The sequence below is a fragment of the Peribacillus sp. NPDC097895 genome (assembly GCF_050277555.1).
GTDB lineage: Bacteria > Bacillota > Bacilli > Bacillales > DSM-1321 > Peribacillus.
In genome coordinates this window covers 115,344-216,205 of the sequence record NZ_JBNNSH010000006.1, presented here as the reverse complement: position 1 = coordinate 216,205, position 100,862 = coordinate 115,344, and the positions used below count along the sequence as shown (strand labels likewise).

Below are 100,862 nucleotides of genomic sequence, written 5' to 3'. Positions count from 1 at the left end.
CTGAACAACAATTAGGCGGAAGAACTCGTTAATAGAAATCATATGTAATGTTAGGGATAGTGATTGGACTATCCCTATTTATAATTTTACAAATTCCAAAAAAAAGAAACAGAAACATCAGTGGCTGTTATTTTGCTATGTCACAGTACGAATAACCCGAGAGACTGTACTACATATATCCATACAGTCATAATATGAAAGCAAACGTCATTCACTGTGCGTTTACACTAAGCTTTTCCAACTAAACTACCTCTAGTTCAATAAGAAAGAGGCTGCCCCAGCAACCTTCCTTATTGAAGTAAAGCACCCGTTTGTTCAGTAGAAAATGCTAAAAACTCTCACATAAGGATTCATTATATCTCTGTTAGTTTGAAGCACTTTCTTTTTCTACTGAAATAATCAAGAACATTGGCCTTCGTTTCTCATCTTTCATCAGTGAATTGTTCTTCAACATTTCTTCTGAAGGCATGGGTTCTTTAACGGCTTTTAATGCAAATCCAGCCCTAAGTAAGTCATTTATATATGTTGAGATTGTACGATGATATTTAATTACATTTCCTGTTAAGAATGAAGTGTCTCGTACCCCCTCTGACTGATAATTATCTACTGGCCAATGCAGACGATCTCCTTTATTATCGAGATACCAATCTTGTTCATTTCGAGAAGTAAATATGGGATGTTCAACTGAAAAAACGAAAGTACCTCCTGGCTTTAGACATTCATGCACCTTTTTGCAAATACCTTCAAATGATTCAATGTAGTGGAAAGCCAACGAACTGATAACCACATCAAATTGTGAGTTTGAAAACTCGATGTCTTCAATTGGCATTTGTAAATATGAAATTGAAGGATCATCTGTTTGTTCACGAGCCTGTTGAATCATTTTTTCAGATATATCTACACCTACCACTGAACCTGCTTGTTGTTCACGAGCAAATCGACAATGCCAACCGAAACCGCATCCTAAATCAAGCATATTTTTATTTCGTAATTCTGGTATCAATGATCTGAATACATGCCATTCTCCCGCACCTTCAAGTCCTTTGATTGAACGTGGCATTTGTTTATATGCAGAAAAGAATTTCGAATCATCATATTTGTTTTGTTTCATCAAATATACATCTCCTATATTCTAAAATTACCTCGTAAAATTAAAAACACATGGATTTAGGAGTTCTTAATCATGGTTATAGCCATAAATCGCCAAGTCTCCCTTTACTTTACATGATCTGCGAATTATATAAAATGCAGAAGATAACTAAGAAACAAACTCGCCATATTAAATAGCCACCACCTAGTGATTAGATAACCCGTTCGGTTGAGGTGTAGGAAATGTTATTTAACGCTTGAATTATCAATCGACATAACAATTAAAAAGAGCCGTCGATTTCACAATAGAAATCACGGCTCTTTTTTAATGAATTGGCTCTGTTAAACCATACTGTTGATAGTAAGGATAAATAATAAGGGAACCTCTTTGGATGCGTTCCCTGTGCTCTTTACAAAAGATACCTTAGCGAAAGAACGGAATATTTAATTTAGTAATACTAATTACACATAATTTAAAAATCAGGTAACCAATATAGGTACCAACAACGTTTAAGATAATATCATCAACATCGAATTGACCAATAGAAAGTATTAGCTGGACTAACTCATAAAATAAACTAATTGCAAATCCTAGAAACACTATCTTTTTTGCATTTATTAGTTTTGTTGATAACATCGGTAAAAATAATCCCAAAGGTACAAATGCTACAATATTTCCAATTAAATTAATGTACCGTATATTACTGTTTAAGTCCGAAATGAATAAATAGTCTATTATCGTTCTAAATGGTATGAAATTACTGATTTTTATTTTCCATAAAACTCGTTGTATGTCGAAGTTAAATAAAACACTATAATCAAACAGCTGTAAACGGAATTTAAATAGAATCCCAATAGTTAAAAATACTAAGTATATGGCGAATAACATCCATACTCCAATTGTTATTGTCTTTCTTTTCATAAGTTTCACCCACGTTATAACTCTAACTTTTCTTCGTCCTAAATGTTTATCATCTATTTAACATTTTACCCGATAATTAATTTGGTAAACGGTCACAATTACTCCATCCATATTGTTACCTGAAATCTCAAAATAACTATTATCAGGTACGTTAAACGTCCTGCTTTGAGAAATGGAGTAATAAGTAATCGAGTATTTTTCCCCATTAATACTTTCAGAAATATGTTTTTCTTCTTTTAGGTAATCTAAATATTCTTCTAAAGCAAAGTTCTTTTCCTTCATAATCGCACTATGTGGCAAACCAACATAGCGGATATGCCACGGTTCATATTGAATTCCTGTTACATCCGTTTTATCCTTTGGATAGCGTAAAATGAACCCGTATTTCCAAGCGTTTTTTTCTATCCACTTTCCTTCAGATGCTTCAGCCATCTTCATTTGAGTAGATCCTACATCAAGCGATAAGCCCAAGTTGTGTTCGCTATAGCCGGCTGGCAACGCATAGGCAGAACCCATTTCTTGATAAAGTACACTTTGCTTATCAAAGTCTCGAAAGCCACTAGTAATGGAGAAATTACGAACTCCTTCTTTTTCTGCAGCAGTAATCATCTCTGAAAATCTACGTGCTATATCCTCTGACAAATAAATTGCGCTTTCTAACAATCCGTACCCCTTTGTCAATACATTGTGCGTAGATAGATTGATGACATCCGATTTTATACTTTCGGGGTGAACCGGATATTCACTGTTGACCAAAAGCAGATTTCCTTGATAGATTTGTTCTTCTGTAATCTCTTTTTTTTGGAGATTTCCAGAAATCCTTCTATCCTCTACTTTATCATTTTCATAGTGATCATAATTTTGTATTTCTTCTTTTGGTTCAAAAAACGGTTCAATATTTATGAAAGTTAAACACAAGCACAATAATAATAACAATAAAAATCCCCACTTCTTCATTTTTCAGTTTCCTCCTTATTCTTCTTTACTTAAAAGAATAGGTAAAACTATTTAAAAAAAGAGTAGGGTAAATATTAAATATTTCTTAAATCATATACTTGAATTTAACTTTTCTAAATTATTTAGTTCACTTTCCAGTGGTAACCTGACTTCAAAAATTGTCTGTATTACGCTACTTTCGGCAGTAATCGATCCATAATGCTGCTCTACAATATTCTTCGCAATGAATAAGCCAAGACCTGTGCTATCTTCTTGATGAGTTCGTGCTTTGTCTCCGGTATAGAACATATCAAAGAGATATGGGAGTTCATCTGGAGGAATGCTATCTCCATAATTCACAATTTGAACTACTACTTTATCTGCATCAATAAAACCGTTAATATCGACATATTGACCTTCATATCCATATCGAATTGCATTAGTCATAAGATTTTCAAACACACGTGCTATCAAATCTCCATCACCAAAAATGGGTAAATGTGGAGTACTATTCATCCGTGCAATCAAATGATTTTTTTCGAATACAGGATACAATTCTTCCTTTAATTGATTAAGTAAGTCAGTTAAATTTATTTTCTTTTTTTCAACTGGCAGCATTCCATAGTTCATTCTAGTTATCTCGAATAATTCATCAATTAGCCTTTCTAAACGTTGAGATTTAGTAAAGGCTATCGTTAAAAAATGTCGTACTTGTTCTTTAGTCAAGCTCTCATCCTTAAGGATTAAATCCAAATATCCTAAAACAGAGGTAAGTGGAGTCCGCAAATCATGAGCTAAATTTACGACCAATTGATCCTTACTGCTTTCCGAAAAATCTCCTCGTTGAATCGCTTCTTCCAATTTTTCACTTGCCAAATTAATGTCTAGCGCAATATCCCTAAACTCATCATTTGATCGGATATGTACCTTGTGTTTAAAGTCACCGCGTGCGAGGTAATGAATTCCTTTTGAAATCTCATTAAAATAGGTAGAATAGGGCTTAGTAAGGAAAAAGAAAAAAAGGAAAGATAGTAAAATAAATAATATAAAAAAGATATTAAAGTCTCCGAATCTCCTCGCAAAAAAACGAAACTGAGCCATAGGATCATCATAATGAACCATTGTGTGGTAATAGTACTGCAGTCCTATAAAGATTAGATACGTTATGATACCTGATAGAAACATACTTAAACCAAATAACAACACCATCTTTGAACGAAAACTGCGCATCATTTTAACCATTGAATGTATACCCTACTCCCCATACTGTCTTAATCCATTTGTCTTTCCTTTTATCTTCTTCAAGTTTTTTCCGAAGCGTACGTATATGAACCATAACGGTATTACCATCTTTAAAGTATGCTTCACCCCACACCTGTTGAAAAATATTTTCCACACTAAAAACTTTCTTTGGATGAATCGCTAGTAAATACAAAATATCAAACTCTTTCGGTGTTAGCTCGATACTTTCCCCATGTATAGTAACTGTACGTTGATCAGGAGATATAACTAATCCACCATATTCCACGCAGGTTTTATTATCTGTATCTGTTTTAGGTTGATTTAGCTTCATAAAACGTCTGAGCTGAGCATTTACACGAGCAACCAATTCTATCGGGGTGAATGGTTTAGTCATATAATCGTCTGCTCCAATTACCAGGCCCTGTACTTTATCGAAATCAGATGTTTTAGCACTCAAAAATATGATAGGCATATTATGCTTTTCACGAACGCGGCAGGTTACTTCATACCCATCCATTTTCGGCATCATAATATCCAAAATCAGCAAATCAATCGATTGAGTCTCGACAACACTAACAGCCTCTTGTCCATCCGATACTTTAATAACATGGTACCCTTCTTTTTCTAAATGGATGGCAATCAGATCAGCAATTTCCTCCTCATCATCAGCAATTAATATCGAAATATCTCTCATCTTCCCACTCCTAAATAAAAGTTAACATACAGCTATATATCAAGTCCTATTCATTTTCTATTATTTCTTTTTCTTTTTCAAAAATATGGTCACATTGTTACACATAAAATAAACACAGCTCTTCTACTAAAATGCCCCGTTACTTTAAGTACAATCCTTTACAACTTCAAAAAATTAACATAAATACCCATTTTACCTTTTGATGTTACTCCGCAATCTTGCCCTAAAATGAAAAATGAGCGCTGAACCTTGTTCAGTATGAAGTAGTAGTCGATTTCAGATGCATTTGATAAAACTTTGTAGTTTGCTCAATACTCCTTCCTCCATAACCTCCCTTATTGATGTAAAGCACGTATTCCCTGACTTTCTTTGAGTGTGGGGTGTTTAGAAAGTATCTTGCTGAAAAGATCGAGACTTATCTTTTTATTCAGCTACCTAAGCCAGGTGAGTATCCAAATGTTTTAAAAATTTCTGCAAAATAACGGCTGGTCTATTGATTCTGCTACTGAAAATTTTAGTGAGGAATGGATATCTGATGACGAGTTTTTTGTCACCGAATCTGAAATTTATGGGAATAATAAACTCTATCATCAATTGAAAAAAGAACTTCGAATAAGAAAAACATAGGGAGATTTTAGTCTTCCTATGTTTTCATTCATATTATTTATCTGTTTGTTTTTGCTTCTTTTTCAAATAATCCGCACGTATCTTTTCAAGTTGCTGCTTTTTATCAAATTTGGCAGGCTTCTGTTTTTCATGAAACTTTGTCACAGCTACCTTACCTTTGGTATCCAACTGATATTTTCCCACTTTGTTCACCTACTTTTCTTGTCTTTAAAGAGAATCTATTCAACAAATATAATATACCTTATTTTACTGAAGTAAACCTTATTACTTTATTAGTGTACTGCTAACTTTGCATATATCAGTAAAAACATTAAAAACTTAGTAAAATAATTCATCGACAAATGGTATTCATTTCATTGCTATAATCAAAATAAAATGCCTTGACACTCTGCATAAGCCTCAATAATTCTATTTCTTGTTTGTTCAGCTCTCTTCTAAATGTCCAATTGTTTGGTAAATAAGGTTTAAAATATTAAAACAATCTAAGTCTACTCCATATTTTAAATGGTTCTTAATGCTAATAACCATTACGTTCTCGATGATTTCAAATTTAGGTTTCTGAGGGGAAATATTGTTTTTTTCAAAGTCTTTTTACTACTTGTTTTAAAAAATCTACATCCCCAATATTTTTCTCCAAAAAATCACCCCTTGTTATTAACTTTTCTACTTATATCTACTTTAATCCAAATATCACCTTATTCAACTATCCTGCCCCGTTAGTGCCATAAGAAAAAGCTGTCTTAGAGACAGCTCCGATCTTCAGCTAACGCACCCGTTAGTTTAAGTACATTTCTTCACAATAATGAACGATTTACAAATGAAGAAAGTAGTTCCACTTCTAATGGAAGAGCCGATAGTAAATTTAGTGATTATAGCTTAAAAGAGGGCTCTCAAGAATTTCTCGACAGCCTTTCAGCGATTATCATGGTTTCATTGGTTGTTTGTTGTTTGTTTTTTCTTTACTCCCACCAATGCTTCTTTTCACTGAATCCAACGTCCCATAGTTTAGCGTTCCCGGAAACGATAATCGTAATTTCGTTTACCTTATCAAAAAATGGTATCTCTAAAGATTCTGCCCCTTTATTATTGTACTGAGCTCTTACGTTTCCATCTGCCAGTATAGTAACTTCTCCCTTGAAATTACCCTTGTCTGGAATGCCATAATAAGAATAGAACGTCACATCTTTCTTGTTCCCCAAGATGTAAGTGTATGATTTGCTTTTATCCCCTTCACTGTTATACACGTTCATTTTAGGTTCTATTTTCTTGCCTGCTACGGTGAAACTTGGAAGATTTTCAGTCATAGGCATGGTTCCATTCATTTCTTTCACATCGTGTAATGCTTGAATCGGGCTTTCTCTTGTCGCTACAACATAATTGATAGTTTCCGAGACCACGATTACCCCAACTAGAAGAACACCAATAGATAGAGCCGAAGCAATAAGCTTTTTATAAGAAATTTTTGAAGAAGATCCTACTCTATAGGCGATAAAACCTATCGTTGCACCTAATGTATTGGATATAACATCATCTACATCAAAGCTGCCAAGATAAGTTAAAGCCTGCAGCGATTCCAGAACGAGAATCGTCAAGACAAACAAGGATATGAACTTCCCAAAACTGGAACGATACAACAAAGGAATTACTACTCCAAAAGGGATAAAAGCAGCAATGTTTCCAAATTGGTATAACCATGAAAAAGTTGGGTTTGGAAATCGAAGAGGAACGTTTTCCGGAACAAGCATAAATACATATTCATAATCGCCGGTTGCATGATCTAATCTATTAAAAGCAAAGAACATAAAATATAAAATTAAAATTGTATAAAAAATAGTTCCTACTAAGATGGGTTTCCTTAATTTTATTTCCATAACGTCTCCTTTGATTAATCATATAATTATCCATTATTGTATTATTTCACTAACATTGATGAACAAATCCTATATAATCATTATTTTCTTTACTCCATTGTTGAGTTATTTTCAAAATGATCTCTCCCACTCATTTAATAATGTTTTCTCATTATACCGCACAGTCCAAACACACTTTGCTTATTGAACTATCCTGCCCCTTAGTTGCATAGAGAAAAAGCTGCCTTAAAGACAGCTCTAATCTTAAGCTAACGCACCCGTTAGTTGAATAAGGTCATTCAGCATCACTTGTATATTTTTCCGGTAGTAATTGCATTACATTACACTTTACTAGTTTACCTTTATAAGAAATGATTACATCGGTATCTTTTCCATAATCACTTATTAACTCACGACACATACCACACGGTGCAACTACCCAACATTTCTCTATATCCTCGTGTGGATGAGGATGAGCTACTGCAACAATCGTTTCAAATTCATGGTCTCCCTCAGATATAGACTTACCAATAGCCATTGCTTCGCCACATACTGTAATTCTTCCTACATTCGCTTCAACGTGTACTGCTGAGTAAATCTTTCCCGTTTTCGTCCTTACCGCTGAACCAATGTGATGCCGTTCGTATCTATAATTCTTTTCAATAACTTTTTCTGCTTCCTTAATCAATTCATAATCTATATTTTCTAATGGTCTTACTTCTAACATAATAATCTCCCTCTCACTATTTTTTTATCTCTTCTTACTACACTAACCTGCCCCTTTAGTTGCATAATAAAAAGGTTGCTTCAGCAACCTTCCTTGTTGAACTAACGCACCCGTTAGTTTAAGTGCATTTTTCACAATCTTATGGTTTGAACATTAAACATTTAAGAAACACTCTAAAAATATAATTTCTTTTTAACACATAATTAAGAATTCGTGATTAATTTAGCCTTCGCTATTCCTCGCTTAAATCTTACATTGTTTAACCATTCAACAATTGCTTTTGCATCATAATTAGGGTAAATTCTTTCCCCATTTTCTAAAGCCCAATATTCTGTATTCTTTTCCTCGTCAAAAATCCAATTTAGAAAGACCTCCTGAATACTGTTGATCTTCCTGCCTACTTTTGTTGAACAAGAAATGTATTGAATAAAATCATCACCAAAGTCAATTTATATAATCATAAGAGTTTAACTCCTTGAAATCGTTTTGAAATTAAGAACATTAAAAATTAATTTGAACTATAACCCTAAAATCTTAACAGTAATAATGAGGAACAATAATATAATATTTAGCCAGACAGAAAATTTAATCATAACCTCAGCCCAAAACTTCCTACGCAAACCAAAATAAAGGATAACACCAAAAAATAAAAGACTAATAACTATGCGAACTCCAGAAACTTTTTCAATTCCCAAGTCAAAAATGTCAATGAATGTATTTATTAAAACAGCGAAAATAAAATAAATATAGGTATATCTTATATTTTTTTCTTTTCTTTCAAACTCATCTTTAAATTCATACATTTCTATTACCTCAATTTATCTTCTTTTTTCTTTAGACTAACAAAAATGTTCTTCAATTATTTTACTTCGTTACTTTAATAAAAAAGGCTTTACTCTTAATTCAAGTAAAGCACCCATTAGTTGAATAACAAGGTTTTACATAAATACATCTCTAACTTTATCCTTTGTAAATAAAGATTTATCATTGGTTCCTAAAGTAAACATAAGACCATCATCAAAAACTTCTGTCAAAGTTTCATTTTCACCTAATTCGAATACTGGTCTTAAAATAAATTCTTTCCCCATTATAAATTCTTCTTCTACCATTACAAATTTAACTTCTTTAAATGAATTAGTAATATAAAAATTACCTTCATACAATTTCCAACCTACTTCGTTTAAGAGGCTATTTAATTCTTCATTTGAATTTATTACATTAATTCTATAATTTTCTCTTTTGTCATCATCGTGTAAATCATCAATTTCAATTACTTTTGTTTGGATTACTCTTAATGGAAAAACATTATAACCTTTCCAAAATTCAAATAAGGTTTCTTGATATTCACCATTAACTGCGTACATATACAATGGTTTTGGTTTACATTTACAAAAAGCAAATTTGAGGTTATTATCTTCATAATCTGTTGGTGTATCAATCATAATCATTTATCATCACCAGCCCTCACCGTTTTTCATCAACTTCTAACAATATACTGTAAAACCTATTTTAATCATAATTACAATTGAATGAACTATTCTGCCCCGTTAGTTCCATAAGAAAAAGCTGCCTTAGAGACAGCTCCGATCTTCAGCTAACGCACCCGTTAGTTCATTAAGAAAATCGATTCTTATTAAAGAATCGTGCCCGTTTGCTGAATAAGATTTTCTATCTTATTCTAAAAGACTTGCCACTGAATCTGTGTACGCTTCTACCCATTTAGAAAATGGAAGTTCGTTATCCCAAGTGACCATATTCATTGCTTTTGCACAACCCCAATCTAAAACCCGTTGATGAAGCATATGTACTTTAATACGTTTTTTTAAATCCTCTTTTTCTTCTAATTCACGACAATACACATTGACTAAATGCTTTGCAATTTTACGTTCATTGTTATCTAAATAATATGTAATCATCTTTATTAGATCTGAAATAGGGTCTGCAAAATAAGAATTCGTAAAATCAAATACACCACTTATTTCCCATCCACTGTCCCCTAAATATATCAAGAAGTTCCCAGGCTTAAAATCACCCATTACAAAAGTCGGAGAGGATAAATTATCAAGTGCCTCTTTGGATTCGTCCAATAAAGTTTCTACCCATTCAAAATCCTTTTCCGTTATTTCTGAATATTTTTTTGCATCTTCCAACCAAAACTTTATTCTATTGAAAAGCCATTGAGTATAGGTATCCTTAAAGGGAATAATGTCCAATTTTTCGGTATTAAGTTCACCAAATTCGTTTACTTTCCAAGTATGAAATTCATATAAAGTTTTAGCAATTAATTCAGCAATTTTATAATTGTCATCTAAATTCAGATTAGCTTTTAGATGTTCGCCTTGAAGGCGAGGCATCAGCGAATAACTCCAACCAAAAATTTGTTCCGAATCATCAATTATATATGGTATTGGTACAGTTACATTTGTTCTTTTATGGAGATTCTCTACAAAGAACTTTTCCTCAACCAATTGACCAGTATAAAGTGGGTTTCCTTTAAAAACAAAATCTCCTTTCGTTGATGAAACGAACATTGTTTGACCCATAGCTCCAATTTCTGTTTTTTTGGATGAAATGAGTTTACCTAAATTAAATTTATCAAGCATTGACTGTAATTGACCATCATGTATTATTCCTTATTAGATGAAAAGATTATTTCTGCAGTCATATTAAATTCCCCAAGTCCTCTCTATATTTTTAAATTAACTTCAATATAATAATGACTTCTTTACCCATTTAAAATTTCCTGCTTATTCCACAATATGGCCCAATTGTTGAACAAAGATCAAACAGCACTCTTGAACTAACCTGCCCCCTTAGTGCCATAAAAAACATTACGAACCACTTATAAATGCTATACCAAAAAGACTACGAACCATATAAAAGCAATACCAAAATCTAATAACATCTGCCTCTTATCTTCCTTTTTTAAAAAACTTTCAAATCCATCTATTATTGAACCAATTCCTAATAAAAGAATAATATATTTAATGAAATCAAAATTAAAATCATTAATTATAACTAATATTAGAATTAAGCCCATTAATATCCTCATTAAATATCCAATCAGTATAAATGGTTTAGTACGTTTAGTACTTTCTCTTTTTTCAAAAAACAATCCCATTACATATTTCAACTTATTTGACACTAAATTTCCCCCATAAATTACAAACTGAATTTAATAAACTATACCATAAAGCAAACGGCTCTTCGTCAACTAACCTGCCCCGATAGTTGAATAAGAAAAAGCTGCCTTAAAGACAGCTCTGATCTTCAGCTAACGCACCCGTTAGTTCTAGTTCAACAACAAAATTTATTATGATCCTATTACTTCTCCCACAGCTCTATACGTCTTCCCTCTGGATCTTCAATCCAAATAAACTTTCCAAATTCATTAATCGTCTTTTCCATAACAAGGGGAACGCCCATTTTTTCTAGATGTTTGATACTGTCATCCAAATTTTCAACTTGAAAGTTTAACATCACTTGTTGTTCTGTTGGAAAATAGCGGTCATTTTCAGAAAAGAAGGAAAAGACAGTTTCATTGCCTGATTGTGGTGTAATAATGGTACCATTCCAATTTTCAATTTCCATTTTCAAGACTTTACTGTACCATTTTTTTATATCCTCTAGATTTTTAGTCCTCCAAAAGATTCCTCCAAAACCCTTTATTATCATAAGAATCTCCTTTCTATCTCATTAGTTATTATTTAAATTCTAGTTTTGAAAGCCAATTCCTTCTTTAACTAACCTGCCCCTTTAGTTCTATAAGAAAAGGAGCCGTTTCCAGCCCGATATAGAAGTATTGCACCCTTTTGTTTAATTTTGTGCTTGTTAGTAATATCAGAAAGTAAACTAGTTATTTCCTTTTATGACTGTTTATTAAGAAATGAATAATGCTGATAATCAGAAAAATATAACCAAATCCAATTAACAATTCAGGATTATTCATTTGCGTAGTAAGCTCTTCTAATAAACCTTGAGCCAAACTTGAATAACCAATTGCTAAAAATAGTCCTCCTCCTAATAGATAAAGACTTCCTATACTATATTTTTTCAATCTAAGTCTCCTCAAAAAATATTGTTCGCCTGATGTTAATTTTCTCATTCCATTGTAAAAAAATAGTAGAATTAGAACCAGAAGCAACGACTGATAATGTATTTGACGAGGTAAAGTACATTGTTGTTGATGGAGAAGAAGGTACATATATAGCAACAGAAAAAGAGATATCTGAGCCAATTCCTACTATTTCGACATTAGCAACTTCATCAAAGTCAGCTTGGGTAAAGGCAAAAACTGATGATCCTGTAGGAGTTAACTTATGTACTACAAAACTTAACTTCTCATGGTATGATCCTGGTTCAACTGTTGGTTATAAAAGTAGATCATTAAGTACTTGGTCAGCTAATCCATCTTCTCTAGGAACACATTGGTACACGAAAGGTTCAAGTGTATCAAATCCTAGCCAACCTTCAAGTAAATCAACTATAACGCAGAAAGCCTATGGTTATTATTATAACTATGATTTTCTAAATGATGATAAAATAACAAATGTTAATGAAGCTAAGATTAATCCCCAAAAGATTAGTCCGCCCCAATAAAATTCCATGTTTCTACCTCCTTCGTAATAATTCGTAATACATAAACTAATTTATGCAGCTTTAGCATTAAAACTGCATATTTAACTTCTAATAAATTAATTATCCATTTATATCCAGAAACCTTTTTATATTGTATATCCTATAGATATTTAGATAACATAAAGTGCCTTACGGAAGCGACCAAAATAGAAAAACCTTGTCTTAGCGTAAAGAAGAATTTGGCTAAATATATGACGAAATTTGCTTAGAAACAAAATTTCCGTTTCGCGCGGTACCCCGATTAGGAAAAATCATCTTTTTAATTCTATAAAATGTCTTAACGTGGGTTTTATGTCAAAATGCTGGCGGTACCCCTATATGTAATGGCTTCTTGTTCGACTATGTGTGAATTAGCTTTTGTATCAAGGATTTAGGAATATAAGAAGCCGTAAAAGTAGAATCTAAATTAACATCCTTACGTATATTTAAGTTCTTTTTCTTGCTAGTTTCTAAAACACCACGAAAAAACAGCTGGATACAATTCAGCAGCCTTTCACTCAGCAAACACATATTCTATGGCACAAAAAAAGAATCCACTTTGAAATAGGTTAATCAAAATGGATTCTTATCTTTTTGAATAAATATTCTGTTTTATAAAAAATGTAGCATTTACGAATCAATCCCAAGTTTTTTTCATTCAGTTAGTGAATTAATCATAAAAGATTAAATGCATATCACTGTTAGTCCTTGATTTCGCAAAAAATTCTGCTTCATTTCCTCCATCAACAAAGTTACCAATACCCCGGAAAATACCACATTCGCCTCGATCTAAATATCTTACCCCTACATAATCATTATAACTGTCAGGATCATACTCCCATAATTCAACTTTTAACTTACCAGCTGGACCCACGTAAGAATCCCGACAAATCTTATAATCACCACCAGTAGAGGGAAACTGATCACTTTCAGCACCATTAGAAAAAAGAGATTGTTCTCCTAAGTAATCCCAGCCACTTGCAAATGTAGCAGAAGGGAACAACAACGCAGCGACCAATGCCACAGCACTCATTTTAAACATTTTCATACTCATTCCTCCTCACCCGTTTTGACTTGAAACACATTATTCTCCATATAATTTTAATCAATATTTTTTATATTTTCATCTATCCAAAGATTCACTTTTTCATGAAGCGTTTTTGTAGTATCCACAACTTCATGCGCTACATATGAAATTAGAGAAAAAAGTAAAATGTGCTCGTCATTCAGTTTTGAAATGTATTTCTGAATCATCTTTAAACTTTTTAGCCTTCCCGGATCAAGTAAACCAATTACCTCTGAATCCACCATTTGTGTAAAGACGTCTCGATTTCTAATACCAGCAATCAGCAGCATAGTTGTGGCTAAACTAACACTACAATCCATGGAATAGGCCAAGCCTGAAATTCTTTCATGTTCGCAAGCTTTGAATCTTAAATGTAACCTTTCCTTTTGTATTATATTTCTCTTCTGAATCTTTATTTACAATTTTTTGCATTAAAATTTATTATATTTCATTTTTTATTTCCTTCTTCAACTATCCTGCCCCGTTAGTTGCATAACAAAAAGGTTGTATCAGCAACCTCCCTTATTGATTCTGTAAATTTAATTCGCATACAAGCGATACTGGTCGCTTAATGTATCTCCATTACCGTAAATATAAGCTTTAGAACCGGATGTATAGGTGGAATTGTCATACTTCCATTTGATTCTGAGGCCCATATTCCCTCCTGCTCCATATGTGTTCGTGCCATTCTTCTTTATATATTGCGAGAAGCTGTCCCATGTCCGGGGGCCAACCACACCATCTACTTTCAAGTTGTTTTCTTTTTGATATTTCTTTACACCTGCTTCGGTTTTCGGTCCAAAAATCCCATCGACGTCAACGACTGCTGAATCCGTATAAAAGCCCATGACATTCAGGATATATTGCATATTCCTGACCTCCACCCCATGAGTGTCCTTCCGCAAAATAGAGTTCTTATCCCAGCTATCAGGGTGGTGAAATCCTCCAGCAGATGCTGAAGCAGTGGAAAAAGATATCCCTAGGGCCATTGCTAATACTACCAAACTAGTAAGTAATTTCTTCATAGCGCCATCTCCCTCTTTTTTTGTGCATCCTATCCACCTTACTATTTCTTTCCAGATAAGATATTCCCCTTCCGACCAATGTCCTGTTTTGAACTGCAGCAACAGTCACCAAAAGACAAAGGGGATGTCTACGTTTCTAAGCGGTCCATGAAAACACTGTACTTTGCCTACTACTACAACATAGTTGGGGATCACCTACAAAAAATTAATAAAGTAAATCCTAAAAGCATGAAAAGAAGGTGCTCGTACCTTTATAGTTCTCACTTCTTACTCTGCCAGACAATCCCTTGATTTGAACACGAAAGTTAGGTCCAGCACCGCCGATATTTTATCGAAATGATATATCCGTCCAAATATGAAAGTGAAGGGGATCATTAAAATCAAAGCCTCAAAATAGCCCTTTTTCATTTCTTAAAACAAGTTATGAGATACCATATCAAATTCTTCCCTCTCCCTTTATTCCATTCATAATTTGGGCAGCCACGAATCTTCTCTTCCCTTTTCAAGCTCTGCGAAGATCCACGAATATTATTGCAAGGCTGATGGTCATAATAAAACCAATCTAGAATAGAAGAATTTATTGTCCCCCAAGTGTTTCTTAGGAAGGAGGGAAGAATGATTCCTAATCAAAAAGTAAATAAAGGACTCATTGTGTTTGGTACGATCATCATCCAAATAGGTCTTGGGACGATCTACACCTGGAGTTTATTCAATCAGCCCTTGGCAGACAAGTTCGGCTGGAAGCTCAGTTCAGTGTCCATCACCTTTTCCATTACAAGCTTTGCTCTAGCATTGGCCACCCTATTTGCGGGGAGACTTCAGGAAAAATGGGGGCTACGTCGGTTAATTGCTTTGGCAGGATTAGTGCTTGGCACGGGATTAGTCGCTAGTTCGTTCGCTTCTTCGTTAATGATTTTGTACATCACGGCAGGGATTGTCGTGGGGTTCGCAGATGGATTGGCCTACATTACTTCATTGTCCAACCTAATCAAGTGGTTTCCGGAGCGCAAGGGGCTAATTTCAGGAATTTCTGTTTCGGCTTACGGAATGGGGAGCCTGTTATTTAAATACATAAACACATGGCTATTAAATAATGTGGGAGCCTCACAGACTTTTTTGTACTGGGGAATCATTGTAATGGCCATGGTAGTGGTTGGGTCGCGTTTTATACGGGAATCATCCGAGACAGCTGAAACTAATGTGTCCTCTCTCAAAGATTCGAACAATTATACCGTCAAGGAAATGATGCGGACAAGAGAGGTATATCTTTTGTTTATCATGTTTTTTTCCGCTTGCATGAGCGGGCTTTATTTAATCAGCATTGCGAAGGATGTGGGTGTAAAGTTAGCTGGCCTGGATGTAGTCACTGCCGCGAATGCTGTTGCCATGATCGCCATTTTTAACACATTCGGACGTCTGATCCTGGGAGCCCTTTCAGATAAAATCGGCCGGATGAAGGTGATTGCCTTTAACTTCTTTGTGACAGCTGCGGCAGTTCTGGTATTAAGCCTGGGGAATATTAGATATGGTCTCTTTTTTGCCTGTGTAGCTGGCATCGCCTTTTGCTTCGGAGGTAATATTACCGTATTTCCAGCCATTGTGGGTGATTATTTCGGCTTAAAAAATCACAGCAAAAATTATAGTATCGTATATCAGGGATTCGGCCTTGGTGCCCTTTCAGGCTCCTTTATTGGGGCAATCATCAATGGATATAAGCCAACTTTCATGATTATAGCCATATTATGCATCGTGTCCTTCATAATTGCACTCAGGGTGAAGCCGCCTATCGCGCGCAGCGGAAACCCGGTATAAAGTTCCCTTTGAGCAGCTAGGTGGCCTATGCAACAAAAGGCTTACGACTGTATCCGCAAATAAAAAAAACAGATACCACTATGAACAAACAGGAGGAAAAGAATGAAGCAAACAATCGCAGATTTATTAATCGACTCATTATTGCGTGCAGGGGTGAAAAGGATTTATGGGATTGTTGGAGATTCCTTGAATGCTGTCCTAGATTCCATCAGGCGTTCTGGAAAGATTGAGTGGATTGGGGTTCGCCATGAAGAGGTAGCGGCTTTTGCCGCAGGTTCGGATTCCCTGTTGAGTGGCAGCATTGCTGTTTGTGCAGGCAGCAGCGGCCCTGGTAACCTTCATCTTATCAATGGTTTATATGATTGCCATCGCAGCCGGATTCCCGTTTTAGCCATCGCAGCCCATATTCCAAGCAACGAAATCGGCAGCGAGTTTTTCCAGCAGACGCATCCCGAACATCTGTTTAAGGAATGCAGCCACTTCAGTGAGGTGGTGACAAAGCCTGAACAGATGCCTCGAATGGTTACAATCGCCATGCAGCATGCAGTTTCAAGAAAAGGTGTAGCTGTGTTGGTTCTGCCAGGAGATGTAGCAGCAATGCCTGACAATCAAACCGTTCCGGAACAGGTTGTACATGTGACACGGCCTGTTGTTCGTCCATCCGATGACGAATTGAAGAAACTGGCGGAATATCTAAATGGCGGAAAACGGATTACTTTATTATGCGGTGCAGGATGTGAAGGCGCCCATTCACAACTAATGGAACTCTGTGACCGATTGAAGTCCCCTATGGTCATTGCCCTAAGGGGAAAAGAACATCTAGAGTATGATAACCCTTACTCTGTAGGTCTTACCGGCCTAATCGGCTACTCTTCCGGCTTTCACGCAATGATGGATTGTGATGTATTGCTGATGCTCGGTACCGATTTCCCTTATAGACAATTCTTTCCTAAGAAAGCCAGTATCCTTCAGGTTGACCTAAGGGCAGAGAATCTTGGGCGCCGGGCCAATCTAGCCTTGGGACTTTGCGGTGATGTCAAGAACACGGTCGAAGCTTTGCTTCCTTACCTAACAGAGACGCATGGCTCACGGCACCTGGATAAATATGTGGATCATTATAAAGATGTCCGCGAAGGGCTTGATGAACTTGCGGTAGGGAAACCAGGCCATACACCGATTCACCCTCAATATTTAACGAAAATGGTCAGTGATCTTGCCAGTGAGGATGCTGTATTTACATGTGACGTCGGAACACCTACCTTGTGGGCAGCCAGGTACCTCGAAATGAATGGGAAAAGAAGATTATTGGGATCATTCAACCACGGTTCGATGGCAAATGCCTTGCCACAAGCAATTGGGGCTCAGTGCATCGATTCAGGTAGGCAAGTTATTGCCCTTTCAGGCGACGGTGGCCTTGCCATGTTAATGGGAGATATGCTAACTCTCCAACAGCATAACCTGCCCGTAAAGATCATCGTTTTCAATAACAGTGCGCTAAGCTTTGTCGAATTGGAAATGAAGGCAGCAGGCTATTTGGAGACCGGTACAGAGCTTAAAAACCCGAATCTAGCAGCCGTTGCCCAAGCAATGGGAATCATGGGGATACGCGTAGAAGATCCGGCAGACCTCCCGGATGCACTGAAGCGGGCTTTTGAACATAATGGACCTGTGTTATTGGATGTACTCGTGAATCGCCAGGAAATATCCCTTCCCCCACGAATCGAATTTGGCCAGGCACAGGGTTTCACATTATGGATGGTCAAGGCAGTTCTGAATGGTGACGGTAATAAATTAATTGAACTTGCCAAGACAAACCTCCTTCGCTAGCTTCGATAAAAAGGGATTCATATACTAACTTTGAATTCCTGATTTTTATGGGTGATTAATGAAATGATTATTTAACACCTTTTACCTTGAAAATCAAAAACAAAACCAAGTAACATTAAAGGCATCCAAAATTGGGGTTGGTCTTGGTTTATATAACTTGTTAAACTTTGTAGGCATGGCTTTTGATCCAGCAGTAGCAAGTAATATTATGAAGTCAATAAACAGCTACAGTTTGAATTTTTTATTAATCTCTCTATTGCTAGCTGTACATTTCTTTTTATTGTTTAAGCTCTTTGCAGTTCGATCAAATGGGTAAATGCGTGATATAATTAATAACCAAAATCTATTTGTAAAAATAAATAAGGACCATCTCAGATGGTCCTTTAATTATTTTGGCTTACAATTATCCAAAGAGTGAATGAGAACTTTATACTCTCTTAAGGAGTATCCACAACATAATGAAAAAACTTTTAATTAAATCAAAATGTCCCTTAATCAGCTAACCTCCTCTTCCGTTCAATAAGAAAAAGAGCTGCTGATATTGAAGTAAAGCACCTGTTAATTAATTTAAGGAATTAACTATTTTCTTTTGCTTTTGTGAACGCACTAGTCATGTCAGTAAACTTCGCTTCTTTTCTGGAAAAAGTGCAGTGGTGAAGCTCAATTTTAGTAAATTATACAAAAATATTTTGATTATAATTAATTTAGAAACTTTTCATATAAAAAGCTACCCATTAAGAATGAGTAGCAAGTAATACAAGTTATTTGAAAATAATTTGTAGTTTTCCATATACTTTGCCAGAAGAGTAGCCATCTTTTACATCAACATAAAATTTACCTATTTTCATACCTGTGAATAATGTCTTTCCACCTGCTAAGCTATGATAGCCTGTGCACTTTCCAGTACTAGCATTGCAAAGACGAGCCCATACGTTACTATAATTAGTCAATAACTTACTTCCAGAAGAGGTCTTTAAATAGATTGGAGAAACTAGTTCTACCTCTAAATCACTACCTTTGTTAGGATTTCCAATTTCACCATCCCATTTTCCATCTTCTGTTTGAAAAGAATACTGAGGAACACTCGCTTGAGCAGAAGAAGTACTTAATACCATTCCACCTACCAGAACTAACACAAAGGTACTTAAGATTGAAAATAAGCTTTTTATGTTATTTCCTCCTCCCATCTTTATCCCTTTCATAATATCAGAATAAACTGATTATTTAAATAGTTAAAAATGACCAAAGCTTCTTAGGTTCAAGCATCTTTTGGTTGCGTCATCTTCATCAACCTTTCTTAAATAAAGTTCATGAACCGAAAACTATCTGTAATTTCTTTTTTTTTACTATATCACCGTTATTGAAATCCAAAAAAATCCGCCTTGCCTTTTTTTGATTAATTATCACATATGTTCACTGGGCAGAACGTCTACACTAAGCTTATTCAACTAACCTCCCCTTAGTTCCATAAGAAAAAGCTGCCTTTAAGACAGCTCCGATCTTAAACAATTGCTGGTTCATCAAGGTATGAAATACTATTTTCCCCATTCCTTAGCTAACATACCGTAAACAATGTGGTCAACATACTGGTCATACAACCATTCTGCTTGTCTGATACACCCTTCATTAACAAAACCCAATCTTTCGGGAATTCCTCTACTTTTCTTATTCTCCACAGCCACCCTAATTTCCACTTTATCTAAATTCAATTCATTAAATGCATACTCAGTCAATGACTTAGCTACTCTTGTCATAATTCCATTTCCTTGATAATCTTCTCCGAGCCAATACCCAATATATGCAGTTTTGTTTGACCAATTTATTTGGTTATAACCTGCTACACCAACAATTTGTCCGTTATACATAATAACTGTATGAACACTCTTGTTTTCAGCAAGACCTTGTAAAGCCATATTAATGAACCCTTTTGTATCTTCAAGTTTTGTTGTACTATCCAGCCAAGGAAGCCATTCTCGTAGGTATTCTCTGGATTGATTTGTTATTTCGAAAACTCTTTCTGTATCCTTTAATTCTAACAGTTTCAATGATAACTCCTCATCAATCTTATGTAAGAACATACTCATCCCCCTAATTTTTCTATTGGTTTATTTTGTATATTAACATATATGATTAATAGATAAATACTTGAGTCTGCCCCTTTCGTTCATTAAAACCAAAATTGAGTACCGACTTTATAAATAAGCTCTTTAAGGACATGACAAAACCCCACCTGTTTTCGTTATCGACTGGTGGGGTTTCTATTTTGATTCTACATCTACATCAACCGGGAGGTCCATCTTGTGCAATCACGCCCTTTCATTAAACAGCTAATTTACTGTATTGATCCAACTGATCTTTGGTTAAATTTTTAATGAAATGGTCGAAGTTGATCGACTCCATTTCATATCTTTCACAAATCTTTAAATAACTTTCATAGGCTTTAACGTAAATGTTCATCATCTTGACTCCTCCTTCTGTTATATAACAATTATTTTAACTTTTAAATAATATATAACAATGTTAATTTATTGTCAATATAGTTTTCTGAAAATTCTAATTAAGTATCCTTTCCTTTAGTATTTCCCCCATTCTTCTTCGCTAACCGTCTCACTAAAAAAAAAAGCCTGACATTGCTCTTTAATTGGATAGTTTGCCTTTATATAAGCTCTTTCAAGTATACCTATCCTATTAGTTCCTTAAGAACATCTTGAAGCAGGACAATTGTTAGCTGATTTAGGATTTCTTAAACATAAAAAAAAGCCCACAGCTAGCCATCTCGACCTCCCTTTTCCTAAATTAGCTAATTAAGTGTTTAACTATCATGTCTTGGGCAAATAAGAATAAAAGCCATCCTCCCATTCCTAGACCTAATGAAACAAATAAGTGAATTGAATGCTGTAGTGCTATCCATATTATCACCAACATAACAACTGTTGCCGGTATACCCCATACCACACTTAAAGCAAATTTACTTAATGTTTCCATCTGTTCACCTTGTATATATAGCCATAAAATACTTAAAACGCTAACGATAGGTAATGCAGCAATGATTCCGCCTTGAGTAGGATATCTTCGTGAAAAATCTGTAATAACCCCAATGATAATAGCTGATACGATGATTTTAACGATTGTAAACATCTTTTGCTCTCTCCTTCATTAATGTAAATGCTTCTAAGATGAGTTGCCTTTCCTCATGACTCATTTTTTCAAAGAGAAGTTGTTCAAGCTTTTCTTCATCGAGACTGGAATGTCGGTGCAAAACATCACTTCCCAATTCAGTAAGCATTAGAATCACCTTACGCTCATCCTTGATGCTGCGGGTTTTACATACATACTTTTTCTCTAATAAGCGTTTAATATGTTCTGAAGCGGTGTTATGGGACACTTGAATGGCTTTAGCAATTTCTTTTATCCCCACTTCATTTTCTTTTTGAATAACTTGCATGATCCTTATGCTTTGGTGAGTGATTTTTTCTTGATGGGTATAACGCAATTGATAGTAAATATCCGTCCAAAGTTGATTTACCTGCACAATTTCTTTCAACATTTCATCCCTCATTATATCGTATTTTAAGAATATACCTTATAATACGATATATATGAATGGAAAGCAATTTCTTCAACAAACAAAAAAAGTTATGCACATAGTCAGGAGAAAGATTTGAAGAATAAGGATTTTCCCTATTCCCCTTCCTTTATCCACAACTTGTGCACAACTTTATTGAAATTTCTTCACGTACATCTGAAAAGCACTCATGATTTTTGCGATTATCTTCATTCTTAATTGAACCGATACGGCTTCAATTGTTATGGGGCCACCTTTTCATCCTATGAAGTAATGGACCATCTGAATGATTATTTTCCCCTATTACAAAATCCGTCATATAGTAGGTCAAATATTGTCCATACTGATTATTCGTTTTTAACAATAACTCATCTACATAATAAACCCCTTTTGGGATTTGATCCATTAGCAGCACCGATAAGGCAGCATATATACCGCAGGCCACTTGAAAGTATGTGGCATTGGTTTTGTATTTGGAAAAGATATCGGCATTACTTAGTACATTATACATATAATGCTCTTTTTGTTGATAAACAATAAGGACACCTACTAGATCTTCCCCTTCAAGTTCGTCTTTAAGCGGATCGAGAACCTCCATTTCATGGTCCCATAATTGATCTACGTCATCCAGTTTCGAGCGGATTAACTCCGTCGTATGGTCATTTACCTTATATAAAAAGCCGCCTTCCATATCAAACAATTTGCCCAAGGTATATACTTCTTCATGAGGCATTAAACAACCGTAAAACTGCTTGTCCCCTAGAGTGACTTTGAAATCCACATCATAAACATTTTCATATAAAAAGAGCGGCGTATGGTGATTCATAAACATCGGGTAGCTTGATATGGCCTCATCCAGAAAGCCTTCGGGCGACCAAGTTGTATAAATGACGTCCTTTTTTGCCTTCGCTTTGTCCTTAAAAAAATAATTGTCATGCTCTACAATATAACAGCCAAGCGGACGTTCCTCTGAATCTTTCTTTAAAAGTTCAATGGCCATCCATTGAACCACACCTGGATTCATTCCCGAACCAATGATGGCTGTTGAATTTGAAAATTGATCTTTATACTTTTCAAAATGCCTGAATCGATCAATTAAAGGAAATCCATGAGATAATTCTTCCTTTTCATCGATCGTTGTTTTTTCTAAAGCGGAATTAATATAATTTACGCCTAATGCATTACAGCAATCTAGTATTTCAACCGTATCCGCCCGTGATAGATCTATTACACAAAATGTTTTTGTGCTTTCAAGATGCTTAGTAAACCTCTTTATATCTTTTAAATCAAGTTGATGTAATACAAAGTGATTTTTTAGCTGTGGAAATAATTCAAGATAATATTTTTCTTCTTTTTGTTTAATATCGATTAAATGTAAAGTACAACTAGAAATAAAATGATGGATTGGATCCTTCTTATCAATAACTGATTTATTCAATATGGAAAGTATTGATTTTGCGGCCCCTCCCGCACTTCCTAGAATGGTTATCACCTTTTTGTTATCATCCATTTCTACACCTCGTCACCTTTTACTTTAAACTATGTAGTTTAGGATGAAATGCAATGGACAAGTATCATTTATTCTTGAATTGAGCAATATGTACAAGCTATTTTCTCTACCATTTTTAAAAAAAGAAGCAGAAAGGCAGTTTCCTCCCAACAAAAAAAGTCTTGCGCAAGATTAGGAAAAAGAAAAAAAATAAGGACTTCCTCATTTCTCTTCCTTTGTCCACACTTTATGCACAACTTTACATTTCATTCGGATCTATTCCCTCTAACGAAACAGTGCCCCATAACCTTTAGACTAAATTAGATTTCCATGCCCCATCTATTCTTTTCGGTTTCCTTCATCTGTTTTTCCGTTTTCTCGGGATGGACGGTACGGAATTTATGGTGGTCAGCAGGGATGATTTCAATCATCTTTTCAATCATGTCTCCCGGACCGAATTGGTTCTTTAATCCCTCTTCTTGCTTTTTCATATCCTCCGCTTTTGTGATTTCCGTTGTGGCAATTACCCGGTGACCCCTTTTTTGCATGTCCGAGTGCGGCGCCTCTTCCAAGCCCGCTGCCCGCGCCAGTAATGAAAATTGTTTTGGCCACCTTCCATTCATCCTATCAAAGTTCTCTACTGTTTCTATTTCCATAAACGAATGACATAAACCATTAAAACGTTCTATTAAGGGGAAAATGATAGATATCACCCTAATTCCTGCATCTATTATCCTGATATGAGTAATAATTAACAAGAAGAGATACACCAAGGAAAAAGGAGAATCGCTATGAATTTTAAAAATATCACGATTGCCGGCAGCGGTGTTTTAGGTAGTCAGATTGCATTTCAAACCGCTTATAAAGGATTCAATGAAGTTGTATGCAGGAGCAGGAGATGTCATTGGACCATCTCCCGTTATTTCATTAGTGTTCAAAAAAAGACCCCGAAATCAGGGTCAATTGATGATGTGCATGTTAAAATAGTGATATTTTGATTGAACCTTATCCCCTATATTTATAAGCTAACCCTTTTAAGAAATTCCTGGCGAATTTATCCCCGCACTCTTTATAATTTCTATGACCAACTTTTCTTAATATGGCGCTTAATTCTCCTTTGGTTATCATGACTCCTGCTTCTTCCAAGATATCAATCATATCCTCGCTTGTTAATGTCAGCGCGATTTTCATTTTCTTTAGCAGAATATTATTCATGCTTTCCTTATTCTTTGCAGTAGGTGCCGGGTTTTCTGGCTGGCCGGGTTTTGGTTCTTGTTTCCCTCTTTTAAAAATGATCAAGCCATTTAAAAAGGACTCCAACATCGTATTGTTACATTTTATACCTTCATCATCTATATCATCTTCGTCGTACTCATCATAGAAACCGTCTTTCGGCTTTGTGAGCATCTGCATGACTTCTTCTCTTGTCACTTCAATATCCCCGAGTTTAAATATCTCTACCATATCTTTATTTTTTATATCCAGCGCATATCTTAAACGAATTAATATATCATGATTATGCATCCATAAACCTCCTGTATATTTTTCTTTTTTCATAGTACCTTCATTATTTCACAAATGGATGGGAATAAACGCAGCTGAAAATCCTGGAACCATTTACGGATTCCCGGATCCATCTGCCTATTATTTTCTTTTTAGTTTCGTGACTACTTCCACATGTGCAGAGTATAGGTTGCAACACAAGGGTGCTGGTGGGTTCATTACATTCTTAACACCTTTTTCTTTCAGAAAACAGACTTTATCAAAACAAAAGTTGCCGGCTGCAAAGAAACTTGTGAGAGCTACATCGTTTCACTGTCCCCGTCCCATCAACATTCTTTTCCAAAGTTATCAAGCAATGCACGCACTTCATCTGTTGATTTCGTGTTCATTAATTGATTTCTTAATTCACCTGCTCCACGGAATCCTTTGACATAAATTTTGAAAAAGCGATGAAGCCCTGTGATTGAACGTGGCAGCACTTCCGCATATTGATCTTGAAGATCAAGCTGCAGTCTTAAAAGATCAAGGTATTCTTTACTGCTATGCTCTTTTGGCTCTTTTTCAAAAGCAAAAGGATTTTTAAAAATACCTCGCCCGATCATAACGCCATCAATACCATATTGTTCAGCAAGCTGCAGCCCAGTTTGACGGTCTGGAATGTCTCCATTGATTGTTAGCAGCGTATTTGGTGCGATACGGTCACGTAATTTTTTGATTTCCGGAATTAGCTCCCAATGTGCATCCACTTGGCTCATTTCTTTTCTTGTACGTAAATGAATAGAAAGGTTCGCAACATCCTGTTTTAAAATATGCGTTAGCCACTCCTCCCACTCATTTACATCTTCAAAGCCAAGTCGTGTTTTCACGCTGACAGGCAGTCCGCCCGCTTTTGCTGCTTGAATAAGGTCTGCCGCAACGTCTGGACGCAGAATAAGGCCACTGCCTTTCCCTCTCGATGCCACATTCGGTACAGGGCAGCCCATATTAATATCGATGCCTTTAAACCCTAGCTCGGCCATGCCAATACTCATTTGGCGGAAATAATCGGGATTATCCCCCCAAATATGTGCCACCATTGGCTGTTCATCTTCTGTAAACATCAAACGGCCACGCACACTTTTCATACCCTCTGGATGACAATAGCTATCCGAGTTTGTAAACTCTGTGAAAAATACATCCGGTCGACCGGCTTCACTTACTACGTGACGAAAAACAACATCTGTCACATCTTCCATTGGTGCAAGTACAAAAAATGGTCGTGGTAAATTACGCCAAAAATTATCTATCATTTCAAACTCAAATCCTCTCACTATGGATACAACTTCAAACTCTCGGTCAAAAAATATAAAGCCCAATGTTCCACTTCTTTTAACACTTATATCATGCTTAATAACTTATTATCAAACACAAGTACATTTGGACATTTATAATTTGTGAAAAACTATTGTAAAAATCGGCAATGTTTATTTTAACGAAAATCAGTCCTGAATGGTATATTCTTCTTCAAAATCTAAAGGAAGTGATAGACGATTCATATTCTTCATCAACACTCTCCAAACCATATTCAATATAAATTTGTTAATCCGTTACAAATAGAATAAGGAAAAGGCAACTCCCGTATAGGGTTAGTTGCCTTCTTTTAAAATGAGTTGCGAGACACACTCCACATGGCTCGTCTGCGGGAACATATCCACAGGCTGCATGGATTTTACTTCGTATAATGCGCTCAATTCTTGAAGGTCCTTCGCCAAAGTAGACGGATTGCAAGATACGTACACAATGGTTTTTGGTTTTACGTTCAAGATTGTTTGAAGTAAGGATTGGTCACAGCCAGATCTTGGCGGGTCGACGACCAGCACGTCCGGTTTCCAGCCTTCTTTCGTCCAGCGTGGAAGGATATTCTCGGCTTTGCCTGTTTCATAGTATACATTGTTGCGATTATGTTTTTTTGCATTTTTCTTGGCGTCCTCAATCGATTCTTTAATAACGTCCATTCCTCTGACTTCCTTGGCATTTTCAGACAGCCATAGTCCAATGGTTCCAACGCCGCAATATGCGTCAACGACTTTTTCCGTGCCGGTTAAAGCTGCTGCTTTTTTCACTTCATCATATAAGCGAACGGTTTGGACCGGATTAAGCTGGAAGAATGTACGGGCTGAAAGTTCATATGATAGGTCACCCAATGTTTCGTTGATGACTTTTTCGCCTGCCAGGTGAATCGTTTTTTCCCCAAAGATAAGCGACGTGTTTTGGTTGTTAATATTTTGAACGACTGATTTCACTTCAGGCAGTTGGTCACGTATTTGTTTAAGCAGCTGATCCTTTTGTGGAATTTCCTCTGCTCCTGTAACAAGGACAACCTGCACTTCGCCTGTTTCAAAGCCTACCCTTGTGATGACTGTACGGATTACGCCTTTTCTTTTTCTTTCGTTATAAATCGAGATGTTCAGGTTCTTCAGGATCTTTTTCACTGTACGTGTAACCTTATTTGTTGCCTTATGCTGTACAAGGCAGTTCGGGATATCGATCAGTGTATGGGAATTCAATCCATAAAGGCCAGCAATCAATTTACCATCTTTTTGGCCGACTTGGTACTGACTTTTATTGCGGTAATTCCAAGGATCTTCCATACCGATCGTTTCTTGTATATTTAATGAAGAAACCGGGAAATTCGAATGACGTTCCATCGCTTGAATGACGATATCACGTTTTTCAACAAGCTGCTGGTTATAGCTTAAATGCTGTAACTGACAGCCACCGCATTCTGCGTAAACCGGACATGGTGCTGCAATGCGGTGCGGTGATTCTTTCCGGATGGTTTTAATTTTCGCCTCGGTAAAGTTTGGTTGTACCTTTGTGACCAATGCTACAATTTCTTCACCTGGTAAGGCTCCCGGGACGAAGACGACTTTCTTTTTGAAATATCCGACTCCCTCTCCGTTAATGCCTAGCCGTTTAATGGTCAGTGGAAGGGTTTGGTTCACTTCTAGTTTTGTATCTTGAATGTTTGTCATTTCTTTTCACTCCGTTTTTCGATGCTTCTCCACAAATAGAGGGAAGCGTAGCTTAGATATGGAGACCATTTAACACTATAGGTTTCCATTTCTTCTTGAGTTGGCTTTTGCGGTAGGCCATATAGTATTTTCAAGGCATTTTGAATGCCAATATCGGCTTTTGGAAAAAGGTTCGGCCGTCCGAGTCCAAAAAGCAGGAAGTTTTCAGCCGTCCATCTGCCGATCCCGCGTATTTTTATTAGTGTATCCATAACCTCTTGATCGGATAGGTTTGCCATTAAATCAAGATTAAGATGACCTTGAATGATTTGCTCGGAAAGTCCGATCACATATTCGGCTTTCCTGCCACTGAACTGAATGGCCCTTAATTGCTCGATTTTTAGTTGGGCGGTTGTTTCCGGTGTCGGATAAAACCATGCCCCATCTATCTGATGGCCGAATGTTTTTACGAATCTTTCTGTGAGCGTATGCGCAAAAGATAAGTTTAACTGCTGATGTATAATGCATTTGACGAGGCAACTGTAATAATCAAAGTCCAAGACTATGGCTGTACCGCGGTGCTCTTCGAAGATTTCCCGTAAATCGGATTCCCGGAAATGCTGGGAAACCCCTTCTAATGGTTGATGCCAATGAAAAACCTTTTTTAACCGTTCGATTGCTTTAGGCTTGTACGCCTCCGAATGGCCTTTAATGATAAAAACTGGTTCTTCGATATTTCCTATTGCCTGAACCTCCAAAACGATAGGTTCTTTTTCTATATATAGCGGAACTTTTACCGTCCTGTTAGTAAAATCAACTACCTGAAGTGGGTCTAACGATAATCGTTCGAGAACTAGATCGAAATTATATGGTCCTTGGACCAGTAATTTTTCAGTCCACACAAGCGATCCATCCTTTAGCAGTTTTCCACGTATTATAGCATGTTTCCTGAAATATTACTTGAAATTGAGGAGAATGGAAAAAAGCGGGACCTGTATTTTCCCTGCAGGACCCGCCTTTTATTAATAAAGCATTCGGTTTGGCAATTGTTTTTCAATCATTAAATCATCAAGGCTCCTGAATGTGTACCCCTGTTTTTCAAGATCCGTCAAAATCGAGTCCATTGCCTCCGCATTATCTTTGGATACGGTATGCAGTAATAAAATTGCGCCGGGATGAATCTGCTTAAGCACTTCATCATGAGCGAACGCAGCACCCCTTTGTTGGTCAACGATCCAGTCTTTATAGGCGAGTGACCAGAAGATGTGGTAATATCCCTCTTCTTTGGCAACCTCCATGGTTCTTTCATTAAACACCCCACGGGGCGGCCTTAAGTAATTCATCCCTTGTTGCCCAGTTAATTTTTCCGTAGCTTTTTTAACCCGCTCCAGCTCGGTGCGAATGACATCGTCCGTTACACTGGTCATATCAGGATGGTTCCATGAATGGTTCCCTACGATATGCCCCTCATTCGCCATACGGACAACAAGCTCTGGTGCCGTTTTTAAGTAATGACCCGTGACGAAAAAAGCGCCAGGAGCCTTATGCTTCTTCAGAACATCTAGAATTTGTGCTGTATAGCCATTTTCATAACCGTTATCAAATGTTAAATAGATAGCTTTTTTCTTCGTATCCCCTTTATAAATCGCATCATATTTAGGCAGCATCTCATTGAAGTTTTTTCCAGCATCAGCTGGTGTCCCATTTTTCCCTTTATTGAAACCCCAGTTATAGGACTCCGCCAAAGCCGGGCTTGCCAAAGAGCAGATCAAGCATATAAAAGCTGATAAAATCACGATTTTTTTCATTGGAATATCCCCCATGTCCATTTTTCTTAGTGTTTGGAACATGTAGATTTATATGCATGTTATTGTGAAGGTCGAATTCCTCTCGCTTTAGGTCGAATTATCAACCCGAAGGTCGAATTCTTCTCGCTTTAGGACGAATTATCAACCCGTAGGTCGAATTATAACCCCATAGGTCGAATTCTTCTCGCTTTAGGACGAATTATAACCCCGTAGGTCGAATTCCTCTCGCTTTAGGTCGAATTCCTCTCGCTTTAGGTCGAATGATTCCCACTTGCGTGCGAATCCAACATACAAACCTGATTTCACCACGCAAAAAAGGGCCTTTCCTCCGAAAAGGATTGACCCCCCATGTTATTTTATCCTTTAAATAGCGCTTGTGCCGCCTTCCAAACAATGACGATTGCGAAAATGATAACGATTACAATTCCGACTACGTCTAGGAAAGTTTCAAGACCGGAGAAGATCGTGTTTGCTACAGGAAGTTGGATGAAAGCAAAACCGGATAACATGGCAATAAAGAATAAGAAATAGCTATTCTGCATGAAAATCCCCCCTTTCTCTTCTAATGTATGTGCGAGGGTTCCAAAAGATTGTACTTTTTTGAGGTAATTATCGCCTTTTTTTTCATATACATTAGCAAGGGGGCGAATGCGATGCTGGAATGGATAATAACCATAGGTTTTATTGGTTGTCTTGGTTTAGGTGCTGGAGTGTTTGTTCATTTTGTAAAAAGTGGATTGAATTTAGAGGATTCATCAAGGATTGATCCATTGCCGGATATAGAGGATTAAGGATAAAAAAGACGCTCAACCGATTGGTGAGCGTCTTTTTCCGTACTATTATTTAAATACAGGCTCTTTGAATTGAGCAAGTTTTTCCAATGATGATTGTTGAACATCTTTATGCAGGCTGTTTCCATGTGAATCCATGGTAACCACAGCTGTAAATCCTTCAACGTTCAGATGCCACATTGCTTCTGGAATACCAAATTCAGTGAAGTTTACACCTTCGACGGATTTAATGCAGTCTGCATAATATTGAGCAGCACCGCCGATCGCGTTTAGATAAACGCCACCGTGTTCGCTTAGGGCTTCTAGTGTTTTTGGCCCCATTCCGCCTTTACCGATAACTGCACGTATACCAAATCGTTTCATGATATCGCCTTGGTACGGTTCTTCACGAATACTTGTAGTTGGTCCCGCAGCCTTCACATGCCATTTACCTTCTTCGTCCTTCAGCATTACTGGTCCACAATGATAGATGATTTGTCCATCGAGATCGATTGGTGCTGGGTTTTCAGACAAGTGCTTGTGGATTGCGTCACGGCCGGTATACATTCTACCGTTAATATGGACTACGTCCCCAACTTTCAATTCACGGATTTGTTCTTCCGTAATTGGTGCTTGCAGGGTGATTTCACGGGAAGCTTCAACGTCTGTTTCTACAGCTGCTGCCACTTCTTCCTTTGCGGCTTTTTCTGCTTCTAGAGCAAAGTCGATTTTCTCACCATCTTGATATAACCATTCATTAATATCGCCTGTTTCTGGATTCACTTTCACTCCTAAACGGCGGAAAGCCCAGCAGTTGTAAGCAACGGATACGAAAAAGCTTGCCGGGATACGGTGCATGACACCGATTTTACAGCCAAGCAGCGTGGTTTCCCCGCCAAAGCCCATCGTGCCGATTCCTAATTCATTGGCTGTCTCCATGATGTAATCTTCAAGTTTACGAAGATCCTCATTCGGATTCACATCTTCATTACTGCGGAAAAGTTGAGCCTTTGCCAGATCATATCCGGATGAACGGTCCCCTCCGATACCTACTCCGATGAAGCCTGCACTGCAGCCTTGTCCTTGAGCTTGGTACACAGAGTGAAGGATACATTTACGGATCCCGTCCAAATCACGGCCCGCTTTTCCCAATCCTTCAAGTTCCATAGGAAGACTGTATTGGATATTTTTGTTTTCACAGCCGCCGCCTTTTAAGATGAGACGGACATCAATATAGTCTTTTTCCCATTGATCGAATTTCATGACTGGAAGACCTTCCCCAAGGTTATCCCCGCTATTTTCACCCGATAAAGAGTCAACGGCGTTTGGACGAAGCTTTCCGCCTTTAGTCGCTAATATGATTGCATTTCGGATTGCTTCTTTTATTTCAAGTTGGTTCACGCCAACTGGAGTTTTAATTTTGAAAGTCGGCAGACCAGTATCCTGACAAATCGGTGATACATTGTCGTCTGCCATTGTAATATTATTCGTGATCGTAGCCAAGCTCAACGCAGAACGAGTACCTGCATTTTCACGTTGTTTTGCGCCTTTGACTGCACGACGAACATCCTTTGGAAGATTCGTTGAAGTTTCAACGATTAGACTGTACATGCTTTCTTGGAATTTTTGAATATCCAAATTTCTCTTCCCCCTCTTATTTCCCCTAGATTTAATCATTTCCCCACTTCTCTATAAAGAGCGAATGATACAACACCCGTTTTATTATACATCTAACATAATCTTTCGAAAACAAGTAATTCATTTTCTTAAAGTTAAAAGCAATCTGGCTAAAATGGATTAAGTCGGCAAGAATGGCTCCTGAGAATGAAATCATTCCCAATCATTACCTATTACGGGTTATGATTATCTAACTAAAAAAGGATGACGCTAACTTGCTCGTCATCCCTTCATGAATATTAACCTGGAAAAAATCATACTATCGAAACAGATATTATTCTTCTTCGCGCGTTTTGAATTGTTCAACCTTACCTTCCAAATCATCTAACATGCCTATTAAGCGGTCTATATCTTCCAATTCAGTATTTTCTGGTTCGATATGATCAAGAACCTCCATGAACATCGTGAGGCGTTCTTTTAAGTATGTTAATTGTTCGTTTTTACCTGTAATGGATTTTCCCATGAGGCACTCTCCTTCCGTTCTTCTTTCATCGTAACGAAATCCGCTTGAATGTGCAATGGCAAGCTAAAAATACAGCTCTCCACCATTTGACAATATTTGTCCCCATTGTTCATAATGGGTTAGTGCATTATTACGTAAGGAGTTATAAATATGGCTATATTCAAGCAAGATCTTTTAACACCAATTACACCCAAGTATGACCCTTGGGAAGCATATATGGACGTTGAACAATATGGAAAGCTCAGTCTGACCAATGTGGAATTCACCACCACCACTCTTTGTAATATGCGTTGCGAACATTGTGCTGTCGGTTACACACTTCAGCCCAAGGACCCGGATGCCCTTCCTCTTGAATTACTGATTCAGCGTCTTGATGAGATTCCTTTGCTTCGTTCCCTCAGTATAACTGGCGGAGAACCGATGCTATCAAGAAAACAAGTGAAGAATTATGTATTGCCTTTATTGAAATATGCCCGTAGCCGTGGGGTTCGGACACAGATCAATTCCAATTTGACCCTTGATTTGGAGCGGTATGAGGAAATCATCCCTTTTTTGGATGTCCTGCACATTTCCCATAACTGGGGAACAATCGATGAATTCATTGATATCGGCTTCGCCATGATGGATCGTAAACCGTCCCGGGAACAGCGAAAGAAATTATTTGATAAAATGATCGAAAATTCACGTGCCCTTACAAAAGCTGGTGTGCTCGTTTCCGCAGAAACGATGCTTAATAAACGTACCTTGCCGCATCTTGAGCATATCCATAGACAGATAGTCGATGAAATGGGATGTCAAAGGCATGAAATTCATCCGATGTATCCAAGTGACTTTGCATCGGCACTTGAAACGTTATCATTGGAGAATATGCGTGAAGCGATTCATCATTTGCTTGATATCCGTGATGAAAATGTCTGGATGCTTTTTGGAACACTGCCATTCTATCCTTGCAATAACAACAAAAAGGATTTAGAGCTGCTTCAACGCCTTTATGGTTCACATAAAGTGACCGTTCGGAATGACCCTGATGGACGCTCTCGGTTAAACGTCAATATTTTCACCGGGGAAGTCATCGTGACAGATTTCGGAGATGCACCTACTTTAGGTAACATCATTGATCGGCCATTGACCGAATCATATGACACATGGATGAACTCAAAACTTGCCAATGAATTGAACTGCCACTGCCCGGCGGTAAAATGTCTAGGCCCGAATGTTCTTGTCAAGAATGCTTACTATCCTAAGGAAGACTTCAAGATCAGGAAGTCGATCATATGAGAAAAAACTCGCCAATCCGGCGAGTTTTTCTATTTTACCTGGGTTGCTGCGAGACTGTAAAGCTGAAGGAAACATGGTCTTGAACCGGTATCCATGCCCCGATGCCTTGTGAAGTGATATTTTTGATCGTAATCGTTCTTTTATTACCTGTTAGGTTCAAATATACTTCCCCATATGTGACCTTCCCTTTTTCATTGACGGCGGAAGCATAACTGGATAAGTAACCGATCCTATTTGAAGCAACATTGTATACTTCATCTTTTTTGGTACCCCCTCCAATGATCGTTTCGAAAGCCAATGGCAAATGGGTCTTTTCCGTGGCTTTTAACAGCATCATTTTTTGAACATCCTCTGACTTAGGGATTTTCGCTGTCAGACCTCCGCTTACTGCCTTTTGACTTTCCTGGACGTAACGGATCCTGTATGGAACTTCACCGCCGCGATTATCATAGTAATTCATGTTGATTTTTTGGTATTCCCAGTTTGGAGCCGTTTCTGATGACTCATAGTTCAAGGCCCAATGGCCAAGATAAATGGTCGCTCTGTAACCAAAAGCAAGCGGAGCCTTTGCAACTGCTGATTCATTCAACATATGAATGAGTTCTGGATTTTCAATTTTTATATCCGACGAACTAATCAATTGTTGGGCAAACTTACTCGGCTGCAGCATCGGGAGATCCTGGGTCGGGTTCGGATACGTATTCTCCTTTGCTATATTCAATACGGAAGGCGGGATATTCACCTTATTCGGTGTTTCTTTATCCCTTGGTTTATCGGCTGCAAAACTTACATTCGCCTGAATGAAGGCAATTAGGGCAATCATCGTAATAAGAATAATTCTTCTCATGCTGTAGCACTCCTTTTGAAGGGTTCAATCATTTTGTTTATAGATTTTGTTTTTAGTCAACATTCTATACATTTCAATACGATGTCGATTTTGTAATATATTTGTAAAGTTCAGAATATTTACTTTTCTATACAAATCGTTTATAATAAATTTACATTATAAAAAGGAGGCGAACTCGTTCATACCTATTACAACTTCAGGAGGTATGCTTATCGATCAATCCATGACACCCTTTTCAAGGATGACAGAAAACGAATTCGCCTATACTTAAATTTGATGTAAAAGGATGGTGTGACACTCTAGAATATTTCTCAACTTTTACAAAAGCATGATGAAAAATTTTGGATTAACTTATGAATGGTAATTTACTAATATAGAAATGACTCTGCTAAATCTAACCTGAGCAGAGTCATTTTTATTTATAAAAAAAACCTTCCTAGTCGGAAGGTCTGGAAATCTTATAATAAGTAAAAACCAATCCCCATAATGAAGTAAGCAGCTAATAGTGTAAGGCCTTCAAACCAGTTCGTTTCCCCGTCATTGGATATCATGATCATCAGAAAGACAGCTGAAACCATTGAAATCAGCTCTGGCCATGTAAAAATAAGCGGCATATGTGTCGGATACATTAACGAAACCAGTACGAGGACAGGTGCTACGAACATCGCTACTTGCAGTGTGGAACCAACTGCAATCTCAACAGCGACATCCATTTTATTTTTATAGGCCATTATGACAGCGGATGCATGCTCGGCCGCGTTACCTACAATCGCTACGATTATGACACCGATGAATAACTCCGTCCACCCGAAGGTTTCCCCCACTTCACTGAACGTATGGACAAGTTTTTCCGATACGTACGCAACAGCCAGAGTAGCAACAGCAAGTATTGTTATCGCCTTTTTCTTGCTCCATTCCGGTTCTTCCTTTTCATGTTCCTCTATTTTCTCCGTATGCTGATATACCCCGCGGTGAGTAACCAATTTAAAGAACAATGCAGCAAGATATAACAGGATCAAAATAATGGAAATTCCGACACTCAACGACATCGTGCTTGATGCACTCATCTTTTGTGTGAACACTTCCGGTATCACGAAGGCTACAATAACAGCAAAGATTAACAGACCGGCATTATGTCTTGCATCGAATACATTAAATTTCTGCCGCTTGTATTTGGTTCCGCCAATAAAGAAGGAAAGTCCTGCCACCAATAATAAGTTTCCTAAAACCGAGCCAGTCAAAGATGCCAATACGACACCAACCAGCCCCGCTTTCAATGAAAAGATGGATATGATCAATTCGACTGCATTACCAAAGGTTGCATTCAAAAGCCCGCCAATCCTTGGACCCATAACAATCGCCAAACTTTCCGTCGCACGGCCCATGAAGCCCGCTAGTGCAATGATTGTTAAGCAATATACGATGAACATGATTACGCTCGGCCAATGCAATAAAGAACCAATGACAGATATAGGGACACCTATTACGACAAGTCCCAAAAATATTTTATTCACGATACTTCTCCTCACAATCTTCTATGTTCTTTTTATGTAACAAAAACTATCATACATAAACTTCGGACATTGACAAAGGTAAATTTTATCATTGCTCCTCATCTTGTCAATATTTACCCAAATTTCTATTGCTTAATCCTCTTCCTAGGATGTAACATCAACAAGGTAATCAATTCTTAGGAGACATGGATTTATGAATCAAAAATTGCTTATAACTGTTTTAATCTTTATGGTCGGCATATCAGGTTTTTCTCAAGGAATGCTTTTACCGATCATTGCCATCATTTTTGAAAATGACGGGATCAGCTCTTCCTTAAACGGCTTTCATGCTGCGTCCCTTTATATCGGGATTCTGTTGATTTCTCCTTTTATGGAAGCACCACTCCGTAAATATGGATATAAGCCATTGATATTATTTGGCGGAATGACAGTCATCCTTTCACTTGCCTTGTTTCCTGTATGGAAATCATTCTGGTTTTGGTTCGTGCTTCGTTTCTTTATTGGAATCGGGGATCATACGCTTCACTTTGCTACCCAGACATGGATCACCGCTATTTCACCTAAAGCAAAGCGCGGAAGGAATCTTGCCATCTATGGCCTTTTTTTCAGCCTTGGCTTCATGGTTGGCCCGATGATGACGAAGCTTCTCGAAATCAATCAGTCTTTGCCCTTCATCATCACATCCGTACTTAGCCTGCTCACTTGGTTAACGGTTTTCCTAATTAGAAATGAGCTTCCTGAACAGGATGAATCTGAAAACACATCATTCCTTGGCACACTCAAAAGGTTTACGAAAGTGAACCGCATAGCTTGGGTCGCTTTTTTACTTCCATTAACCTTTGGCGTGCTCGAAGCATCATTGAACAGCAATTTTCCAGTATTTGCTTTGCGATCCGGAATCGACTTAACTGCAGTATCCATTATCATCCCTGCATTTTCAGCTGGTACTCTGCTTACACAGATTCCTCTAGGAATGGTTAGTGACCGCTTGGGCCGGCGAAAAACCTTGCTGATTATCCTTTTTTCGGGATTCATCATATTTACACTGGCAGGGGTTTATTCCCATTCAGTGCTTGGCCTTTTCATCTGCTTTATGCTTGGCGGAATGATGCTGGGTTCGACTTTCTCGCTAGGAATCAGTTATATGGCAGATCTTTTGCCTCGAAATCTTTTACCTGCAGGAAATTTGTTATGCAGTATCTTCTTTAGTCTCGGAAGCATCGGCGGACCATTTTTGGGTGGCTTGGTCATTGAACATATACAAGGGGGGAATTTTTTCTATATGATCAGCATCATGCTTTTCCTTGTCTTTATTTCATTAGCCCGGTTTAAGGAAAAAATGCCTGCAACAGGTATGTAGTATAGTTTATTATCTGAACAACGCCATTTATTATTCAATTTGTTGGAGTTTATCAATAGTGCCTTTATTGAAATAAATGGCACTTTATATTTTTTACTAGATTAGAATCATTCTTCTTTATTTTTGAATAGGATATGTGGTAATATAATAATAGCAAAAAGGGAATCACGTATACAAACCTCTAAAATCATTGCTGTCATCGCAATTACGATGGCAGCTTTCATATTTTATCCAGAGATTTGACGTTGATTATCTTTCTCAATTACACGATATGCAAATGATAATCTATATCAATTACACAAAAATAGAGAAGAATGTGGGAGGGAATCTTATGACTACAGATACTAAACATTTAACCCAACCGGCTGCGTGCAAAACCTCTTGGTTGGAAAAAGTAAAACCTCATTTAGAACTTATTGCTGCATTATTCAGCGGTTTATTAATAGTATTCGGATGGGCTCTTTCAAAGAATGGAATGGAGTCCACCTCCATCGTCATATACTTGGCTTCTTTCCTGATTGGCGGATATGCCAAGGCAAAAGAAGGCATAGAAGATACGATTGCTGACCGGGAATTGAATGTTGAAATGCTAATGATTTTCGCAGCCATCGGTTCTGCGATCATCGGATACTGGACAGAAGGCGCCATATTGATTTTCATCTTCGCTTTAAGCGGTGCACTTGAAACGTATACGATGAATAAAAGCCATAAAGAAATTTCGGCGCTTATGGACTTACAGCCTGAAGAAGCCCTGCGCATCACTAACGGATATGAAGAAACCGTATCCGTTTCCCAGCTGCATATCGGGGACCTGATTTTAGTGAAACCAGGTGAAAGAGTACCTTCAGACGGAAAAATCACGGACGGACGCACCAATATCGATGAAGCGGCCATAACTGGTGAATCCATTCCTGTCAGTAAATCACTGGATGATGAAGTCTTTGCCGGAACGGTTAATCTTCGTGGAACGATTACCGTGGAAATCACCAAACCAGCAAGTGAAACGTTATTTCAAAAAATAATCACTCTCGTTCAATCCGCTCAAAGCGAAAAGTCCCCATCTCAGCTGTTCATTGAACGGTTTGAAGGGACTTATGTAAAAGTTGTATTGACAGTTGTCGGCTTGATGATGTTCGTACCCCATTTCGTATTGGGCTGGAGCTGGACTGAAACATTCTACAGAGCGATGATCCTGCTCGTTGTTGCTTCTCCTTGTGCCCTTGTGGCCTCTATAATGCCAGCTACACTATCAGCCATTTCAAATGGTGCACGTCATGGGATTTTATTTAAAGGCGGCATCCATCTTGAGAATCTAGGTAACCTCCAGGCAATTGCCTTAGATAAAACAGGCACATTGACAAAAGGTAAACCAGAAGTGACGGATGTTATCATCCGCGAAGATTTAAACGAAGAAGATTTCTTATTTCATATTGCATCCATTGAAAATTATTCAAACCACCCTTTGGCAACATCGATCGTTCGTTATGCTAAAACGAAATTGAAAAAGGACATCATCAAACCTGATAACATGGAAGATATCTCAGGTAATGGGGTTCAAGCTTATTTCAATGGTGTACTTTGGCAAGTAGGTAAAGCTGATTTCGTCGGTCGTAATGAAGCAGAACAATTCCAAAATGGCGTTGCGCTGACATTAGCAGAACAAGGAAAGACGATCGTTTATGCAAAAGATGATAAAGGGATTGCCGGTATACTCACTTTGAAAGATGTTGTACGTGAAGAAACGATTGCTGCCATCGAAGCTTTGAAAAATGAGGGCATCCATACTGTCATGTTGACAGGGGATGGTGAAAAAACGGCTAAAGCGATTGCGGAGGAGAGCCATATAGATGCATTTATTGCTGAATGCCTACCTGAGACGAAAGTGAATGAAGTGAAAAAAATGAAAGAGCACTTCGGCACTGTAGCAATGGTTGGGGATGGCATTAATGATGCACCTGCTCTGGCCACTGCTTCTGTCGGAATCGCAATGGGTGAAGGAACGGATGTTGCCTTGGAAACAGCGGATGTTGTTTTGATGAAGAATGACCTGCCTCGTATCGCGGAAGCCGTCAAATTATCCAAGAAAATGAATCGAATCATTAAACAAAATGTCATTTTCTCGATTTCTGTCATCATGATCCTGATAGCATCCAACTTCCTTCAATTCTTAGACCTGCCATATGGCGTCATTGGCCACGAAGGAAGCACAATACTTGTTATACTGAACAGCTTAAGACTTTTAAGAAATTAAAAATGGAAAAGGAGCCCCTAGGGCTCCCTTTTTTTATGGCAATTTCATTTAGTGATATCCGTTTTTACCGTTTGCTGAACCTGATGTTTTATGGTTCGAACCTTTTTTTCCTTTTTGCTTTGTGCTGCCATCCTTTTTACTCATGAAAGAACTCCTCCCAAAGTTGTCTTTTCAAAAATAGTATCTGCAGCAGGTTTGTACGCTATTACGGGAACTCCAGGAAGCTCATTCACATTCTGGATTATCCTTTTCACTTAAAAGGGCATTTATTTCCCCGCCCAATATAATGATGAGCCCCGATAAATAAAACCAAACCATTAATATGATTATCCCTCCAAGGCTTCCATATGTCGCGGAATAATTAGCAAATCTCTCCACATAAAATGAAAACAAAAAGGAAACGAGGCACCATCCTGCTGTTGCAAAGACAGAGCCAGGTAGCACGGTTAAGCATTTCAGTTTTTTGTTGGGCGCTATCCAATAAAGAATCGTGAACACAATTAAAAATACAAGCGAACTGATCACCCAGCGCAGTCTATTCCAAATCGTTAGAAACTCATCGGATTGTCCAATTTCGGCAAATAGGAATATTCCAACCTGTTTTCCGAATACCGGAAGCAATAAAACGACAATAAAAACAAAAATCATCGCTAAAGTGAGAAGAATCGACATTCCCCGGGAAATAAAGAAAGTTCGACTTTCTTTTACACTATATGCATGGTTAAAAGCTTTAATGATTGCATTCATTCCATTCGATGCAGACCATATCGTTCCTATGACACCAAATGACAATAAAGTACCATTCGCCTCCATCACTTCCGATAGGTTTGCCTCAATGATTTTCATCGAATCTTCAGGTGCGTATGTACGGACAGTATTTAATATATCTTCTTGGGAAAATGGCAGATAGGCCAATAAAGTGAACAAAAAAATTAGTAACGGAAACAGAGAAAGTAAGAAGAAATATGACAGCTGTGCGGCTAGTCCCGACACATCATCCATCTGTAACCGTTTTATGAAAGTCTTGAAGAATGAGCCTTTCAGCCATTCTTTTTTATTGGCCATACCTCCACCCCATTTTCTAATTTAAGGAAACACGTTCTTTCTGATCATCACTTGAAGACGATTCTTCCTGATCCTCTGAAGCAAAGACTTCCTTCGTCTCCATCACCACTTGAGCAACTTGCGAAGGAATATCTTTCATCTCCTCCACCTTTTGGGAAATGAAGGATACATCATCGGAAATTTTTTCAACAGTGGAACGGACTTTTGATGATGTTTCACGTACTTGTGAAAGTACCCTATTGGGATTCTTTACGAATTCCTTCATATTACTCATGCAACCTTTGCTGTTTTCCAATACAGACTCACGCGTGTTCTTATCAAAAAGGCTTACTGCAGCCCCTGCTAACGCCCCTAATAAGACTGCTTGCATAAATTTACTTTTCTTGCCACAATTATATTCTTCTCGAATGTTGCTCATATATTCTCCTCCTCGTCATATATTGGTTGATGGATAATGGTAGCTATCTCCATTATACAATGTATTAAAAAGTTTTTTCCTATCTTTTCCCAATCTCTCTCACTTTAAAACGTGGAGACACCCTTGTGAATTGGAGCTTATGCTTCGTTTACTACTTGAATATTCATTGACTTCTAAGGGTAATCATGCAAAGATGAAAATAATTTAGAAACGTATGAAAGGATGAGTGAAATGGATTTAACACAAAACACTGCCGAAAGTGTCGAGTTTATGGTCGAAGCAATTAAGGATAAGTTAAAAGTGATGAACTTCGGTGCAATCAAATCCACCCATTTTGATATCGAAATGTACGAAGAACTGCATGATATTTATAAAATGGTGATGAAAAAAACGAATTTCAGTGTCCGTGAAATGGAAGCTATCGCTGAAGAACTTGGAAGACTCCGTAATAAGTAACAATCAGGTCCTCACATATTGGTGAGGATTTTTTCATTTTTTTATAAATTCTGCTACATTTGTTATATAGATTATTGTTGAAAACAGACGGGAGTTGTTCGCATGGTGGAAAGAAGAAAACCCATCAGTATCTCAGAAGCAGTGGAAAAAGTGATGAAACATCAACTAGAAGGACATGTGGAGTTGATTCCCCTTGAAGAAAGCCAAGATCGTTTTTTGGCTCAGGATATAACAGCTACAAATGATGTTCCGCATTTTAACCGATCGCCATATGATGGATTCGCCCTAAGATCCAAGGATACCGTTGAAGGGTCCATAAATAATCCACTTGAATTCGAAGTGGTTGAAGAGCTTGCCGCGGGTATGGTATCAACTATTCCCGTACAACAAAACCAAGTTGCAAGAATTATGACTGGCGCTCAGATGCCAGCTGAATGTGATGCCGTAATCATGCTCGAGCTCACAAAAGAGTTTGAAAAGGACGGAAGAAAATACATATCATTTAAACGCTCCCTTAAGGAAGGGGAAAACGTTTCTTTTCAAGGTGAGGACGCAAAGAAAGGAGATATTCTCGTAAAAAAAGGCACGGCGATCAATCCAGGGATCATCGGCTTGCTGGCAACATTCGGTTATGCTGAAGTTCCAGTTGCCAGAAAGCCTGTCATCGGATTATTCGCTACGGGTTCGGAACTTCTTGATGTTAATGAACCATTGCAGCCCGGGAAAATCCGCAACAGCAATTCGCATGCCATATCCGCTCAAATTCGAAGGGCTGGAGGAGAAGTCCGTTATTATGGAAAGCTTAAGGACGAGTTTGAATTAAGCTACGAAGCCATTTCAACTGCCTTGGAGGAAGTCGATCTGCTCATTACAACAGGCGGCGTATCCGTCGGTGATTTTGACCTCCTCCCTGATATTTATCAAAAACTTGGGGCCGATGTCTTATTCAATAAAGTGGCCATGCGACCGGGAAGCGTGACGACTGTAGCCGTATATAATAATAAATTTTTATTCGGTTTATCCGGTAATCCATCCGCCAGCTATGTCGGCTTTGAACTATTTGCAAGACCGATCATCAGAAATATGCTGTTTTCTGAAAAACCGCATTTACGAAAAGAGAAGGCACAATTGGCAGAGGACTTCTTAAAGCCCAATCCATTCACACGTTTGCTGCGGACCCGGTTATTTTACGAATCCGGCCAGTTGAAGGTAGTTCCTAGCGGTGTGGATAAATCCAATATTACAACAAGCTTGGCAGGTGCCAATTCACTAACCGTCTTACCTGGGGGGACCCGTGGTTTCCAAAAGGAAGATAACGTGGACATCCTGCTTCTTGATGACCAAGAAGGATGCAAATGGCCTTGGTGAAGAAGCCCTTTATTTTTCAGGTGGTTGGCTATCAAAATAGAGGAAAAACGACATTCATAACGAATATAATCGAAAAGCTTCGCGCAGTAAAACTAGAGACAGCCGTTTTAAAGCACCATGGACATGGTGGAAAACCAGATATCATAGGTATGAAGGATTCCAAAAAACACTTTCAGGCTGGGGCGGCCGCTTCACTTGTTGAAGGAGATGGAACAATAGAGTTGCTCGGCCATTTCAAGGCTGGAGCCCCTATTACTGAGCTAATTCAATTATTGGGGCTTTTTTCTCCCGATGTGATTTTAGTAGAAGGCTATAAGCAAGAGGATTTTCCTAAGATCATTTTAATCAAAGAAGAAAGTGACCTCGTCTTATTGGTACGGCTTACGAATGTCAAAGCTGCGGTGGCTTGGCCAGAATGTCTGGAACGAACCAGGAATCATGCCCTAGTACCCGTCTTTCCTTTGAATTCTGATCAATTCTTTTTATGGTTTTTAGAACAAATTTGAAGGAGGACACAATGTTCATTCAATTTTCCTTAGAAAAACGACGCAAGATGATCGAACGTATCCAAGAGTATGTGTATCAGGAACACGGAAAGGAAATCGGAGAAATCGCTGCTGAAAATCACTTGCAGTTCATTTTCGAAAACATTGCTCCCTTTATTTATAACGAAGGTATAAAAGATGCTAAAAGAGTGATGGACGACAGATTAGGGAACATCGAAGAAGATTTATATTCATTGGAACGACCGATTGATTAAGACGAAAAAACAGCATCATACTTGATGCTGTTTTTTCCATTCATTGTTCGGTCAGAATAAGCGGACCGTTCTTTGTTATGGCAATCGTGTGCTCATATTGTGCCGAATATTTCCCGTCTGCTGTGGATGCCGTCCATCCATTTGCATCCCTGCTGGCTTTATATGTTCCTACGTTGACCATGGGTTCGATCGTGAATACCATACCCTCTTTAAGACGCGGCCCTTTATTCGGCAGCCCATAATGCGGAACCTGCGGCTCTTCATGAATGACATTACCTATGCCGTGTCCGATGAAATCACGAACGACCGAGAAGCCTTCCGCTTCGACATATGTTTGAATGGCATGACCAATATCACCAATCCGCTTGCCTTCCACACACACTTCAATCGCCTTATATAAAGATTCCTTCGTCACATGCACTAAATGTTCCGTTTCCTTTGAAACCTTACCGACCGTATACGTCCAGGCCGAGTCGGCTAGAGCTCCGTTATAATTGACGACCATATCAATCGTTACGATATCTCCATTTTTCAAAGGTGTTTTTCGAGGGAAACCATGGCAGATTTCTTCGTTTATGCTTGCACATGTCGCATATTCATACCCTTTGTACCCCTTTTGTTCCGGCTTTGCCCCATGTTTTTTTAAGAATCCTTCGACAAATTCTTCTATTTCCCATGTTGTCACACCGGGAACAATCATTTTTGCAATCTCCCTATGACAAGCTGCCAAAATTTTACCTGATTCATGCATCGCTTGAATTTCACGTGCAGATTTTAATACGATCAATCGTGACACTTCCTTTTTTATTCGTCTCTCCTTATATTTTACTGCAAAGCAGGAAGTATATGAATCCTTTACATCTTATTAAATAAAAAATCCCGGCATCTGCCGGGATTCTTTATTATTTCAATAAGTTAAGCGATTCCCGATTAAATGCCGGTAAATCTTCTGGTGTCCTGCTTGTTACAAGTTGATTGCCGCAAACTACAACCTCTTTGTCCAAATATGTGGCACCCGCATACTCCATGTCCACTTTAATGGATGTATATCCTGTTGCATGACGTCCTTCAAGTGTTTTTGCCGTAATCAGTAACTGCGGCCCATGACAGATCGCGAATACAGGTTTTCTATCATCCATGAATGACTTGGCGAACGTTACGAAGCGTTCGTCTGCACGTAATTGGTCAGGCGAGAAACCGCCAGGGATGAATAATGCATCGAAATCCTCTGGTTTCACTGAATCGATGCTTTCATCAATCTTGACTTCCACTTCCCCTTGTTTCCCTTTAACCGTTTTCCCTTTTTCCATTTCAATCGTCGTTACCGTATGTCCGGCTTCTTCAAATGCCTTTGCCGGTTCACTGTACTCCGAGTCCTCAAACATATTCGTTACTACACATGCGATTTTACTCATAAAAAATTCATCTCCTCAATTTTAGATCGAATGAACTTACTTTGTACTCTAGTTATGTTCCCTTCTGCATACTAAATAAAACACAGAAATAATAATGCTTCCATATTATCCCCTTCGTTTACACGTTAAATCTCACTTCTATTCCCAATCATGGATATCTTCCTGGAAAAAATCAAAAAAAAGATAAGGGGCTGCTTACTCTTATCTTTTTCCATGTTATCCATGTTTAGGATACTGCCCTACAACGTGTATGGTATTGATGATTCTCTTGTTGATCCATCTCCGGTTTTCTTCCGTATTTAAACTTTCAAACACCCGCTTACGCCCTTCTTCCGTGGTTACATAGTAATTAGGCAGGTTATTCAAAGATAATGTGATGATGTCATTTTTACATTTGCTGCACGAACAAAAAGTTTGATATTCTACACCTGTCATTAGAACCTGAACCCATGTCACAACGATCTCTTCCATCACATTGGTATATTCTCTTTTCATATAGGCTCCTTCAAAAACCAAAAACCCGTCCCTTCCAGACAGGTTTTCACTCATTTATTGCTGTCCGTGGAACAATCAGGATTTCAACTCTTCGGTTTTTTGCTCTTCCTTTTTTCGTATCATTAGAAGCAACCGGCTTGAATTCCCCATGCCCCTTAGCGCTGAACATTTCAGGATCCAACTCTTTATTTTCGAGGAGAAGTTTCATGAAATTCACGGATCGCATCACGCTCAGATCCCAATTGGATTCGTACTGGTGAGTCTTAATAGGAACATTATCTGTATGTCCGCTTACAATAATGTTTCGGGGTAAGTCCATAACCAGTAAAGCTGAAATTTCCTTAGCGATCTTTTTGTTTTCTCTTCTAACCTCCGCCACACCCGATTCAAACAGCACATTTTCCCGAATTGAAATCAACATACCTTCATCCGTTAGGTTCGTTCCCAATTTATCCGTTAAATCATTCTTTTTGATATAGGCATTTACACGCTCCTGAACTTCTGCAAGCTCTTCTTGCTCGTTTTTCCCTAACTTCTCGAGATCTTCTGCCCCTGCTTTTTGTTCTGGTGATGTCGGCTCATTGCTGGGGGAATCACTTGGGAAATCCATAAATCCCGTTCCGCTCGTAAAAACCTGGTTAAATACATTCGACAACTGTTGGAACCTGACTGCATCAACCGAACTTGAAGCGAATAATACGATGAAAAGCGCAAGAAGCAAGGTTAAGATATCTGCATAGGGAACCAGCCATGATTCATCGATATGCTCTTCATGCCTTTGTTTCTTTTTCCGCCTAGCCATCTTCTCTCACATCACCTTCTAACCACTTTTTACGATCGCCAGCAGGCAAATAAGAGGTTAGTTTCTGTTCAATCGTTCTTGGTGCTTCCCCTTCAATGATGGATAAAATCCCTTCTATCATCATTTCTTTGATCCGGACTTCCTGCTGCGATTTCCGTTTTAGTTTATTAGCAAATGGATGCCATAACACATACCCCGTGTAAATCCCCATCAAGGTTGCAACGAACGCGGCAGAAATGGCATGTCCCAATGCCTCCGTATCTGCCATATTGCCTAATGCTGCGATCAGCCCGATGACCGCACCCAATACTCCAAGTGTCGGTGCATATGTTCCGGCTTGACTGAATATCGCAGCCGCGCTTAAATGACGTTCTTCCATCGCGTCTATTTCCTCTGCTAAAATATCACGAATATAATCTGCACTCTGACCTTCGACTGCAAGATTCAAGCCATTTTTCAAAAAGGTATTATCCACTTGATCGGAAATGCTTTCCAATGCCAGTAAGCCTTCTTTCCTGGCAATGACCGCCCATTCCGAAAAAGTTTTTATTAATTCTTCAGGCTTTGTCAATTTTTGTTCCAAGAATAAAATCTTGAATATTTTTGGCAGTCTTTTTAATTCTGACAAAGGGAAAGCCGTTACGACAGCAGCTATCGTACCTACAATAATGATCAAAATAGCCGCCGGGTTAATCAACGCCGTTACACTAACGCCTTTCAACACCATTCCGACCAAGATGGCCACAATGCCAAGAACTACGCCCAAAACTGATGTTATATCCATAGTACTCACCCATTCATTTAAAGTCTCGTCTTCTCCTTATATCGGATGAAGTTTGGAAAAAATGAGGATTTTTTTACTTCCATTTTAAATTTCATTAAACGATTACAAAATCTACCTACTTTACTCCTTGCAAAGATTCGATTCAGCAGTATTTTTCAACAAGTCCAATAATATTTCCCTCGTGAATCAATTTTCATGCCATTCCGTTAGTGACTTTCGATCAGCTTTTGATGGTTATTTTTTTGTTGTGACTTTTTCCATATTGAAACAAGGACAAAGCATGTCAGCTTTGTCCTTGTTCTTGTTTTCCCTGACTTCTTCCATCCAGCCATTTGATGATGGGCGATAGAAAAAATAAAATGAATAATATCCTGAATAAATGAAAGCTTGTGACCACGGATAAATCTACATGAACAGACATGGCTGTGACTGCCATTTCCGCCACGCCGCCTGGCGCCATGCTCAAAAACAGTTCGTTTGCCTGTAAAGATAAGAGGGGCGCAAACTGTATCGCCAGATAATAGCAAAATCCGATTAACAGAACATTACTGACGAATACCGCTCCGAACATCTTTCTGAAAAGCCGGGGGTTATCAATCTTTAGTGTGTAGCCTAAATGAGCGCCAATCAATAGTTGTGACAAGTTCAACCAAAAGCCAGGAATTTGCGGGGCACCCGGGCCTCCTAAATTAAATAGAGCTGCCGCCATGAGGGGACCTAATAAAAAAGGCAGCGGGAAGTTCACCTTCTTTGTGATGAAGATGAATAATAGCAAGATTGCCAACATCATGAGGGCTGATTTCGCATCATACTCAAATAAGAAAAACGGCCGCTCCGTTATGGCTACAGCTGCACCTGATTCGACTGACATGACATGGATCACGAGCCAAGGAACAATGGATATTACCAGGATGATCCGAAGTGTTTGCATGAAACCTACAACCGTTTCATCACTTTCCTTCATTTCCTCACTTAAAACCACCATCTGGGAAAGACCTCCCGGAAAACTGCCAAGCATGGAAGTGCTGAAAGATAGATTCATTCTTTTCCCAATGAACCAGCCAGTCAACACCGTAAATAAAATGATTGCGATAGTCGTAAAAAGCATAACCGGTAAATATTCAATCATCTCATTTAACGATTGTTTCGTGAATGAACTGCCCAGTTGTAAACCAAGGATGACCAATCCGGTGCTTCTAAAGGTTTTAGACCAAAACATATACTTCCCTAATTTCACTTTCGCAATCATCACCACGAATAATGGTCCGAGCATCCATGGTAAGTATATTCCAAGGCAATCAAACGCATATCCGCCTAGGAAAGCTAGAAAAGCTGTAAATACGACTCTAAAACTCTTACTCTCACTTAAATATGTACTCACCACAAATTACCTTCTTTATCTATGTGAATTATTCATCTATATCTTAACATAAAATAAGGGCTTTTAACGGCCGGCATTCAGCAAGGTTTTGTATCCAAGCTTGCTCCTACACATATGCTGGGCCAATATTTTTGCTTCAGCAAGCTTACGTTTTACTAAAGGCAATACGTTAGCGCCCCACGCCATTCCGATGTCAGGATGGTTTGGTTACAATTGGACATTTGCCGTTCTTGACGCCCTTGCCATCGAGAGCGCATTTTTATATTTCATCATGTTTTGCTATAAAAAAAGAGAACAATATGAAACTTCCACTATTTACTAGATTTCCCACCCCCACAAATTCATTATAAAAGGTAGAATGATTATATAGGGGTCAAACTCTTATGGAGGGGTGACTAAATGTTATCAAATACAGAAATAGGCATTGATTTAGGAACTGCAAATACGCTAGTTTACAGTAAAAATAAAGGAATCGTATTTAATGAGCCATCGGTGGTGGCCATTGATATAGAGACTAATAAAGTATTGGCAGTCGGTGTGGATGCAAAAAACATGATTGGAAAAACACCTGCAAATATCGTTGCAATCCGTCCACTTAAGGACGGTGTCATTGCGGATTTTGATGTAACCGCGCAAATGCTTCGGGAAATCATGAAAAAAGCAAGTAAGGCCCTAGGCTTATCGATCCGAAAGCCAAGTGTCGTGGTCTGTACACCATCAGGTTCCACATCAGTGGAGAGAAGGGCCATTCAGGATGCAGTCAAAAGCTGCGGAGCCAAACAGGTCCACCTCATTGAGGAACCGGTAGCGGCAGCAATCGGCGCAGGCCTGCCTGTCGAAGAGCCCATCGCTAATGTCATCGTCGATATTGGTGGCGGCACGACTGAGGTGGCAATCATCTCATACGGCGGTGTCGTTTCTTGCAATTCAATCAGAATTGGCGGAGATCAATTGGATGAAGATATCAGCCAATATGTCAGAAAAAAACATAATGTGTTGATCGGGGAAAGAACAGCCGAGGAAATAAAAAAAGAAATCGGCTATGCACTCGTTGAACATTCTGTGATCACCATGGAAGTCAGGGGCCGTGATCTTGTAACGGGTCTTCCAAAGCCGATTACAATTTCATCCGCTGATGTTCAGGAAGCCATCCAGGAATCGCTTCTTCATATATTGGAAGCAATCAGGGCCACTTTGGAAGATTGTCCTCCTGAATTAAGCGGGGACATCGTCGATCAAGGCGTCATCTTATCCGGAGGGGGCGCACTTCTCAACGGAATCCAAGAATGGCTGACGAATGAAATTGTCGTACCCGTCCGACTTGCAGATAATCCGCTTGAATCAGTGGCCATCGGAACCGGACTTTCACTTGAAGTCATTCACAAATTACAAAAAGCCGTATACTAAAAAGATGAAGGAATCCCTACTTGGGATTCCTTTTTTTTCGGGTAAAAATCATATTTTTCTCCGCCTTATAGAGATATATGACTTCCCTGATATATTTTAATTGATTTGAGTAGAGAATAAGGAAGAGGTTTTTTTACATTCAACAGCATGCATTGCATTTGGAGAAGGATTAACATATCAGGTCTTAACGCATGCAATGTTACATAAAGTATGATATAATATAATTATGTTACATTGGTAAGAGGAGAAGATCTATGGAATATGTAGAAGCCTTTAAGGACATCAATCAAATCAGCAAAATGAAGACATACTTACGAGCTCACTCCAGTCGGGATTATTTATTGTTTGTAATCGGCATCAATACCGGTATGAAGATAAATGAAATGCTGGAAATCACCGTCGCCGACGTTCTCGATGAATCAGGAAAAATCAAGGAGTTTTATGAGCAACGGATGGAAAATGACGAGGTCAACCAAATTTATTTGAACCTGAAAGTCCGTACCGCCTTACAAGAATACCTTAAAGGCTCGAAGGTTATCGAAGGTCAATTTTTATTTCTTTCCCCTAAGACAAAAAAGCCGATCACACGCCAACAGGCACACCGAATCATCCATGATGCTGTGGAAGGTGCAGGCCTGTCAGGTAAATTCGGAGCAAGTTCGATGCGCAAAACTTTTGGCTACCATGCCTATAAACAAGGAGTGTCACTAGCTTTGATACAGAAGCATTACCATCATTCAAGTCCATCGGAGACACTAAAATACATCGGCATATCAAAGGAAAAGAAATTCAATACGAATATTGACGTTAACTTATGAACATTCTGCTATCTTCAATAAACTCTAACCAACATTTTAAGGAGGAATTCCAGTGAAAATTAGAGAAAGTGAACTTCCTGGTATTGGCCAAAAGTTCGAAATCATAACTAGAAATGATGAAAAGTTAGTAATCGTCATTCACGATGACGGCCGGCGGGAATTGTACCATTTTGATAATGAACATGAAGATGTCATTTCCAGCATCACCCTTAATGACCAGGAATCGCGGCAACTGGCTTCCATAATAGGCGGCATGGTTTATAAACCACAAGCACTTGAAACGATTGAAATGTCATTGGGCGACTTGGTGATTGAATGGTTCAAAGTGGAACCAGGTTCTAAAGCCATCAATCAGACGATAGGTTCGATCGATATCCGGAGCAATTATAACGTAACCGTGATAGCCCATTCGAAAAAAGGAAAAAAACAACTGAGCAATCCTGGTCCTGAGTCCATCATCGAAACAGGCGATACACTCGTGATATCCGGTGAAAGAAAAGATATCCGTAACCTGACTAGAGAATTATTGACCGACGAAAGGAGTGATTAAGCTCATATGGACCATTTAGTCTTTGAAGTGGGTACTGCCCTACTTCTAGTAGCATTCGCTGCTCTCGTTGCAGGTAAATTTAAAATATCTAATGTTCCAGTATTAATTATCATCGGGATGCTCGTTGGTCCCCATGCCCCAACCTTCGGGGTTATTGACCTGCGTTTCATTGAAAGTGAAGAAATCATCGCTTTCCTCGGCCGTGTCGGTATCTTATTCCTTCTGTTCTACTTAGGCCTTGAATTTTCCGTTAAAAAGCTAATGAAGTCCGGAAAAAATATCGTGACAGGCGGTACGTATTACATTGTAATCAACGCCGGTTTGGCATTGCTGTACGGCTTCCTTCTCGGTCTTCCTTTAAAGGAAGTACTGATCTTAACGGGGATTATCAGTTTTTCTTCAAGTGCCATTGTGGCGAAGGTACTTGTTGACCTTAAAAGGACCGGTAACAATGAAACGGAGCTAATCCTTGGTATCATCATGTTTGAAGATATCTTCCTCGCTGTGTATTTATCAGTCGTATCTGGATTGGTATTAAGCTCTTCCGGTTCCGTTTGGGGAACATTACTTTCAACTTTTATCGCGATCGGATATATGCTTGTGTTTTTTGTTATCGCCCGAAAAGCATCTGGGTTCCTAAACAAATTATTCAATATAACCTCCGATGAAATATTTATCATTGTCGTGTTCGCTTTACTGTTCTTCATCGCAGGTTTCTCGGAAACCATTCACGTAGCGGAAGCCATTGGTGCTTTACTGCTCGGCCTAGTCTTTTCTGAAACGGAACATAGCGATAGAATCGAGAAGCTTGTCATTCCATTTAGAGACTTCTTCGGAGCCATATTCTTCTTCAGCTTTGGCTTGAGTATCGATCCGACGACCCTTGGTGGAGCTGTCTGGATGGTTCTGGGAGCGGTCATCATCACTATAATCGGTAACTTTGTGGCTGGAATGATTGCAGGACGCAAATCCGGCTTATCTCACAGGGCCTCCGCAAACATCGGATTAACGATTGTTTCACGTGGTGAGTTCTCCATCATTTTAGCCAACTTAGGCATTGCTGGCGGTTTAATGCCTATACTAACCCCGTTTGCAGCACTTTATGTTTTGACCTTAGCGATTCTTGGACCAATCCTTACAAAAGAATCCAAACACATCTATAATATCCTGAATAAAGTCTTCAAATGGAGCCCCCCAAAGGTTCAAAAGGAACCTGAAAAAGAAGTTCAATAAAAAAAAGGCCAGATATCTGTCTGGCCTTTTTTCCGATTACTTTTAAAATACTCCATTGATTCCGATAAAAGGTCTTTCTGTAAAAGTGCCATTAGATATTTAACATACTTTGTACTAATATTAGCAATATTATTCATAAGCTTTGAAGTACCAACAGCACAAGTTTACGTGTTCCTGCGAATTCAGGCATCTTTACGAAGTATCTTTCAATATCTTTTAAATTAGAGGATTAGCTTACCTGAACAGAGGGAAAAGAAGCAGATAACCTAAGTAACTGATCAGGAGTGATGCCCGGATGAATAAGCCGATAAAATTTTTTAAAAAACTTATCAAAGAAATAAAGGAAGATCGTGTAACGGGGCTGGCAGCAGAACAAGCGTATTACTATTTACTCGCACTATTCCCTTTACTCATTTTATTGCTGTCCCTACTTCCTTATCTGAACATTGATATTCAGACAGCCTTGGATACGCTCAAAACCTTCATGCCAGCGGAAACGATGGATATCATCGAGAAAAACATCATCAACATATTGAGTGAGCGTAACGGCGGCTTACTGACTTTTGGTTTCCTTGGCACCATATGGTCCGCATCAAACGGAATGAATGCATTCATCCATTCCATGAATATCGCTTATGATGTTGAAGAAACAAGGAATTTCATTAAAGCCCGTTTCATTTCAATTGTATTGACATTAGGCTTGGTTGTTGCATTCATCGTCATGTTAGGTCTTCCCGTCTTTGGGAAAGTCATCATTGATTTAATACAGCAAGTCATATCAATCCCAGAAGAAATGCAAATCTTATTTAGCTTATTACGGTGGGTTATCGCCGTTGTGGTCATCTCACTCGTCCTGACTTTTCTATATCGTTTTGCACCGAATAAAAGTTTTCCCATTAAACATGTCATTCCTGGGGCAGTGACCGCAACTGTACTTTGGTTAGGGATATCACTTGGATTCTCATTCTATGTCAGTAATTTTACCAACTATTCTTCCACTTACGGCAGTTTGGGGGGCGTCATCATCTTGATGCTATGGCTATATTTAAGTGGTTTGATCTTTGTGATAGGCGGAGAAATCAATGCGATACTTCATCGCCAAAATTCCATACCAAAAAAACCATCGCGCACGATCGTACATCCCGTTCCACTTAAAAGGTAAAACATGATTAATAAATACGAAAGCGGCTGCCCCATTTGGACAGCCGCTTTCCTATTCATCCTTTATTGACAAACTCTTCATATCTTTCATCATGGGCAAGCCATGCCGCGTATTTCCGCTTCATGTATTTTTCCGCTTCCCCAAATGTATCGAATGTTTTTTTCTGTTGTTTTCCGTTGATTTCAACAATCCATTCTTCCTCTTCATCTTCATAGATGAATATGTCCTGTTTTTCTCTCGTTGAATATAGGCACCCCTCTGGGGATTCTTTTACATTCAATTGATTTTTATGAGCATCTCGTTTTAGCGGTTCAGCAAAGAAGGTTTTTTCTACGTATTGGCTATATGCCTTTTCGGACATGGTACAACCCGCAGCTTTTTGATGGCCACCCCCATCGTACTTGCCAGCTACTTCAGAAACATCTATGTCATCGTGGATTGTCCGGAAGCTGATTCTTTTACTTCCGACCATAAGTATGGCAATATAATCCAGATGCGAGAATTCTTTCGATAGTTCATTTCCAAGTTCTGAATGATAGGACTCTGCGTGGACCACACCAGCTGTATGTGGACCGACGGTAGCTTGATAAACTTCTCTTTTTTTCCTGTTTATGTACCGATCTACTCGACTTTCTTCTACATTCAAAAGAGTTTGCTCCACTTCGTCAAAAGTGAAACTTTCAGCAGTAGAAAGCTTATGTGCGATTTTCATTTCGAATTCTTCAATCGGAATCATAAAAAACAGGTCATTTAACCGTTTTGCCGTTGCATTTTTATTAACTTCCCATTCCCATGTATCGTATTGGCGGACCAATTCGACAAATTCAGCTACGATGCTTGAAGGTTCCAGCAGATTATTTTCAACTGCATACTGATAGAATAATGAAGTCGCTGCTGTCTGTTTACCGTCTTCCTGCTCGACTGTTACAGATGCCCAATCATGTTCGTTCAAATGCAAAGCTGACTTATGATGGTCTATCAACAGCGCTTTGCCTCCGTCTTCCACAAACTGCGAAATCATCTTTTCATTATCTTCATCAACCGAAAGATCGGTAACAATTAATGTATCTTCAATTTTTGCCTGCTCAAGAAATGCTCCTACATTCTGATTAAGGCGACCGATTGAATTATAACTTACCACTACTTCTTCTCCAAATGCCAGCTTAGCTACAATGCCGCAGCCGACTCCATCTAAATCATTATGTGTAAAGAGATGGTACACACAAACCCCTCCTAATAACTAATAAATTTACTTTTCCCTAAAGATATCAATTTCAATAGCAATCTTTACAATTGTAGCATAATCATATCCGCATATTTTACCATGCTTCCATTCCTCCCTGCTTTTGTTCTTTTTTTTTTTTGAAAAACTCCTAATAATTCGTTATTTACCAGATTTTATATTGAATCAAGTGATTCAATACATGTTTTCATTTATCACCTAAGAAATCACTGCGGAGGTCAACCGAAGCTTGGAAGCAGCCAGTTTGATACAGAAAAGGTCGGAGGATGTCGAATTTGTCATTTGAGGAAATTAAAGGAAACACGCTAGAAGTCATCGATCAAACACATACAATAAATGGTCAGTAAGAACGTTTACTCAAAAAAATCCGCAGGGATGTTCTTCCCTGCGGATTTCCTGTATAAAATTACTGTTCAATCAATTTTCCAAGGTTCGCCATTTCAATCGCACTAACGGCCGCTTCATAGCCTTTGTTACCAGATTTTGTACCGGCACGTTCGATGGCTTGCTCGATATTCTCAGTTGTCAACAAACCGAAGATAACTGGTACACCTGTGTCCAAAGAAACGGCAGCCATTCCTTTAGCTGCTTCATTGCAGACATAATCATAATGTGTAGTGGAACCCCTGATTACCGTTCCAAGACCGATCACTGCATCATATTTGCCTGTATTCACAAGTTTCTTCGCAATTAATGGAAGTTCAAAAGCACCCGGTACCCAAGCAATGTCAACATCATTTTCATCCACACCATGTCGCTTAAGTCCGTCCAATGCTCCGCCTAAAAGCTTGCTTGTGATAAACTCATTAAATCTTCCTACAACGATACCAACTTTCAATCCTGATCCGATTAATTGTGCTTCAATAATTTTCCCCATGTCCAATTCCTCCTAGTTTTTAATAAATATCTTTTTTTCATGTGTAGATTTCATTGCGCAAAAATCATCCCTTACGCATTCGGGATGTTCAGTTCAAGTTCCTGTTTCCCGCTTGTATCGCTTTGTTTAAGGTAACGAATCAAATCGGCTATCGTGATGAATTTCAGGTTGAATTTCTCAGCGATGACTTCTAAATCTGATACACGTGCCATCGATCCATCTTCATTCATGATCTCACATATGACACCAGCTGGAGCGGCTCCGCATAACTTTGCCAAATCCACCGATGCCTCCGTATGCCCTGCCCTCCTTAATACGCCGCCTTCTTTAGCGACGATCGGAAAAGTGTGACCAGGTCTTTGAAAATCTTCAGCGACAGAATCTTCTTTAAGAAGTTCAAGAATGGTCAAGGACCGTTCAAAAGCACTGATTCCTGTAGAAGTGCTTTTATGATCGACACTTACCGTAAACGCAGTGCCATGATGGTCGGTATTTTCTCCTACCATTGGATGCAGGTTCAATTTTCCCGCCAGATCTTCAGTAATGGTTGTACAAATCAAGCCTCGCCCATGAGTCGCCATGAAATTAATCGCTTCCGGTGTTGCCTTTTCAGCCAACACAACAAAATCCCCTTCATTTTCACGGTCTTCATCATCGGATACGATTACTACCTTGCCAGCTTTCAAATCTTCGATCGCTTCTTCAATTGTATGGAACATCATTACACCGCCCTTTTATTAGAATCCGTGCTCTGCCAAAAACTCTAAATTCATCCCTGGTTTTGAGTCGCCTTTTTTCATTTGATGTATAATATATTTCCCTATCATGTCGTTTTCAATGTTAACGATATCGCCAGCCGCCTTTTGCCCCAATATGGTGTCCTGATGAGTCAAGGGGATCAGTGAAACAGTCAAAAGGTTTCTTTCGATCCCAAATATCGTCAAGCTCGTTCCATCAATGGCAACGGACCCTTTCGGAATGCAAAAGCTACTGAGCCCTTCTTCCAATTGGATTACATAATAGACGGCATTTTCTTTACGCTCTTTTTTTATGATTGTTCCTGTTCCGTCAATATGGCCTGAAACAAAATGACCGCCAAACCTTCCCTGTGCACTCATGGCTCGTTCGAGATTTACAGGTGATCCCAATTTTAACGTCCGGATCGAGGAAGCTTTGACCGTTTCCGGCATTACGTCCACCGTAAACAAACTTTTCGTGAAGGATGTTACCGTTAAGCAGACCCCGTTAACTGATATACTATCCCCGAGATGAACATCTTCAAGGATTTTCTCAGAACGAATCGCCAACTCCATACTGCTTGTTCCTTTTTTTAAGGAATGGACGTTACCGATATCCTCAATGATTCCTGTAAACATATTTTTCCCCCTTTTATAAAAATATAAAAAACCCCTTAGGAATGACCTAAGGAGTTAGCAGGAGAAATGAGTGAAAAAAATTGTATACCTAAAAAGCCCAATATTTTCATTTTTGAAAAATTAGGCACACGTATACACTTGGGTTTCACACGTCCTTCTCCCATCCAGACTTTACTGTCGGCTTTGGAATTTCACCAAATCCTGCCTTTATCAGGCTCGCGGGCTTAGAATTTCTTCATCACCGCCGGTTGGGATTTTCACCCGACCCCGAAGGACTAAAATAATATGAATCTTTGAATATTTTAACACCATAAAGTGAAGATGTAAAATTTCTAACCTTAAATGGTTCAATTGTTACAGGAACTTCCTCTCTTTATGAAAAAATGACCTTCACGCACCCCTGATGTGCTCCAAAAAGTGTGGAATAAGGTAAACGGAATCACAAATCATACAAGGAGAAAGCCCATGCTTATTTCCATCATCAATTTGATTTTCTATCTATTCGTCGTCACAATGAATTTTTCAGCCAATTTCCTGCCACTGAACGGCCAAACATCAGGAGAGATTTCCGATAAACTGGATGTACTTTTCACTCCTGCCGGTTATGTATTTTCCATATGGGGCTTCATTTACTTTTTACTCGCCATCTGGGTATTCAGGCGGTTTTTTAGTAAACATCAAAACAGCCCTGCTTATAAGGCATCATTCCCTTGGTTTGCTTTAAGCTGTGCACTCAATGGCGCTTGGCTTTTGGCTTGGCACTATGAACACTTTTTGTTATCCGTATTCATTATCATTGCTCTGTTGACTACTTTAATGGTCATTTATACAAGCATTAAAAAAGTGGAGCACACCACTTTCGACCTATTTCCATTTTCCGTTTATACAGGCTGGGTAAGTGTTGCAACCATCGCTGACATTGCTTATTACCTCACCTATATCGAATGGGATGGCTTTGGGGTTTCCAGTGTAGCTTGGACGATCGTCTTGCTGATTGCAGCAACAATCCTGGCCTTTGTCTTTGCAGGTAAAAACCGGGATTGGTGCTATCCTCTCGTATTCGTTTGGGCGTTCATAGGCATCGGGACACGAAATGGTGCTCCCTACCCGGTAATCTCAGACATTTCCTTTATCCTGGCTGCTATCACCTTTATCATAGCCATCACCATTTTCATTAAGAATAGAAGGAACTGCAAAGGAAATATGGTGGCCTAAAACGCTTGCTTGAGATCGTGCCAAACATCCTGCCAAGCTTCAAGGCCGACTGAGAGACGGACCAGCTGGTCACTGATGCCCATTTGCTGTCGCGATTCTTCAGGGACGGCCGAGTGCGTCATTGTGGCGGGATGTTGAATCAATGTTTCGGCATCCCCTAGGCTGACGGCAATTTTGATTAGTTTCAATTTATTGAGAAATTCCTGCGCATCCTTTTTTGTGCCATGCAATTCGAAAGAGATAAGGCCGCCGCCATGTTTCATTTGTTTTTGCATGATATGATGATCCGTTGATGCTTCATCCCCAGGATAGTATACCTTTTTCACCTTTGGATGCTTCTTCAGTTCGCGAAAAATCTCCATTGCATTGGCGGAATGCCGATCCATCCTGACAGGTAAGGTCTTCAACCCTCGCAATAGTAACCAGGCATCAAATGGTGAAATGATACCACCAATATCTTTTTGTGTCGTGCCTGCTACCTGATTCATAAAATCCTTCTTACCTACGACTAGACCCGCGACAACATCCCCATGCCCGCAAAGATATTTCGTAGCGCTATGAAGAACGATATCACAGCCATATTCAAGCGGTCTTTGTAAGTATGGTGTCGAAAATGTATTATCGACTACGACCGTCACATTATATTCCTTCGCAACTCTTACTACCATCTGTAAATCAATCATTTTCATCGTTGGATTGATTGGGGTTTCCACATAAATGCAGGTCGTTTCCGGCCGCATCATTTTCCTTACCTGTTCCTCTGTGTCCATTTCACAGAAATCATGAGCGATGCGATATTTATTTTTCATTAATTGCAGAAGGCCAAACGTACAGCCGTATAGTCCCTGCGAACAAAGGATATGGTCATCTGTTTTAGTTAAAGCAAAAAGTACTGCCGAGACTGCAGCCATACCTGAACCGAAAGCAAGCCCCGCTTCCCCACCCTCCAAACCGGCAATCTTTTCTTCAAGTACCTGTACCGTTGGATTCCCAAGGCGTGAGTATATATAGCCATCCTCCAAACCGGCAAAACGCCTTTCTCCTTGCTCCGCCGTTTCGAAAGTGAAAGTTGAGGTTTGGAATAGGGGTGTAGTCAAGCTTCCTAAGTGCTCCTTGGAGTCATATCCTCCATGAATGACTGCCGTTTCAAATTGTTTATATTTTTCTGCCATATTGTCTCCTCCTATCCTGTGTCTATTTCTATTTTATGTCAGAAAACTCTATAAAGGAAGCGTTTTCATTTACGGATCATGCCTATTATCACGGCTACCTCTTGCTGGATGAACCTGTTCATTGGTACGTTGCAGTGGAGAATCATTCAATTTCACTTCATTTTTTTGGTTAACTGGGAATCTGATCATGTTCAGCCGGCCAAAAATGGCGGGTGGAGCGGATGCTGCAAAATAAGCGTCCAGTTATATGTAAAGTGGAGGAGTTCGGGGACAATATTCACATACTAGATGCCTTGTCTTTCCTTAACCTTTTTCCTATTGATAAAAAAAGAGACAGCCGCCTCGGCCATCCCTTTTCCAAGCAATTATTCGTCGTCTACGATGTTTCCACCATAGAAGGTTACTCTCGTTAATGGTATCTCCAATTCACGTGCCATTTTTTTCAACTCGCGCTCTTCTCTTTCCGTTACAATCGAAATAACGGTGCCATCTGCACCCGCGCGCCCTGTTCTTCCAGATCTATGGATATATTGGTCGATGTTATCAGCCATATCAATATGAACGACCGCAGTAAGACCTTTAATATCAAGTCCCCGTGCCGCTACATCCGTTGCCATCAACATCGGAGATTTTCCGGAACGAAGCTTGCGCAGCGCTTTCTCACGGTCGACTTTATTGGATTCGCCATGTAGGACGCCCATTTCAATCCCTTTATAGCCAAGCTTTTCATGTAAGACGCTTAGCTCTGCAATATCGTTCAGGAAGGCAAGGGCTTTGACATCTTTTAATCTCGTGATTTTTTCAAGAATCTTTGACTTTTCCCGTCTCTCTACAACAAAGTAAAGATGGTCCACTTTTGATTCCATTTTTTCATGCTTATCGACCTTGATCATTTCCGGTTCATTCATGAATCCGCGGGCCGCTTTTTCCGTTTCCTCTGGCAGAGTCGCTGAAAACACCATGATTTGTCGATCTTTTAGCGTTGTTTTGATGATATTATTGATCGTACCCATATGCTCTGGAGTAATCAATTGGTCGCCTTCATCAAGTACAATCGTCTTTACTTCATGCATCTTCAATTTCTTTTGGGCAATCAATTCGTAAATCCGTCCTGGCGTCCCAGCAATGACCTGTGGATGCTTCTTCAGTTTGTCCAGCTGCCTTTTTACATTAGCACCGCCGATGAATGCTGCACCTGTTATGCCGCTCCCCTCTGACCAAATACGAATTTCTTCATTGATTTGCATGACCAGTTCACGGGATGATGCCAAAATCAAAGCTTGTGGTGATTTTTTATCAGGATCTATTTTTTCTAGCAATGGCAGTAAATAAGCTAATGTTTTTCCCGTTCCAGTCGGTGATTCAGCCATGATGTCTTTTCCTTCAACAATCACGGGAATCGCTTTCGTTTGAATCGGTGTAAGTTGTCCAAACCCGGACTTTTTCCAAACATCTTGGATAAATGATTTTCTATCGTTCACTAATGCAGGTAATTCGCTCATATCGTTCTCCTTTAATATAAAACTTTTCCTATCTTTCATAGTACCATTTATTCTTATCCAGTAGCCAACGGAATACGAATTGTAACCGTCGTCCCTTTGTTAATCTCACTTTCAAAATGCATCTCCCCATCAAGCCGATGGACGATCTTCCTGCAAATTGCAAGCCCGATCCCTGTGCCCTTTTCCTTCGTGGAATAAAAGGGTTCACCAATCCGTTCAAGGCGCTCGGGTACCATGCCTATGCCATTATCACTAACGCTGACTACAGCGTGATCATCGATGATTTGCAGGGATATATCAATTTTCCCATTATCGACAATCGCTTCAATGCTGTTTTTTACAATATTGATGATGAGTTGTTTAAGTTCAATTGAATCAGCCATAACATAAATCGGCTCGGCGGTTTTAACCCTCAACCCCATCTCGATATTATTCAAATTCGTCTCTGCTTTCATCAGCGTGAAGACCTGTTGTAAACTGTCGGCAAAATCGATCCTTCGGAAAGCTACATCCTGTTTCTTCCCAAGAACCAGCAGTTCACCTGAGATAATATTAATTCGGTCAATTTCCTCCAACATGATTTCAGAATGCAGCGGGTTGACTTCCTTCGTCATATCCATTAGCTGTACGAACCCTTTTAACGATGTCAGCGGATTCCTTATTTCATGTGCGACGGCCGCAGCCAGATGTCCGATTACGGATAGCTTTTCAGACATGACCATCAATTCCTCTTCGCGCCGCGATTCGGTAATATCCCTAACGATTGCATATACTCCAAGCATTTCCGACTGTACGATGATCGGTAAAAAAGTTACTCGGATAATCCGCTTGTCTCCATTCTTATTCTGGATGGTCGTTTCGAAATTGGCAGCCTCTCCCTGAAGGGACTGTTTAAAGAAAACAGTTACTATATCCCTTTCGATCCAGTTGATGAGATGATCGGCACTCCTGCCCTTCAAGTTATCACTTTGGTGACCCAACAGCTTTTCAGCTTCCGGGTTAATCGAAACGACCTTTCCTTCGAGGTTCAATTCAATGACACAATCCGGATTATGTTTGAACAGCGACTTGTACTGTTCATCCTTCAGATTGAATTCCTGTTGGGACCTCAACATTTTTCCCGTCCAATGGCGGATGATGAAGTATAAGACAATCCCGGTTATAAAAATGAACATCCAGCCTTTTGAATGTTGAAACATCGCGTAAATTCGTACATCTGCCTTTGCCTGGGTCATCGAGATGTAATCCGTAACAATAATCCATAAGACCCCAATGATTATATATATAATAGCTACTTTACATGCAATTTTATGAGATTGGTTCATTTTTTATCCTTTGTATTCTTTTTGGTTTATTATTCCCAAATCACTCAAAAAAAGCCCTCATGTTTTACACACAAGGACTCTTTTGATATTGTACCATATATATTGTATTCATTGGTTTATATCTCTTAAAAAACAGCACCATTTTAACTGGATGTTTTACTATCAAGAGAGATTTTTGATGGCTTGATTGAATTCTTCTTCTATATCTTTACAAGGTTTGTCGGATAATAAGCTGAAAATCACGACCGCTATTGAACCAGCAATGAAACCAGGAATGATTTCGTATACTTCAGCGAACTTATCGATCATTTCCCAGACGATCACGGTTGCCGTACCAACGATCATACCCGCCAACGCCCCCCATTTCGTCATTCGCTTCCAGTACAGGCTTAACAAAATGACCGGACCGAAAGCCGCTCCAAAACCAGCCCATGCATAGCCCACCAATTTAAGGATCGTACCACTTGGATTAAAAGCTAAAAGTAGGGCAATGCCCGCTATTGCTAATACACCAAACCGCCCAACCAGCACTAATTCCTTATCAGATGCATCCGGCCGGATGAACTGCTTGTAGAAATCATCCGTCAGAGCACTTGCAGATACTAACAGCTGGGACGCAATCGTACTCATGACCGCCGCTAAAATCGCAGCCAGTAAGAAGCCTGTAATTAAAGAAGGAAATAGTTCTTTTGCTAAAATGATGAAGACAGACTCAGCATTTTTTTCCCCTAAAGGACTGCTTGTCAGGTTAAAATATGCAATCCCCACCAGTCCGGTGAACATTGCTCCTACGATAGCAAAAACCATCCAGCCCATACCGATCCGTCGTGCACTTTTCATTTCTTTCACGGAAGAAATCGCCATGAATCGAACGATGATATGAGGCTGTCCGAAATACCCAAGGCCCCATGCCAGAAGTGATATGATGCCAATGGTTGATGTTCCTTCAAAAGCATGTAATAAATTCGGGTTAATCGATTTTATTTCATTGAAGGTAGGATCCCAGCCACCAATGTTTACAATTGTGACAACTGGTACTAGAATTAAGGCAATGAACATGATCGTACCTTGTACAAAGTCCGTCCAGCTTACAGCGAGGAAACCACCGAACAATGTATAAAGAATAACAACGCTCGCCGTCAGCCAGATGCCCCATCGGTAATCCATATTAAAAGCGGAGCGGAAAAGCTCCCCGCCTGCTACCATCCCTGAAGAAGTGTAAAAGGTGAAGAAGATTAAGATGACCGATGCTGATACTACTTTTAAAATCCGTGATCCATCTTTAAACCTATTTCCCAAAAAGTCGGGGATCGTAATCGAATTATCGGCCACTTCCGTATATGTCCGAAGACGCGGCGCTACGAATAACCAGTTTAAATAAGAGCCAACACACAGGCCGACGACAATCCAGCCGGCACTTACACCACTTATATACATGGCACCTGGAAGACCCATCAAAAGCCAGCCGCTCATATCGGAAGCACCTGCACTCAATGCAGTTACAGCGGGCCCTAAGTTCCGTCCGCCAAGCATATAATCGGTCAAGTTGGCCGTTTTCCGATAAGCCAAATAACCAATTAACAGCATACCTGCCATGTAAATTCCAATTGATATTATAATTCCGTAATCCAAAAATGAATCCTCCTATTATAGGTTAATTTTCATCTAGTAAGCTTATCAGAAAAAAAAACATATGTTAAGAAGTTCTTGCACCTTTCAACCATTTCCCTTTCAATATAATTAAGAAAATTCATTTTATTAAATAAATTTATTAGGAGGAATACGCCATGCAATCCTATATCAATCAGCCAGATGGAGTCTTTCCCTCTGTTTGCTCTCTAGATTGTCCTGATCAATGCGGTTTACTGCTACACAAAAAAGATGGGAAAATCATTAAAGTTCAAGGAGACCCTGACCATCCAGTCACTAAAGGGAATATTTGCAACAAAGTACGAAACATGACAGCCCGCCTCTATGACCCCAATCGCCTAACGCAACCATTGAAGCGCATTGGACCGAAAGGGGAAGGTAAATTCGCCCCAATCAGCTGGGAAGAAGCCATAGACACAATTACTTCCAAATGGAAAGATTTGATTGAAAAACATGGCCCCGAAAGCATCCTTCCCTACAGCTTTTATGGGAACATGGGGAATCTCAGCGCAGAGGGGATGGATCGCCGTTTTTTCCACAAGCTTGGGGCAAGCATGCTTGAGCGTTCCATTTGTAACGCGGCCGGATCAGTCGGATACAGCTATACAATGGGCGGTTCACTCGGCATCGACCCGGAAGAAACGATCCATACAAAACTTTTCATCATGTGGGGCATTAACGCAGTGAGCACAAACATGCATCAAGTTACGCTTGCCCAGCAGGCCCGGAAAAACGGGGCCAAAGTAGTCGTCATTGATGTACATAAAAACCAAACCGGTAAGTGGGCTGATTGGTTCATACCGATTCTTCCCGGTACCGATAGTGCCCTCGCCCTTGGTTTAATGCACATTCTATATGCCGAGAATCTAGTAAACCAGCCTTTTCTCGATGAATACACAGTGGGTGCTGAACAACTGCGCGAACACGTCCGGCAATATGACCCTGCGACAGTCTCGGCGATCACTGGCGTTCCAATTGATGACTTATATGAATTAGCGAGGATGTACGGAACGACCACCCCATCATTCGTTCGAATAGGCAATGGCCTGCAGCACCATGACAATGGCGGAATGGCAATACGTACCATTGCCTGCCTGCCAGCACTTACCGGCCAATGGATGATAGAAGGCGGCGGAGCGACCAAAGGGAATTCAGGATACCTGGCGTTTAATACAGATGCCTTAAGACGCCCTGATTTATTGCATAATAAAGCGACTCGGACCATTAATATGAACCAAATCGGTCAAGCCCTTTTGAAAAAGGAAAACCCGATTCGCTCCATGCTTGTATATGGATCCAATCCGGCGCTAGTCGCGCCAAATGCAAATAAGGTGCAGGAAGGACTGATGCGGGATGATTTATTCACAGTCGTCCATGATCTATTCTTAACCGAAACGGCCATGTTTGCCGACCTCGTCCTCCCTGCCACATCATCTTATGAAACGGAGGATTTTTATAATTCATACTGGCATAATTACGTCCAAATACAAAAACCTGTAGTCGAAAAATATGGCGAGTCGAAATCGAATGTTGAATTATTCAAACTGTTAGCTGCTGGAATGGGCTTTGAGGAACAAGCTTTCAAAGATTCTGAGGAAGATATGATCCGTCAGGCACTGGATTTCCCTGAAAACCCGTATTTAGAAGGCATCACCTATGATACTCTTTCAAGTAATCAATTTGTCAAAGCAAAGATGAAGCCGATGTTCCCAGGCGAACTGCCGACACCAAGCGGAAAAATCGAACTTTATTCTGAACGGATGAAACAGCTTGGATATGAACCGCTGCCAACATATACGCCAATCATAAAAGATAGTGACCTGCCCTTTTTATTCATTCCGGCACCTAACCACAACTTCTTGAATTCAACCTTTTCCAATAATGCCAAACATATTTCGTTGGAAAAGGAACCGAAACTGCATATGAATGCAGCTGATGCCAAAACGTTAGGGATAGCCTCTGATGATATGGTTAGAATCTGGAACGATCGCGGTGAATGTGTGCTCAAAGCTGCTCCTGGTGAAAATGTGTTACCCGGCGTCCTTGTTAGCCAAGGCTTGTGGCAGAAGACACCTGAAACGAAGCAACATATCAATGCCCTTACCCCAGACCGCCTTTCAGACATGGGTAATGGAGCCGTTTTCTTTTCAGGACGGGTCGATCTTGAAAAAGTCCACCAATCCATTTAATATAAGGATCAAAGTGAAGTTATATATTTGCTATTCTGTGATTATGTCGGCGAATATGTGATTATATCAACGATTTTCGTTTTATATTGTCGGAATTTGGAATTTTATCTACGATTCCGGAGTTTTATCAACGATTTTCGTATTTTATCTACGATTCCGGAGATATATCGACGATTTTCGTATTTTATCTACGAGATTCCGGAGTTTTATCAACGATTTTCGTATTTTATCTACGATTCTGGAGATATATCGACGATTTTCGTATTTTATCTACGATTCCGGAGATATATCGACGATTTTCGTATTTTATCTACGATTCCGGAGATATATCGACGATTTTCGTATTTTATCTACGATTCTGGAGATATATCGACGATTTTTCGTATTTTATCTACGATTCCGGAATTATATCTCCGATTCCACGAAAAAGGCTGTTCCACATGGAACAGCCTTTTTCAACTAGCTATTTACTCTTCATCAAACCAACCTGTTGGCTGGATATCCAAGTTGTTATTGATTTGCTTCACTTCTGTGTAAGCCTCGTAACCGAAGGTGCCTAGCTCGCGTCCATTTCCGCTTTGCTTGAATCCGCCCCATGGCGCTTCGTTATAAGTCGGATGGTAAGAGTTTATCCATGTAATGCCGGCACGCACTTTTTTAATGACACGATAGGCTTTTGCGATATCGTTCGTGAACACAGCTCCTGCTAAACCATATTTCGTATCATTGGCAAGATGAAGGGCTTCCGCTTCATCCTTGAACTTTTGAACGACAAGTACCGGACCAAAAATTTCCTCTTGTACGATACGCATATCTGGTGTCGTATCGATAAAAATCGTTGGTTCGACAAAGTACCCGTTTTCCAAGCCTTCTCCTTTAATTCGATTCCCACCAACGATTAATTTGGCTCCTTCTTCTTTTCCAATTTGGATATATGATAATATCTTGTTCATATGGACTTCCGAAACGACAGGTCCCATTTGGCTTTTTTCGTCAGAACCTGAACCCACTTTGATCTGTTTCGCCTTCGCAGTCAGACTTGCAATGAACTGATCATAAATGGACTCTTCCAAAAGTAAACGGGAACCGGCTGAGCACACTTGTCCTTGGTTACAGAAAATCCCGTATAGAGCATAATCCACGGCAGTCTCAAAGTCAGAGTCCGCAAATACGATATTAGGGGACTTACCTCCAAGTTCCAATGTCACTTTCTTTAAATTCCCCAACGAAGCTTCCATGATTTTACGACCTGTTGCGGTTCCGCCCGTAAAGGCTACTTTATCGATTTCCTCATGCTCGGCAATGGCCTGCCCGACAACTTGTCCCGCTCCTAATACAAGGTTTGCCACACCTTTTGGCAATCCGACCTCTTCCATGATTTCAAATAGTTTGACGGCTGTCACTGGTGTAACCTCTGATGGCTTAAACACAACGGAATTCCCTGCAGCAAGCGCCGGAGCCAGTTTCCAGGCTGACATCAAGATTGGGAAGTTCCATGGAATGATCTGCCCGCAAACACCGATTGGCTCCCTGATGACCATCGCTTGCTGACCGTCAGGCACTTCATACGTCTGACCCGTCGGTTTTGTAGCCAACCCTGCATAATATCTAAAACAAGCTGCTGCATCATCGATATCATAACGAGCTTCCCGTAAAGGTTTGCCATTATCAGCTGTTTCCAACGCTGCTAATTCCTCTGCTTTTTCTTCCAATTTATCGGCTATTTTGAATAAAATACGAGCTCTCTCGACTGCAGGAGTTCCCCACCATCCACCTTCATAGAAAGCATATTTAGCTGCCTCGACCGCTGCATCCACATCTTCCTGTGTTCCTTCTGCAGCTGTAGCAATAACTTCTCCCGTGGCCGGATTCAATACATCCCTTTTCTCACCTGAAGTCGAATTCACCCATTCACCATTAATGTACATCTTTAAGTCCAGTGCTCCGGTTCCTTTTTTGCTGTTATTTTGTAACGTTTCCTGCATGTAAATTCCTCCTCGGTTTTAAGTAATCTACCTATATAAATTATAGTTGCAAGATTCATGCCAGTTTGAAATATTAGGTAAATTGCATATTCCTTCCCTTACCCGCCTCATTTAAATTCAATCTTGAATTCCCTATTCATTTTTGCATAAGAACCTTTAGCTGCCCTTCTCCTCTTTTGCTTGAACATCTTAATGAAAAAAGGAGATGAGCAGCTGCTCATCTCCTTTTTTCTTCACTTCATTAATTTCGATTAATAATGATCAATTTCATTTCGGTCATTTCTTCGATTGCATATTTTAACCCTTCGCGGCCCATCCCGCTTTTTTTGACTCCGCCATATGGCATGTTGTCGACTCGGTAAGTTGGGATATCATTAATGATAACACCGCCGACTTCCAATTGTTCTGCTGCTGAAAGCGCCAAATTGATATTAGTCGTGTAAATCCCAGCCTGCAAGCCGAATTCGGAATCATTGACCAATTCAATGGCTTCCTCAACGGATGAAACCTTGTTAATCAAAACAATGGGTGCAAACACTTCTTGACAAGATACCTTAAGCATGGCATCCACTTCAAGCAGCACAGTAGGGTGCAGGATATTTCCTTCTGATTTGCCCCCTGCTGCAACAATCGCTCCGTGTTGCTTAGCTTCACCGATCCAGTCGAGGCTTCGTTGTACATCCCCAGGACTGATTAACGCCGAGATATCCACCGATGGGTCCAGAGAATCCCCAAGTTTCAATGCCTTCGTTGCTTCTGTGAATTTTTTGACGAATTCATCATATACCTCTTCATGAACATATGCTCGTTGTAAGGAAATACAGACCTGCCCTTGGAAAGCGAATGCTGCCGATACACAGCGCTGGATGATTTTATCGATATCTATTCCTTTATCCACGATGACGGCTGCATTTGAACCTAGTTCAAGACTCACCTTCTTCAATCCAGCCTTATTGCGAATCCCGATTCCTACACCCGGGCTGCCTGTAAATGAAATGCTCTTCACGCGTGAATCAGTCACTAATTTATCACCAATTACCGATCCGCTGCCAGTAACTACATTAAACGCACCATCCGGTAAATCCGTCTCGGCTAAAAGCTCCGCAAGAAATAGTGAAGATAGCGGTGTCTGGCTCGCAGGTTTCAAAACGATCGTATTTCCGGCAGCAATGGCCGGGCCGACTTTATGGGCAACCAGGTTCATCGGGAAATTAAAAGGCGTTATCGCACCCACCACGCCAATCGGCTCACGAACGGTGTATCCAATCCTTCCTTCCCCGTCAGCTGTAGCATCCATCGTCAATGTTTCCCCATGTATCCTTTTTGCTTCTTCTGCTGCAAATTTATATGTGGCAATCGTCCGGGATACTTCTCCCATTGCCGTTTTAATTGGCTTCGCTGCCTCTTTTGCAATAATTTCAGCAGCCTCATCTTTGCGGCTTTCCAAAAGACTCGCAAGCTTTTCAAGTATCGCAGCCCGCTTATGACTTGGTAAAGCTGCCATTGCCTTTCTTGCTTGATAGGCTGATGCTATCGCCAACTCCACATCTTCAAGACTTGCCGAAGGAATTTCTGCAAGAACTTCACCGCTGTAAGGAGATTTTAGAGTCGTGAACTTTTCAGCCTCTTGCCATTTACCATTAATGAATAATTTCTTTTTTAGCGTTTCCGTCATGACCATTCATTTCACCTCTTATAAAATTTCTTTTTCAACTGCTGTAAATGTCTCATCAAGGATTTCTATAATTCTTTCAACTTCCGCTTTAGTAATGATTAAAGGCGGTGCAAATACAAGTGTATCTTGATCAAACGTAACAGAACGGCAAATCAAACCATTTTTAGCCGCTTCAGCCACAAGTCTTGGGGCTAGTTGAGTTTCAAAACCTTCCCCTGTTTGTTTATCCTTAACGATGGAGATGCCCCCAATAAGACCCAGTGCTCTGACGTCCCCAACGATCGGGTGTTTGCTTTGAAGCTTCTTAAAGCCGGCAAGCAACTCTTCACCACGCTTTTTCGAGTTTTCGATAAGATTTTCACGTTCAATTATTTCGATGTTTTTCAAAGCAACCGCACAAGCCATCGGATGACCGCTGTATGTGTAGCCATGTAAAAGCGTGCCTTTTGATAGGGAAATGAAATCCTGATGCATCTTATCATTCAGGACCACACCGCCTAACTGTGCATATCCACTCGTCACACCTTTTGCAAAGCACATCATATCCGGCACAACACCAAAGTGTTCAATTCCAAAATAAGTCCCTGTTCTTCCGAAACCTGTAATGACTTCATCCGTCACCATTAAAATGCCGTATTCATTACAAAGCTCCCTTACTTCCTTAAAATAGCCTTCAGGAGGAAGGTTCACGCCACCGGCTCCTTGAATCGGTTCAGCGATAAATGCCGCAATCGTTTCTGGTCCTTCCTGTTCAATGACCTTACGCAACTCTTCAATGGATGAACCGTCTACATGATAAAAATCCGGAGCGATGGAATTCGTGAAGTCACGGAACGGTTTCAAGCCAGTCGCACTTGTGGCTCCCATAGCTACTCCATGATAGGATTTAGAACGGGAAACGATTTTTTGACGATTAGGCTGCCCTTTTAAAATCCAGTAATGACGAGCAAGTTTGATCGCCGTGTCATTCGATTCCGATCCACCTGAAGTGAAGAAAACAGCATTCAAATCCCCAGGAGCGATGGAAGCGATTTTGGCCGCCAAACGGATCGCCGGCTCATTGCTGAAAGTAGCGAAACTTGAAGTGAAAGCTAACTTCGCCATTTGTTCTTTCGCCACATCAGCCAACTCTTCTTGTCCATGTCCAATATTCACATTCCAAAGTGAAGCCATGCCATCAATGACTGTCCTGCCCGTGATGTCCGTAAGATATATTCCTTTACCTTCTTTAAAGATAAAACTTGGACCATCTGCCTGCTGTTGTTCAATTGCCGTAGTCGGATGAATAAAATGCTTTTTATCCAAATCGATTAATTCCTGAATACCTGACTTCTCTTTAATCATGTAAAAAACACCCTTCTTTTGTAATGGATTTTTTATCATTTGTTATTTATATATTTGATATTGCAAGATGCATGCCAAAGTATACGAACCTAATATAAAAAGGATTTGAGCTAAAATGATTCATAAACAAATCAAAATGAAACGGTTTTGATTCGTATTTAAATCATTCGATTCACAAACAAATCGATATCCCTCATCCTTTTCACTAGATGCTAATTAAGGTGATGTTTGTCGTATTTCAGTCATACATTCTCAGCAATGTTACATAACCTGACATAAAACATTGAATTTTCCGAAGATTTGTATTATCATCATGTTATTAATATTTCAGTCCATTTTGTGTCGCTTGGTTAATCTAAAATGAAAGAAGTTGATATATATGCAGGTAGGTTTTGAACTTCACCAAAAACAAACCTTGAAATTATCATTAACCCCTGAATTACAACAGTCGATCAATATCCTTCAATATTCCGCCCATGAACTAATAGATTTCCTACATAGACAGGCTAACGAGAATCCAGTTCTCGAAATAACCGAAATAAATAAAGAACCCCTCGCACCACTCACTGAATCTAGTATTCGTTCACAAAAAATAAACTCTCAGATACGGTCCTCTAAAATTCGATCCAACGGAGATAATGACTACGACCCGATCAATAATTATTCAGTCAACACAGAAACCTTGGAAAACCATCTACTGGAACAAATTAGTATGCTTAGGTCCTTGAAAGCGATTGAAAGGAAGATTCTCCAATTTTTAATCGGAAACTTAAATGAATACGGATTTCTTGTATTGGATGCAAATTGGACCGCATCGCTTTTTTCCGTGTCCGTGGATGAAATAGAAGATATGATTCAAGTATTGCAATCCCTTGATCCCATTGGAGTAGGGGCTAAAAATCTGACTGATTGTTTACTCATTCAGCTGCGTGAGCATGATATTTATAATGAATTGGCGTATACGATCGTTCAAAATCACTTAACGGATTTAGCTGAAAAACGCTACAGGAAAATGGCGGGCCTATACAATGTGACCATTCAGGAAGTTCAAGAGGCCACTGATTTCATCCGTACATTAAACCCTCGTCCCGTCAGTCATTTTTCCAATAATATGACTCAGTACATCGTTCCGGACGTTTACGTGGAAAAAGAAAAAGAAGGATATCTAATAACGATCAACGACAGCTTCACACCCAACCTTTCCATCAATCCTTATTATAAGGATTACGTCGCTATGAAGCCGGGCAATCAAGCTAACGATTACATCAAAGGCCACTTAAATGATGCTCAACTAATTATTAAAGGACTTGAACAAAGGCAAATGACACTTTACAAAGTGACTGCGACAATCGTTGCGGAGCAACAAGATTTTTTCATGACAGGGATTGCTGGATTAAAACCTATGACATTGAAAGATATTTCTGAAAAACTACATCTTCATGAATCTACTATCAGCAGGGCCACGAGCAACAAATACATCCAGACGCAACACGGCCTCTTTAAATTAAAGAACTTCTTTACTAGAGGGTTAAATCGCGTGAATAGCCAAGAGACCGAATCATCTACGATTATCAAAGAAAAGATAAAGGTCTTGATTGCCGATGAGGATAAAATAAAGCCTTTTTCAGATCAGAAACTTTGTCAAATATTCGAAAGTGAAGGAACGAAGATTTCCCGTCGTACCATTGCAAAATACCGGGAAGACCTTGGCATTCCAGGCTCCTCAAAACGGCGCAGATTTTAGTTCTTGTGGCAGCCTCTTTTCATGTTAAAAAGGCTCTTTCGAAAGAGCCTTCTATAATAAATACTTCCTTTCATGCACGAACTTTTAGAATCCGAATGCCTTCCTTAAAACTTAACAGAGTTTTATTTTTCACCCCATTTATCGTTGAATATAAGTTCATCCATCGCCCTTCTCTTTTCCCAATTGGCTAGTTCAAGAATGGGTTTATCCGGATATTGATCCGTATATCCAATCGACATAAGTGCAATGGGTTCTACGTGCGGCGGAATGTCCAAAATGTCACGAATATCATTTTTCTTATAAAAGCTTACCCATCCCATTGCCAATCCTTCCGCATAGGCAGCTAGCCACATATTTTGAATCGCACAGGCAGTGGATAGAATATCCGTTTCCGGAATGGAGTTCCTCCCCAAAACGTGGGAGCCACCCCGTGTCGGGTCGCATGTTACGCAAATGGTATATGGTGCTTCTTTTAACCCCTCCACTTTCAAACTAAGAAACTTATTTTCTTTACCGCCTTCGTAATGAATGGCGAGCGCCCTTCTTTCTTTATCCGCTGCCCATGCCAAGCGATTTTTGGTTTCCTGAGATGAAATCACAATGAAACTCCAAGGTTGCATGAATCCTACAGACGGAGCATGATGTGCAGCATCCAAAATTCTGCGGAGTATATCTTTTGAAATGGGCTTAGGTAAAAAACTCCTTATATCCCTTCTGTTATAAATGGCTTTATATACGGCAGCTTGTTCTTCATTAGTAAACATTGTTTCCCCCCATGCTTCCGGTTCCCCAGAAGTTTATCTGAAAATCCAATAAAAAGTTCACAGGTAAACCTCTACAATGTAGATTTACCTTTCAAGATATCCCTGGATTCAAAGTGTTCCATCTACCACAAGATCCGCTCTTTCTCGAGGCCTTTGCGCGTCCACATAAAGATCTTCATGAACCATCCAGTTATCCACCCACATCTGACGCGCATCTTCACCATCCCGATCGAGTCCACGTTTTAAACGTAATTCACGAGGACATTCAACCCAAATCGTGAAATTCTCGGCCCCTGCCAATTCTTTACGGATTGAATACGTTCCTTCAATAATGACAAGGCCTTTAGCCGGAACCATATGCCATTCAGCCATCGTGTCCGTTTCCCAATCATACCGTTGATACCTTGCTTCCTCTCCTAAGGTAAGCGGTTGCAGGATTTGGTTGAAAACCCTCTCCCAATCATAATCCGCACCAATTTCTTTTTGGCAGGGGGGCAGTTGGATCCTTTGCGATGATGGCAAATAAAAGTCGTCCATATGAACAACCGCACTACCCGGACATTTGGATTGAATATGGGAAGCTAGTGTACTTTTGCCAGAACCACCCCGACCATCTATGGCCATTATATATGGAGATCGTGCTTTTGAAATTACATGAATTTCGGCTATAAGACTTTGAATCGTATACTGTCCGTTAAGTGTTGGAAAGTTCATGCGCATTCCCCCTCTACTACTTATTTCTATTCGTCCTCCCTTGTATTCCTTCCTTGAGAGAAAATATGAACAAAAAAATAAGAAGAAAATGCACTTATTGACTGAAATTCAAATCTCCTTCGAGTTTTTCAAAAACTTTCCAAACCGTTTCCATTTTGATCAAGAATGAAATTCCGATAGAAATTACGCTTATGCGCTGCAGGATATTCATTCGGATTGGGCGAGGACAAATAGAATGGGCTGATGCTGTTCTACTTATCAAAGGTTTTCCGGAACAACTAACTTTCGTTCCCCATTGGATACTAAAGCCCGGTTGCTAATACGTTTTCTTGTTCTGCCAGCATCACGACTATCTTATCCTGGATGACCGTGATTCCTTTTTCTTCTACAAAATTATTCAGGATGATGGAAAATATGACTTTTTCCCCTCTTTTGGTCGTCACATAACCTGATAACGAGCTCGTTCCTGAAATGGTCCCGGTTTTCGCGCGAACGTTCCCAGCTGCAGCCGTCCCTTTCATCCGCTTTCTTAGCGTACCGCCAACCATGCGATTTTCGTTCCCCGCAATCGGCAAGGCATTGGAGTAAGCAGGAAACCAAGGTTTTTCCTGTACGGCATATAGCAGCTTCGTTATTTCATTCGCAGGAATCATATTGACTTGGGAAATGCCCGATCCATCACGCATCTTGATCGTTCGCGTATCGAGCCCCATACCCTTCATCTGATTTCGGGCGACTTTCAATCCATCTTTCCAGCTTCCGTCCCCGTTCGCCTCTTTGCCCATTTCTTTTATCAAAACTTCGGCATGGCTGTTGTTGCTCAATTTCATGAAAGGAATAAGAAGTTGTGAAAGCGGCATGGATTGGTGTGTGGCGATTAAGTTCGCTTCTACTGGCGTATTCCCTTTTTTCCTGTCTCCTAATACTTTAATCCCTTTTTTCTTCATTGATTTTTCAAATAGGTTCAGTGCATATTCTGTTGGATCTTTCACCGAGATCCACTCTTTAACCTCTCCAGCATGCTCCGGAATGGTTCCGGTCACCGTAACGGCATGTGTGTCATGAGACCGATCGACTTCAATTTTCTTTTTGCCGTCTGCCGCTACTGTTTTCGTTTTGTTGATGATCTTCACATAATCCGTCTCCGGTTTCAGCTCCACCGTTGCCATACTTCCAACCTTATCACCTGGTGTTACCTCCACGATTATGGTTCCGGTATCATAGTCTTCATCCGGTGAAGCGGTTAAGGCAGAAACAGCTGCTCCGTAATATTCCTGTTCATCGCCCCAAACGAGATCCTGCGAATAACGAACATCATCATACCAGGAATCATCGCCGATAAGATCTCCATGGACGAGCTTAACTTGTTTTCTCTTCAATGAAGCTGCCAACTCATCAAAATCCTTTTCCAATAATGTGGGATCTCCCTTTCCTTTCAGATACACATTTCCCTGAAGAACATGGCCAACCTGCACTCCCTTCATATATAATTCCGTTTGAAATACATGATCTTCCCCTAATGTTTCCAGTGCAGCTGCAGCAGTCAAAAGCTTAAGGTTAGAAGCAGGCCGCAATCGCGTTTGCGAACCTCGTTCATATATCATTTCCCCCGTTTCTGCTGAACGAATGGATATTCCCGTTAATGCCCCTGACAATGCTGGGGAAGTATCCAGAATACGTTGAATTTCCATACCAAGGTTTCCCTCTTCATTCGCAGCCTGCATCGATTCTCCATTAAAAAAACAAATCAAAAACAGGAAGAAGATAAAACTTAACTTCCTTTTATATGTCAAACCTATCACTCCTACTCTAAAAACTAACTACTACTATCTTGTCCATTTTCCATTCTTATAAAAGGAAAATATTCACTCGAAGTTCCCTATTACACGCACTCAAATAACGATCTGATTATTTAAATGCCGTTCCATAGTTTCATATACCTGTACGATAAAACTGGGAACTTTTTTGAAAGATGATCCGTATAAGTATAAAGACATAGTAAGGAGTGAACATATGTATTCAAAGATACATCCACCAACGAAGAAGATTTCCAAAGAATCCGTGAAAGTTTGGCGAATGACTGAAGCCATTACCAATCTCATCATCCTCGCCGTCCTTGGCACCCTATTGTTTGTTGATAGTTATTTTGAATGGAAAGAATGGATTGGATGGATTTTAAACGGACTTATCTTTTTACTAATTATCCATGCCATCTGGTCCATCTTCATTGAACCAACCTTGTTGCAAAAATATTGGCGTTACGACGTGAACGAAGAATTCATTCAAACAAAACAAGGCTCTTGGAATGAAACCCATGAACTCATTCCGATGACGAAAGTTCAGTCCGTCAAATTGAACCAAGGTCCGTTTTTGAGAAAATATAACCTTTATTCACTGAGTATCGGAACTATGGGGGATTCTCATGACATACCTGCCATCCCAGAGAAAGAAGCGTATGAATTACGAGATAAAATTGCCCATTTCGCGAAAATTAAGGAAGTGGACTAATGATGGAAGAACACGCAAAACGATTACACCCTTTCATAATCACTTTCGAATTATGGAAATTGCTGAAAGGGAACGTTTTTTTCATAATCATGCTTTATGTGCTGAACTTCGGTTCTGAAAAGATATATATGAAGGTACTCCAAATCGGCTTTCTAGTTTATATGGTTTGGAAAGTCATATCAATCATTCTTAAATGGTATACCTATAGGTATCAAATAAAAGAAGGAACCATATATATTACCTCAGGACTTATCTCGAAATCGTATCGAACGGTCCCGCTTCAAAAAGTCCAGAATGTTCAACAACGCACGACGTTATTCCACAAAATTTTCAGCCTGACTTCTTTAACTTTCGAAACGGGAATGACTGGCGATCAGGGGACTGTCCCTTTCGAAGTGATTTCTCGAAAAGAGGCTGAACGGCTTGAGGGGGAGTATTCGTCAAAACAAGAACTTTCCGATATTGAAGCAGATATTCCAAAAGAACAAATTGTGGGGAACATGGAATCATTCACTGAAAAAAAGATCCATTTCACCCCAACCAAACAAGATATTCTGAAAGCCTCCTTTACATCGCTTAGCTTTCTGGCTCTTATTCCCATTGTAGCTACGATATACAATACACTCGATGATTTTATCAATTTGGAGAATGCCGAAGGGTTTCTTGCCACGTTATTGGATACGTGGTGGGTCATGACCATCGTCATTACAGCCCTTATATGTGTTGCCGTCGCCTTCGGAATCGTCTCCACATTCGTTAAATACGGAAAATATGAAATTTCTTCCGATCAAGAGCGCATATATATCAAGAAAGGTGTACTGGACGAATCCGCTTTTTCGATTCAGAAAGAAAAGGTGCAAGCTGTTGAAATCACCCAATCACTCATTAAAAGAATGCTAGGTTTGGCAGAAGTTAAACTGATAAGTGCAGGAAGCACGGGCGATGAAGAACTTGAAACGAATACGCTCTATCCTTTTTTATCGATTGAACGGGCTTATGGGATGGTAGAAGAGATTTTACCCGCATATAAAGTGGAACGGTCAATGAAGTCGCTATCGAAACAAGCCTTCAAAATCCGCATGCTGCGGCCGAGCTATTTCTGGATTCTTTCGACTGTGGCAATCTATTATTTCAAACCGGCCATATGGTATGTATCATTGATTTTACTCGTCCTCATTTACACATTGAGAATACTGGATTACAAAAATAGCCGTTACTTGTTATTTGATGAGTTCATCCAATTTAAATCCGGGAGTTTGGGAACATCGCTATTCATTACCAAAAGAAGCAAGGTCATTCAAATTGAAGTGGAACGTTCGAAGTTGCAAAAACTTTTCGGGCTCGCCTCCATCGAAACGATCAACCGCTCCAAGCCTGTACACCATACAAAGCTTCAAGACGTATCCGTTGAATATGCTGACGAGTTTTACACGTGGTATACAGGCAGGACAAAAAATATTCAAATCGAATAATAGGCCACCAATTATGGAAGAGTTGACTAGGGCAGTCAGCTCTTTTTTTCATCTATATCCCCTCTCGCCCTCCCGTAAATACCTTTTTTTGAAATCAGCACTCCAAAGCACAATTAATTATGGGAATTTTCTAACTTAAAGCTTCAAAAAAAGTCAATGCAGACCGAAATATCTTATAGAAGCCAAAATTAAATTAAAGGTACATAAGGAGCATTGTCCATATGAAAAGACTTACAAACTGGTATTTTAATTCGCTAAAAAAACAAATATTGATTCCTTTTTTAGCTATGATCATGATAAGCGGATTGGCCATCTCTTACATGAGTTATAAAAATAGTATTGATTTGACGACCGAGGAACTTACCGGAACGACGAAGGAGCAAGTCAAGTCAATGGACGATTCTTTCGAAATTTTCTTTCAAAAAACGGAAGATCAATTGGATAGGATGAGTAAGTATCCTATCATGGGTGCTTATGCTAAGAACCCCGATTCCATAATAAGTGAGTTTTCCAATACCCAATCCAGCAACTCAGAAATAAATGGCTTATACCTTGGCACAGAGAAAGATGGGAAAACATTAATATTCCCAAAAGCTGAATTACCGGCTGACTTTGATCCAAGACAAAGGGAATGGTATCAATCCGCATTGAAAGAAAAAAACAAGACGATTTGGACGGAACCATATACAGATCAGGCTACGAATACACTTGTCATTACCGCAGCAAAGGCCATATATGATGGTGATGAATTAATAGGCGTGCTCGGTGTCGACATCTCGATCGACACGTTGGTCACGATGGTTAACCAAACGAAATTCGGTGAAACGGGTTATACGGTTTTGGTGGATAAGAAAGGCTCATTCGTTACCCATCCAGATAAAGAGAAAATTCAACAGGATATATCGAAGGAAGATATTTTCAAAAAAATGAAAAGTGAATCCGGATCCATGATCGAAGAATTTGAAGGAGAAAGCCAGATCATCGGATACGCCACAAACCCAACCACGGGCTGGCGAATAGCTGGAGTGATGGAAGAAAATGAAGTGAAAGACAGGTCTAGTTCGCTGATAATCGATAATATCATCACGCTGTTAGTCATCTTTACTGTCACTGTACTTTCTGCTGTCTTCATCACCCGATCTTTAACGAATCCCATTAAAAAACTGCAAGAATCCATCCGGAAAATGGCTGACGGCAATTTCACATCCAGGATCTCCAACTCCAGGAAAGATGAGATCGGGCAGCTTGCAGAAGACACCAGCATCATGACCCGGAATATGAGCCATATGTTAGGGAAGGTTAACAACCTTTCCGATAAAGTATCCGATTCCTCCATGACGCTAGTGGCTAGTGCAGATGAGAATTCAGCTGCTGCAAATGAAGTGGCCATGACGATGGAACAAATAGCAGCCGGTGCCATAGATCAAATTGAAGTTGGTCAAAATAACGAAAATGCTGTAAAGCTTTTAGCTGACAAAATCAATGATCTTGAAGTGCAAACGAGCAAAATGGCCCTGGAATCCGAGAACATGTTCAAGGCTTCCGAAAACGGAATCACGCAAGTGAAGGACCTAAAACAGCAATTCAATGAAACGTCCCTGATATCCAATAAGATGAGCACGGCAGTCCAATCATTGGATGCACGTTCCCATGATATTAGCGCGATCGTAAAGACCATAAGCGGGATTGCCGGACAGACAAATTTACTCGCTTTAAATGCTGCCATTGAAGCAGCCCGGGCTGGTGAGCATGGAAAAGGGTTTGCCGTTGTTGCCGATGAGGTGAAGAAATTGGCAGACCAAACGGAACACTCCCTGAAAGAAATCTCGGAAATCATTCAAGCCATGCAAACCGATACAACCAATACCGTTCATTTAATAGATCAAGTCAATCAAAAAATCCGTTATCAGGATACTTCCGTAACGGATACGGAAAATGCCTTCAGTCATATTGCATCCATTATCGCGAGTACCTTCAGCAATTTTGACGAAATAAAGAAAATGATGAACGATATGGTATCCGAGGTCACACGAATGGCCAGCAATGCAGAACAATTAAACTCAATCAGTCAGGAAACTGCGGCCGGAACTGAAGAAGTATCTGCTTCCATCGAACAAACGAATGCTTCCATGGAGCAATTAAATGCCCTGGCTAGTGAATTGGATGCCCTATCCCAGGAAATGCACAATGAAATAAAGAAATTTACATTCTAATCAAAAAAAGGACGGTCCATAGGGATCCGTCCTTTTTTTACCTTATGATTTATAGAGTTCTTCTACTGTGCGTCAGTGTTTCATCCGTTTCTGTAATTCCTGAATAAGAGGAATTTGATTTACGTGCATCTGAATCGACTAACACAAGCAGCTTGCCACTCTTTACATCGGCTTCATAACGATCCGCGTCTTCTTCTGGTATGCCCATGCCGATTAATGAACCGGCCAAACCGCCTGTCCCAGCACCCACAGCCGCACCTGCTAATGTTGCAGCAAGCGGTCCAGCTGCCAGGACCGGTCCGATTCCCGGAATCGCCAACGCACCAACACCTGCTAATAACCCGGCAGTTCCGCCCAAAATACCTCCGGTCGCTGCACCAGCTGCCAGTCCTTCTTCAACCTTTGTACCCGTTTCGTCATTCACTGTCTTTAATTCTTCTTTATCTTTCGCTACTACCGAAATATCTTCACGATTATATCCTTCGGCCTGCAGGCTCTCAACAGCCTTAATTGCCTCTTCACCAGTTTCATATACACCAATTATGCGCTTATCCATATCTATCATCCTCCTTAAAGAATGTAAATTGTCGCTCCCCCTTTACATACCCTAGGAAATGAAAGGTCTAAACGTTTTTTAACAGGAAAATATTTTTAGTTAACCGTAACTTAGAAAGGGTATATATAATGATAGTATGCATATTTTAGGAGGTTTTCTGTTTGCTCATCGAGTTACTTAAAGACTTAGTATCAATTGACAGTTCATCGAAAGAAGGAGCCAATGAAGCGGTTGAATACTGTGCGAATTGGCTTAAAAAGCAAGGTCTTGCCGTGAATGTAATCGTTAATAACGGGTATAAAATGCTAGTTAGCGAGATTGGCAGCGGAGATAAGACTCTCATTTGGAATGGCCATGTCGATGTTGTCAGCGGGACGCCGGATCAATTTTTCCCTGAGATTCATGAAGGTAATTTATATGGACGCGGGGCTGCCGATATGAAAGCAGGGGTTGCAGGGATGATGTGTGCATTTTCCGAACTGAAAGATAGGAACCTCGGTTTGAAAATCCAGCTGCAAATCGTATCGGATGAAGAAATTGGCGGGTTGAACTGTTCTGGATATTTAGCGAAACATGGTTACAGAGGGGACTTCGTAATCTGTGCAGAACCGACGCAATTAGGAATCGGCCTCCAGGCAAAGGGTGCCCTTCGCCTCGATATTGAAGTATCCGGTAAATCCGCACATGGAAGCCGTCCATGGGAAGGCGTGAATGCGATCGAAAAGGCATATGAGCTCTATCAAAAAATAAAGGAACTTCCTTTCACCCGGGATCATACACCCCTGTATTCATCACCTTCACTTAACCTAGCAAAAATAAAAGGTGGAGATGTCTATAATAAGGTACCGGATGCCTGCTTGCTCAGCCTTGATATTCGCTATCTTCCTACGCAAACAATGGAAGATATCATTGCTCAGATTGAAAGTGTGACAGGTAAGAATGTCCACCTTAATATGTACAGTAAGCCTGTAAAAACAGAAGAGTCCGAACCATTCATCACGCTGCTGCGTCCAATTATCGAAAAGAACACCAATCAAGAGGCTGTCATTTTTGGACAACACGGTTCCGCGGATACTGTCTTTTTCGCGGCATATGATATTCCGGCCATTGAATTTGGACCAAAAGGGGAGAACTGGCATGGCGATAGGGAATACGTGAATCTCGAATCTGTTGCAGTCTATCAAAAAATGCTAGTCGATTTCGCATCTGAATTTGTGTTAACTTAATTCTATTCATGTTAAAAGCCGGCATCTCGTAGATGTCGGTTTTTTTATTTTCTAAAAATATATAGCAATAAATTAACTATTATTACGTTGCTTTTTTACAAAATATACAGGACTTTAAAACTAAAGATTTTACAACCATTTTTTATACATTAAAACAAAATATACCATTCTACCAACATCATTAAACAAAAAAGTGCTCATACTGACATCATAAATAATTTACTATCATTTAAATAACTAGGTCTTTATACCCTCTATATATTACAATTGTTTATCAAGAGAAATTTTTTTGTAACACAATTACTATTCCACCGAAACATTATTGTCATATAGACCTGTTATTCTAAGTCTACGATTTAAAACAAAGGAGACTATTCATTTTGAAAAAAATACTACTTCCACTTTTCACTGCTTTCTTCCTGGTATTTAGTTTTTCCGGAGTTTCATCGGCTGCTACTACTACATACAAAGTCAAAAGCGGCGACACACTATGGGGTATCGCCAATAAACATAATATAACAGTCAATCAACTCAAAAGTTGGAACAACCTGAAAAAAGATAACATCCATCCAAAACAAGTTTTAAAGGTTAAGCAAACTTCGACATCTTCTAAACCTAAAGCTAAAACGACATCAGCCAAGAAATATAAAACGATCACCGTGAAGGCGACAGCTTACACAGCGGATTGTAAAGGTTGCAGCGGTATTACAGCATCAGGTCTTAACTTAAAGAAAAACCCTAAAGTAAAAGCCATTTCAGTCGACCCTAAGGTCATTCCACTAGGAACAAAAGTTCACGTAGAAGGATACGGGGAGGCCATTGCTGCAGATAAAGGCGGCGCAATCAAAGGGAATAAAATTGACGTCTTCTACTCTTCTAAATCAAAAGCTATCGATTGGGGTAGAAAAACGGTAAAAGTCAAAGTCTATAAATAATAGTAAGTACCAGCCTGAAACCTATCAGGCTGGTTTTTTGTTTTTCCCCATTCGTAACACTCTTAAACAATCTGTTACCATAATACGTTAAATATTTACCGAAAATTCCGTCAATGTTATGATTAGTACATCTTAATTTAAAAAAGAGAGGTGTGCACTTTGAATATTGTCATTATAGGGGCCGGGGCACTCGGCTCATACTTTGGAGGTAGATTACAGGAGGGAGGGCAGCATGTTCAATACCTGGTCAGAAAAAACCGGGCCAAACAATTGGAAGAATACGGCCTTCATATTACCAGCCCGCACGGAAACTACCAATTTAACGAAATGCGTATCATTGAAAATATAAATGATTTAGGAAAAGTTGACCTGGTCATCCTCGCCGTAAAGGGTCAGCATCTCCCTGGTACTATCCCCGACTTAAAGGTTCTTGTTGAAAAGGGAGCAAAGGTCCTTCCGCTTTTAAATGGATTGGAGCATATCTCGATTTTGCAGGACGAACTTGGCCGTGAAGCCGTCATGGGAGGAAGCGCATTCATCATTGCCACTCTTGATGAAAAAGGTCATGTCATTCACTCCAATGATAATCACGATTTAATCTATGGCCCGCTTCACTCATCACAGATTTCGATTTGTGATGAATTTGAACAGGCGGTCGGGTCAGCTATCATGAGGGCAAGTAGAACGGAAAACATATTAATGAGGATGTGGATCAAATACATGTTCATCACCGCATTCTCCGGTGTAACAACCGCATCCAACCTCCCTATCGGCAAGATACGGAGCTTTCCTGAAACAAATGGATTGCTAGAAAAGGTACTTGTTGAAATGAAGGAACTTGCAAACGCTTATGACGTCGGAATTACAGGGCAGAATATTGCTCAGGCGCTGGAAAACATGGCAGGTCTACCGGATGAATCCACCTCCTCCATGCATCAGGACCGTCGGAAAGGCCAAACCCTTGAAGTGGAACATTTACAGGGCGGCGCACTGCGTCTTGCTGAAAAGACCGGTTTGAAGCTTCCTGTAATCGGGACCCTTTATGCACTCATAAAGCCATTTGAAAATTAATTTACCCTAATACCGGTGTTACACCGGTATTTTTTTTTCGTTTCTTCGGGATCTATCTTACATCTACCCTAAATCATTATTAATTCCTCCCCTTCCCACCATTTATAAATAATCCCCAGACCAAAAAGACCAAAAAGAACAATATCACCAAAAGAATATTCTGATTCTTTATTCTGTTACACTAAGGTCAAGTTAAGAAAGCGCTATCATATAACAAAGGAGAATGCACCTTGAAAATATTAAAAAATCTAACCGTTCAGGTCATAATCGGTATCATTCTAGGTATAACAGTCGGTTTCTTCTTTCCTGCGTTCGGTGAACAACTTAAGATATTAGCAGATTTATTTATTAAAATGATTAAAATGGTCATTGCACCAATCATCTTCTTAACCGTCGTAATCGGAATTGGCGGTATGGGCGATATGAAAAAGGTCGGCCGCATCGGCGGAAAAGCCTTGCTCTATTTTGAAATCGTTACCACTTTCGCCCTTGCCATCGGAATCATCGTAGTCAATCTGTTGGGACCTGGTAAAGGGTTTAACATCGACTCAGTCGAAGGCGGAGATGTATCACAATATACAACAGCCGCTTCCGAAACGGAACATGGCGCCATTGCTTTCATTTCTAATATCATTCCTGATAATGCCGTTGCCGCACTGGCTGGCGGAGACTTACTCCCAATTCTATTCTTTGCCGTATTATTCGGATTATCAATGGCGGCAATGGGACCGAGAGTGCAGCCAGTCGTTTCCTTCTTTCAGCATATTGCCGATATTTTCTTCGGCATCGTCGGCATGATCATGAAAGTATCGCCATTGGCGGCATTTGGAGCAATGGCTTATACAATCGGTAAGTTTGGCCTTGGTTCTCTAAGCTCTTTAGGACAATTAATGGGTAGCGTATATATCACAATGGCACTATTCATCATTTTTATCCTTGGCTCGATCGCAAAAATCTACGGCTTTAATATTTTCAAGTTCATAGCCTATTTAAAAGAAGAGATCCTCTTAGTTTTAGGAACATCTTCGTCGGAATCCGCTCTACCAAGCGTGATGAAAAAACTCGAAAAATACGGTTGCTCAAAATCGGTAGTCGGGTTGGTTGTCCCAACTGGTTATTCTTTCAATCTTGATGGCACATCCATCTACTTATCCATGGCAGCGATTTTCATCGCCCAAGCCTATGGTGTCGATTTAAGCATCTGGCAGGAATTGACCCTTCTAGGAATCTTGATGTTAACATCCAAAGGAGCTGCCGGTGTAACGGGATCCGGTTTCATTACACTTGCTGCAACATTAGCTGCCTTCCCAATGATTCCAGTTGAAGGAATGGCATTACTGCTGGGAGTCGACCGCTTCATGTCTGAAGCACGTGCCATCACTAATCTAATTGGTAACAGTGTTGCTACAGTGGTCATTTCTAAATCAGAAGGTGAATTCAATCCAAATCAAGCCATTTCAGGTGATATGGGTGAAGTGGCCGTCTCATCGGAAAAATAAATGAAACCATGAAAAAGAGGTGTGCTCATTGCACGCCTTTTTTTATGCGTTCTCTCTCCTTCCTTCAATGGATATACGAGTTTCTAAAAAAAGCCAATCAAAAAAATTTCGGAATCGCTATAAAATGTTTATACTTTAATGTAACAGGTAAAAGTATAAGGTTAAGAGTTATTTTAGTAGTTTGATGGATTTAACCAAAATGGGAGGTTTTATCATGAAGGATTACGGATTATTTATTAACGGTGAGTGGTCTGATTTTGGTTTGGATAAAATTGAGGTCAGGAATCCAGCAACGGATGAAGTCGTTGCCACTGTCCCTAAAGGCGGTGCAACTGAAGCAGCGAAGGCTGCAGATGCCGCTTATGAGGCCTTTAACGATTGGGCGGCACTTTCAGTCTACGAACGGGCTGAATTAATTTGGAAATGGCATCGATTAATTGATGATAATAAAGCAGAACTAGCCAAAATCATGACTGAAGAACAAGGCAAGCCCCTTAAAGAAGCTCTTGGTGAAATGACCTATGCAAATGGCTTTCTATCTTGGTTTGCCGAAGAAGGTAAGCGGGTGTACGGCGAAACGATTCCTGCTTCCGTCTCCAATAAGCGGCTTTTCGTGACCAAACAGCCAGTTGGAGTTGTAGCTGTCATCACTCCATGGAACTTCCCTGCCGCGATGATTACAAGAAAAGTGGCACCCGCCCTTGCTGTCGGCTGCACGGTCGTCATTAAACCTGCAAACCTGACTCCAATTACCGCTTTAAAAATGGCTGAATTGGCAGAGGAAGCTGGCATTCCAAAAGGAGTCATCAATGTCGTGACAGGAAAATCATCCGAAATCGGTGAAACCTGGCTTCAAGATACAAGAGTCCGTAAATTGACATTTACCGGTTCTACAGAAGTCGGTAAAACCCTAATGAGAGGCTCGGCCGATACAGTAAAGAAAATCTCGCTTGAACTCGGAGGTCACGCACCAGCAATCGTTCTTGAAGATGCCGACCTTAATAAAGCGGTCGATGGCATCATCAGTTCAAAATTCCGTAATGCTGGACAAACATGCGTCTGTTCAAATCGCATTTATGTCCACGAAGCCATTCAAGAAGCCTTTATCGAAAAGCTTGTAGCCAAAGTTAAAGAACTAAAAGTAGGCAACGGATTGGAAGATGGCGTCGATATTGGTCCGCTCATCGACCAAAATGCAGTGGACAAGGTTCAAAAGCAAATTGATGAAGCCATCAGCAGCGGCGCTAAGCTCGAGGCTGGCGGAAAATCAATCGGGGGTCTTTTTCTTGAACCAACCGTACTATCCAACATTGATGATAGCATGCTCTGCATGAAGGAAGAAACATTTGGACCACTAGCTCCAATTGCCACCTTCAAGACTGATGAAGAGGCAATCAAAAGGGCAAATGACTCCATTTTCGGATTAGCAGCATACGTTTTCACTGAAAATATCACCAAAGGCATCAAATTTACCGAGGCACTTGAATTTGGTATTGTAGGTTTGAATGATGGGCTTCCTTCCGTTCCACAAGCTCCTTTTGGAGGATTCAAGCAAAGCGGTCTTGGCCGAGAAGGCGGACACCAAGGCATCGAAGAATTCCTGGAAGTAAAATATATTTCTTTAGGTTTGTAAAATATTCAGACATCAAGAAAAAAGGACCAGCTCAAATGAGTCGGTCCCTTTTTTTCATTCCAATATGTCTTCTTCAAGCTTTTCCTCTTTACGGATCCTGATGAACTTAACGATATTCAAAACAATCGTTTTAACAACGGAATAAGTCGGAACGGCCAAAATCATGCCTATGATACCGGCAATGTTTCCGGCAACGAGCAAAAGGATGATGATGGTAAGCGGATGTGTGTTCAATTTTTTCCCGATGACTAACGGTGAAATCACATTACCATCCAATTGCTGGATGATCGTTACAACGAGAATGACCAATAGCGCTTGGGTCGGCGAATGAATCAATCCCACAATGACGGCAGGAGCTACCCCAATAAAAGGACCCACATATGGAATGATATTCGTAATCGCACCAATCAGCGCGAATAAGAACGCATAAGGCAAACCAATGATTAAATACCCGATGAACGTTCCGATCCCGACAAACATGCAGACAAGCATCTGCCCTTGGATGTATGTAGTAAGTGTGGCCCCAGTCTCCTGAAGGACTGTCAAAGCTGGCTTTCTATAGCTGACCGGTACGAATTTCATGATGGCGCTTGGAAGTTTATCTCCGTCCTTCAACATATAAAATAGGATGAAAGGAACCGTTACGACCACTAAAGTAATATTCGTGACCACACTGAAAACCGAAGACAAACTGTTCGTTATATTACTAGGTAAGTTCGTCAAGTATTTTTGCAGCGAATCCCCTACTTCTTGCAGAGGTACATAATCTTGTTCCACCGTCCACAAAAACCATTTTGACTCAGCTGAATCTTCAATGAACTTCCTTACTTGATTGAAATAATCCGGAAGGTTATTGATTAAGTCCGTAACCTGTTTAGAAAGTGATGGACCAACCAAACCGACCAGTAAACTAATCAATCCAAGGAAAAATACGTAAAGCAATAAAATCGCCAATCCCCTTGGCATTCTCCTTTTAACGAGGAAATCAACGGTAGGGTTGAACAAAAAGTAGAGAAAACCTGAAATCAAGATGGGAAAGAACAACGTCGAGGTAAAAATCACGATTGGTTCAAAAAGAAAAGAAATTTTTGTACCAACATAAAAAAGTAAAGACAATAGTAATAACTCTAACGTCCAAAAATGCAGTTTTTGCTTGAACAAATAATCTCCTCCACTATAAGCATTCTATATGACTCCTTTTTTCTAAGGAAACGAAAAATTCCATGTATGATAATCCTTCATTGTTAGCAGTTTACCATACTTATATAACTTGAATGTATAATTATATACAAAAGTAAAAGAAAAAAGCCTAATGATACAGTTCCCTTTTCTTTTGATGGTTAAGCTTCATTTTACGCTTAAACCCAGTTATAAGTTGGAGTAAAATGAACTAATCGGTAAGAATATGCAAATGGCACATGGATATACTATTTACCTTTAAATATTCCCCTCGGTTACCTCGCCTTGAATGATGCAAGGAAAGTGATCGTCTGAAAATATATCATCTAATCCAAAAAGATTACCTGGTGATCCAATGAAATCAAAACTAACTCTGGAGAAATCAATATCTTTATAAATTGTACTAATCTTAAACAGAGATTTATAAAAGTCCCTCTCGCTTATCATATAGTTAAAGGTTGGGGTTTGAAATTCCACCTGATCTTTTTTGAGGAAGAAGTAAGCTAGGCCATTCATAACAATTCCATCATATAAAAACTGATTTTCAAGATAAATCTTTTTAATCTCTGTTAATTTTTTATATGTAAAAAAGGTTAGTTCGCAACGACCCCTTAAACAGTCTTCAACGGGTTTTATCTCTTCTAAAGAATTGTATGCAACTATTACTCCAATTCTCATCAATATTATATCGCCCCCATACTGATTACTTTTTAACAATATTATAGTATAGTAGTGCCGACAGCTCAATGCTACCGCTTGTCTCGCGCCGGGAACACAATTGCACACACGGCAAGCTGTTGCAACCGGTACTACTTCCATTGCTCATAAAGGAATGCTACATGCCGGTAAAGTCATGGCAGCCACAGCAGCTGAAGTCATGCAAAATCCAGAACTAATCAAACAAGCAAACCAAGAACTACAAAATCGATTAGGCGGAGAATCATATGTTTGCCCCATTCCAAAAGAAGTAATGCCTACACCGCTAAAATAAATTAAAGAAATGTTGAACCAATCAGGAAAGAGCTGAACATTATTAAGCGTCAAAAGCGCAAAGAGCTGAACCCAAATAAAAAAACCCCGCCATATTGACGGGGTTTTAAATTTTATTTTTGATCTTGAAGAGCTGCTTCAAGCATCGTACCGTTTTTAGCTAGGTTCGTATGCCATGAGAATGCTTTTTCAAGAATATGCGGAGTTTGGTGTCCTCCAGTTTGCGCAACAGCTTCTGTGAAGTATGCACGAAGCTGCGGACGGTAATCAGGATGTGCACAGTTTTCAATGATTAACTCCACGCGCTCTTTTGGTGCCAGTCCACGTAAATCAGCGATCCCTTGCTCTGTCACTAATACATCCACATCATGCTCAGTGTGATCCACATGAGAAACGAAAGGAACGATACTAGAGATATTGCCGCCTTTTGCATATGATTTCGTTACGAAAATACCTAGGCGTGAGTTACGGGCAAAGTCTCCCGATCCACCGATTCCATTCATCATTCTTGTCCCAGAAACATGCGTGGAGTTTACGTTACCATAAATATCACACTCTAACGCCGTATTGATTGAAATCAATCCAAGACGACGGATGATTTCAGGATGGTTAGATATTTCTTGCGGACGGAGAACTAGTTTGTCGCGGTATTTATCAAGCTCACCGTAAACTTGCTTTCCTTTTTCTTCAGCTAATGTAATTGAACAACCTGAAGCGAATTTAACTTTTCCAGCATCGATTAAATCGAATACCGCATCTTGAAGTACCTCTGAATACACTTCCAAATCTTTAAATTCAGAATCAAGGAAACCAGCGAATACGGCATTAGCCACTGACCCTACTCCTGATTGTAGCGGAGCAAGACTTTCAGTTAAACGACCAGCCTTGATTTCTTCACGAAGGAAGTTAATAAGGTGGTTGGCAATGGTTGCTGTTTCTTCGTCCGGCGGCACGATTGTAGAAGGTGCATCAAGATCTGTTGAAACGACGATACCCATTACCTTTTCAGGGTCAACTTGGATACCGATTGATCCTAGACGATCGCTTACGCTAGTCATAGGAATCGGCTCACGCTCCCCTTGCTTTGCTGGTGTATATATATCATGCATGCCTTCCAATCCTTCTGGATGAGAAACATTCAATTCAATGATTACATGTTTCGCTTCTTGAACGAAGATGGCTGAGTTACCAACAGAAGTGGTCGGGATGATTAATCCTTCTTCTGTAATCGCCAATGCTTCGATGATCGCAAAATCGATTGGTCCGACAATGCCTTGACGAACTTGTTCAGCTGTATGAGATAAATGCTGATCCACATAAGTGACTTCATCAGCGTTTATTTTATTACGAATACCTTTATCCGCCTGGAACGGTAAGCGTTTGTTAATGATACCTGCTTCCGCCATATGTTGGTCGACTTCCGGTCCTAATGAAGCACCAGTAAAAACGTCAACTTTAAATTTTTCTGTTTTAGCCCTTTCGACTAGAGCCATCGGGATAACTTTAGCATCACCAGCACGAGTGAATCCACTCATACCAAGTTTCATCCCATCTTTAATCCATGAAGCTGCTTCTTCCGCTGTTACAACTTTCCCCTTAAATTGTTCGTTGCGAATTTTTTTGAAAACGCTTTCGTTCATACAAAAGACCCCCATTTTCGCTTTTCTTACACTTAATTTTATCAAGCCCGTGTAATTGTCACATTCATTTTCGAATGAAAAGCCTTAAATAGAGCACAAACCAGCATTTTTATCACATAAAGGAGAAACCCTAAAATCCCAGCGCTCTTCTGAATTGACTTGCATAAGTTTGACTGACTTGGATTTTCGAATTGTCTTTCATTATAAGTAAAAATGTAGAATGAAAATCAGGAAGAATCTCATGTATATAGTTGATATTGACGATGTACGAACGATGCACCCGAATGAATAAATCACTTGGTAAAATGAATTCTAATTCACTTAAGTTCATTTTATGAAATCCACTCACATCTTCGGACTGAATTCTAGTTTTCCTATTTTGAGCCTCTAAATACATAATTTCGTCATATGGAAGCGGAATCCAGCGGTCATCTATTTTAATGGTCAAAAATGATGTCGGTAAAATTAATGGCTTTGACGGTAAAATGGCCGTTACCGCCCCCAAAGGATTGCCCTCGTCCATAATTGGTACGCTTAACCCATAGTAAGGTACGCCAAATACATTACTTTCAACTTGCACCCCGATTTTTTTACGGACACTCAACGCTTTGTACGTCGCTGTGTTTTTACTTATTAAATCACCCGGTTTTATTCTTAAGTCAACCTGCTTACTAGGTTGGTAATAAATGTATTTTTCAGAATCAGCCACAGAAATTGAAGCATCCTTCGGTACAAATTCCCTGATGATATTTAAAACGGATTCGACCGTAAATTGATCCATTTCCCTTCACCTCTTAAAAGAACATATTAATTAATTTGCCCATTATTAAACCGGGCATTCGCGACATAATTCATGAATTATACGAAGACTTACATTTTTTGTATTAACTTTTTCGCAAAATAAAGAAAAAACGAGTTAACTAAGCGAAAAGTGTCAAAAAAAGCAATAAAATTGGATTTAAATTTATGTCCTTATTCATTATAGTTGGAAAGCTCCCCGATTTCCATGGGGGATTCAAGAAAAAAGTTTCGTTATATATAAAATGTAGCGCAACGCTATATACGATTAAATACTACTTCAAATTTTAGGATTAACAGGATAAAAAAACCGTTATCCTTACAAAGGATTACGGCTAAGTGGCTATTTTTTTAAACGGGGATTTTGAATCGAGGACTTTATACGAAGGGATAAAATTTCCTCCAATTTTTTTAATGGTAAATCGAATAAAAAGAGTCGGTCATCGGGTTGATATACCCCCTCTGAAATGAGCGTATTAATGATCTTCTGTTTTTTTGCATTAACAATTCGGACCAGTCTCCCCATTTTCAACTCCCTTTCTTTGATCTATGGTTCCGGCACATTCACTCGGAATGATCCTCACAACATTAGAAATCATTCTTTAACGCATCATGCCCCTCTTTTCCTGTACGGATATTAACAACATTCGCCAATTCATAAATGAAGATTTTACCGTCGCCAGGTTTACCGGTGCTTAAGAATTTCCTTGCTACATCCACAACATCCTGAACGGGTACTTCGCAAACGACGATTTCGATTTTCATCCGGTCATGTAATGACATTTCCCGATTTCTACCTCTATATGTTTCCACATAACTTTTCTGAAGACCCGTTCCTTTTACTTCCGATACAGTCATTCCGCTCACGCCTATTTTTGCCAATTCCGCTTTGAATTGTTCGAACTTGATTGGACGTGTTATGATCTCTATTTTCGTTAAAACTTCGGACATATGGTCCCCCCCTTAAATTGATTCGTGATAGGCTTTTTCACCATGAAGCGTTATGTCAAGCCCCACGGATTCATCTTCTTCACTTACACGTAACGGAACGAAAACGTTAATGACTTTAGCGATGATATAAGTCACCACTGCAACGAAAATATAAGTAGCCACGATCGCTACAAGCTGCTTCCACAGTAAATTGAAGTCACCATAGAATACACCATTGGCTCCCGCTTCATTGACGGAAGTGGTTGCGAATAAACCTGTCGCGACACCACCCCATGTTCCACCGATACCGTGTAGCCCGAATGCATCGAGGGCATCGTCGTATCCCAGTTTATTCTTCAAGAAGAATACTCCCCAAAAACATACGGCCCCGCCAACGACTCCGATGATGATTGATGATGCAGGCGTTACGAATCCGCAAGCTGGTGTAATGGCAACCAACCCAGAAATCGCTCCGGACACTGCCCCCAGCAATGTCGCCTTTTTATTAGTCATATACTCAACGATCAACCAGCCAATGATGCCTGCAGCAGCTGCAACTGCTGTATTAACGAATACATTCATCGCCACTTCATTGATTGTCAATGCACTTCCGACGTTGAAGCCGTACCAACCGAACCAGATTAATGTTCCGCCAAGAAATGTTAAAGGTAGGTTATGTGGCGCGCTGTCCCCCGATTCTATCCTTTTGCCTAACAGGATCGCTAATACCAGTCCGGCAACCCCAGAAGAAATATGAACAACGTTGCCCCCTGCAAAATCCAGTGCACCCAGTTCAGCTAACCAGCCGCCTCCCCATACCCAGTGAGCAACAGGGGCGTATACGAATAAAGACCAAAGAATCGTAAAAATCAAGAATGCTGAAAACTTCATCCGCTCGGCTATGCCACCTGCAATGATCGAGACGGTTAAAACGGCAAAGGTCATTTGGAATAACATGAATAGGCTATGAGGAATTGTTTCGCTGTATGGACCAGGTTCGAAGCCAACATCTTTTAAACCAACCCACTCCAGACCGCCTAGGAGTGTATTTCCTGGTGCAAATGATAATGAATATCCGATCAGCACCCAAAGAATCGAAATGACTGCCAGCGGCATGTAACTATGCATAGCGGTATTCAGGACATTTTTACTTTTTACCATCCCTCCATAAAACAAGGCAATTCCTGGTGTCATGAGCCAGACCATCATTGTCGCCAAAAACATAAATACCGAATCTGCATTTTGCATTTTGTTTTTTCCCCCTTTTTCTATATGTTATGTTTATTAACGCAGTAATGTTATATTTTTTATCATAAACTTAATTTTCTAATAATTCAACTTATTTTTTTAATTTTATGAAAATATTGTTAGGTTAAGTAACATAACTTATGAATAAAGCACCAGCAAAATCAGCTTTTCCGTCACTGAAAAATCTTTTTATGTTTTTTTAGTCCAATGTGTTACATTTCCCCCTCTACTTATTTCCCACTTCATATGATCCAACTAAAAAAGGGCCCTCAAAATGAGGACCCTTCAACGTATATTCAGTTAACAGCAACGAGACACTTTCCCGCCTTTTGCGTTATATCGCTCATCCTGTGCTTCGCAGAAAAATTCTTTCCTCGTCTTTACAGGATCTTTCGGGTGGTGAACTCTCATATGCGCCACATAGGTATCATAACTAGGCACGCCGACAAGCAAACTGACAAACTGTTTTCTGTAGCTGAGAATCTTAATCAATCTTTTCAACATTGTCACCCCTCCCTTATGATGTCCTTCTAGATACATAAGGTGATTCATGTAAATCTGTATGTTGATTCTTCAAGACCTTTATCCACAACCTTATGGCAGAAATCAGAACAGTGATCACAACAATCATGAAGATGGCACAAAGGGCAGCATCCACATAATCATTGACGATAACACGTTTCATCTCGGCTAGAGTGGCTGCCGGAGCAAGAATGTCCCCATTATCATAGGCTGCTTTAAATTTATCCTTATGAGCTAAAAAGCCAATGGCCGGGTTTTCGTGGAACAGCTTTTGCCACCCCGCCGTCATGGTCACTATCAATAAGAATGTAGTAGGCACGAGCGTGACCCATGTATACGCTTTTTTACCCATTTTGAAAAGGACTGTCGTCCCAAGCAGCAATGCAATGGCTGCAAGCATCTGATTCGCAATTCCAAACAATGGCCAGAGGGTATTGATCCCGCCAAGAGGATCGATGACCCCTTGATAAAGGAAGTATCCCCAGCCAATTACACAAATGGCTGTCGCAATAATATTAGGCAGCCACTTTTCCGTTGCGGCAAACGGCTTGTAAAAGGTTCCGATAATATCCTGTATCATAAAACGTCCCACCCTGGTTCCTGCATCAATGGTCGTCAATATGAACAAGGCCTCGAACAGAATCGCAAAATGATACCAGAACGCCATCAAGGACGCTCCACCAACCACTTTCGAGAAGATATGGGCCATACCGATTGCAAAGGTCGGCGCTCCTCCAGTACGTGATAAAATGGTCTCTTCCCCAACATCATCTGCTAAATCGGTAATCATTTCAGGTGTCAAAATGAAACCCCAATCGGATATCGTAGCCGCCACTTGAGCCGGATCCGTTCCCACAACGGCACCTGGGCTGTTAATAGCGAAATAAATCCCCGGAGTCAGTACACAGGCTGCTATCATCGCCATGATGGCTACAAAGGATTCAGTCAACATCGCCCCATATCCAATTGGACGAGAATGGGATTCGCGTTCAATCATTTTAGGAGTTGTCCCCGATGAAACGAGTGCATGGAATCCCGATACCGCTCCACAAGCGATTGTAATGAATAAGAATGGGAACAAATTCCCGGAGAAAACGGGTCCTGTTCCATCAATGAATTGAGTGACAGCAGGCATTTCCAGGCTCGGCATGACGATAAAAATACCAAGTGCAAGTCCGATGATCGTTCCGATTTTCAAGAATGTACTTAAGTAATCACGTGGTGCCAATAGCATCCAGACCGGCAAAACGGAAGCAACGAATCCATATACAATCAACATGATGGCGATCGTTTCCCCATCGAATGTGAACATTGGCGCCAATGTTGCACTTTCGGATACAAAGCGGCCAAAAAATAACGCAAGCATCAATAGTATGATACCAATAATGGAACCTTCTCCAACCCGACCGGGCCTTATATAGCGCATGTAGATGCCCATGAGGACTGCAATCGGTATCGTCGAGGCAATCGTGAACATCCCCCAAGGACTGCCGACCAGCGCTTTTACAACAACAAGGGCAAGTACCGCTAATAAAATAACCATGATGCCGAGGATTCCAATCATCGCAATTAAACCTGTAATCGGTCCAATTTCCTCTTTGATCATCTCCCCCAAAGATTTACCGTTACGGCGCATCGAACCGAAGAGAATAACGAAATCCTGAACGGCACCGGCTAACACAACTCCAACTACAAGCCATAGTGTCCCTGGCAAATATCCCATTTGCGCTGCAAGGATTGGACCTACGAGGGGGCCAGCTCCTGCAATTGCCGCAAAATGGTGACCAAACAACACCCACTTATTCGTAGGAACGTAGTCCTTCCCATCATTATTTGCTTCCGATGGTGTCTGGCGATCATCATCTAGCTCAAACACTTTCTGTGCAATGAATTTACTATAAAAGCGATACGCAATTGAATAAACACAGAGTGCTGCAGTGACAACCCACATGGCATTAATGCTTTCCCCACGGTTTAACGCGACGAAGCCAAAACTTACCGCACCCACCGCAGAAATGATTCCCCAAAGAATGACCGACTTAAGCGCTTTCATTTTTAACCGTCTCCTCTCAATGGAACTATCATTACTATAAAAAATCTTCATATCATATGGAGTTAGGCTATGATCCATTTAATTTAAAGAATTTTACGTATATTCAGAATTATATGTTATTATAAGGTTTTTTAGCAATAGCAATTAAGTCAATTTGTCATGTATTTACAAATATCTTGTCGATTAATCCCTCTTGTTCCACATTATCTTTTGGTCACTTCAGGATATGAACGTCAATATCACCACCAGTCCATTAAATAATCCATGAATCAAAACAGATGGCCAGATGGACCCTGTCTTTTCGTATGCCCAAGCAAATCATCCATGCTCCTTCCTTACTTCCCCAAGGTTCACCTTTAAAATACTCATCTTTGCCATCCCTCCTGTTCAGTTAAGCTATAAAGTAAGTGTCGATGATGACGCAACGTCATCTTCAATATTAATTTGGAGGTAAGACAATGGAATTTTGGACCGTGGGGCAATTTTCCAAACTGGCAAACGTTACGATTAGAACGATTCGGTATTACGACCAAATCCAATTACTGACACCTGAGTTCCGACACGCAAATGGTCGCCGGTATTATACGGAAAAAGACCTCAAAAGGCTTGAAAAAATTTGCTTGCTTAAAAGCCTTTCGGTCTCTTTAGTTGATATAAAAACCGTGTTGGATAAAAAGGCCTTCAAAGAATTGCTCCTTCATCAACAACAACAGACAATATCAAGCATAAGGGAAGAGGAAAACACTCTTAAGAACATACAAACCTTGTTAAATAGCATAGAAGTCGAAGGAGATCTCGATTGGGAGCTGCTGCTGCCGCTAATCAAAAGAAAAGAACATCATCGTGATCAATTCTTCAGCAAGGAAGAACGGAAAACCTTGGACAAACTACCTAAGATGGAAAAAGGTCATATCCAAACGAAACAATGGATCAACCTAACAAATCGTATAGAATGAACCATCAAAAAAGGATTTCCTGCCAAATCCGAGGAAGGAAGGCTGATCGCTGAAGATTGCTTGCTTTTATCAGAATTGATTTTCGAAGGAAACAAAGATCTAGAGGAGAAATTCTGGGAAGTTCGTAAATCCGCAGTTGACTCTTCCTCAGCTGGTTTATATCCGGTAAAGGAAGAAATCCTCATATTTTTAGAAGAGGCAATCGCCTCGTTAAATGAAACGGAATGCAAGTCCAAAGTATAAGGTTTTGTGACCAACACAAAAAATGTGCGCCTAACGGCACACATTTTTTCATCATCCGGTCTGATTTTCTTTTAATGAGCTGCGATATAGTTCGTAATAAAAACCCCTTTGCCGCAGCAATTCATCATGGGGTCCCATTTCAATGATTCTGCCTTCATCAAGTACCAGGATTTGATCACTTTGCTGAATCGTATTCAATCGATGGGCAATGACAAAACTTGTCCTCCCCTCCATCAAGCGGTGTAATGCTTCCTGAATTTTAAGCTCGGTAATCGTATCTATACTACTTGTCGCTTCATCCAAAATCAATAGAACGGGATCGGCTAATATAGCCCTTGCAATCGATAAAAGCTGGCGCTGCCCCTGACTGATTCCGCTGCCATCTTGATTCAAAATGGTATCATATTGATCAGGCAGTTTCATGATAAAGGAATGGGCATTGGCAAGCTTGGCTGCATCCACCACTTCTTCATCATTCGCCTCCAATCGACCGTAGCGGATATTTTCCCGAATCGTACCTTGAAACAAAAAGGAATCCTGTAAAACAAAGCCCATATGCTTGCGGATACTGGCTCTCGTTACCTGCTGGATATTCTGGCCATCGATCAATATCCGCCCGCTGTTCGGCTCGTAAAAACGGGCAAGAAGATTAATGACCGTAGTCTTACCGGCCCCAGTCGGCCCCACTAGCGCGATGGTCTCTCCTTTTCCCACATGAAAACTAACATCATATATCGTTTGATCCTCTTCATTATAGGAAAAGGAAACACCTTCAAAGTCCACCTCCCCACAAACATCCCGAAGTTCACAGGCCTGCTTCTCATCCATTTCTTCCTCTTTTTCATCAAGAATGGAGAAAACCCGCTCTGCACCAGCAACAGCTGAGAGGAGTGTATTGAATTGGTTAGCCAGGTCATTTAGCGGACGGGTGAATTGCCTTGAATATTCGGTAAAAATGACGATGACACCGATGGAGACCGTTCCTAATCCATTCAGCGCCAAAAACCCGCCGACTGCTGCTATTACCGTAAAACTCAAGTTGTTCAGTAAATTCATCAGCTTGGGAATCAGCCCAGAATAAGATTGTGATAAAAATCCGGCTTTCTTTAAGTTTTCACTCCGGGTGATAAAATCACGGATCACTTTATCTTCCTGTGAAAAGGCCTTTACGATCCTCTGTCCAGAAATCGTTTCTTCAATAAACCCATTCAGTTCTCCAAGGTTCTTCTGCTGTTCTTTAAAAAGCTTTCCCGTCCGGTTCGTTATCCATCTCAACCCGAAGAACATAAGAGGAACGATGAATAAGGTTAAAACCGTCAATAACGGGCTCAAATACAGCATCACTCCGATGGTTCCGATCAATGTCAGCACACTTGAAAAAATCTGGATCACGGAACTATTCAAATTAGAACTGACATTTTCTATATCATTCGTGACCCGGCTCATCAATTCCCCATGCTGACGTCGGTCAAAAAAGGGAATGGACAATTGGTGAAGCTTTTTGAACAATTGATTGCGCATCGCATAAACCGTATCCTGTGCAATCCCGATCATCCAATAATTCTGAAGCCACATGGATAGGGAATAGAATATATAGACGCAAAGAAGCCCGATAAGAAGGCTAATCAACCCACCGCTGTCCTTTGTGACAATATAATCATCAATGGCCCTGCCAACAAGAAACGGGCCAAGCAACCCCAAAACCGAGCTAATCAATACCATGAAAAGGACACAAAATAGCAGGCTTTTTTTCGTCGCCAAGTAGGGGATGATTCTTTTTATCGTATTCCATGAGTTGACCGGTTTTGACTTTGCCTTATCGGGAGATATTTTTCGACTCAAGAGAAATACCCTCCTCCCCAAACTGTGAGTGAACGATTTTCCGATAAAGATCACTTGTTTGAATCAAATCTTCATGTTTCCCTTCGGCGAGCACTTCACCATTTTCCAGCAACAAGATTTTGTCCGCCTCCATGGCTGTACTTATTTTTTGTGTAATGATGATTGTCGTGCACGTATAGGCCTTTAAAGCGGTGAGCAATTTACTTTCCGTTTTCAAATCCAACGCACTTGTACTATCATCCAGAAGGAGAATCTTCGGTCTACGCACCAATGCTCTCGCAATCGATAACCGCTGCTTTTGCCCTCCTGACAGGTTCACTCCTTTTTGCCCTAACTGCGTTTCATATTGTTTAGGGAGTTTCATCACGGTTTCATGGACCTGAGCATGCATGGCTGCTGCCATTATTTCTTCCATCGCGGCCCCTTCTTTACCCCAAGCAATATTATTTTTTATCGTTCCGGAAAAAAGCAGGGCCTCTTGCGGTACATAGCCGATCCCTTTACGAA

The 100,862-nt window shown here is 39.9% G+C and carries 96 protein-coding genes, 4 pseudogenes and 1 riboswitch (1 of these 101 only partly in view); of the genes and pseudogenes, 31 read left to right on the top strand and 69 right to left on the bottom strand.

The annotated features are described in order from the left end of the window. Nucleotides 1-364 precede the first annotated feature (364 nt). From ACQKMH_RS23575 to ACQKMH_RS23510, 14 genes are all read right to left on the bottom strand, one after another. A complete protein-coding gene (locus tag ACQKMH_RS23575) occupies nt 365-1,111 on the bottom strand; it encodes a class I SAM-dependent methyltransferase (RefSeq protein ID WP_427589781.1) in 747 nt (248 codons plus the stop codon). A gap of 402 nt (nt 1,112-1,513) precedes the next feature. Beyond that, the gene (locus ACQKMH_RS23570; RefSeq protein WP_427589788.1) at nt 1,514-1,978 is read right to left on the bottom strand and encodes a VanZ family protein; all 465 of its coding nucleotides are present in this window, start codon (nt 1,976-1,978) and stop codon (nt 1,514-1,516) included. A gap of 90 nt (nt 1,979-2,068) precedes the next feature. Further along, nucleotides 2,069-2,968, bottom strand: coding sequence for a VanY-A/VanY-F/VanY-M family D-Ala-D-Ala carboxypeptidase (gene vanY / locus ACQKMH_RS23565; RefSeq protein ID WP_427589780.1), 900 nt, complete (start codon nt 2,966-2,968; stop codon nt 2,069-2,071). Nucleotides 2,969-3,058: 90 nt separating this feature from the next. Next, the gene (locus ACQKMH_RS23560; RefSeq protein ID WP_427589779.1) at nt 3,059-4,189 is read right to left on the bottom strand and encodes an ATP-binding protein; all 1,131 of its coding nucleotides are present in this window, start codon (nt 4,187-4,189) and stop codon (nt 3,059-3,061) included. Continuing rightward, nucleotides 4,182-4,883 (bottom strand): vancomycin resistance response regulator transcription factor, VanR-F/VanR-M family, encoded by a 702-nt coding sequence (gene vanR / locus ACQKMH_RS23555; protein WP_427589778.1) that lies wholly within the window; start codon nt 4,881-4,883, stop codon nt 4,182-4,184. Before vanR ends, ACQKMH_RS23560 begins: the two co-directional genes overlap by 8 nt. A gap of 660 nt (nt 4,884-5,543) precedes the next feature. Next, nucleotides 5,544-5,693 (bottom strand): hypothetical protein, encoded by a 150-nt coding sequence (locus ACQKMH_RS23550; RefSeq protein ID WP_427589777.1) that lies wholly within the window; start codon nt 5,691-5,693, stop codon nt 5,544-5,546. A 776-nt stretch (nt 5,694-6,469) separates the two neighbouring features. Further along, the gene (locus tag ACQKMH_RS23545; RefSeq protein WP_427589776.1) at nt 6,470-7,381 is read right to left on the bottom strand and encodes a VanZ family protein; all 912 of its coding nucleotides are present in this window, start codon (nt 7,379-7,381) and stop codon (nt 6,470-6,472) included. Between the two features lie 274 nt (nt 7,382-7,655). Then, a complete protein-coding gene (locus tag ACQKMH_RS23540; RefSeq protein WP_427589775.1) occupies nt 7,656-8,087 on the bottom strand; it encodes a cytidine deaminase in 432 nt (143 codons plus the stop codon). Nucleotides 8,088-8,605: 518 nt separating this feature from the next. Beyond that, the gene (locus ACQKMH_RS23535) at nt 8,606-8,890 is read right to left on the bottom strand and encodes a hypothetical protein (RefSeq protein ID WP_427589774.1); all 285 of its coding nucleotides are present in this window, start codon (nt 8,888-8,890) and stop codon (nt 8,606-8,608) included. A 135-nt stretch (nt 8,891-9,025) separates the two neighbouring features. Next, complete coding sequence (locus ACQKMH_RS23530) at nt 9,026-9,535, bottom strand: hypothetical protein (RefSeq protein ID WP_427589773.1); 510 nt, start codon at nt 9,533-9,535, stop codon at nt 9,026-9,028. A 225-nt stretch (nt 9,536-9,760) separates the two neighbouring features. After that, nucleotides 9,761-10,690: an aminoglycoside phosphotransferase family protein gene (locus ACQKMH_RS23525; protein WP_427589772.1), complete on the bottom strand. Its 930-nt coding sequence runs from the start codon at nt 10,688-10,690 to the stop codon at nt 9,761-9,763. 248 nt (nt 10,691-10,938) lie between these two features. Then, nucleotides 10,939-11,232: a hypothetical protein gene (locus ACQKMH_RS23520; RefSeq protein ID WP_427589771.1), complete on the bottom strand. Its 294-nt coding sequence runs from the start codon at nt 11,230-11,232 to the stop codon at nt 10,939-10,941. A 179-nt stretch (nt 11,233-11,411) separates the two neighbouring features. After that, on the bottom strand, nt 11,412-11,759 hold the full coding sequence (locus ACQKMH_RS23515) for a VOC family protein (protein ID WP_427589787.1): 348 nt from the start codon (nt 11,757-11,759) through the stop codon (nt 11,412-11,414). 184 nt (nt 11,760-11,943) lie between these two features. Next, entirely contained in the window at nt 11,944-12,144 is a 201-nt protein-coding gene (locus tag ACQKMH_RS23510; RefSeq protein ID WP_427589770.1) for a hypothetical protein, read from the bottom strand. 32 nt (nt 12,145-12,176) lie between these two features. On the opposite strand from ACQKMH_RS23510, the gene ACQKMH_RS23505 reads away from it, so the two are divergent. After that, on the top strand, nt 12,177-12,686 hold the full coding sequence (locus ACQKMH_RS23505; RefSeq protein WP_427589769.1) for a hypothetical protein: 510 nt from the start codon (nt 12,177-12,179) through the stop codon (nt 12,684-12,686). A 688-nt stretch (nt 12,687-13,374) separates the two neighbouring features. On the opposite strand, the gene ACQKMH_RS23500 is transcribed toward ACQKMH_RS23505, so the two are convergent. The 3 genes from ACQKMH_RS23500 to ACQKMH_RS23490 all read right to left on the bottom strand — a co-directional run bounded on the left by ACQKMH_RS23500 (nt 13,375) and on the right by ACQKMH_RS23490 (nt 14,795). Further along, on the bottom strand, nt 13,375-13,752 hold the full coding sequence (locus tag ACQKMH_RS23500; RefSeq protein WP_427589768.1) for a hypothetical protein: 378 nt from the start codon (nt 13,750-13,752) through the stop codon (nt 13,375-13,377). A gap of 53 nt (nt 13,753-13,805) precedes the next feature. Further along, the gene (locus ACQKMH_RS23495; protein WP_427589767.1) at nt 13,806-14,102 is read right to left on the bottom strand and encodes a hypothetical protein; all 297 of its coding nucleotides are present in this window, start codon (nt 14,100-14,102) and stop codon (nt 13,806-13,808) included. 207 nt (nt 14,103-14,309) lie between these two features. Next, nucleotides 14,310-14,795 carry a peptidoglycan-binding domain-containing protein gene (locus tag ACQKMH_RS23490; protein WP_427589766.1) on the bottom strand — a complete coding sequence of 162 codons (486 nt, stop codon included), beginning with the start codon at nt 14,793-14,795 and terminating at the stop codon, nt 14,310-14,312. A 615-nt stretch (nt 14,796-15,410) separates the two neighbouring features. On the opposite strand from ACQKMH_RS23490, the gene ACQKMH_RS23485 reads away from it, so the two are divergent. The 3 genes and pseudogenes from ACQKMH_RS23485 to ACQKMH_RS23475 all read left to right on the top strand — a co-directional run. Further along, entirely contained in the window at nt 15,411-16,607 is a 1,197-nt protein-coding gene (locus tag ACQKMH_RS23485) for an L-lactate MFS transporter (protein ID WP_427589765.1), read from the top strand. 102 nt (nt 16,608-16,709) lie between these two features. After that, nucleotides 16,710-18,434, top strand: coding sequence for a ubiquinone-dependent pyruvate dehydrogenase (poxB, locus tag ACQKMH_RS23480; protein WP_427589764.1), 1,725 nt, complete (start codon nt 16,710-16,712; stop codon nt 18,432-18,434). Nucleotides 18,435-18,546: 112 nt separating this feature from the next. Continuing rightward, nucleotides 18,547-18,750, top strand: a pseudogene (locus ACQKMH_RS23475) (MFS transporter); the annotation flags it as partial. A gap of 445 nt (nt 18,751-19,195) precedes the next feature. Here the strand turns inward: ACQKMH_RS23475 and ACQKMH_RS23470 are convergent. The 7 genes from ACQKMH_RS23470 to ACQKMH_RS23440 all read right to left on the bottom strand — a co-directional run bounded on the left by ACQKMH_RS23470 (nt 19,196) and on the right by ACQKMH_RS23440 (nt 24,246). After that, on the bottom strand, nt 19,196-19,621 hold the full coding sequence (locus tag ACQKMH_RS23470) for a hypothetical protein (RefSeq protein WP_427589763.1): 426 nt from the start codon (nt 19,619-19,621) through the stop codon (nt 19,196-19,198). Between the two features lie 348 nt (nt 19,622-19,969). Then, nucleotides 19,970-20,512, bottom strand: a complete 543-nt coding sequence (locus tag ACQKMH_RS23465; RefSeq protein ID WP_427589762.1) for a GNAT family N-acetyltransferase — start codon at nt 20,510-20,512, stop codon at nt 19,970-19,972. A 241-nt stretch (nt 20,513-20,753) separates the two neighbouring features. After that, nucleotides 20,754-20,894: a hypothetical protein gene (locus ACQKMH_RS23460; protein WP_427589761.1), complete on the bottom strand. Its 141-nt coding sequence runs from the start codon at nt 20,892-20,894 to the stop codon at nt 20,754-20,756. A 336-nt stretch (nt 20,895-21,230) separates the two neighbouring features. Then, nucleotides 21,231-21,572 (bottom strand): DUF3147 family protein, encoded by a 342-nt coding sequence (locus ACQKMH_RS23455; protein WP_427589760.1) that lies wholly within the window; start codon nt 21,570-21,572, stop codon nt 21,231-21,233. Continuing rightward, nucleotides 21,556-21,981 carry a MarR family winged helix-turn-helix transcriptional regulator gene (locus ACQKMH_RS23450; protein ID WP_427589759.1) on the bottom strand — a complete coding sequence of 142 codons (426 nt, stop codon included), beginning with the start codon at nt 21,979-21,981 and terminating at the stop codon, nt 21,556-21,558. Before ACQKMH_RS23450 ends, ACQKMH_RS23455 begins: the two co-directional genes overlap by 17 nt. A gap of 253 nt (nt 21,982-22,234) precedes the next feature. Next, the gene (locus ACQKMH_RS23445) at nt 22,235-23,509 is read right to left on the bottom strand and encodes an S-adenosylmethionine decarboxylase related protein (RefSeq protein ID WP_427589758.1); all 1,275 of its coding nucleotides are present in this window, start codon (nt 23,507-23,509) and stop codon (nt 22,235-22,237) included. A 299-nt stretch (nt 23,510-23,808) separates the two neighbouring features. Next, complete coding sequence (locus ACQKMH_RS23440; RefSeq protein ID WP_427589757.1) at nt 23,809-24,246, bottom strand: hypothetical protein; 438 nt, start codon at nt 24,244-24,246, stop codon at nt 23,809-23,811. Nucleotides 24,247-24,279: 33 nt separating this feature from the next. Between ACQKMH_RS23440 and ACQKMH_RS23435 the strand changes: the two are divergent. Further along, nucleotides 24,280-24,372, top strand: a pseudogene (locus ACQKMH_RS23435) (3-hydroxyacyl-CoA dehydrogenase); the annotation flags it as partial. 121 nt (nt 24,373-24,493) lie between these two features. Here the strand turns inward: ACQKMH_RS23435 and ACQKMH_RS23430 are convergent. The 6 genes from ACQKMH_RS23430 to ACQKMH_RS23405 form a co-directional block, all read right to left on the bottom strand. Next, complete coding sequence (locus ACQKMH_RS23430) at nt 24,494-25,012, bottom strand: DUF1456 family protein (RefSeq protein WP_427589756.1); 519 nt, start codon at nt 25,010-25,012, stop codon at nt 24,494-24,496. 305 nt (nt 25,013-25,317) lie between these two features. Then, a complete protein-coding gene (locus ACQKMH_RS23425) occupies nt 25,318-26,280 on the bottom strand; it encodes a tRNA dihydrouridine synthase (RefSeq protein ID WP_427589755.1) in 963 nt (320 codons plus the stop codon). 336 nt (nt 26,281-26,616) lie between these two features. Next, complete coding sequence (rlmD, locus tag ACQKMH_RS23420) at nt 26,617-28,005, bottom strand: 23S rRNA (uracil(1939)-C(5))-methyltransferase RlmD (protein WP_427589754.1); 1,389 nt, start codon at nt 28,003-28,005, stop codon at nt 26,617-26,619. Further along, a complete protein-coding gene (locus ACQKMH_RS23415; protein WP_427589753.1) occupies nt 28,002-28,886 on the bottom strand; it encodes a DNA-3-methyladenine glycosylase family protein in 885 nt (294 codons plus the stop codon). Before ACQKMH_RS23415 ends, rlmD begins: the two co-directional genes overlap by 4 nt. A gap of 120 nt (nt 28,887-29,006) precedes the next feature. Continuing rightward, nucleotides 29,007-29,792, bottom strand: a complete 786-nt coding sequence (pdaA, locus tag ACQKMH_RS23410) for a delta-lactam-biosynthetic de-N-acetylase (protein WP_427589752.1) — start codon at nt 29,790-29,792, stop codon at nt 29,007-29,009. A gap of 356 nt (nt 29,793-30,148) precedes the next feature. Beyond that, entirely contained in the window at nt 30,149-30,334 is a 186-nt protein-coding gene (locus tag ACQKMH_RS23405; protein ID WP_230160471.1) for a hypothetical protein, read from the bottom strand. 111 nt (nt 30,335-30,445) lie between these two features. On the opposite strand from ACQKMH_RS23405, the gene ACQKMH_RS23400 reads away from it, so the two are divergent. Next, a complete protein-coding gene (locus ACQKMH_RS23400; protein WP_230160473.1) occupies nt 30,446-30,583 on the top strand; it encodes a hypothetical protein in 138 nt (45 codons plus the stop codon). Nucleotides 30,584-30,631: 48 nt separating this feature from the next. On the opposite strand, the gene ACQKMH_RS23395 is transcribed toward ACQKMH_RS23400, so the two are convergent. Further along, a complete protein-coding gene (locus tag ACQKMH_RS23395; protein ID WP_290370620.1) occupies nt 30,632-32,200 on the bottom strand; it encodes a fumarate hydratase in 1,569 nt (522 codons plus the stop codon). 313 nt (nt 32,201-32,513) lie between these two features. Then, on the bottom strand, nt 32,514-32,702 hold the full coding sequence (locus ACQKMH_RS23390; RefSeq protein WP_061143624.1) for an SE1561 family protein: 189 nt from the start codon (nt 32,700-32,702) through the stop codon (nt 32,514-32,516). A gap of 150 nt (nt 32,703-32,852) precedes the next feature. Here ACQKMH_RS23390 and yfkAB point away from each other — a divergent pair, with 150 nt between their 5' ends. Then, on the top strand, nt 32,853-33,980 hold the full coding sequence (gene yfkAB / locus ACQKMH_RS23385; RefSeq protein WP_427589751.1) for a radical SAM/CxCxxxxC motif protein YfkAB: 1,128 nt from the start codon (nt 32,853-32,855) through the stop codon (nt 33,978-33,980). A 34-nt stretch (nt 33,981-34,014) separates the two neighbouring features. On the opposite strand, the gene ACQKMH_RS23380 is transcribed toward yfkAB, so the two are convergent. Beyond that, nucleotides 34,015-34,827, bottom strand: coding sequence for a YfkD family protein (locus ACQKMH_RS23380; protein WP_427589750.1), 813 nt, complete (start codon nt 34,825-34,827; stop codon nt 34,015-34,017). 458 nt (nt 34,828-35,285) lie between these two features. Continuing rightward, a complete protein-coding gene (gene cax / locus ACQKMH_RS23375) occupies nt 35,286-36,344 on the bottom strand; it encodes a calcium/proton exchanger (RefSeq protein WP_427589786.1) in 1,059 nt (352 codons plus the stop codon). A 190-nt stretch (nt 36,345-36,534) separates the two neighbouring features. Here cax and ACQKMH_RS23370 point away from each other — a divergent pair, with 190 nt between their 5' ends. Together ACQKMH_RS23370 and ACQKMH_RS23365 are read left to right on the top strand one after the other, a co-directional pair. After that, nucleotides 36,535-37,701 carry an MFS transporter gene (locus ACQKMH_RS23370; RefSeq protein ID WP_427589749.1) on the top strand — a complete coding sequence of 389 codons (1,167 nt, stop codon included), beginning with the start codon at nt 36,535-36,537 and terminating at the stop codon, nt 37,699-37,701. A gap of 331 nt (nt 37,702-38,032) precedes the next feature. Continuing rightward, complete coding sequence (locus ACQKMH_RS23365; RefSeq protein ID WP_427589748.1) at nt 38,033-39,952, top strand: heavy metal translocating P-type ATPase; 1,920 nt, start codon at nt 38,033-38,035, stop codon at nt 39,950-39,952. 225 nt (nt 39,953-40,177) lie between these two features. Here the strand turns inward: ACQKMH_RS23365 and ACQKMH_RS23360 are convergent, their stop codons facing one another. Both ACQKMH_RS23360 and ACQKMH_RS23355 read right to left on the bottom strand, forming a co-directional pair. Continuing rightward, entirely contained in the window at nt 40,178-41,017 is an 840-nt protein-coding gene (locus ACQKMH_RS23360; RefSeq protein ID WP_427589747.1) for a YihY/virulence factor BrkB family protein, read from the bottom strand. 16 nt (nt 41,018-41,033) lie between these two features. Beyond that, nucleotides 41,034-41,435 carry a YtxH domain-containing protein gene (locus ACQKMH_RS23355; protein WP_427589746.1) on the bottom strand — a complete coding sequence of 134 codons (402 nt, stop codon included), beginning with the start codon at nt 41,433-41,435 and terminating at the stop codon, nt 41,034-41,036. A gap of 231 nt (nt 41,436-41,666) precedes the next feature. Between ACQKMH_RS23355 and ACQKMH_RS23350 the strand changes: the two genes are divergently transcribed. From ACQKMH_RS23350 to ACQKMH_RS23335, 4 genes are all read left to right on the top strand, one after another. After that, a complete protein-coding gene (locus ACQKMH_RS23350; protein ID WP_053344366.1) occupies nt 41,667-41,891 on the top strand; it encodes a DUF1128 domain-containing protein in 225 nt (74 codons plus the stop codon). 102 nt (nt 41,892-41,993) lie between these two features. Next, entirely contained in the window at nt 41,994-43,259 is a 1,266-nt protein-coding gene (locus ACQKMH_RS23345; RefSeq protein ID WP_427589745.1) for a molybdopterin molybdotransferase MoeA, read from the top strand. Next, entirely contained in the window at nt 43,247-43,765 is a 519-nt protein-coding gene (mobB, locus tag ACQKMH_RS23340) for a molybdopterin-guanine dinucleotide biosynthesis protein B (protein WP_427589744.1), read from the top strand. Before ACQKMH_RS23345 ends, mobB begins: the two co-directional genes overlap by 13 nt. A gap of 11 nt (nt 43,766-43,776) precedes the next feature. Next, nucleotides 43,777-44,019: a DUF2164 domain-containing protein gene (locus ACQKMH_RS23335; RefSeq protein WP_427589743.1), complete on the top strand. Its 243-nt coding sequence runs from the start codon at nt 43,777-43,779 to the stop codon at nt 44,017-44,019. Between the two features lie 40 nt (nt 44,020-44,059). Here ACQKMH_RS23335 and map read toward each other — a convergent pair whose 3' ends face one another. The 6 genes from map to ACQKMH_RS23305 form a co-directional block, all read right to left on the bottom strand. Next, nucleotides 44,060-44,806, bottom strand: a complete 747-nt coding sequence (gene map, locus ACQKMH_RS23330; protein WP_427589742.1) for a type I methionyl aminopeptidase — start codon at nt 44,804-44,806, stop codon at nt 44,060-44,062. A gap of 115 nt (nt 44,807-44,921) precedes the next feature. After that, nucleotides 44,922-45,434 (bottom strand): type 1 glutamine amidotransferase domain-containing protein, encoded by a 513-nt coding sequence (locus ACQKMH_RS23325; protein WP_427589741.1) that lies wholly within the window; start codon nt 45,432-45,434, stop codon nt 44,922-44,924. 216 nt (nt 45,435-45,650) lie between these two features. Beyond that, nucleotides 45,651-45,929, bottom strand: coding sequence for a late competence development ComFB family protein (locus ACQKMH_RS23320; RefSeq protein ID WP_427589740.1), 279 nt, complete (start codon nt 45,927-45,929; stop codon nt 45,651-45,653). Nucleotides 45,930-45,975: 46 nt separating this feature from the next. Further along, entirely contained in the window at nt 45,976-46,731 is a 756-nt protein-coding gene (gene motB / locus ACQKMH_RS23315) for a flagellar motor protein MotB (RefSeq protein WP_427589739.1), read from the bottom strand. After that, a complete protein-coding gene (gene motA / locus ACQKMH_RS23310) occupies nt 46,724-47,515 on the bottom strand; it encodes a flagellar motor stator protein MotA (RefSeq protein WP_230160504.1) in 792 nt (263 codons plus the stop codon). Before motA ends, motB begins: the two co-directional genes overlap by 8 nt. Nucleotides 47,516-47,798: 283 nt before the next feature. Then, complete coding sequence (locus ACQKMH_RS23305) at nt 47,799-48,896, bottom strand: AbrB family transcriptional regulator (RefSeq protein ID WP_427589738.1); 1,098 nt, start codon at nt 48,894-48,896, stop codon at nt 47,799-47,801. A 399-nt stretch (nt 48,897-49,295) separates the two neighbouring features. On the opposite strand from ACQKMH_RS23305, the gene mreBH reads away from it, so the two are divergent. The 5 genes from mreBH to ACQKMH_RS23280 all read left to right on the top strand — a co-directional run bounded on the left by mreBH (nt 49,296) and on the right by ACQKMH_RS23280 (nt 54,066). Next, complete coding sequence (gene mreBH, locus ACQKMH_RS23300; RefSeq protein ID WP_427589737.1) at nt 49,296-50,303, top strand: rod-share determining protein MreBH; 1,008 nt, start codon at nt 49,296-49,298, stop codon at nt 50,301-50,303. 254 nt (nt 50,304-50,557) lie between these two features. After that, nucleotides 50,558-51,121, top strand: coding sequence for a tyrosine-type recombinase/integrase (locus ACQKMH_RS23295; RefSeq protein WP_427589736.1), 564 nt, complete (start codon nt 50,558-50,560; stop codon nt 51,119-51,121). Nucleotides 51,122-51,173: 52 nt separating this feature from the next. Beyond that, nucleotides 51,174-51,671: a cation:proton antiporter regulatory subunit gene (locus ACQKMH_RS23290; protein ID WP_230160512.1), complete on the top strand. Its 498-nt coding sequence runs from the start codon at nt 51,174-51,176 to the stop codon at nt 51,669-51,671. 6 nt (nt 51,672-51,677) lie between these two features. After that, a complete protein-coding gene (locus tag ACQKMH_RS23285; protein WP_427589735.1) occupies nt 51,678-52,904 on the top strand; it encodes a cation:proton antiporter in 1,227 nt (408 codons plus the stop codon). Between the two features lie 295 nt (nt 52,905-53,199). After that, entirely contained in the window at nt 53,200-54,066 is an 867-nt protein-coding gene (locus ACQKMH_RS23280; protein ID WP_427589734.1) for a YihY/virulence factor BrkB family protein, read from the top strand. Nucleotides 54,067-54,121: 55 nt separating this feature from the next. Here the strand turns inward: ACQKMH_RS23280 and ACQKMH_RS23275 are convergent, their stop codons facing one another. From ACQKMH_RS23275 to ribE, 4 genes and pseudogenes are all read right to left on the bottom strand, one after another. Beyond that, complete coding sequence (locus ACQKMH_RS23275; RefSeq protein ID WP_427589733.1) at nt 54,122-55,288, bottom strand: DHH family phosphoesterase; 1,167 nt, start codon at nt 55,286-55,288, stop codon at nt 54,122-54,124. A 427-nt stretch (nt 55,289-55,715) separates the two neighbouring features. Further along, entirely contained in the window at nt 55,716-56,186 is a 471-nt protein-coding gene (gene ribH, locus ACQKMH_RS23270) for a 6,7-dimethyl-8-ribityllumazine synthase (RefSeq protein ID WP_230160520.1), read from the bottom strand. Nucleotides 56,187-56,266: 80 nt separating this feature from the next. Beyond that, nucleotides 56,267-56,905, bottom strand: a pseudogene (gene ribB, locus ACQKMH_RS23265) (3,4-dihydroxy-2-butanone-4-phosphate synthase); the annotation flags it as partial. Between the two features lie 18 nt (nt 56,906-56,923). Next, on the bottom strand, nt 56,924-57,562 hold the full coding sequence (gene ribE / locus ACQKMH_RS23260; RefSeq protein WP_427589732.1) for a riboflavin synthase: 639 nt from the start codon (nt 57,560-57,562) through the stop codon (nt 56,924-56,926). A gap of 148 nt (nt 57,563-57,710) precedes the next feature. Further along, a riboswitch (FMN riboswitch) is annotated at nt 57,711-57,841 on the bottom strand. Between the two features lie 186 nt (nt 57,842-58,027). Between ribE and ACQKMH_RS23255 the strand changes: the two genes are divergently transcribed. After that, nucleotides 58,028-58,777, top strand: a complete 750-nt coding sequence (locus ACQKMH_RS23255; RefSeq protein WP_427589731.1) for a TspO/MBR family protein — start codon at nt 58,028-58,030, stop codon at nt 58,775-58,777. Here ACQKMH_RS23255 and megL read toward each other — a convergent pair. The 4 genes from megL to putP all read right to left on the bottom strand — a co-directional run bounded on the left by megL (nt 58,774) and on the right by putP (nt 64,408). Then, nucleotides 58,774-59,949: a methionine gamma-lyase gene (gene megL, locus ACQKMH_RS23250; RefSeq protein ID WP_427589730.1), complete on the bottom strand. Its 1,176-nt coding sequence runs from the start codon at nt 59,947-59,949 to the stop codon at nt 58,774-58,776. The genes ACQKMH_RS23255 and megL overlap by 4 nt on opposite strands. Nucleotides 59,950-60,314: 365 nt before the next feature. Then, complete coding sequence (locus tag ACQKMH_RS23245; protein ID WP_427589729.1) at nt 60,315-61,451, bottom strand: DEAD/DEAH box helicase; 1,137 nt, start codon at nt 61,449-61,451, stop codon at nt 60,315-60,317. 53 nt (nt 61,452-61,504) lie between these two features. Beyond that, nucleotides 61,505-62,776, bottom strand: coding sequence for an ATP-binding protein (locus ACQKMH_RS23240; protein ID WP_427589728.1), 1,272 nt, complete (start codon nt 62,774-62,776; stop codon nt 61,505-61,507). A 162-nt stretch (nt 62,777-62,938) separates the two neighbouring features. Next, nucleotides 62,939-64,408 carry a sodium/proline symporter PutP gene (gene putP / locus ACQKMH_RS23235; RefSeq protein WP_427589727.1) on the bottom strand — a complete coding sequence of 490 codons (1,470 nt, stop codon included), beginning with the start codon at nt 64,406-64,408 and terminating at the stop codon, nt 62,939-62,941. A gap of 155 nt (nt 64,409-64,563) precedes the next feature. On the opposite strand from putP, the gene ACQKMH_RS23230 reads away from it, so the two are divergent. Then, the gene (locus ACQKMH_RS23230) at nt 64,564-66,615 is read left to right on the top strand and encodes a molybdopterin oxidoreductase family protein (protein WP_427589726.1); all 2,052 of its coding nucleotides are present in this window, start codon (nt 64,564-64,566) and stop codon (nt 66,613-66,615) included. Nucleotides 66,616-67,082: 467 nt separating this feature from the next. Here ACQKMH_RS23230 and ACQKMH_RS23225 read toward each other — a convergent pair whose 3' ends face one another. From ACQKMH_RS23225 to ACQKMH_RS23215, 3 genes are all read right to left on the bottom strand, one after another. After that, nucleotides 67,083-68,600, bottom strand: a complete 1,518-nt coding sequence (locus ACQKMH_RS23225; RefSeq protein WP_427589725.1) for an aldehyde dehydrogenase family protein — start codon at nt 68,598-68,600, stop codon at nt 67,083-67,085. Nucleotides 68,601-68,841: 241 nt separating this feature from the next. Further along, on the bottom strand, nt 68,842-70,275 hold the full coding sequence (locus tag ACQKMH_RS23220) for an aldehyde dehydrogenase family protein (protein ID WP_427589785.1): 1,434 nt from the start codon (nt 70,273-70,275) through the stop codon (nt 68,842-68,844). Between the two features lie 18 nt (nt 70,276-70,293). Continuing rightward, entirely contained in the window at nt 70,294-71,619 is a 1,326-nt protein-coding gene (locus tag ACQKMH_RS23215) for an aspartate aminotransferase family protein (RefSeq protein WP_427589724.1), read from the bottom strand. A 379-nt stretch (nt 71,620-71,998) separates the two neighbouring features. Here ACQKMH_RS23215 and rpoN point away from each other — a divergent pair, with 379 nt between their 5' ends. Continuing rightward, nucleotides 71,999-73,363 carry an RNA polymerase factor sigma-54 gene (gene rpoN, locus ACQKMH_RS23210; protein WP_427589723.1) on the top strand — a complete coding sequence of 455 codons (1,365 nt, stop codon included), beginning with the start codon at nt 71,999-72,001 and terminating at the stop codon, nt 73,361-73,363. Between the two features lie 122 nt (nt 73,364-73,485). Here the strand turns inward: rpoN and bluB are convergent, their stop codons facing one another. From bluB to dacB, 3 genes are all read right to left on the bottom strand, one after another. Beyond that, nucleotides 73,486-74,127 carry a 5,6-dimethylbenzimidazole synthase gene (gene bluB, locus ACQKMH_RS23205; RefSeq protein ID WP_230160544.1) on the bottom strand — a complete coding sequence of 214 codons (642 nt, stop codon included), beginning with the start codon at nt 74,125-74,127 and terminating at the stop codon, nt 73,486-73,488. Between the two features lie 108 nt (nt 74,128-74,235). Beyond that, a complete protein-coding gene (locus tag ACQKMH_RS23200; RefSeq protein ID WP_427589722.1) occupies nt 74,236-74,841 on the bottom strand; it encodes a uridine kinase family protein in 606 nt (201 codons plus the stop codon). Between the two features lie 302 nt (nt 74,842-75,143). Further along, on the bottom strand, nt 75,144-76,565 hold the full coding sequence (gene dacB / locus ACQKMH_RS23195) for a D-alanyl-D-alanine carboxypeptidase/D-alanyl-D-alanine endopeptidase (protein ID WP_427589784.1): 1,422 nt from the start codon (nt 76,563-76,565) through the stop codon (nt 75,144-75,146). Between the two features lie 289 nt (nt 76,566-76,854). On the opposite strand from dacB, the gene ACQKMH_RS23190 reads away from it, so the two are divergent. The 3 genes from ACQKMH_RS23190 (at nt 76,855) to ACQKMH_RS23180 (ending at nt 81,034) form a co-directional block, all read left to right on the top strand. Then, nucleotides 76,855-77,349, top strand: a complete 495-nt coding sequence (locus ACQKMH_RS23190) for a PH domain-containing protein (protein WP_427589721.1) — start codon at nt 76,855-76,857, stop codon at nt 77,347-77,349. Further along, nucleotides 77,349-78,821, top strand: coding sequence for a PH domain-containing protein (locus ACQKMH_RS23185; RefSeq protein WP_427589720.1), 1,473 nt, complete (start codon nt 77,349-77,351; stop codon nt 78,819-78,821). The genes ACQKMH_RS23190 and ACQKMH_RS23185 overlap by 1 nt, the downstream gene beginning before the upstream one ends. Before the next feature lie 221 nt (nt 78,822-79,042). Further along, complete coding sequence (locus ACQKMH_RS23180) at nt 79,043-81,034, top strand: methyl-accepting chemotaxis protein (protein WP_427589719.1); 1,992 nt, start codon at nt 79,043-79,045, stop codon at nt 81,032-81,034. Between the two features lie 49 nt (nt 81,035-81,083). Here the strand turns inward: ACQKMH_RS23180 and ACQKMH_RS23175 are convergent, their stop codons facing one another. After that, the gene (locus ACQKMH_RS23175) at nt 81,084-81,590 is read right to left on the bottom strand and encodes a general stress protein (protein ID WP_427589718.1); all 507 of its coding nucleotides are present in this window, start codon (nt 81,588-81,590) and stop codon (nt 81,084-81,086) included. Between the two features lie 161 nt (nt 81,591-81,751). Between ACQKMH_RS23175 and ACQKMH_RS23170 the strand changes: the two genes are divergently transcribed. From ACQKMH_RS23170 to ACQKMH_RS23150, 5 genes are all read left to right on the top strand, one after another. Beyond that, nucleotides 81,752-82,816, top strand: a complete 1,065-nt coding sequence (locus ACQKMH_RS23170; RefSeq protein WP_427589717.1) for a M20 family metallopeptidase — start codon at nt 81,752-81,754, stop codon at nt 82,814-82,816. Nucleotides 82,817-83,196: 380 nt separating this feature from the next. Next, on the top strand, nt 83,197-83,751 hold the full coding sequence (locus ACQKMH_RS23165; RefSeq protein ID WP_427589716.1) for a 3D domain-containing protein: 555 nt from the start codon (nt 83,197-83,199) through the stop codon (nt 83,749-83,751). 150 nt (nt 83,752-83,901) lie between these two features. Then, nucleotides 83,902-84,822 carry a ketopantoate reductase family protein gene (locus tag ACQKMH_RS23160; protein WP_427589715.1) on the top strand — a complete coding sequence of 307 codons (921 nt, stop codon included), beginning with the start codon at nt 83,902-83,904 and terminating at the stop codon, nt 84,820-84,822. Nucleotides 84,823-85,052: 230 nt separating this feature from the next. Continuing rightward, nucleotides 85,053-86,321 (top strand): dicarboxylate/amino acid:cation symporter, encoded by a 1,269-nt coding sequence (locus tag ACQKMH_RS23155; RefSeq protein ID WP_427589714.1) that lies wholly within the window; start codon nt 85,053-85,055, stop codon nt 86,319-86,321. 214 nt (nt 86,322-86,535) lie between these two features. After that, nucleotides 86,536-87,954: an NAD-dependent succinate-semialdehyde dehydrogenase gene (locus ACQKMH_RS23150; RefSeq protein ID WP_427589713.1), complete on the top strand. Its 1,419-nt coding sequence runs from the start codon at nt 86,536-86,538 to the stop codon at nt 87,952-87,954. A 54-nt stretch (nt 87,955-88,008) separates the two neighbouring features. Here the strand turns inward: ACQKMH_RS23150 and ACQKMH_RS23145 are convergent, their stop codons facing one another. Together ACQKMH_RS23145 and ACQKMH_RS23140 are read right to left on the bottom strand one after the other, a co-directional pair. Further along, entirely contained in the window at nt 88,009-89,115 is a 1,107-nt protein-coding gene (locus ACQKMH_RS23145) for an AI-2E family transporter (RefSeq protein WP_427589712.1), read from the bottom strand. A 276-nt stretch (nt 89,116-89,391) separates the two neighbouring features. Beyond that, nucleotides 89,392-89,814, bottom strand: coding sequence for a hypothetical protein (locus tag ACQKMH_RS23140; protein WP_427589711.1), 423 nt, complete (start codon nt 89,812-89,814; stop codon nt 89,392-89,394). 97 nt (nt 89,815-89,911) lie between these two features. Between ACQKMH_RS23140 and ACQKMH_RS23135 the strand changes: the two genes are divergently transcribed. Further along, the gene (locus tag ACQKMH_RS23135; RefSeq protein ID WP_427589710.1) at nt 89,912-90,124 is read left to right on the top strand and encodes a hypothetical protein; all 213 of its coding nucleotides are present in this window, start codon (nt 89,912-89,914) and stop codon (nt 90,122-90,124) included. Nucleotides 90,125-90,236: 112 nt separating this feature from the next. On the opposite strand, the gene ACQKMH_RS23130 is transcribed toward ACQKMH_RS23135, so the two are convergent. From ACQKMH_RS23130 to ACQKMH_RS23095, 8 genes and pseudogenes are all read right to left on the bottom strand, one after another. Next, nucleotides 90,237-91,763: an acetyl-CoA hydrolase/transferase family protein gene (locus tag ACQKMH_RS23130; RefSeq protein WP_427589709.1), complete on the bottom strand. Its 1,527-nt coding sequence runs from the start codon at nt 91,761-91,763 to the stop codon at nt 90,237-90,239. Between the two features lie 130 nt (nt 91,764-91,893). After that, nucleotides 91,894-92,544: a LytTR family DNA-binding domain-containing protein gene (locus tag ACQKMH_RS23125; RefSeq protein WP_230160574.1), complete on the bottom strand. Its 651-nt coding sequence runs from the start codon at nt 92,542-92,544 to the stop codon at nt 91,894-91,896. Nucleotides 92,545-92,904: 360 nt separating this feature from the next. Then, nucleotides 92,905-93,087 (bottom strand): Fur-regulated basic protein FbpA, encoded by a 183-nt coding sequence (fbpA, locus tag ACQKMH_RS23120; RefSeq protein WP_356714859.1) that lies wholly within the window; start codon nt 93,085-93,087, stop codon nt 92,905-92,907. A 62-nt stretch (nt 93,088-93,149) separates the two neighbouring features. Continuing rightward, complete coding sequence (locus ACQKMH_RS23115; RefSeq protein ID WP_427589708.1) at nt 93,150-93,512, bottom strand: P-II family nitrogen regulator; 363 nt, start codon at nt 93,510-93,512, stop codon at nt 93,150-93,152. A 12-nt stretch (nt 93,513-93,524) separates the two neighbouring features. Continuing rightward, nucleotides 93,525-94,739 (bottom strand): ammonium transporter, encoded by a 1,215-nt coding sequence (locus tag ACQKMH_RS23110; RefSeq protein ID WP_427589707.1) that lies wholly within the window; start codon nt 94,737-94,739, stop codon nt 93,525-93,527. Between the two features lie 300 nt (nt 94,740-95,039). Beyond that, nucleotides 95,040-95,243, bottom strand: a complete 204-nt coding sequence (locus tag ACQKMH_RS23105; RefSeq protein WP_230160580.1) for a YbdD/YjiX family protein — start codon at nt 95,241-95,243, stop codon at nt 95,040-95,042. A 13-nt stretch (nt 95,244-95,256) separates the two neighbouring features. Further along, on the bottom strand, nt 95,257-97,314 hold the full coding sequence (locus ACQKMH_RS23100; RefSeq protein WP_427589706.1) for a carbon starvation CstA family protein: 2,058 nt from the start codon (nt 97,312-97,314) through the stop codon (nt 95,257-95,259). Between the two features lie 219 nt (nt 97,315-97,533). Beyond that, nucleotides 97,534-97,632, bottom strand: a pseudogene (locus tag ACQKMH_RS23095) (CPBP family glutamic-type intramembrane protease); the annotation flags it as partial. A gap of 140 nt (nt 97,633-97,772) precedes the next feature. On the opposite strand from ACQKMH_RS23095, the gene ACQKMH_RS23090 reads away from it, so the two are divergent. Further along, nucleotides 97,773-98,270, top strand: a complete 498-nt coding sequence (locus ACQKMH_RS23090; protein WP_427589705.1) for a MerR family transcriptional regulator — start codon at nt 97,773-97,775, stop codon at nt 98,268-98,270. Between the two features lie 294 nt (nt 98,271-98,564). On the opposite strand, the gene ACQKMH_RS23085 is transcribed toward ACQKMH_RS23090, so the two are convergent. Next, complete coding sequence (locus ACQKMH_RS23085) at nt 98,565-100,355, bottom strand: ABC transporter ATP-binding protein (RefSeq protein ID WP_427589704.1); 1,791 nt, start codon at nt 100,353-100,355, stop codon at nt 98,565-98,567. Further along, nucleotides 100,330-100,862 carry the final stretch of an ABC transporter ATP-binding protein gene (locus ACQKMH_RS23080; protein WP_427589703.1) on the bottom strand. Its footprint extends 1,216 nt past the window's final position, so only the last 533 of its 1,749 coding nucleotides appear in the window; the start codon falls outside the window, past its right edge; it ends in the stop codon at nt 100,330-100,332. The genes ACQKMH_RS23085 and ACQKMH_RS23080 overlap by 26 nt, the downstream gene beginning before the upstream one ends.

What these genes read in the sequence shown, in the direction of transcription:
- ACQKMH_RS23575 (WP_427589781.1), bottom strand. Translation starts at nt 1,111, where the DNA reads ATGAAACAAAACAAATATGATGATTCGAAATTCTTTTCTGCATATAAA.
- ACQKMH_RS23570 (WP_427589788.1), bottom strand. Translation starts at nt 1,978, where the DNA reads ATGTTATTCGCCATATACTTAGTATTTTTAACTATTGGGATTCTATTT.
- vanY (WP_427589780.1), bottom strand. Translation starts at nt 2,968, where the DNA reads ATGAAGAAGTGGGGATTTTTATTGTTATTATTATTGTGCTTGTGTTTA.
- ACQKMH_RS23560 (WP_427589779.1), bottom strand. Translation starts at nt 4,189, where the DNA reads ATGGTTAAAATGATGCGCAGTTTTCGTTCAAAGATGGTGTTGTTATTT.
- vanR (WP_427589778.1), bottom strand. Translation starts at nt 4,883, where the DNA reads ATGAGAGATATTTCGATATTAATTGCTGATGATGAGGAGGAAATTGCT.
- ACQKMH_RS23545 (WP_427589776.1), bottom strand. Translation starts at nt 7,381, where the DNA reads ATGGAAATAAAATTAAGGAAACCCATCTTAGTAGGAACTATTTTTTAT.
- ACQKMH_RS23540 (WP_427589775.1), bottom strand. Translation starts at nt 8,087, where the DNA reads ATGTTAGAAGTAAGACCATTAGAAAATATAGATTATGAATTGATTAAG.
- ACQKMH_RS23535 (WP_427589774.1), bottom strand. Translation starts at nt 8,890, where the DNA reads ATGTATGAATTTAAAGATGAGTTTGAAAGAAAAGAAAAAAATATAAGA.
- ACQKMH_RS23530 (WP_427589773.1), bottom strand. Translation starts at nt 9,535, where the DNA reads ATGATTATGATTGATACACCAACAGATTATGAAGATAATAACCTCAAA.
- ACQKMH_RS23525 (WP_427589772.1), bottom strand. Translation starts at nt 10,690, where the DNA reads ATGCTTGATAAATTTAATTTAGGTAAACTCATTTCATCCAAAAAAACA.
- ACQKMH_RS23505 (WP_427589769.1), top strand. Translation starts at nt 12,177, where the DNA reads ATGTTAATTTTCTCATTCCATTGTAAAAAAATAGTAGAATTAGAACCA.
- ACQKMH_RS23500 (WP_427589768.1), bottom strand. Translation starts at nt 13,752, where the DNA reads ATGAAAATGTTTAAAATGAGTGCTGTGGCATTGGTCGCTGCGTTGTTG.
- ACQKMH_RS23490 (WP_427589766.1), bottom strand. Translation starts at nt 14,795, where the DNA reads ATGAAGAAATTACTTACTAGTTTGGTAGTATTAGCAATGGCCCTAGGG.
- ACQKMH_RS23485 (WP_427589765.1), top strand. Translation starts at nt 15,411, where the DNA reads ATGATTCCTAATCAAAAAGTAAATAAAGGACTCATTGTGTTTGGTACG.
- poxB (WP_427589764.1), top strand. Translation starts at nt 16,710, where the DNA reads ATGAAGCAAACAATCGCAGATTTATTAATCGACTCATTATTGCGTGCA.
- ACQKMH_RS23470 (WP_427589763.1), bottom strand. Translation starts at nt 19,621, where the DNA reads ATGGGAGGAGGAAATAACATAAAAAGCTTATTTTCAATCTTAAGTACC.
- ACQKMH_RS23465 (WP_427589762.1), bottom strand. Translation starts at nt 20,512, where the DNA reads ATGTTCTTACATAAGATTGATGAGGAGTTATCATTGAAACTGTTAGAA.
- ACQKMH_RS23460 (WP_427589761.1), bottom strand. Translation starts at nt 20,894, where the DNA reads ATGATGAACATTTACGTTAAAGCCTATGAAAGTTATTTAAAGATTTGT.
- ACQKMH_RS23455 (WP_427589760.1), bottom strand. Translation starts at nt 21,572, where the DNA reads ATGTTTACAATCGTTAAAATCATCGTATCAGCTATTATCATTGGGGTT.
- ACQKMH_RS23450 (WP_427589759.1), bottom strand. Translation starts at nt 21,981, where the DNA reads ATGTTGAAAGAAATTGTGCAGGTAAATCAACTTTGGACGGATATTTAC.
- ACQKMH_RS23445 (WP_427589758.1), bottom strand. Translation starts at nt 23,509, where the DNA reads ATGGATGATAACAAAAAGGTGATAACCATTCTAGGAAGTGCGGGAGGG.
- ACQKMH_RS23430 (WP_427589756.1), bottom strand. Translation starts at nt 25,012, where the DNA reads ATGCATAATCATGATATATTAATTCGTTTAAGATATGCGCTGGATATA.
- ACQKMH_RS23425 (WP_427589755.1), bottom strand. Translation starts at nt 26,280, where the DNA reads ATGATAGATAATTTTTGGCGTAATTTACCACGACCATTTTTTGTACTT.
- rlmD (WP_427589754.1), bottom strand. Translation starts at nt 28,005, where the DNA reads ATGACAAACATTCAAGATACAAAACTAGAAGTGAACCAAACCCTTCCA.
- pdaA (WP_427589752.1), bottom strand. Translation starts at nt 29,792, where the DNA reads ATGAAAAAAATCGTGATTTTATCAGCTTTTATATGCTTGATCTGCTCT.
- ACQKMH_RS23405 (WP_230160471.1), bottom strand. Translation starts at nt 30,334, where the DNA reads ATGCAGAATAGCTATTTCTTATTCTTTATTGCCATGTTATCCGGTTTT.
- ACQKMH_RS23400 (WP_230160473.1), top strand. Translation starts at nt 30,446, where the DNA reads ATGCTGGAATGGATAATAACCATAGGTTTTATTGGTTGTCTTGGTTTA.
- ACQKMH_RS23390 (WP_061143624.1), bottom strand. Translation starts at nt 32,702, where the DNA reads ATGGGAAAATCCATTACAGGTAAAAACGAACAATTAACATACTTAAAA.
- yfkAB (WP_427589751.1), top strand. Translation starts at nt 32,853, where the DNA reads ATGGCTATATTCAAGCAAGATCTTTTAACACCAATTACACCCAAGTAT.
- ACQKMH_RS23380 (WP_427589750.1), bottom strand. Translation starts at nt 34,827, where the DNA reads ATGAGAAGAATTATTCTTATTACGATGATTGCCCTAATTGCCTTCATT.
- ACQKMH_RS23370 (WP_427589749.1), top strand. Translation starts at nt 36,535, where the DNA reads ATGAATCAAAAATTGCTTATAACTGTTTTAATCTTTATGGTCGGCATA.
- ACQKMH_RS23365 (WP_427589748.1), top strand. Translation starts at nt 38,033, where the DNA reads ATGACTACAGATACTAAACATTTAACCCAACCGGCTGCGTGCAAAACC.
- ACQKMH_RS23360 (WP_427589747.1), bottom strand. Translation starts at nt 41,017, where the DNA reads ATGGCCAATAAAAAAGAATGGCTGAAAGGCTCATTCTTCAAGACTTTC.
- ACQKMH_RS23355 (WP_427589746.1), bottom strand. Translation starts at nt 41,435, where the DNA reads ATGAGCAACATTCGAGAAGAATATAATTGTGGCAAGAAAAGTAAATTT.
- ACQKMH_RS23350 (WP_053344366.1), top strand. Translation starts at nt 41,667, where the DNA reads ATGGATTTAACACAAAACACTGCCGAAAGTGTCGAGTTTATGGTCGAA.
- ACQKMH_RS23345 (WP_427589745.1), top strand. Translation starts at nt 41,994, where the DNA reads ATGGTGGAAAGAAGAAAACCCATCAGTATCTCAGAAGCAGTGGAAAAA.
- mobB (WP_427589744.1), top strand. Translation starts at nt 43,247, where the DNA reads ATGGCCTTGGTGAAGAAGCCCTTTATTTTTCAGGTGGTTGGCTATCAA.
- ACQKMH_RS23335 (WP_427589743.1), top strand. Translation starts at nt 43,777, where the DNA reads ATGTTCATTCAATTTTCCTTAGAAAAACGACGCAAGATGATCGAACGT.
- ACQKMH_RS23325 (WP_427589741.1), bottom strand. Translation starts at nt 45,434, where the DNA reads ATGAGTAAAATCGCATGTGTAGTAACGAATATGTTTGAGGACTCGGAG.
- ACQKMH_RS23320 (WP_427589740.1), bottom strand. Translation starts at nt 45,929, where the DNA reads ATGAAAAGAGAATATACCAATGTGATGGAAGAGATCGTTGTGACATGG.
- motB (WP_427589739.1), bottom strand. Translation starts at nt 46,731, where the DNA reads ATGGCTAGGCGGAAAAAGAAACAAAGGCATGAAGAGCATATCGATGAA.
- motA (WP_230160504.1), bottom strand. Translation starts at nt 47,515, where the DNA reads ATGGATATAACATCAGTTTTGGGCGTAGTTCTTGGCATTGTGGCCATC.
- mreBH (WP_427589737.1), top strand. Translation starts at nt 49,296, where the DNA reads ATGTTATCAAATACAGAAATAGGCATTGATTTAGGAACTGCAAATACG.
- ACQKMH_RS23295 (WP_427589736.1), top strand. Translation starts at nt 50,558, where the DNA reads ATGGAATATGTAGAAGCCTTTAAGGACATCAATCAAATCAGCAAAATG.
- ACQKMH_RS23285 (WP_427589735.1), top strand. Translation starts at nt 51,678, where the DNA reads ATGGACCATTTAGTCTTTGAAGTGGGTACTGCCCTACTTCTAGTAGCA.
- ACQKMH_RS23280 (WP_427589734.1), top strand. Translation starts at nt 53,200, where the DNA reads ATGAATAAGCCGATAAAATTTTTTAAAAAACTTATCAAAGAAATAAAG.
- ribH (WP_230160520.1), bottom strand. Translation starts at nt 56,186, where the DNA reads ATGGGGAAAATTATTGAAGCACAATTAATCGGATCAGGATTGAAAGTT.
- ribE (WP_427589732.1), bottom strand. Translation starts at nt 57,562, where the DNA reads ATGTTTACAGGAATCATTGAGGATATCGGTAACGTCCATTCCTTAAAA.
- ACQKMH_RS23255 (WP_427589731.1), top strand. Translation starts at nt 58,028, where the DNA reads ATGCTTATTTCCATCATCAATTTGATTTTCTATCTATTCGTCGTCACA.
- megL (WP_427589730.1), bottom strand. Translation starts at nt 59,949, where the DNA reads ATGGCAGAAAAATATAAACAATTTGAAACGGCAGTCATTCATGGAGGA.
- ACQKMH_RS23245 (WP_427589729.1), bottom strand. Translation starts at nt 61,451, where the DNA reads ATGAGCGAATTACCTGCATTAGTGAACGATAGAAAATCATTTATCCAA.
- ACQKMH_RS23240 (WP_427589728.1), bottom strand. Translation starts at nt 62,776, where the DNA reads ATGAACCAATCTCATAAAATTGCATGTAAAGTAGCTATTATATATATA.
- ACQKMH_RS23230 (WP_427589726.1), top strand. Translation starts at nt 64,564, where the DNA reads ATGCAATCCTATATCAATCAGCCAGATGGAGTCTTTCCCTCTGTTTGC.
- ACQKMH_RS23225 (WP_427589725.1), bottom strand. Translation starts at nt 68,600, where the DNA reads ATGCAGGAAACGTTACAAAATAACAGCAAAAAAGGAACCGGAGCACTG.
- ACQKMH_RS23220 (WP_427589785.1), bottom strand. Translation starts at nt 70,275, where the DNA reads ATGACGGAAACGCTAAAAAAGAAATTATTCATTAATGGTAAATGGCAA.
- ACQKMH_RS23215 (WP_427589724.1), bottom strand. Translation starts at nt 71,619, where the DNA reads ATGATTAAAGAGAAGTCAGGTATTCAGGAATTAATCGATTTGGATAAA.
- rpoN (WP_427589723.1), top strand. Translation starts at nt 71,999, where the DNA reads ATGCAGGTAGGTTTTGAACTTCACCAAAAACAAACCTTGAAATTATCA.
- bluB (WP_230160544.1), bottom strand. Translation starts at nt 74,127, where the DNA reads ATGTTTACTAATGAAGAACAAGCTGCCGTATATAAAGCCATTTATAAC.
- ACQKMH_RS23200 (WP_427589722.1), bottom strand. Translation starts at nt 74,841, where the DNA reads ATGAACTTTCCAACACTTAACGGACAGTATACGATTCAAAGTCTTATA.
- dacB (WP_427589784.1), bottom strand. Translation starts at nt 76,565, where the DNA reads ATGCAGGCTGCGAATGAAGAGGGAAACCTTGGTATGGAAATTCAACGT.
- ACQKMH_RS23190 (WP_427589721.1), top strand. Translation starts at nt 76,855, where the DNA reads ATGTATTCAAAGATACATCCACCAACGAAGAAGATTTCCAAAGAATCC.
- ACQKMH_RS23185 (WP_427589720.1), top strand. Translation starts at nt 77,349, where the DNA reads ATGATGGAAGAACACGCAAAACGATTACACCCTTTCATAATCACTTTC.
- ACQKMH_RS23180 (WP_427589719.1), top strand. Translation starts at nt 79,043, where the DNA reads ATGAAAAGACTTACAAACTGGTATTTTAATTCGCTAAAAAAACAAATA.
- ACQKMH_RS23175 (WP_427589718.1), bottom strand. Translation starts at nt 81,590, where the DNA reads ATGGATAAGCGCATAATTGGTGTATATGAAACTGGTGAAGAGGCAATT.
- ACQKMH_RS23150 (WP_427589713.1), top strand. Translation starts at nt 86,536, where the DNA reads ATGAAGGATTACGGATTATTTATTAACGGTGAGTGGTCTGATTTTGGT.
- ACQKMH_RS23130 (WP_427589709.1), bottom strand. Translation starts at nt 91,763, where the DNA reads ATGAACGAAAGCGTTTTCAAAAAAATTCGCAACGAACAATTTAAGGGG.
- ACQKMH_RS23125 (WP_230160574.1), bottom strand. Translation starts at nt 92,544, where the DNA reads ATGGATCAATTTACGGTCGAATCCGTTTTAAATATCATCAGGGAATTT.
- fbpA (WP_356714859.1), bottom strand. Translation starts at nt 93,087, where the DNA reads ATGGGGAGACTGGTCCGAATTGTTAATGCAAAAAAACAGAAGATCATT.
- ACQKMH_RS23115 (WP_427589708.1), bottom strand. Translation starts at nt 93,512, where the DNA reads ATGTCCGAAGTTTTAACGAAAATAGAGATCATAACACGTCCAATCAAG.
- ACQKMH_RS23110 (WP_427589707.1), bottom strand. Translation starts at nt 94,739, where the DNA reads ATGCAAAATGCAGATTCGGTATTTATGTTTTTGGCGACAATGATGGTC.
- ACQKMH_RS23105 (WP_230160580.1), bottom strand. Translation starts at nt 95,243, where the DNA reads ATGTTGAAAAGATTGATTAAGATTCTCAGCTACAGAAAACAGTTTGTC.
- ACQKMH_RS23100 (WP_427589706.1), bottom strand. Translation starts at nt 97,314, where the DNA reads ATGAAAGCGCTTAAGTCGGTCATTCTTTGGGGAATCATTTCTGCGGTG.
- ACQKMH_RS23090 (WP_427589705.1), top strand. Translation starts at nt 97,773, where the DNA reads ATGGAATTTTGGACCGTGGGGCAATTTTCCAAACTGGCAAACGTTACG.